We start from the raw sequence: 95,835 nt of genomic DNA, 5'->3' as shown, positions 1-95,835 counted from the left end.
CCGAGGCCCTCGCAAAAAAGTGGTGAGGCCGTCTCGCCGGCGCGAGATGGCCCAACGTGCAGTTCTGATGCGCAGCGTCCCCATAAGGCTGGCCTGCGCTGCGTTTATGGTCAGCGAGTCCTGCTACCGATACGAACCCAAACAGGACGCTGAGAACGCGGTCATCGCCGACTGGCTGATCCGCCTGACGGATAACCACCGCAACTGGGGCTTTGGCCTCTGCTACCTGTACCTGCGCAATGTGAAGAGCTTCGGTTGGAACCACAAACGCGTGTACCGCATCTACCGTGAGTTGGAATTGAACCTGCGCATCAAGCCCAGGAAGCGCCTGGTGCGTGAGAAGCCTGAGCCCTTGGCGGTGCCCCAGACCATCAATCAGGTCTGGTCGATGGACTTTATGCACGACAAGTTGGAAGATGGCAGGAACCTGCGGCTGTTCAATGTCATTGATGATTTCAACCGTGAAGCACTGGGCATTGAGGTGGACTTCTCACTGCCCTCGGAGAGGGTGATCCGGGCCTTGAAGCAGATCATTTCGTGGCGCGGCAAACCGCAGGTGATTCGATGCGATAACGGGCCAGAGAACATCAGTGGCACCATCCAAAACTGGGCCAAAGAATGGGGCATCCGGTTTGAATACATTCAGCCTGGCAAGCCGCAGCAGAACGCTTATGTCGAGCGGTTCAACAGGACGGTTCGCTACGAGTGGTTATCCCAGTATTACTGGTCCAGCATTGAAGAAGTTCAGGACTTCGCCACCCAATGGATGTGGTCCTACAATCACGACCGCCCAAATATGGCCCTGGGCGGTTTCACCCCAAAGCAGCATCTGGCCATGGCTGCATAACTGTTCTACTTTTAGGTTCAGTGGAAATCGGTGGGATTACCAACGCAAGGGCCTGAGCTTGGGTGCTTCGGACTACATCACCAAACCCATCAGTCCGCCCATACTCGAAGCACGGGTCAAAACCCACCTGGTGGCCAAAGCCCACGCAGATTTTCTGACCGACAAGACGGCCTATCTGGAAGATGAGGTAGCCCGGCGCACCCGCGAACTCACCGCCATCCAGGACGTCACCATACAAGCCATGGCCTCACTGGCGGAAACCCGCGATTCCGATACCGGCAACCACATCCGCAGGACCCAGTTCTATGTCAAGGCGCTTACCAGCAAACTGCAGAACCATCCCCGCTTTCGCGCCTATTTGACTGACGGCATGATTGAAATGATCTTCAAATCAGCACCTTTGCATGACATCGGCAAGGTCGGCATTCCCGACCGCATCCTGCTCAAACCTGGCCGTTTTGAGCCGGCCGAGTTCGAGATCATGAAGACCCACACCACCCTGGGACGCGACGCCATTCAGGCCGCAGAAAACTCATTGGGCTTACAGGTTGACTTCCTGTCGATAGCCAAGGAAATTGCCTATGGCCATCAGGAAAAGTGGGACGGCTCCGGCTACCCTCTGGGTCTGAAGGGCGAGGCCATTCCCGTGTCCGCCCGCGTCATGGCCGTGGCCGATGTCTATGACGCACTGATCAGCCGGCGCGTCTACAAAGACAGCATGCCGCACGGCAAAGCCATTGCCATCATCAAGGACGGACGGGGAAGCCACTTTGATCCCGATATGGTGGACGCGTTCTTGTCTATCCAGGATGAAATCCAGGCCATTGCGTTGCGCTATGCGGACAGCGATGCAGACATGGATGCCAAACGCAAACAGATTGAATTGGTAAGCGCGCCGGCCTGATTGCACCGGCTCATCGCTACATTGCCCAAGCGCTCTTAACGGGCGTCTGGCAACTCGATCTTGACTTCCAGGACTTCCAGGTTGTCCTGACGTTCCAGATGCACCTTGATGTCATCGGGATTGATCTTGATGTACTTGCTGATCACCGCCACCAGGTCTCTTTGCAGGTCCGGCAGGTAATTGGGTGTGGCGGCGCTGCGGCCACTGCGCTCATGGGCCAGAATGATCTGCAGCCGTTCCTTGGCGACACCAGCTGTTTTCTTTTTTTCGCCCAACAGAAAGGAGAGAAAAGACATGGTGTTATTTCCCTCCGAAAAGACGCTTGAGCAAGCCCTGTTTGGGAGCGTCAATGAAACGCATGGGTTTGTCCTCACCCAGAAAGCGTGCGATCACATCCTTGTAGGCCTCAGACACATCGCTGCCCTGCATATGCACCGCTGGCACACCCTGGTTGGATGCCTGCAGCACCGATTCACTCTCGGGAATCACACCAATCAGGGGGATGCGCAAGATGTCCTTGATGTCATCGAGTGACAGCATCTGGCCCTGGTCCACGCGCGCCGGGTTGTAGCGGGTGATGAGCAAATGCTCCTTGATGGGCGTTCCACCTTCCATGGCGCGCTTGGTCTTGCTGGCCAGCATGCCCAGGATGCGGTCCGAGTCGCGTACCGAGGACACTTCCGGGTTGGTCACCACCAGGGCTTCATCGGCAAAGTGCATGGCCATGAGAGCACCGGTTTCAATGCCCGCCGGAGAGTCACAGACGATGTACTCAAATCCCATGGCGGAGAGGTCCGTCAAAACCTTTTCCACACCGTCCTGTGTCAGGGCATCCTTGTCACGGGTTTGTGAGGCCGCCAGCACATACAGGTTGTCGCACTGCTTGTCCTTGATCAGGGCCTGGTTGAGGTTGGCTTCACCATTGATCACATTGATCAGGTCATAAACCACACGCCGCTCGCAGCCCATGATCAGATCCAGATTGCGCAGGCCCACATCAAAGTCAATCACTGCCGTCTTGGCACCCCGCAGGGCCAGGCCGGTTGCAAAGCTGGCACTGGTCGTGGTCTTGCCCACACCACCCTTGCCGGACGTCACCACAATGATTTTTGCCATGCTGGAATTCTTTCGTGTTATTTGTTCAATGCTCAATTCTTGAGCGGCTCAATCAGCAACTTGTCCTGTCCGCCTTCGCTGGACAAGCGCACCTGCGCGGGCTTGCCCGCCACATCACCAGGAAGCGGACTTTCACTGGTGCGATAGACACCGGCAATCGAAATCAGTTCGGGCTCCAGGCACAGCGAAAAAATGCGCGCCGAGGTATTGCCGCGGGCACCCGCCATGGCTTTGCCGCGCAAGGGTGCATAGACATGGATATTACCGTCAGCCACGACCTCGGCCCCTTGGTTGACCATGGCCAGTACCACCAAGTCCGCACCACGGGCATAAATTTTTTGGCCAGACCGGATGGGCTTGTCAATCACCATGGTCTGAGGCGCAGGGACTTCCCTGACCACTTCCTGCACCCGCTGCTCCGGCGCGGGCGGTGGCCTGTGGGCTTTGCCCATTTCCACTGGTGCCTGAACCAAACCTGCTTCCAGCAGTTGCGCAGTCCAACCATCGGGTTCCGCACGAAAGGCCAGTGGCAACAGATGGCATTGCCGCAGCGCTTGCAACAGGGCGGTGACGTCTCCCAGTTCTGCACCGCGTTCCACGCCTGAAAAATCAAGCACCACCGGATCTTCTTCGAAGAAATCAGGGCTCTCGCCCTCAGCACCAAATTGCTTTGTAAGGTCTGCCGCAACCTCTTCCCAGCGGCTGGATTTCAACAACAAGGCAACCAGTGGTAGCTGGGCACTCTTGATTTCAAAATTTACCGGGCTTGGCCTGGAAGATGGGCCTTTGGGCTTGACGGACATGGAAGTTGGGCGGGGCCTGAGGCCACAAGGAAACAGGCCGAATCTTACTTGATTGGTCCGGGCAAAGTGCCTGTCCGGAGCAACAAGATTTTTGTTTTTTCAAGGGACTTATCCTGTCTTCTTATCTTCTTTTTTATAAAAAAGAATAGTAGTAGTAGATAGAGGTTTGCCTCTTTTGGTGGACAAGTACTCTTTTCTCAATGAAATCATGTACTTGGAAGTCTTCAACCCATGTTGGTGAGCATGCTTTCACCATGTACCCGTAAACTGGATAACTTGACAAGAAGGCTGATGGCTGTGGATAAGTACTCTGTTGTGCCATATCTATCCACAGCTTTGTACCTTGACAGCATGGCTGAAGGTGGTGGCTTGAATTTTTGTCCCTTTGCCAGTGCATTTGGCTGGCTATTGATGTTCTTACAGCGGATACTCCTTTAGTGCCCACAGCGATGCGGTTCCATTGGAGTTCAATGCTTAGAACATCGTTGCGTTGTGTGATGTGCTATTGAATTTGTAGCAGACGAATGAGTTATGAGTGAAAAAAAATCCTTCGAAACCGCCCGTGAAACGCTCAAGCAATTGACAGCGCGCAAGCTCGCGCCCACCCCCGGAAACTACAAGTCGATTTACAACGAAATTGCCGGTATACCGGTGGTTGAACATTTCCCTGCGCAGGAATTGCGCAGCATTGCTTCTGCGCTGCAGGCCAAGACGCCAGGTCAGCAGCGACAAAAGGGCTTGTTTGAATCCAGCATTGACCGCATGAATTGGGATGGCGTGCGCGCGGCCTTGGTGGGCTATGTCAGCTTCAGTGGCAACAGCAGCATGGAAAGCACTGCTGCATCGGGTTCAGGACCGGCAAGCAAGGTCAGCACACCACCTGTCGCTGACGGCGGTATTCCTTTGAGTTCTGATTTTCTGGCGCAGATGGGGCGCCTGGTGGAGTATGTACAGCCGGCTTTGGGCACGGACGATGAACGGTTTTCCGAGCAAAGCCGACAACTCATCAAAGCCTTGAAGGAACCCGGTTTTGATGTGGTTGAGGTCAAGCAATTGCTGGTGAATTACAGCCATCGGCTGTCTTTTGCGGCCGAAGACCAGGCCGAAGTCAAAAACGCCTTGCTCAAGCTGCTGCAACTGGTGTTCGAGAACATAGGGGAGCTCAGCGTGGAGGACCAATGGCTCAAGGGCCAGATGGACAGCCTCAAAACCGCCTCTGCTCCCCCACTGACATTGCGTCGCCTGGACGAGGTGGAGCGCTTGCTCAAGGACGTCATTTCCAAGCAAAAGGATGCCAAGCAAAAAACCTTGCTGGCGCAAGACGAAATGCGCCAGATGCTGGCAGCGTTTATTGACCGTCTCTCACAGATGTCCGAATCCACCGGCAGCTTTCACGAAATGCTCGAAGGCAGTGCACGCCAGATTGAAAGTGCCAAGTCACTGGCTGATATTGCACCCGTTTTGAAGGAAGTGGTTGGTGCCACGCGCACGATTGCCAAGGACACCTTGTCTGCGCGTGACGAGTTGCAGACCATGCGCGTGCAAGCCAACAGCACGCAGGAACAGATTGCAAAATTGCACCAGGAACTCGATCGGGTCAGTACGCAGGCGCGGCATGATCCGCTCACGGGAGCGCTCAACCGCAAGGGCCTGGAGGAAGCACTGGAACGCGAAATATCAACCTTCAGGCGCAAGGAAACTCCTCTGAGTGTGGCTCTGCTGGATATTGACAATTTCAAGGCCCTGAATGACAGCTTGGGACATGCCATGGGAGATTCCGCACTGACCCATCTGGCGCAAGTAGCGCGCGAATGCATGAGACCCCAGGACACGCTGGCCCGCTATGGCGGCGAGGAGTTTGTCATTCTCTTGCCCGATACGGCCATGGACAAAGGCATTGAGGCCATGACCCGTTTGCAGCGTGAATTGACCAAGAAGTTCTTTTTGGCGGGCACCGAGAAGGTGTTGATCACCTTCAGTGCGGGCGTGGCCCAGTTGGCGCCAGCCGAGCCCGGCATGGATGCCATCCGGCGAGCCGACCAGGCCATGTATCTGGCCAAGCGTGCAGGAAAAAACCGGGTGCTGGCCAGCTAGTTCCCGGCATTCAGACAGCGGCAATAACCTGGAGCCGACATGGCCTATCTGATCTTTGGTTTGTTTGTTTTTTTGGGCGTGCACTCGGTTCGCATTTTTGCTGACGACTGGCGCACGCAGGCCAAGGCCCGCATGGGGGAACAGGCCTTCAAGGGCGCCTATTCCGTGCTGTCCTTGATGGGTTTTGGACTCGTTATTTGGGGCTTTGGTATGGCCCGTGAAACGCCAGTGCTGTTGTGGTTGCCGCCGGTGGGCATGCGCCATGCGGCCGCATTGTTCAATGTGCTGGCCTTTGTGCTTCTGGTAGCGGCTTATGTGCCTGGCAATGCCATCAAGGCCCGCGTGCACCATCCCATGGTGCTGGGCGTGAAAACCTGGGCCTTTGCCCATTTGCTGGCCAATGGCAATCTGGCCCACATGGTGCTGTTTGGTGCGTTCCTGGCCTGGGCTGTGCTGGACTTCATCAGCCTGCGCCGCCGGGACCGTGCCCAGGGCATTCAGTACCCCGCGGGCACGCTGTCAGCCACTATGCTGACGGTGCTGCTGGGAGTGGTGTTGGCTGCTGTGTTTGCCCTGTGGGTGCATGGGCTGCTGATGGGCGTCAAACCCTTTGGCTAGTTGTGCTCCATGAACCACTGGATGAAGTACTTGGCAACAAAGCCCACCATACCAAAGGCCAGACCCAGAAAAATCACAAAGGTACCGAACTTGCCGGCCTTGGACTCCCATGCCAGGTGTCCGATGATGAACAACATGTAGAGCATGAAGCCGCCCACCCCGAAGGTGAGGCCAAAGGTGGCAATTTGTTCTTCAGAAAAACCAAACATCAGGGGGTGCCAAACTGGCTGTCAGGAGCCGAAAATGGTTCGCGGGCGGGCAGCTCGGAAGCATCTACCAGGTCATGGTAGGCATGCCAACTGGCGTGGCCCAGCATGGGCAGTACCGGGATCAGACCGAGAAACAGTGAACCCAGACCCAGCAGCGTGAATATCATGATGATGCTGGCCCAAAAAGCCATGGGCATGGGATTGGCCAGCACGGTTTGCCAGCTGGTCAGCACCGCCTGCAACAGGGTGACGCGGCGGTCCAGCAGCAGCGGCATGGCCACTACGCTGGAGGCAAAGAGGGGTGCTGCCATGACACCGCCCAGTGCCAGCCAGATTTCAAACAGCCAGCTGTCCGGCGCCAGCATGACGTGGTGCACAAAGTCCAGCGGACTGTTGATGGGCACGGGCGCCATCAGGGTAATGAGAGCCGCCGAAGTCAGCACCCAACCCGTGGCAGCCGCTGCCAGCAGCAGGCCGAACTGCACCATGCACCAGTAGTCGTTGTCCCATTTGTTGAAGTGGCTGTTCTGCCAGTTCAACCAGGTTTTGAGTACCACCGAAAAATTGGGCTTCTCGCGGCGTTCAATGGCGCGGCTCAGTGCATAGAGGCTGGTGGCCAGCACCGGCGCTATCACCATGAAACCGGACAGTGCGCCGGCCAGCAACCAGAAGCGGTGGCGGGCGAAGGCAACGATGGCGATGCCTGCCGCCGTCAGCACCACACCATGCAGAATGCTGATCCAGCCGGATCGGACGATGTCGCTCCAGGCCTGAACCAGCCACACCAGCGGCTGCATCATGCCGATGGTCTTGACCTTGGGTGCAACGCTGGGAATAGAGTGAGTAGGCATGGCGGTAAGAGGGGGGAGTGTAGTGCCGTCCCCATCTTACAAGTTTGATGTCAGTCAACCGCAGGGTTTGCCCTGTCCAAGGGTAGTGGCAAATCCTGCAGCGATCCCGGCTACGCGCCTGCGCGCACCAAAGGCCTATGGTTTGGCAGGCTGCGCCGGCTTGGCTCCGTTGTGGTCCATCTTGTGGCCCATGGGGTGTTCCCGGTCGCCACGGCGGCCCATTTTGGCGAACTCTTCATCGAACACCTTCTTTTGCTCGGGGCTGAGCGTGGCATAAAACACCTTGGTGGCGTCACCGCGCTTGTCCATGGCCGCTTCCATTGCAGTCATGCGTTCCTTGTGCAGGGCCCGCATCTTGTCAATGCGCTCGGGCGTGCTGAGCTTGTCGAGCTCGGCCGGGTCGGGGCGCTTGCCCATCATGTCTGCCGGGGGTTTCATGCTGTCGGCAAAGGTGGTCCAGGCGCCTTCCTGGGAGGCAGTGATTTTGAGTTTGGCCTTGAGGTCTGCCAAATGTTTGGCGTGCATCTGGGCCATTTTGGCCGGGTCGCCATGGTGCATGCCGCCATGGTCCATCATGCCGCCAGCCTGCGCGAAGGCCATGCCGCCAGCACCTGCCATCAGACCGGCGACCACCAGGGATTGAATCAATTTTTTCATGGTTTCCTAGCTTTCAAAAAGGGGCAGAGCGGATATCGCTTGCAACCTGTCTGCAGTGTGCGCCGCCTCTGTTTCCCCGGCGTTATGCTGGAACAAGGCTTTGTAAAGTTGCATGAAAAAGCTGCACGGCGCTTGGGCCGACAATAGAGCTGCTGCCGCATGTTTTGCGGCCCCAACAACAAGGAAATTTGTGTTCAAGAATGTGATGATGTACCGCATGCTGTCGCCCTGGACGGTGACAGCTGCGCAGTTGGAAGCGGCGCTGGAGCCTGCGCGTTATGTGGAGTGTGCCGGTTCCCAGGAAAAGGCCGTGGGCTGGGTGGAGCCGCGTGGGCAGGCCAATGCAGCTCTGGTGGAAGTGGTGGGCGGCCAGTGGATTCTCAAACTGATGGTGGAGACCAAGGTGCTGCCCGCTTCGGTGGTGAAGCGCCGCGCCCAGGAACAACTGGCCCAGATTGAGGCCACTACTGGCCGCAAGCCCGGCAAGAAGGAAGCGCGCGAAGTGCTGGACGATGCGCGCATGAGCCTCTTGCCCATGGCCTTTACCAAGCAGGGTGCCACCGTGGTCTGGATTGACCCGCAAGCCATGCTGCTGGTGCTGGATGCGGGCAGCCAGGGCCGGGCCGATGAGGTGATGAGCTGTTTGGTCAATGCCATTGAAGGCTTTGCCGTGCAGTTGATCAACACCCAGATGTCACCAGCTGCCGCCATGGCGCAGTGGCTGGCGGCCAAGGAGGCGCCCCCCGGTTTTACGGTTGACCGAGAATGCGAACTCAAGGCCGCTGACGAATCCAAGGCGGTGGTGCGGTACACCCGCCATGCCCTGGACACCGACGAGGTGACCGAGCACATTGCCATGGGCAAGATGCCTACCCGTCTGGCCATGACCTGGAACGACCATGTGTCCTTTGTGCTGACCGAGGCGCTACAGCTCAAGAAGGTGGCGGTACTGGACGTGGTGTTTGAAGCGGCATCGGCCCTGGCCTCAGATGGCCGGGACGACAACTTCGATGCCGATGTGGCCATTGCCACTGGCGAGCTGCAAAAGCTCATTCCGGACTTGCTGGAGGCACTGGGCTCCGAAGTGTTGCCCATACCTCCAGCCTGATTTTCCGGCCTGCTTAGTCGCGGCGATCCCAGCCGCGGTGGTCGCCGCCACGATGATCGTCGTGGCGGTACTCATCACGGCGGCCCCAAGAACGGTCATCGTGACCGTGGTCATGGCCACCCCAGCCGCGGCGGCCGTAGTCGTGCACCGGATAGTAGTTCACGCGTTCCACCACGCGGTAGCCATAGGAAGGTGCCACAACCACAGGGGCTGCATAGACGGGTGCGGCATAGACCGGGGCCTGGCGGTAGGGCTGATCGTAGACCACGGTGCGCACCGATTCCTGGCGACGGTAGCCGTTGTTGCTGGCAATGCTGACGCCGGCCACGCCACCCACGGCGGCACCGATCATGGCACCGTCACGCCCGCCCATGGACTGGCCGATGAAGGCGCCTGCCATGGCGCCCAGGCCGCCACCCAGAATCGGGTTCAGGTTGTCGGCGTGGGCCGCTTGTCCTGCGAGCCCCGTCAGGGCCAAAGCCAGAACAGCGCTGGCGCGCAGGGTAGTGTTGGAGCGTGCAGATGTGAACATGGCTGCTGGTGGGCTCTAGCGCCCGGTACCGCCAGAAGTGACGGTTTGTGCGTGTTCAACGGCCTGCCGCGCCAGGCGATGACGCGGTTAACAAGGTCTTACAACTGAAGGGCAGAGAGCGACACGTAGTGCGCGAACGTTGGGGCCAAACAACCCGGCGCTGGGCCGCCCCGAGCCGGGTTAGCCCCCTTGGGGGGAAGAGAGCGACACGTAGTGCGCGAACGTTGGGGCCAAACAACCCGGCGCTGGGCCGCCCCGAGCCGGGTTAGCCCCCTTGGGGGGAAGAGAGCGACACGCAGTGCGCGAACGTGGGGGCCACATTCACCCCATGCGCCCAGCCTGGAAGTCTTCCACTGCCGTCATCAGTTCCTCGCGGGTGTTCATCACAAACGGGCCGTACTGCGCAATCGGCTCGTGCAGCGGCTGGCCCGCAATCAGCAGGGCACGGGCCGGCTCAGTGGAACTCTCCGACTGCAGCATGACCGCAGCACCGGCGTTTTTCAGGATCGCCATGCGCTGGCGCGGCACCGGTGTTGCCCGGCCTTCAGCATCCACCACATGCACGGTGCCGCGGTAGACATACAGGAAAGCGTTGTGTGCCTCGGGAATGGGTTGGGTGATGCTGGCGCCACTGCTTGGGAAATGCAGGTCCAGGTACAGCGGGTCAGTGGGGTAGTCGGCAGCGCTGCGGTGCATGGCGCCTTCTACACCGTGGCTGGCGCCGGAGATGACACGCACCAGCACGCCGCCGCGCGGGTCATCGCCTTCACCCTTGGGCGTGGTGATTTCGGGAATGCTGTCGCTCTGGATATCGCGGTACCAGGGCTTGCACAGCTTGTCCTTGCCCGGCAGGTTCAGCCAGAGCTGAAAGCCTTCCATCACACCGGCTTCCTGTTCCGGCATTTCGCTGTGGACCAGGCCAAAGCCGGCCGTCATCCACTGCACGCCACCGTTTTGCAGCAGGCCTTCGTGGCCGCCGCTGTCTGTGTGGCGCATGCGCCCGGCAATCATGTAGGTCACCGTCTCGAACCCCCGGTGCGGGTGGTTGGGAAAGCCCGCGCCATAGTCTTCGGGCTTGTCGCTGGCAAAGCTGTCGAGCATCAAGAAGGGGTCCAGGCGCTTTTGCAGGTCCTGCGTCAGCACCCGGGTGAGCTTCACGCCCGCACCATCGCTGGTGGGCTGGCCGGTGACCAGGCGCTCGACCTGGCGCAGTGTAGAGGCGGTGGGGGTGGCAGTCATGGCGGGTGCTCCTGTGTGCTGGTGCGGGGGCCTGGGCTCAGTCCGCGGCGACGGCGTAACCTTCTTCGGCAATGGCCTGGGCCAGGGCCGCGCGCTCCTGTGCGGAGGTGACTTCCACCCGGTTCTGGGCGCGGTCAATCTGCACCTGGGCCTGGGGGTCGACTTGCAACAGGGCGCGGGTTACGGCTTTCTCGCAGTGGCCGCAGGTCATTCCGGTAACAGTGAAAATTTGGGTCATGGGATCTCCGTGCAAACTGGGTTGGGATAAGAGCATAGTGTGAACCTGTTAATAGTAGGAAGTTTGGGGCTGGATGGCATGAACAACGAAGCGGCGCTTTCTCTAGATATCGGCATCGGTGGCATGACCTGCGCGTCCTGCGTAGCGCGGGTGGAGCGCGCGCTGAAAAAAGTGCCCGGCGTGGCGCAGGCCACCGTCAATCTGGCCACCGAGTCGGCCCGCGTGCAACTGACCGAGGCCGCACCTGCCGGGGTGGAGGCGGGTGTTTCGGGTGCCGTCAACATGGAAGCCCGCCTGCGCCGCGCCGTACGCGATGCCGGCTACGAGCCGCGCGCCGCAGACACCCTGATGGATGCCGCGGAGGTCTCGCGCTGGAGCGGCTTTGCACCCATCGCCTGGGGCCTGGCCCTGTCCATGCCTTTGGTATTGCCCATGCTGGGTGATGCGTTGGGTTTTCACTGGATGCTGCCTGCCCTGTGGCAGTTCTTGTTGGCCACACCGGTGCAGTTTGTGCTGGGTGCGCGTTTTTACAAGGCGGCCTGGAGCGCCGTCAAAAACTTCAGCGGCAATATGGACCTGCTGGTGGCCATTGGCACCACGGCAGGCTGGGCTCTGTCGGTCTGGCTCTGGCTGAGTGCGGAGCCGGGCGCCATGGTGCACCTGTATTTTGAGGGCTCTGCGCTGGTGGTGACGCTGGTGCTGCTGGGCAAATGGCTGGAGGCCGGTGCCAAGCGCCAGACCACCTCGGCCATACGCGCACTGCACGCCCTGCGCCCAGAGCTGGCCCATCTGGTGGGGCCGGATGGCGAGGTGGATGTGCCCGCCGACGAGGTGCTGGTGGGCGACGTGCTGGTGGTCAAGCCGGGCGAACGTTTTGCCGCCGACGGTGTGCTGCAGGAGGGCCATACCCAGGTCGATGAATCCATGCTCACCGGCGAAGCCCTGCCCGTGGCCAAGCAGGCGGGCAGCCTGCTCACGGCCGGTTCCATCAATGGCGACGGCCGGGTGCGCATGCAGGTGCGGGCGGTGGGGGCTGACACCACGCTCTCGCACATCATCCGGCTGGTGGAGGACGCGCAGGCCGCCAAGGCGCCCATACAGCGCCTGGTGGACCAGGTGAGCGCGGTGTTTGTGCCGGTGGTGCTGGGCATTGCCCTGCTGACTCTCCTGGGCTGGTGGCTGACGGGGCACCCGTTTGAGCTGGCGCTGATCAACGCCGTGGCGGTGCTGGTGATTGCCTGCCCCTGCGCCCTGGGCCTGGCCACGCCGGCAGCCATCATGGCTGGTACCGGGGTGGCGGCCCAATACGGCATTCTGATCAAGGACGCCGAAGCGCTGGAGCGCGCCCACCAGATTGACACCGTGGTGTTGGACAAGACCGGCACACTCACCGTGGGCCGCCCGAAGCTGGCAGACATGGCCTGCGTCCTCGGCCAGCCCCCTGACGAATTGCTGCAACGCGCTGCCAGCCTGCAAAGCGGCTCCGAGCACCCGCTGGCGCGCGCCGTGCTGGCGGCCGCCCGCGAAAAAGGCCTGACTCTGCTGGCCGTCAGCGAAGCCAGCGCCGTGCCAGGACGCGGCATGCAGGGACAGGTGGAGGGACGCCAGCTGCTGCTGGGCAGCCTGCGCTGGATGGAGGAGTTGCACGTCGATCAGACGGAGCTGGCCGCTCCAGCGGCCGCCTGGCAGGCCCGTGGGCTTACCGTGTCGGCCCTGGCCGAACGCGTGCAGGTGAATGGCGCAGACACCGTCCTGCTGCGCGCCCTGCTGGGCTTTGGCGACCAGCCCAAACCGGCGGCCAAGCAAGCCCTGGCCGCGCTGCGCGCGCGCGGCCTGCGCCTCTTGATGCTCTCCGGTGACAACCGGGGTGCGGCCGAGGCCATGGCGCGCCAGCTGGGTTTGCATCCGGAGCATGGCGAGGTGATGGCCGAGGTGCTGCCGGGTGACAAGGCAGCCCAGGTGCTGCGCCTGAAGGAGGGTGGACACACCGTGCTGATGGTGGGCGATGGTGTGAATGACGCGCCCGCCCTGGCTGCCGCCGATGTAGGCATGGCCATGGCCAACCCGGAGGGCGGCGGCACCGATGTGGCCATGCATGCCGCAGGCATGACCCTGATGCGCGGCGACCCGCTGCTGGTGGCCGCAGCCCTGGACATCTCGGCGCGCACCGTGCGCAAGATCCGCCAGAACCTGTTCTGGGCCTTTGCCTACAACGTGGCCGGCATTCCGCTGGCGGCGCTGGGCTTTTTGAACCCGGTATTTGCCGGTGCTGCCATGGCTTTGAGCTCGGTCAGCGTGATGGCCAATGCCCTGCTGCTCAAGCGCTGGAAGCCCTGACGCCTGACACCATTGGAAGCAGCAGGGAGCGGTTGACCTGTATCAATGCCCCTTGCAACCCCTTGTGAGAGCCTCTGCAGATAAAGAGGAGACATGCCATGGCTCACCAAAGCCTGCAGATTATTCGCGACGAACACAAGACGCTGGCGGCCATGCTGCGTGCGCTGGGCCGGATGATCGACCGCGGGCCAGGAGATGAGCCCGAGCGCTACTTTGATGTGATGCGCGCCACCCTGTTCTACATCGACGAGTTCCCTGAGAGGCAGCACCATCCCAAGGAGTCGCTGCTGCTGTTCCCGCAGTTGCTGCGGGTGGCACCGCAATGCCAGGAGGTGCTGCAACGGCTGGAAAAGGACCACGCGGGCAGCGAGCGGGCGGTGCGCGAGCTGCAGCATCTGCTGCTGGGCTGGGAGCTGGTGGGCGACTCGCGCCGACAGACCTTTGAGGACGCGGCCCGGCACTACCTGGACCTGTACCTGCGCCATATGCAGCTCGAAGATGCCGAGGTACTGCCGCTGGCGGAGCAGGTGTTGAGCGATGCCGACTGGCGCGCGCTGGACGCAGCCTTTGCCACCAACTGCGATCCCCTGAGTGGCAAGTACCCACGCGACCCGGTGTATGACCGCCTCTTCACCCGCATCGCCAGGGACGCTGCTTCGCATTGATTTTGCCCCCACGTTCGCCCACTGCGTGTGGCTCTCTGCCCCCCTAGGGGGCCAACCCGCCTAGGGGCGGCCCGTCGGCGGGTTTGTTGCCCCCACGCTCTGCCACTATGTGGGAGGCGTTGTGCCCCACAATGCCCCCACTGTGGTTAACGGGCACCTCACTTTGCACACCTCCTTGCGTCAGCTGACGGCACTGGCGCTGGCCATCTCCCTGGGGGCGGCGGTGTCCCTGGGCATCACGCGCTTTGCCTACGGCTTGCTCTTGCCTGCCATGCGCTCTGATCTGGGCTGGTCCTACGCACTGGCCGGGGCCATGAACACGGCCAATGCCACGGGCTATTTTCTGGGCGCACTGGCCTGTCCCTGGCTGATGCGCCGCTTTGGCCCTTCGCTGCTGCTGGTGGGCGGTGCCCTGCTGGCTAGTGTGTTCATGGTGGGTAGCGGCTTTGTCACGCAGACCGAAGGCCTGCTGCTGCAGCGCCTGCTGGCGGGTGTGGCCAGTGCCCTGGTGTTTGTGGCCGGGGGCTTGCTGGCCGCCCGCCTGGGTGCGCGTGACCCGCAGCGCAGCGGCCTGTTGCTCGGGCTGTACTACGGCGGCACCGGTGTCGGGATTGCCCTGTCGGCCCTGCTGGTGCCAGCGGTGCTGGACGCGGCCCAGGCCAGTGCCCATGGCTGGCGCTGGGCCTGGTGGGCGCTGGGGGCGCTGTGCCTGCTGTTCAGCCTGGTGTTGTGGTGGCCGGCCCGCTTGATGGCGGCCTGGCCCTCACCGCCGCCAGTGCCTGGCCAGCCCGAGCGGCACTTTCGCTGGCGACAGTTTGGCTATGGCCTGGCGGGCTACACCCTGTTTGGCGTTGGCTACATCGGTTACATGACCTTTGTAGTGGCGCTGCTGCGTGGGCAAGGCCGCTCGGCTACCGAGATCACGGTGTTCTATGCCTTGCTGGGTGTGGCGGTGATGGCCTCTTCGCGCCTGTGGGCCGGCCTGCTGGACCGCTACCAGGACGGCAAGCCCCTGGCCCTGCTCAATGCCTTGCTGGGGTTGGCGACGCTGCTGCCTGCGCTGACCCAGGCCTGGCCTCTGGTGCTGCTGTCGGGCCTGCTTTTTGGGGCGGTGTTCCTGTCGGTAGTGGCTTCCACCACAGCCTTGGTTCGGCACAACCTGCCACACAGCGCCTGGGCTTCGGGCATCAGTGCCTTTACCACGGTGTTTGCAGCGGGCCAGATTGTGGGGCCCACAGTGGTGGGCTGGATTGCCGATGGCAGCGGCGGCCTGGAGCGCGGCCTGGTGTTTTCCGCCCTGGCCCTGTGGGCGGGTGCCGCGCTGGCCTGGCGCCAGCGGGCTTTGGTGGCGCACTGACCACAGCAGCGTGTGCTGCTGTGATGGTGTCGTGGGTCCCTTACTTGATCAGGCCTTCGGCCTTCATCGCCGCCACGACGGCAGGGCGTGCCGCCACGCGGGCACGGTAGGCCAGCAGGTTGGGGAAACCGGAAATATCCAGCGCCACATAAGGTGCCCAGTTGGTCACGGTGAAGAGGTAGGCGTCGGCCACGCTGAAGGTGTCACCCATCAGGTACTGCTTGCCGGCCAGTTCACCTTCCACCCATTGCAGGCGGCTGCTCAGGCGCTCCAGGCAGCTGGGCTTGTAGTCGGCGGGCGTTGTCGGGTTGAACAGGGGCGAGAAGCCCTTGTGCAGTTCGGTGCCGATGAAGGTCAGCCACTCCTGCAGCTTGTAACGCTCGAAAGTGCCATTGGCGGGCGCCAGGTGTTTGCCCGGGGCCTGGTCGGCGATGTACTGGACGATGGCCGGGCCTTCGTGCAGGCGGCGGCCGTCATCGAGTTCCAGCAGGGGCACGTAGCCCAGGGGGTTGATGGTGTAGTAGTCGGTGCCGTCGTCGAGCTTGTGGGTCTTGGTCGGGGCCGACAGGGCCTGGAAGGGCAGGCCGGATTCGTGCAGCACGATGTGGGGCGACAGCGAGCAGGCGCCAGCAGAGTAGTACAGCTTCATGAGGTGTCCTTTTTGGAATGGTTGATGGTGAGAGGCGTCCTTGGCAACAGGCTTGCCGCAGGCCGTGCGCGATGCTAGCGGGAAATCGCGCAGATTGCAGCGCCCGGCCCACTTTCGATGTGTTGGCACTTGCAGGTCAGCGTGGGCCTACATGGCGTAGAGTCGAAAGCTTTGCAACCGCCAGCTTCCTATGCCAACTACACCCTCATCCGTTCAACGTTACAGCCAAGCCAGCATTGCCATGCACTGGCTGATGGTCCTGGCTTTTATTGGCATCTATGCCGCCATCAATCTCACGGAGATTTTTCCTGAAGGGGATGCGGGCAATGCCGGTCGCCAGTGGGCGATGGACACGCACTTTTCGCTGGGCCTGTTGGTGTTTGGCCTGGTCTGGCTGCGCCTGCTGTTTCGGCTGATGGGCACCACACCGGCCATCCTTCCGGCGCCACCGGTCTGGCAGGAAAAACTGGCCAAGCTCATGCATCTGGCACTCTACGCCATGATGGTGCTGATGCCGGTGGTGGGTCTGGTGGCCGTCAATACCCACGGCCATTCGGTGACTTTTTTCGGTCTGGCGGTTCCCAGGCTGCTCGAAGAGAGCGAAAGATGGAGCCACACCATCATGCGCGTCCACGAGCTGGGCGGCAATGTGGGCTACTTCCTGATTGGCGCCCATGCGGTGGCGGGCCTGTTCCACCATTACGTGGTGAAAGACAACACCCTGCGCCGCATGTGGCTGAAGTAGGCGAGTGGCTTCAGTTTGCCGGCCTCAAGTGAGTGCCGGCTTCTCTTTTATACAGCGTCAGCCTTGATCATGTCAGCGGCCTTCTCGGCGATCATGATGACGGGCGCATTGGTGTTGCCACTGACAATGCGCGGCATGATGGAGGCGTCCACTACACGCAGGCCCTGCACCCCGTGCACCTTCAAGCGGGCGTCCACCACATCCGAGGCGCCCGGGCCCATGCGGCAGCTGCCCACCGGGTGGTAGATGGTATCGCCATGGTTGCGGATGAATTGTTCGATCTCGGCGTCGCTGCGCGCGCAAGCCGACCTCGCTGATTCCTGCGTGCCCAGGCTGGCCAGGGCAGGCTGCTGCAACAGATGGCGCATCTGCCGAAAACCCAGTACCAGCCGCCGGAGGTCATCCGGGTGCCCCAGAAAGTTGGGGTCTATCCGGGGTGCATCCAACGGGTCTGGACTTGCCAGTTGCACGCTGCCCCGGCTCAGGGGGCGCAGCACGCACAGGTGGCTGGAAACGCCGTGACCCAGCACGAGGGTGCGGGCATGGTTGACCAGTTTGGCCACCACAAAGTGCAGCTGCAAATCGGCTGTGGCCTCGGTGGCGGCGCTCTTGATGAAGCCACCGGCCTCGGCCGCATTGCTGGTCAGCAGGCCGGTGCGATGGCGGCGCCACTCGAAGATGGCCTTGGCGGTTTTCAGGGCACCGCTGGCTGACAGGCCAATCGACTCCTTGAGCTGTGGCGCCTCCAGCACCTGCACCACGTCCAAGTGGTCATGCAGCTGCTGGCCGACGCCGGGCAGGTTGTGCACCGTCGCTATGCCCTGGGCTTGCAGTTGGGAGCCCGGACCGATGCCGGAGAGCATCAGCAATTGGGGCGACTGCAGGGCGCCGGCGCACAGCAGCACCTCGCGCCTGGCCATCAGTTGCCGGGTCTGGCCCTGCTGCACAAATTCCACGCCAATGGCGCGGCGCTGGTCCATGAGGATGCGGCAGGTGTGCGCGCCGGTCAGCACCTGCAGGTTGGGGCGTGCCAGGTGCGGCGTCAGGTAGGCCTTGGCAGCACTGCAGCGCTCGCCGTTCCTGTGCGTCACCTGGTACGGGCCCACGCCTTCCTGGCTGGCGCCGTTGAAGTCGGGGTTGACCGGGTATCCGGCCTGGCGCGCGGCTTCGACAAAGCGCGCGCCCAGGGGGTTGGGGCTGATCAGGTCCATCACATGCAGCGGGCCGCCGGTGCCGTGGAAAGCGTCGGCGCCGCGGGCATTGTCTTCGGCGCGCCGGAAGTAGGGCAGTACCTCATCAAACGACCAGCCGGGGTTGCCCTCGGCAGCCCAATGGTCATAGTCCTCGCGCTGACCGCGCACGTAAATCATGGCGTTGATCGAGCTCGACCCGCCCAGCACCTTGCCACGCGGCTGGTAACCGCGCCGCCCGTTCAGTCCGGCCTGCGGCACGGTCTCGAATTTCCAGTTCGCCTGGCCAGTCAGGGCCAAGGCCGCAATGCCCAGCGGGCAGTGGATCAGCACATTGCTATCGGACGGGCCAGCTTCCAGCAAGGCCACACGCACCTGCGGGTCCTCGGACAGGCGCGCTGCCAGCACGCAGCCGGCCGATCCGCCGCCGATGATGAGGTAATCGAAGGGGGCTGGGTTCACGGGTGTTTGCATGCAGGCGCTTGTACTTTGGTTATTCCGGACTATGCCACGCGCACTGGCCGCGGCGCCAGGCCCTGGCGTCTGCTCGGCTTGGGGGTGACCGTGCCCCCTGCCTGTTATTGCGGCAGCCGGTAGAATCGCAGGCTTCCCCCGCACCCTTCGCGCCCGCCGCCAGCGGCCCGGCGCCCCATTGGATTCACCATGCTTTACCCAGATTATTTCGACGTGATCGTCGTTGGCGGCGGCCATGCCGGAGCCGAGGCCGCGCTGGCCTCTGCCCGCATGGGCTGCAAGACCCTGCTGCTGACCCACAACATCGAGACCCTGGGGCAGATGAGCTGCAACCCCTCGATTGGCGGCATTGGCAAGGGCCATCTGGTCAAGGAGGTGGACGCCCTGGGCGGCGCCATGGCGCTGGCTACGGACGAGGCGGGCATCCAGTTCCGCATCCTCAATTCCAGCAAGGGCCCGGCCGTGCGCGCCACACGCGCTCAGGCCGACCGCGTGTTGTACAAGGCGGCCATTCGCCGCGTGCTGGAAAACCAGCCCAACCTGGTCCTGTTCCAGCAGGCGGTGGACGACCTTCTGGTGGAAGGGGAGCGCGTGGTGGGTGCCGTGACGCAGGTGGGGATCGAATTCCGTGCCCGTACCGTGGTGCTGACGGCGGGGACCTTTCTGGACGGCAAGATCCATGTAGGCCTGAACAACTACGCGGCGGGCCGTGCCGGTGACCCGCCCGCAGTCTCTTTGAGTGCGCGACTGAAGGAGCTGCAACTGCCGCAAGGGCGCCTGAAAACCGGTACGCCCCCGCGCATCGACGGGCGCAGCATCGACTTCTCCAAGTGCCAGGAACAACCCGGCGACGGCATGCCCGGTGGTATGGCCGCGCAGATGCCAGTGTTCAGCTTCATGGGCAGAACCCAGATGCACCCGCAGCAAATGCCGTGCTGGATCACCCACACCAACGCGCGCACGCACGAGATCATCCGCAGCGGCTTTGATCGCAGCCCCATGTTCATGGGCAAGATCGAAGGCGTGGGGCCGCGCTACTGCCCCAGCGTGGAAGACAAGGTGAACCGCTTTGCCGACAAGGACAGCCACCAGATCTTCCTGGAGCCCGAGGGCCTGACCACCCACGAGTACTACCCCAACGGCATCTCCACCAGCCTGCCGTTTGACATCCAACTGCAGCTGGTGCGCAGCATGCCGGGGCTGGAGAATGCGCACATCCTGCGCCCGGGCTACGCCATCGAGTACGACTACTTCGACCCGCGTTCGCTCAAGAGCAGTTTCGAGACGCGCCAGATCGCCGGCCTGTTTTTTGCCGGGCAGATCAATGGCACCACCGGCTACGAGGAGGCTGCGGCCCAGGGCCTTTTTGCGGGTGTCAATGCGGCTTTGCAGGCGAGGGCGCAGGGCGGTGGCAACGATGCGGCCAGCAACGCGGGCAGCATCCTTTACACCGGAGAGAGCTGGCTGCCGGGCCGCGACCAGGCCTACCTGGGCGTGCTGGTGGATGACCTGATCACCAAGGGCGTGACCGAGCCCTACCGCATGTTCACCAGTCGGGCCGAGTTCCGCCTGCAGCTGCGCGAAGACAATGCCGACGCCCGCCTGACCGAAGTGGGGCGGCAGCTGGGCCTGGTGGACGATGCCCGCTGGGCGGCATTCAACCGCAAGCGCGATGCTGTTTCACGTGAAACAGAGCGCCTGCGCAGCATCTGGGTGAACCCGCGCAACCTGGCGCAGGCCGAGGCCGAGCGGGTGCTGGGCAAAGCCATGGAGCATGAATACAACCTGGCCGACCTGTTGCGCAGACCGGACGTGAGCTATGCCGGGCTGATGTCGCTGGCGGGTGGTCGCTTTGCCAATGCCGAACTGCCGGTGGTGGCAGCGCCCACTGGCGATGTGGTTGCTGCTGGCAAAGCATCTGACGCCGTGCTGGCTCAGGACGTTTTTGTGGCATCCGTGGTGGAGCAGGTGGAGATTGCCGCCAAGTACTCCGGCTACATAGACCGGCAAAAGGGTGAAGTGGAACGTGCCGCCCACTACGAGAACCTGCGGCTTCCAGCGGAGCTGGACTATATGCAGGTCCCGGCGCTGAGCATCGAGGCGCGGCAGCGCCTGAACAAATACCGCCCCGAAACCCTGGGCCTGGCCTCGCGCCTGTCGGGCATCACCCCGGCCACCATTTCCTTGCTGCTGATCCATCTCAAGCGTGGCAACTTCCGCGGCTTTGCGGACAAGGCAAGTACCGGGGAGCAGGGGGCTGAGACTGCGCCAGTGGCTTTGGGCCAAGCTGCGGAGTTGGCGCCATGACGCGCGCGCTGGAAGCGGAATTGCGTGCTGGCGTTCAGGCCTTGGGCCTGAGCTTGACTGACGCCCAGTTGGTCCAGTTGTTGGACTACATGGACCTGATCCAGAAGTGGACCAAGGTCTACAACCTGACCGCTGTGCGCGACCCGGCAGAAATGCTGACGCATCACCTGCTGGACAGTCTGGCGGTCATCCGGCCTTTGCAGAGCCAAGTTGCAAACTTGCGGGCGACTGGTGCTGTAGATGCCGCCGCGCCGGTACGCCTGCTGGATGTAGGCTCGGGCGCCGGTCTGCCCGGCGCCGTCATCGCCATCTGCTGCCCAGAGGTCACCGTGCACTGCGTGGACACGGTGGCCAAGAAGGCTGCCTTTATCCAGCAGGTGGCGGTTTCCCTGAAGCTGCCCAATCTGCGTGGCATCCACGCCCGTGTGGAGAAGCTGACCGAACGCTACGACGTGGTGAGTTCACGCGCCTTTGCTTCGCTGGTGGACTTCGTCAACTGGTCAGGCAATGCGCTGGCGGGGCAGGGCATCTGGATGGGCATGAAGGGCAAGCATCCAGCCGATGAAATCGCCGTCCTGCCCGCAGACGTCCAGGTGTTTCACGTGGAACAACTGCAGGTGCCGGGCCTGGATGCGGAGCGTTGCATCCTGTGGATGCGCAAGGTTGGTCCTTGAGCTGGGTGGTCAAGCAGCCTTTGGTGCGCTGCGATTGATCGTGATTTCTTGTGCGTGCCGCGCAGTCTCCAGCGGCAGGGTTGGGGTGCGTATCAGAGCGAGGTAAAGGAGGAGGCCGAAGGCCGGGGGACACGAGCGGCGACACGTACCCCAACCCTGTTGCGGGCGAGAGAAAAAAGCGAGGACCAACCCCGCAAAAATCCAACGTAAACTCCTACCCTTCCCCAGAAAGAAACCCACCATGCTCGGCGTCACCGACTACGGCACTTTTGTCGTCACCGTTATTGTCTTTTTGCTGATCCCGGGCCCGGGCAATCTGGCGCTGGTTACCAGCACCAGCAAGGGCGGCATCGCCGGTGGACTGGCTGCTACCCTGGGAGTCATTTTGGGCGACCAGGTGCTGATGTGGTCGGCCGTGGCCGGTGTGGCGGCCCTGCTGGCGGCCTACCCGGAGGCCTTCTCGGCGGTGCAGTGGCTGGGTGCCTTGTACCTGGGCTGGCTGGGTTGCAAGATGCTGCTGGCCAAACCGGGTGCCGCGCCCGTGCTGAACATCAAGCCGCGCCACTACCTGCGCCAGGCATTGATGATCACCCTGCTCAACCCCAAGGCCATCCTGTTCTATATGGCGTTCTTCCCCCTGTTTGTTGACCCGGTGCGCCAGCAGGGGCTGGTCACTTACGGTTTCATGGCCGCCACCATCGCAGGCCTGACCTTTTTGTATGGGCTCGCGGCCACGCTGCTGACCCACTTTCTGGCCGAGCGCGTGCGCGCCAACCCCGCCATCAGCCGGGTGCTGGAAAAAGTGGCGGGGCTGTTCCTGGTGGGCTTTGGCCTCAAGCTGGCGCTCTCCAAATGAGCGACGCAGAAGCGGCTGTGGACGCCAACGATTCAACTGCAGGGGAGCCCCAACGCATGGCCAAGATTTTCTGTATTGCCAACCAAAAAGGCGGCGTGGGCAAGACCACCACCACCGTCAATCTGGCCGCCGGTCTGGCCAAGGTGGGGCAGCGCGTGCTGATGATTGACCTGGACCCCCAGGGCAATGCCACCATGGGCTCGGGCGTGGACAAGCGCAAGCTGGCACTCACGGTGTACGACGTGCTGCTGGAGTCGGCCTCCATCACCGAGGCCCGGGTGCAGAGCGAAAAGCTGCAGGCCGCCGGTTGCGGCTACGACGTGCTGGGTGCCAACCGCGAGCTGGCCGGGGCCGAGGTGGAACTGGTGGAAGTGGAGCGACGCGAGCGCCGCCTCAAAGCCGCCATTGCCGCGGTGCAGACCGAGTACGACTTCGTGCTGATCGACTGCCCTCCGTCCTTGTCCATGCTCACGCTCAACGGGCTGTGCTGCGCCCACGGCGTCATCGTGCCCATGCAGTGCGAGTACTTTGCCCTCGAGGGCCTGACCGATCTGGTCAACACCATCAAGCAGGTCAAGGCCAACCTGAATGACGATCTGCAGATCATCGGCCTCTTGCGCGTGATGTTTGACCCGCGCATCACCCTGCAGCAACAGGTCAGTGACCAGCTCAAGGCCCACTTTGCCGACAAGGTGTTTGACACCGTCATCCCGCGCAATGTGCGCCTGGCCGAGGCCCCCAGTTACGGCGTGCCCGGTGTGGTGTTTGACCTGAACTCCAAGGGGGCGCAGGCCTTTGTCACCTTTGCCCAGGAGATGGTGGGCCGCGTCCAGTCCATGTAGGGCAGGGCGCCCGTGCCTGCATACCCTTGCTATCTAATTCATAGCGAATGAATCCATCTCCACAAGCCATGTCAACGCCCAACATCCTGATTCTTCCCGGCTGGCAAAACTCCGGACCGGCCCACTGGCAAAGCCGTTGGGAAGCGCTGCATGGCGACGTGCGGGTGGAGCAGCACGACTGGATGCGCCCGCTACGCGGCGACTGGATTGCCCGCCTGGAAGACGTGCTGCTGGCCCGACATGACGCACACGGTGGCCCCAGCATTCTGGTGGCCCACAGCCTGGGTTGCCTGCTGACCGCCGCCTGGGCTTCGCACTCGCGCAACACCCATTTGGTTTCCGGGGCACTCCTGGTGGCACCGGGCGACCCGGAGCGGCCCGAGTTGCAGGCCGCGCTCAAAAGCTGGTCGCCCGTGCCGCTGAACAAGTTGCCCTTCCCCAGCCTGCTGCTGGGCAGCCAGGATGACCCCTATTGCAGTTTTGCCCGGGCCCGCGCATTCGCCGCTGCCTGGGGCGCGGAATTCATCGACTTCGGTGCATGCGGCCATATCAATGCCGACTCCGGCCTGGGCGATTGGCCCGAAGGCCGCGCGCTGCTGGCGCGCCTGCACCCTGGCCTGCCCACGGCAGCGCACAACCCCACCATCTAAAAAGGAAAACACCATGGTCACCAAAAAACCCAAGGGTCTGGGCATGGGCCTGGAGGCCCTGCTGGGCCCCAAGGTCAAGGAAGCCATCAACCTGGACGGCAGCGTCGCCGCGGCTGATCTGCCCAGCACGCTGACACTGTCCGACCTGGTCGCAGGTCAGTACCAGCCGCGCACCCACATGGACGAGGGCGCGCTGTATGAACTGGCCGAGAGCATCAAGGCCCAGGGCATCATGCAGCCCATCCTGGTGCGCCGCCTGAGCGACGAGCAGGCGCAAGCCAAGCGCCTCGCACAGAACCCGGGGGCAGAGCCCAGCGGCGGCACACCGCGCCCGCTGTACGAGATCATTGCCGGCGAGCGCCGTTTCCGGGCCGCCAAACTGGCTGGCCTGGACAGCGTGCCGGTGCTGGTGCGCGACGTGCCCGACCAAGCGGCTGCCGCCATGGCCCTCATCGAGAACATGCAGCGCGAGGACCTGAACCCGCTGGAAGAGGCCCAGGGCCTGCAGCGCCTGATCAAGGAGTTCGGCCTGACGCATGAAAGCGCCGCTCAGGCGGTGGGCCGCTCGCGCAGTGCGGCCAGCAACCTGCTGCGCCTCTTGAACCTGGCCGACCCGGTGCAGACCATGCTGATGGCCGGCGACATCGACATGGGCCACGCCCGCGCCCTGCTGGCCTTGGACCGGGCCACCCAGATCACGGCAGCCAGCCAGATTGCTACCAAAAAGCTCTCGGTGCGCGAGGCCGAAAGCCTGGTCAAAAAACTCAGCGCAGAGTTCGCGCTGACCAGCCCCAAGCCCAAGAAAGAAAAGTCACGCGACTTGAAGCGGGTGGAGGAAGAGCTCTCGGATTTGCTGATGGCGCAGGTGGATGTGCACCTCAAGAAGCGCGTCAAGCGCAACGGCCGCATGGAAGACATGGGCGAGGTGGTGATCCAGTTTGCCTCGCTCGACGAGCTCAATGGCCTGATCGAGCGCCTCTCGCCCGGCGTGTCGCGCTGATACACAGCGCCTGAAGGTTCGCCCATGTTCAGCCCCCACACGCTCTGGCCCGCCCGCTGGCGCTGGCCGTTGCCTGCCATCTTGGCCTGGCTGCTGGCCTGGCTGGTGTTCAAGCTGCTGGCGGACCAGGGTTTTTCTGCCGGTGTGGCGCTGGGTACCGCCTCGGCTCTGGGTGTGGCCTGCAGTCTGTGGGGCGACAGCTGGTGGCGCCGCCTGTTGATTGGTGCGGGTTTTCCGCTGTCCCTGGCGATCTCGCTGGTCTCGGCCGGGGCTACCTCCATACCGGCCTGGGCCTGGTTGCTGCCCTTGGGTTTTTTGCTGCTGGTCTACCCCATTAATGCCTGGCGTGATGCGCCCCTTTTTCCCACGCCAGCGGATGCCTTGAATGAATTGCCGCGCCACGCGCCCCTGCCCACAGGTGCCCTGGTGCTGGACGCTGGTTGCGGTGCCGGTGACGGCCTGCAGGCCCTGCATGCCGCCTACCCACAAGCCGCTCTGCATGGCCTGGAGTATTCCTGGCCGCTGCGGTTCCTGAGTGCCCTGCGCTGCCCCTGGGCGCGGGTGCGCCGCGGGGACATCTGGATAGCCGATTGGTCGGCCTACGACATGGTCTATGTGTTCCAGCGCCCGGAGAGCATGACGCGCGCCGTTCTCAAGGCCGGTGAACTGCGCGAAGGCGCCTGGTTGGTGAGTCTGGACTTTGAAGCAACACATCTGCGACCCAGCGCCCAATACCGCACGCCCGGTGGCAAAATGGTCTGGCTGTACAGGGCGCCGGTGGTGGCGCGCTAAGGAGAAAATAAATGGATTCCCAGTCCCCGTTGCCAGGCGAGAACGCCGTTGATGCCTTGCATGCACACCAGGTGGTGCTGTTCGCCGTGGCCTCGTTGGCCGAGCTGCGCGAGTCCGACACCGCCAGCCACCTGTTGCGTGTCAAGCATTACGTGCGCCTGCTGGCCGAGAAGTTGCAGCAGCAAGCGGCCTACGCCCACCGCCTCACCCGCGGCTACATCAACGACTTGTGCGCCAGTGTGGCCATGTATGACCTGGGTACCGTGGCCATACCCGACCGCATCCTGCTCAAGCCAGGCCGGCTGACACCGGACGAACTGGCCATCATGAGCACCCACACCACCCGTGGCTATGAAGCCATTGTGCAGGCGGAAAAGGCGCTGGGCTTGCAGTCCCCCATACTGAACTTTGCCAAGGAGCTGACGCAGTCGCACCACGAAAAGTGGAACGGCAAGGGCTACCCCAAGGGCCTGTCCGAAACCCAGATTCCGCTATCGGCCCGTCTGGTCGCCGTGGCCGATGTGTACGACGCACTGATCAGCAACAAGATCTATCGCCAGGGTGTGTCGCACGAGGAAGCCGTGGGCATTATCTTTGGCGAGCGTGGCCAGCACTTTGACCCCGACGTGGTCGATGCCTTCATGGAACTCACCGTGGAATTCGAAGACGTGGCGCGCCGCTTCGCCGATACCGAGCGCGACATGCAGAACAAGATCGATTACATGGCCAACGCCATTGCAGAGATCGCCGAGCTGTAAGCGCCCGCGCTTCAAGGGGATAGCCCGGCAGTTCAGCGTGGGTGGTCGTCTGCGTCAATAATCCGGCTTTGATTCCAGGAGACATAACAATGGGCAATCGCCTCACACAAATCGCCACCCGCACCGGAGATGCCGGCACCACAGGGCTGGGCGACAACACCCGCGTCTCCAAAAACAGCCTGCGCGTGCACGCCATGGGCGATGTGGACGAGCTCAACTCCAACATCGGCGTGCTGCTGTGCGAAGACATGCCCGAGGGCATCCGCACGCTGCTGGTGGAAATCCAGCACCAGCTCTTCAACCTGGGTGGCGAGCTTTCTATCCCCGGCTACGAACTGCTCAAGCCCGAGGCGGTGCTGGCACTGGACCAGGCGCTGGAGGAGTACAACGCCCAACTGCCGCGGCTGGCCGAATTCATCCTGCCTGCTGGCACGCGCGCCGCGTCTCTTGCCCACGTCTGCCGCACCGTGGCGCGCCGCGCCGAGCGCGCCTTGGTGGCCCTGGGTAATGAAGAGGCGCTGAAGGAAAACCCGCGTCAGTATCTCAACCGTCTCTCGGACCTGCTGTTTGTGCTGTCGCGCGCCCTGAACCGCCACCGCACCGACGGCACTGTGGGCGATGACGTGTACTGGAAGAGCGAGCGCATGGCCCAGGCTTAGCGCAGGCCGCAACCGCTGGCGCCGCTGTGATGCAAGCGAAGGGCATTGGACGGCTGGCGATCAGTTTTTGATCAAGACAGGGTGCGGGCAAAACCGCAGACTCGGGCCCCTTGCTCCTGTCTTGAACCAAAGCCCAGCCCTTGAACCACTTTGTCACGCTTGCTCTCCTGCTGCTTTGCGCGGCCCTCGTCATACATCTGTCCCAGAGGCGAAATGCCTGGCGCAAATCTGACACAACTTGGCCCTTCTATGGCAAACGGCCGCTTAGCACCCCGGAGCAGGTGCTGTACCAGCGCTTGGTTACGGCGCTGCCCGGGCACATCGTCTTGTCGCGCGTGCCGCTCAGTAGCGTGTTGGGGGTCCGGCCAGGCTTTGACCTCAGAACCTGGAGCCGGCGCCTGCGCCACTTGCAGTACGACTATGTGGTCTGTGCCCGCGATGTCAGCGTGCTGGCCGCCATAGAACTCGAAGACAGCGCACGCAGCGGCAAAGCCCCGACTGCCGCCGAGGAGACAAAGGAGCGCGCCACTGCCACTGCGGGCATTCCTCTGCTGCGATGGCAGGTCGGTGCCTTGCCCGATCAAGCACAGATACAAGCCGCCTTTGGGCGAACCATGGCGCAAGGCTTCGCGGACGCCGACTTCAACGCAGACCCGTTCGGATAGCACCCGGGCAGTACAAACCCCAGTGGTGGCCGTGGCATGAAACTCGCTAGTATCGGAGGATAAGTTGACCAATTGGTTAACTTATGATTCCCGAGACCCAAAGTAGTGCACCCTGGCCGTCCATGACAACAACCCAAACCCTCCGCCCCGCAGACTCCAGCCGCCTGGCTGTGCAGGTAAGCCATGCCAGCGTGGTCTACCAGACAGCTGACACACCGGTGCATGCCCTTAGCGACATTGACCTGGACATTGCCGAGGGCGAATTTGTCTCGCTCATCGGGCCGTCTGGCTGCGGCAAGACCACGCTGATGCGGGTGATCGCGGATTTGGAGCACATCAGCGCCGGGCAGGTGCTGGTCAATGGGGTGTCGCCACACGATGCGCGCCTCGCCCGGGCCTATGGCTATGTGTTCCAGGCACCCGCCTTGTTCCCGTGGCGCACGGTTTTGGGCAATGTGACCCTGCCGCTGCAAATTCAGGGCAAGGGGCGGGCCGAGGCCAGGCAGATTGCACAAGAGCATCTGGAACGCGTGGGCCTCAAGGGCTTTGAGGGCAAGTACCCCTGGCAACTCTCCGGCGGCATGCAGCAGCGTGTGTCGATTGCACGCGCCCTGTCCTTTGAGCCCAAAATTCTGATGATGGACGAGCCCTTTGGCGCGCTCGATGAAATCACCCGTGACCGGCTCAACGAACAGTTGCAGCAGCTCTGGCAGCGCGAGCGCCGCACCGTGGTGTTTGTGACCCACTCGATTGCCGAGGCGGTGTATCTGTCGACCAAGATCGTGGTGATGTCGCCGCGCCCGGGGCGTATCGTCAAGGTCATCCAGTCACCGCTCCCCGATGAACGCCATCTGGGCCTGCGCGACACTCCCGAATTCATGGCCCTCGCACATGAGGTGCGCGAGGCTTTGGCGGATGGCCACCATGGCTGAAATAGTGCCCCCACGTTCGCCCGCTGCGCGTGGCTCTCTGCCCCCCGAGGGGGCGCGTTTGGCCTTGGGGCGGCCCGGCGGCCAAACCTCCCTCTGGAAGCGCTTCCTGCACAACGGCCTGCCCATCGCCGTGGTGCTGCTGACCGTGCTGCTGGCCTGGTACGCGGCGGCCTGGGCGCTCAATGCGCCGGGTGCCATTGAACGCGTTCTGGACGAGGAGGCCGGTTACACCCAGCGCGAGCTGTTCGAGGCCACCATGACCATGGAGCGCCCGCTCATGCCTGCGCCGCACCAGGTGGTGATGGACCTGTTTGAGAGCCTGACCGAATGGCCCGTGGACAACCCGCGCAACCTGATTTACCACGTGGCCGTCACGGGACAGAGCACGCTGCTCGGCTTTGTCATGGGCACGGCCCTGGGGCTGTTGCTGTCGGTGCTGATCGTGCACAGCCGCACGCTGGACCGCGCGCTCATGCCCTGGATCGTGGCCTCGCAAACTGTGCCGGTGCTGGCCATTGCGCCCATCGTGCTGGTGATTTTGGGCAGCATGGGTTTTTCCGGCACGGCGCCCAAGGCGGTGATTGCCATGTACCTGTGCTTCTTCCCGGTCACCGTGGCCATGGTGGCGGGCCTGCGCTCGCCCCAGGTGATTGAGACCGAAATGATGCACACCTATGCTGCGAGCCGTTGGCAGTCGCTGTGGCTCTTGCGTCTGCCTGCTGCCCTGCCGTTCCTCTTCCCGGCCCTGCGCGTGGGCGTGGCCGCTGGTCTGGTGGGCGCCATGGTGGCCGAGCTGCCCACGGGTGCGGTCGCCGGTCTGGGTGCCCGGTTGCTCACTGGTTCCTATTACGGCCAGACGGTGCAGATCTGGTCGGCGCTGGTGATGTCGGCGCTCTTGGGGCTGACGCTGACGGCCGCTGTGGCCCTGGTGGAGCGCCTGGTCTTGCGCAACCGGGGAGGTGTGGCATGAGCGACACCACGAACGCCTGGCTGAGCGCCGGTGCCTCGCCCCTGTTCTGGCCTGCCATCGTGCTGATCGCTGTGCTGGCGGGCTACAGCATCTACCGCACTGCCGCTCTGGAAGGCAGCCGCTGGGTCGGCACCTTCACTGCCGCGGTCTTCGGCCTGTGGGTGGTCTTCTTTTGGGAAGTGCTGGTGCGTTGCCTGGACGTGTCGCGCGTGCTGCTGCCCGCGCCCAGTTTGGTGGTGGCGTCGATGGCTGACCACGCGCCCAAGCTCTGGGGCGACTTTGTGCAGACCGTCGGCAAGGCGGTTTTGATCGGTTGGGCTCTGGGCTGCGGTCTGGGTTTTGCCGTGGCCGTGGCGATTGACCGCATGCCGTTTTTGCAGCGCGGCCTGTTGCCCGTGGCCTCTCTCACCAGCGCCATCCCGCTGGTCGGCATAGCGCCCATTGCAGTGATGTGGTTTGGCTTTGAGTGGCCCTCCAAGGCCGCCGTGGTGGTGCTCATGACCTTCTTCCCGATGCTGGTGTCCACCCTGGCCGGCCTCAAGGCCGCGGGCAAGCTCGAGCGCGAGCTGATGTACAGCTACGCCGCCAGCTACACGCGCACGCTGCTGGCGCTGCGGCTGCCCTCTGCCTTGCCCTTCATTTTCAATGCGCTTAAGGTCAACGCCACGCTGGCCCTGATTGGCGCCATCGTCGCCGAGTTTTTTGGTTCGCCCACCAGCGGCCTGGGCTTTCGCATTTCCACCGAGGCCGCGCGCATGAACATGCCCCTGGTCTGGGGCGCGATTGTGGTGGCTGCCGTGACCGGCTCGCTGGCCTATGCCCTGCTGGTGGCGCTGGAGCGGCGGGCCGCGTTCTGGCACCCGTCGATTCGCGGTGCCAAGTAGCGAGCAGATGGCCTTATGTTTTCGTTGTCCTGTGTTGATTCTTTAACCCTGAAGGAGTGTTCCATGATTCGTTCCCCCAAGATCACCAGCGGCCTGATGGCTGCGGTGCTGGCCGTGTGCGGCGTTGCTGCCAGCACTGGCGCGCTGGCCAATGAGGCTGTCACCGTGCAATTGAAGTGGGTGCCGCAAGCCCAGTTTGCCGGTTACTACATGGCCGCTGCCAAGGGCTTCTACAAGGACGCGGGGCTGGACGTGACCATCAAACCCGGCGGCCCCGACATTGCCCCCACCCAGGTGCTGGCCGGCAAGCAGGCCGACATCGTGGTGGACTGGATGCCCTCGGCCATGGCCTCGCGCGAAGCCGGTGTGCCCCTGGTCAACGTGGCCCAGGTGTTTGACAAGTCCGGCCTGATGCTGACCTGCAAGAAGAAGAGCGGCGTCAAGACCTCCAAGGACTTCAAGGGCAAGACCCTGGGCGTCTGGTACGGCGGCAACGAGTACCCCTTCCTCAACTGGATGAACAAGCTGGGGCTCAAGACCGACTCCGACATAAAGATCCTCAAGCAGGGCTTTAACGTGGACCCGCTCCTGCAGGACCAGGCCGCCTGCATCTCCACCATGATTTACAACGAGTACTGGCAGGTGGTGGACGCGGGCGTGAAGGAAAAAGACCTGGTCACCTTCTTCTATGAAAAAGAAGGCGTCTCCACCCTGGAAGACGGCCTGTACGTGCTCGAGCCCAACCTGAAAGACCCCGCCTTCGTGGCGCGCATGGGCAAGTTCCTCAAGGCCACGCTCAAGGGCTGGGACGCTGCGGTCAAAGACCCTGAAGGTGCGGCCAAGGCCGTGGTGGCTGCAGATACCTCGGGCAGCTCCAGCCTGAAGGTGCAAAAGCGCCAGATGGAAAACGTGGCCAAGCTCATCAGCAACGCCGGTACCAAGAAGATTGGCTACCTGGAGCCCGCCGCCTTTGACCGCACCATCAAGGTCCTGCTGACCGGTGGCAGCGACCCGGTGATCAAGAAGGATCCGGGCAAGGCCGCCTACACCCATGCGGTGTGGGAAGCTGCGCAGAAGTAAGCGCACAGGTGAAGGCGCGCATGGCTGTACCCACAAAAACCGTGCGCGCCACTGTCAGGACGGAAGCCCCCGAGGCCCCGTCCAAGGGCCTCATTCGCCAGACGAATGAGGCCCTGATTCTTCTGGGCGCAGAAAAGGTGTTTGCCCGCACCGGCTTCAGTGGCGCCACCATGGCCGCCATCGCCGAGGCCAGCGGCCTGCCCAAGGCCAATCTGCACTACTACTTTGGCAGCAAGGACGTGCTCTACCGCGCCGTGCTGGCCCGCATTCTCAATGACTGGCTGCAGCCCACGCTGGTCATCACGGCTGAGGCCGAACCACGTACCGCGTTGGAGCAATACATACGCGCCAAGATGCGCCTCTCAGTCGAGCGCCCCGACGGCTCCAAGGTGTTTGCGAATGAACTGCTGCACGGCGCGCCGGTGGTCAAAGCACTGCTGAAAACGGAGCTGCGCCAACTCGTCATGGACAAGGCCGCCGTGGTGCAGGGCTGGATAGACGCCGGGCGCATGGCGCCTGTAGACGCTGTGCACCTCTTCTTCACCATCTGGGCTGCCACGCAAACCTATGCCGACTTCGATGTGCAGGTCTGCGCCGTGCTGGACACCGATGCGCTGGCGGAGAAAGACCATGCGCGGGCCACCGAGCATGTGGTGGCGTTGATCCTCAGGGGATGCGGTTTGTAGGCTGTTTCATTGCTTCAAGCGCTTGTGCGCCGCGTCAGCCAGTGCGGCCATTTTTTCAGACACGCGTGCCATGGCGGACTGGTACACCACGCTGTCCTCTCGCTTGTCCACGGCCATCACCATCACGATCAGCACATCGTCCTGCACACCATAGACCAGGCGGTAACCCTGCTTGTTGAGCTTGATCTTGTAGTGCCCTGCCAGCGCACCATGCAGCGCAGCGCCGGGCACATGCGGGTTGTCCAAGCGCTTCTTCAGCAAGCGCCGCATGGGTTCCTTTACAGAGCCGTCCAGTTTCTGCCACTCAGCCCAGGCGCTGGGCACAAACTGCAAGCGGTATTTGTATTTGCGAACGGGCGGCGCTGCCTCAGATGGCATCGATATCCACCTCAATGGCTTGGGCCCGTTCCCCCATACGGGCCAGCACGGTGCGGCCCAGTTCCTGATCGGAAAGCTCTTCCAACATCGCTTCAAACAGGGCGGGTTCGATCATGTAGAACGCCGCTTTGTTATGGTTCAGCACCGCCACCGGGCGGCGCTTGGCGTCCCGCAACACAGCAGCCGGGTTCTTCTTGAACTCGGACATGCTGATCGTCACGTCGGCATAGATGGATTCCATAATCAGCTCCTAAATAAGAGCCAATTATGGCGCTTAATCGCGCTGGTGTCGACCTACCGCAGGTGGTGCACCTCGGCCTGCTGGTACACCGGCGTCTCCAGCCCCTCGTAGCGTGCCTTGAGCTGCAGCGACAGGAACTGCGAGTAGTGGCGGCTCTGGTGCAGGTTGCCGCCGTGTATCCACAGCTGCGGCTGGTTGGTGGGCTTCCACATATTGCGCAGCTCGCCCTCCCAGGGGCCGGGGTCTTTGGTGGTGCTCGATCCCAGGCCCCAGACCTTGCCGACGCGGTTGGCCACCTCGGGCGAGACGATGTCCGACAGAAACTGGTTCATGGAGCCAAAGCCAGTGGCATAGACCAGCACGTCGGCGGGTAACTCGGTGCCGTCGGTGAGCGTGACCGACTTGAGGTTGATGCGCTCGATGTTGACCCGGCTCTTGAGCTTGATGCTGCCGTTGGCCACCAGCTCGCTGGCGCCCACGTCGATGTAGTAGCCGGAGCCGCGTCGCAGGTACTTCATGAACAGGCCCGAGCCGTCATCGCCGAAGTCCAGCATGAAGCCGGCCTTCTCCAGGCGGCCATACAGGTCGGCCTCGCGCTTCTTCATTTCCTCGTACACCGGGATGTGGAAGCTGTGCATGATCTTGTAGGGCACGCTGGCAAACACCAGGTCGGCCTTGTGGTGGTCTATGCCATTCTTCACTGCTTCTTCGCTGTACAGCCCGCCCAGGGCCAGCTCCATCAGCGCCTGTGAGGGCGCAATGTGGGTGCTGCTGCGCTGGACCATGGTGACGTCCACATCGTTTTCCCACAGTGCGGCGCAGATGTCGTGGGCCGAGTTGTTGGAGCCCAGTACCACCACTTTTTTGCCCTGGTATTTTTCCGGGCCGGGGTGCTTGCTGGAGTGGTGTTGCTCGCCTTCAAAACTCTCGGCCCCGGCAATCTTGGGCACGTTGGCATAGCCGGACACACCGAGTGCAAAGACGAGTTGTTTGGGCCTCAGCGTAACCTGCTCGCCGGCGCGGTTGACCTGCACCACCCACTCGCCTGCGGCCTCGTCAAAGTGGGCGCTTTGGGCCGTGCTGTTACCCCAGTAATTGAGCTCCATCACCTTGGCATACATCTCCAGCCAGTCCCCAATCTTGTCCTTGGGCGCAAACACCGGCCAGTCATCGGGGAAGGGGATGTAGGGCAGGTGGTCGTACCAGACCGGATCGTGCAGGCACAGGCTTTTGTAGCGGTTGCGCCAGCTGTCGCCGGGGCGCGCGTTCTTCTCGATGATGAGCGTGGGCACACCCAGGCGGCGCAGGCGCGCGGCCAGGATGATGCCGCCCTGACCGCCACCCACAATCACCACATAAGGCTGCTCGGTGTAGCCCAGGCTGGCCTCTTCGTCCTTGCGGCGTTCCAGCCAGTTCTTGCGGCCCTTTTGCACGCCGTGCTCAGCCCCCTTGATGCGGTGGGTGCCGGTCTTCTCCTCAAAGCCTTTGAGCTCCACCATGGTGGTCAGCAGCGTCCAGGCCCGGCCGTCTTGCAGGCGCAGGTGGCCGCGTCCGCGCGAGACGCGGGTATCGAACGTGAACCAGGCGTCGATCACGCCACCGGCTTCGCTGGCCTCGCCTTCCAAGGCAAAGTTCGAAGGTGCTGCATCCTCCAGGCGCTCGGCCAGCATGGCGCGCACGGCTGCGGGGCCTTCCTGTGTGCAGATGTTCCAGGTGAAGCTGACGAGGTCGCGCCAATAGCAGTCTGCGCCAAAGAGCGCTGTGGCTGCGTCCAGGTTGCGGCTGCCAAGGGCGGCTTCAAAGTCGGCCAGCCAGGTGCTGGCCTGTTGCGACGGGGTGGGGCTTGTCATGGGTTTGTCTCCGGTGTTGCGCCAGCCTCTACGCGGGCTGACTCACAGAGATACAAGTCAATATCCGTGCCATGCATGCGGGCCACGCAAGTCCTTGATTCATAACAAACGCCAGGCTTTCGCCGGGTGTCACAGGGTGACAGCTGTCACAGGCCAGACGCGACACCTGTCACGGCCCAAAGGCCTGTGCGTGGACTGCCTGATCAGCCGCTGATACGTCGCCTATGCGCGGTTGGGCGGCACGATGCCCGCACGCTGCATGCGGCGGTACAGCGTCATGCGCGAGAGCTGCATGTCACGCGCCACCGCGCTCACATTCCAGTGGGCCGCCTGCAGCCGTTGCCGCAGGTCCTGGCTGCTTTCAGTGTCCGTGCTGGCAGCAGGCTGGCCGTGCGCAGCGGCTGGCGTGGGTGCCTCGTGCAGCAGGGCTTGCGTGCGGTTGCTGGTGGCCAGCGCGGGCAGGTCGTCGGTGTCGATATCGCCGCTCTCCCGCATGCTGCAGGCGTACTCCAGCACGTTCTTGAGCTCGCGCAAATTCCCCGGCCAGGGGTGGGCCATGAGCTGGGCGCGGGCGGCTGGGCTCAGGCTGCGCCCGCCCAGCAGGCGGTCCATCATCAGGCCGCGGTCGGTGCGCGCGCGCAGGGGCGGCAGGCTGAAGTGCGCACCGTTCAGGCGGTAGTACAGGTCATCGCGAAAGCCGCCGCGCTGCACCAGTTGCTCCAGCGGCGCGTGGGTGGCGGCTATCACGCGGATGTTCACGGGGATCGGCTTCAGGGCGCCCACGGGCAGCACCTCGCGCTCGGACAGCACGCGCAGCAGCCGCGCCTGCAGGGGCAGGGGCATGTCGCCAATCTCATCCAGAAACAGCGTGCCACCGTCGGCCTCCTGGATCAGCCCGCGCTTGCCGCGCGAGCTGGCGCCCGAGAAGCTGCCGGGCAGGTGGCCAAACAGCTCGCTCTCGATCAGCGCCTCGGGGATGGCGGCGCAGTTCACCGCCACAAAGGGCCGCTGCTGGCGCACGCCGCTGGCGTGGATTGCCTTGGCAAAGTACTCCTTGCCCGAGCCGGTCTCGCCGGTCACCAGCAGGCTGATGGGCGAATTCACCAGCATGGCGGCGCGCTTGATCTGCAGGTCCAGGGCGGGGTCGCCCGCCGACAGGGCGGCCAGGGGCGCGGGCAGCACGGCCACTGTCGCCTTGGCATCGCGCACCAGCACGGGCGCAGGGGGTGGCGGTGTGGCCGACAAAAACAGCAGGCGCCGCAGGCCGGTGACCATGACGGCACGCTGGTCGCTGGGCTCGGTTTTGACAAAGCGGCCGATGTGGGCAAAGGGCAGGTCGAACAGGGCCTCAAAGCGCGCACCCAGCAGCGTGCCATGGTTGACCGATTGCAGGCCGAGCTGGGCGCGCCGGTTGTGGCCCACCACACGCCCATTGGCATCCAGCGCCAGCAGGTATTCGGGTTGCACCTCCAGAAACTGCGGCGCACCCGCGAGCCGCACTATCCAGTCGCGCCGGTGGCGCTGCAGGAAGGCGGCGTTTTCGATGTCATGCGCCACCATGCTCACGAGCTGCAGGGCCAGGTGCTGGCTCTCCTTGGGCTGCGACGAGCTCAAGCGCGAGATGTCCAGCACCGCGCTCAGGTGCCCGTGGCTGTCGTAGATGGGCGCGCTGGTGCAGGTCAGCGGGATGTGGGTGGCATCGAAGTGGTCATCCAGATGCACGGTGAGCGCCTGGCCGGTGCTGATGCAGGTGCCCACGCCGCAGGTGCCGGCGTGGTGCTCGCTCCAGTCGGCCCCCAGGTAGAGGCCGGCCTTGCGCAGGCTGGGCTCAAACACCAGGTCGCCCAGAAAGTCCACGGTGATACCGCGCGCATCGGTCAGCAACACCACATAGCCCAGGCCACTCACCTTGCTGTAGAGCGACTCCAGGCCGTGGCGCGCAATGTGCAGCAGGCTCTCCATCTGCTCCTTGTGCTCGCGCAGCCGCGCCTGCGGCACGATGATGGCCTCCTGCATACGCGTGGGGTCCAGCCGGTGCTCGTGCACGCAGCGCAGCCACGAGTCATGGATGACCTGCTCGCGCGCCAGCGCGCCGCCCACAAGGGCGCGGGCGTCGGAGGCCACCTGCATGACAGTGGCAATGTGCTGATGGGAAGAGACAGGCATGGGCGTTTCCGGCGAGGACAAAACAGCCTGCCACAATCTGCTTGCCGCGCCCGGGTGTCAAGGGCGCATATACCCGTAGAGGATGCCGTTGCCAGCCTGCACGGCCAGATGCCACCGACGGTTCAGCGTGTGGGCAGCAGGGCCCACAGCGGCACTGCTTCGACCTGTTCGCTGAGCTTGTAGCGGTGCAGGCCGGGGTAGACCACGTACAGCACATCGAGTTTCAGGTCATGCAGCGCAATGCGCATGCTGGTGCTGACAGTGGGTGCCAGTGAGCGCTTGAATTCCACGCCAATACGCTGCTGGCCGCGCAGCATCAGCAAGTCCAGCTCGGCGCCCTGGTGCGTGGCCCAGAAAAAAGCCTCGGTGGGTTTGGCGATGCGCAGAATCTGCTCCAGTGCAAAGCCTTCCCAGCTCGCCCCGTGGTGCGGGTGCGCCAGCAATTCGGTCAAGTTGTGCACACCCATCAGCGCATGCAAAAAACCGGTGTCCCGAAAATAGACCTTGGGTGCCTTGACCTGGCGCTTGCCCAGGTTTTCATGCCAGGGTTGGAGTTGCCGCACCATCAAGGTTTGCGTGAGGGTGTCCAGGTAGCGCCGTATGGTGGGCTCTGAAACGCCCATGGATTGGGCGAACGGTGCGGCCGACCAGATCTGTCCGTGGTAGTGGGCCAGCATGGTCCAGAAGCGCAACATCGCCGGGGCTGCGATGTTGATTCCAAACTGTGGCATGTCCACCCGCACATGGTCCGCAATCGCGTTCATGCGCCAGACAAAGCTGTCCTCGTCGTTGGCCGCCAGATACGCGCGTGGAAAGCCACCCCGCAGCCACAGCGCGTTGGCCACTGCGTCGCTGTAGTGGCCTTGTGCCTTGCACACCTCATCCAGATCAAAGCCACTGACTTCCACCGTTTCCACCCGACCCAGCAAGGACTCGCCGGCCTGCTGCATCAGTTGGGGCGAGGCGCTACCCAGCAGCAGGTACTGCCCTGGCGCGTTGGAGCGGTCCATCAGGCTGCGCAGCAAAGGGAAAAGGGATGGGCGCAGCTGCACTTCGTCAATGACCACCAGGCCTGAGAGCTGCTCCAGGGTTTGCGTGGCCTGCTCCAGGCGCTGTGCGTGGGGCGGATACTCCAGGTCGAAATAGTTGGCCGAATCGCGCGGGAGAAAGCGCTGCGCCAGCGTGCTTTTGCCCGACTGGCGAGGGCCTTGCAGCACCACACCGCGCGAGCGCGCCAGCGCAGCGGCTATGGTTTTTTCAAGTGCATCCCGGTTCAGCATGCCGGCATGCTAATCCATTTACCATGAAATTCCAACATGCCATGTTCGAATTTCATGGTGCGTTCTGGCAATCCTCAGGCCACAAACACCCTGGCTTTGCGCGGCGTCAGCACCAGTACTTCGCCTTCTTTGAAGGCCTGCTCGGCAAACTGCTGCGCGCCGATTTGCGCCTCGATGATGTCGCCGCTGCCGGCAGCCGATGCATCCAGCGGCAGTAACTCCAGGCGGGCGATGGGGCCGACCACAATGGCGCGCACCAGTTTGGCGGGGATGCCGCGCTGCTGCTGGTAGGCGCCAATGCCGCTGTTTTCACCGGCCTCGTAGCGGCGCACATCCAGGTCGTGCGGACGCACGTAGGCGAAGGCTTTGGCGTCCTGCGCTTCGCTGTGCTCCGGGCTTTGCAGGCGCACGCCGCGCTGGTCTTCACCGATCAGCATTTCGCCCTCGTGGGCGCGGCCATGGAACAGGTTCACATCGCCCAGGAAGCCATAGACAAAGGGGCTTGCGGGATGGTCCCAGACTTCCTGCGGCGAGCCGATCTGTTCTATCTTGCCGGTGTTCATCAGCACCACGCGGTCGGCCACTTCCAGTGCCTCTTCCTGGTCGTGCGTGACAAAGATGCTGGTCACATGCAGGTCGTCGTGCAGGCGGCGCAGCCAGCGGCGCAGCTCCTTGCGCACCTTGGCATCGAGCGCGCCAAAGGGCTCGTCGAGCAGCAGCACCTTGGGCTCCACGGCCAGGGCGCGGGCCAGTGCAATGCGCTGGCGCTGGCCACCGGAGAGCTGCGCCGGGTAGCGGTCCGAGAGCCAGTCCAGCTGCACCAGGCCCAAGAGGTCGTGCACCTTTTGCTTGATGACGGCCTCACTGGGCCTTGTGGCGCGCGGCTTCATGCGCAGGCCAAAGGCCACGTTGTCAAACACGCTCATGTGGCGAAACAGCGCGTAGTGCTGGAACACAAAGCCCACGTTGCGCTCGCGCACATGCACGTCGGTGGTGTCTTCGCCGCTGAACAGGATGTTGCCTTGGTCAGCCGTCTCCAGCCCGGCAATGATGCGCAGCAGTGTGGTCTTGCCGCAGCCCGAGGGGCCGAGCAGTGCGACCAGTTCGCCGGACTCAATGTCCAGGCTGACGTCGCGCAGGGCGTGGAAGGTACCGAAGTCTTTGCTGACGTTGCGGATGGCGATGCTCATGGTGTTCTTCTCGAAAGACGGTTTTCAGTTCAGGCTTGGGTGGCAGCGGAGGTGGGAATGACCATTGGTCGCTCGGGCGGCAATGCCGCTGCGGCCTTCTGTTCGCGCTCAAAGCGCCACTCCACCACCTGCTTGATGACCAGTGTGACCAGGGCCAGCAGCGCCAGCAGCGAGGCCACCGCAAAGGCGGCCACGCTCTGGTATTCGTTGTACAAAATTTCCACATGCAAAGGGATCGTGTTGGTCTGGCCGCGGATGTGGCCGGACACCACGGACACAGCGCCAAACTCACCCATGGCGCGCGCATTGCACAGGATCACGCCATACACCAGGCCCCACTTGATGTTGGGCAGCGTCACATGCCAGAAGGTCTGCCAGCCGGTGGCACCCAGCACAATCGCAGCCTGCTCTTCCTCGGTGCCCTGGGCCTGCATCAGCGGAATCAGCTCGCGGGCGATGAAGGGAAAGGTCACGAAGATGGTGGCCAGCACGATGCCGGGAATGGCGAAGACGATCTTGATGTCATGCGCCTGCAGCCACGGCCCAAACCAGCCCTGTGCGCCAAACATGAGCACGTACACCAGACCCGCCACCACAGGCGACACCGAGAAGGGCAGGTCCACCAGCGTGGTCAAAAAGGCCTTGCCCCGGAACTCGTACTTGGCAATGCACCAGGCCGCCGCAACGCCGAACACCAGGTTCAGCGGCACGGCAATGGCGGCGGTGATGAGGGTCAGGCGAATGGCGCTCCAGGCGTCGGGTTCCTTGAGCGCCTCGAGTGCTGCGCCGCCGCCCTTGCGCAGGGCCTCGGTAAACACGGCGGCCAGCGGCAGCACCAGGAACAGGAAGATAAAGACCAGGGCGATGGACAGCAGCGTCCACTTGACCCAGGTGGGCTCGGTGGTGCCGGCAGTGGCCGTGCGTTGGGTGCGGGTGTTGCTCATGACTGGGCTCCATTGCGGCGGCGCTGCCAGGCTTGCAGGGCGTTGATCACCAGCAGAAGGGCGAATGAAATCACCAGCAGCACCACGGCCACGGCGGTGGCGCCGGCGTAGTCGTACTGCTCGAGCTTGCCAATGATGATGAGGGGCGTGATCTCGGACACCATGGGCATGTTGCCGGCGATAAAAATCACCGAGCCGTACTCGCCAATGGCGCGGGCAAAGGCCATGGCAAAACCGGTCAGGAGGGCCGGGGCAATGGTGGGAAAGATCACGTGGATAAATGTCTGCAGGCGCGTGGCACCCAGGCAGGTGGCGGCCTCTTCCAATTCCTTTTCGGCATCTTCCAGCACCGGCTGCACCGTGCGCACCACAAAGGGCAGGCCGATGAAGATCAGTGCAATCACCACGCCATTGCGGTTAAAGGCCAGCTGCACGCCATAGGGCTCCAAGAGCGAGCCGACCCAGCCATTGCTGGCCAATAGCGCAGTGAGCGAAATGCCGGCCACCGCGGTGGGCAGGGCAAAGGGGAGATCGACCAGGGCATCGATGATCTTCTTGCCGGGAAATGAATAACGCACCAGCACCCAGGCAACCAGCAGGCCAAACACCGCGTTCACCGTGGCCGCAATCAGCGAGGCGCCAAAGGTCAGCCGGTACGACGCCATCACGCGCGGGCTGGTGACGGCCATTACAAACTGGTCCCAGGTCAGGGTGAAGGTCTTGAAGATCAGGGCCGAGAGCGGGATCAGCACGATCACGCTCAGGTAGAACAGCGTGTAGCCCAGCGTCAGGTTGAAGCCGGGCAGCACGCGTTTGGCAGGACGCCGGGGAAGGGTCAATGTGGACATGGCTATGGAAAAAACAGGGCCACCCCTTGGGGGTCAAAAGGCGGCCAGAGCGCGATTCTGCGGACTTCGGGCCCAGGCGCAAACGACTTTGTGGTTGTTTGCTTATGCCAAAACCGAGCAAGGGGGGTGGTTTAACTGCGATTCTCAGGTTGTTGAGAACCACGGCAAAGAGCGCGGCCAACCGGTGACGCGCTGTCACTGGTTGAAACATGCAGGGACAGGGACTGGCCCTTACTTCACCGTATACAGCTTGTCGAACTGCCCGCCGTCATTGAAGTGCACCTTCTGCGCTTCGGCCAGCGAGCCGAACAGTTCTTCCACGGTGAACAACTGAATGGGCTTGAAGGTGGCGGCGTATTTTTTGAGGATGGCGGCATTGGTGGGGCGCAGTGCGTGCTTGGCGGCGATCTCTTGCGCTTCGTCGGTGTACAGGTAGCTCAGATAGGCTTTGGCCAGGTCGGCCGTGCCCTTCTTGGCCACGGTGCGTTCCACCACGGCCACCGGGTTTTCGGCCACGATGCTGATGCTGGGGTGAATCGCATCCACCTTGCCAGTGCCAAACTCGCGGTCCACCGACACCACTTCGGACTCGAAGGTCACCAGCACATCGCCGATATTGCGTTGCAGAAAGATGGTGGTGGCATCGCGTCCGCCCTTGGCCAGCACCGGCACGTTCTTGTAGAGCTTGCCCACGAACTCGGCGGCCTGTGCATCGGTGCCGCCCTTTTTGCGCGCATAACCCCAGGCCGCCAGGTAGGCCATACGGCCGTTGCCGCCGGTCTTGGGGTTGACCACCACCACCGACACGCCGGGCTTGGTCAGGTCGTCCCAGTCCTTGATGCCCTTGGGGTTGCCGTTGCGCGTGAGGAACAGCATGGTGCTCGACGTGGGCGAGGCGTTGTGGGCAAAGCGCTTGTTCCAGTCTTTGGCGACGATGCCGGTGCTGGCCAAAAAGTCCACATCGGTGGTGGTGTTCATGGTCACCACATCGGCGTCCAGGCCGTCGTTGACAGCACGTGCCTGTGCGCTGGAGCCGCCGTGCGACTGGTCAATCTTGACGTCCTTGCCCGTGCTCTTCTTGTAGCTGGCCACAAACGCGGTGTTCACGTCCTTGTAGAACTCGCGCGATACGTCGTAGGACGCATTGAGCAGTGTTTGGGCGGAGGCCAGGTGGCTGGCGGTGAGGGCTACAGCGGCAAAAAGCAGGGAGAGCTTGTGTTGGAGTTTCATATAGGACCTGATAAAAGTTCTGGAGAAAAGGCCTGACCAGTCGCCCGGCGCACAGCGCGCGAGGCAACCGCCCAAAGGCGCGATTGTGCACACCGGCGCAGCATAGCCCAAGGATGTATTGCTTGTTTGCTTATGGCCCAAACCGTCTAAGCCGCGCCTAGCCAAACAGCTGCCCGCGTGCGGCCTTGGTGATGGCCACCACGCAGGGGTGGGTGATGCGCCGCTCCACCGACACCGCATAGAACTCTTCGCGCAGCTCGTCGCTGCGGCCAATCACCTTCACGCCGAATTGCTGAATGGTTTCGGCCTCGGTCACGCTGGGCGCCATGAAGATGCCGCGGCCCTCGCGGGCAAAGGCTGTCATCAGCGCGCCATCGTCAAACTCGCCGACGATGTGGGGCTGCACGCCGTGGCGCGTCAGCCAGCCTTCTAGCTGCTGGCGCACCGAGGCCTGGGCCCCCGGAATCAGCATGGGCTGGCCATTCAGGCATTGGGGGAAGCTGCCCTTGAGCTGCGCCTTGAGGGCCGGTGTGCAGAAGAAACTCATGGCTGTGCCGCCCAGCGGGTGGTTGAAGGCGCGCACGCTCAGGCGGCGCGACATGGGCTCATCGGCAATCACCAGGTCCAGCCGGTTCAGGGCCAGCTCGGCCAGCAGCTCCGGGAACTTGCCCTCGCTGCACACCAGGCGCACCGGCTCAGTAATCGACAGGGCGGGCTCCAGCAGCCGGTAGGCAATCGACTTGCTCACCGAGTCGGCCACGCCCACCTTGAAGTCCAACACCTTGTTACCTGCCCCGGTCGAGGCGCGCACAGCCGCCTCCAGCTCAGCGCCCAGGGTGAAAATCTGGTCGGCATAGCCCAGTGCCAGGCGCCCGTCCTCGGTCAGCTCCAGGTTGCGCCCGGCCTTCTTAAACAGCTTGTGGCCCAGCCAGTCTTCCAGCAGCTTGATCTGTGCCGACAGGGTGTGCGGCGTGGTGTGCAGCTGCTCGCCCGCGCGCATCACGCCCCCGGCCTTGGCCGTGACCCAGAAGTACAGCAGGTGTTTGTAATTCATCGCGTTTTACGAAGTGAGATTGTTGAAACTACGACTTTTCACGAAGCATTGTCCTGCATATATTCAAACCTTTCAGCGCCTTCGCGCTGTACAGGAGTGAAAAAGATGCGACTCAGTACCCGTGGACGATTTGCCATCACCGCCATGATTGACCTGGCCCTGCGCGAGAAGGGCTATCCCGTGCCCCTGTCTGACCTGGCCCTGCGCCATGGCATATCCCTCTCTTACCTGGAGCAGGTGTTTGCCAAGCTGCGCCAGCACAGCCTGGTGGAGAGCACGCGTGGGCCTGGCGGCGGCTATGCCCTGGGCTTTCGCGGCGACAGCATCACCGTGGCCGACATCATTGGCGCCATCGAGGAAGTGGGCGACCCGCACAGTGCCCGCAAGGAACGCGAGGGCGTGCTTGACACCCAGGCCCTGTGGGACTCGCTCAACAGCGCCGTGTTCGAGCACATGAAAACCATCAGCCTCAAAAGCCTGGCCGATGAGCAGCGTGCCAGCGGCTTCAAGGTGCAGGAGCGCCAGAAGACCACCAAGGGCGTGCTGGCCGCACCCGCTCGCCAGACCCCGCGCCCGCTGGTGCCCAACTCGGTGTTCGCGCTGGGGCAGACGCTGCGCGCCTGAATCTGCATATGGTGAGGGCCGCCTTCTGCGGTTTTCACATATGCAATGCTGAAAACGGTCGTTTGTGAACGGGGTGTCCGTCTCTACAGTTTGAACCAAGGCGCGCCTGGCAGCGCCTGCAAACTCTCAAAGGACACATCCCATGAAACTCGTGAAGAAACTGCTCACCGCAACCGTCGGTGCCCTCCTGCTGGCCACCGCGCTCGGCACACAGGCTGCAGACAAAAAAGTCGTCGTCGCCTACCAGACAGACGCCCTGCCATCCTCGCTGGGCATTGCCAACGGCGACTTTGAAAAGGCCACCGGCACCAAGATTGATTTCCGCAAGTTCAACTCCGGCGGCGAAATTTTTGCCGCCATTGCGTCGGGCGATGTGCAGGTGGGCTATGTGGGCTCCAGCCCCTACGCCGCTGCCACTTCGCGTGGTCTGGATGTGAAGGCTTTCTACCTGGCCTCCATCTCCGGTACCGATGAGGCACTGGTCGTGCGCAACGGCTCGGGCATCAACACCGTGGCCGACCTCAAGGGCAAGAAGCTCGCGGCCGCCCCCGTCTCCACCGACCACTACCAGTTGCTGGCGCTGATCAAGAGCCAGGGCCTCACAGAAAAAGACGTGCAGGTGTTTGCCATTCCCCAGCCTGAAATCGTGGCCGCCTTCAACCGGGGCGATATCGACGGCGGCTTCGTCTGGGATCCGGCGCTCACTGAACTCAAGAAGACCGGCAAGGTGCTGGTCACCTCCAAGGAAGTGGCTGAAAAAGGCGCACCCACCTTCTCGGCCTGGGTAGCCACTGGCGCCTTCGCCAAAGAGAACCCCGAGTTCCTCAAAGCCTTCAGCGGCGTGATTGAAAAGCACACCAACTCCTTTGTGTCCAACAAGGCCGCCTGGGACAAGGACAGCGACAACGCCAAGCAACTCGCCAAGCTGCTGGGCGGCACCCCTGCTGACCAGGCTGCTGGCCTCTTGAACCTGAACCTGGTGCCCGTGTCCGCACAAGCGTCGGACGCCTGGCTGGGTGGTGGCGAGAAGTCTGGCATTGCCAAGATCCTGAAGGAAACCTCGGCCTTCCTCAAAGAGCAAAAGAAGATTTTCGATGTGCTGCCCAGCTACGCCGCCTTTGTGACGCCCACCGCCGTGGCTTCGCTCAAAAAGTAGCCACCCGTGCTGAAGGTTGAAAACGCCAGCGTCTTCTTTGCCGGCAGCAATGGCCAGCCGGTGCAGGCGCTGGACAAGGTATCCCTGGACATTCCCGAGCGCGGCTTTGTCGTGGCCTTGGGTACCTCGGGCTGCGGCAAGTCCACCCTGCTCAACGCCATGGCGGGCTTTCTGCCGCTGTCAGGTGGCAGCATCACGCTGGATGGCGCACCCGTCACCCGGCCCGGTGCCGACCGCGGCGTGGTGTTCCAGAAGGACACCTTGCTGCCCTGGAAGTCGGTGCTGGACAACGTGGCCCTGGGCCTGAAATTTGCCGGCGTGTCCAAAGCTGAGCGCAATGCGCGGGCCCAGGAGCTGTTGCGCCTGGTGGGCCTGCAGGACTTTGCCAACGCTGCGCCCTATGAGCTCTCGGGTGGTATGCGCCAGCGCGTGGGCCTGGCGCGCGCCCTGGCACCGGACCCCAAGATCTTGCTGATGGACGAACCCTTTGGCGCGCTGGACAGCATGACGCGCGAACAGATGCAGGAGCTGTTGGTGGATGTGTGGGCGCGCACCGGCAAGCAGGTTTTCTTCATCACCCATTCCATTGAAGAGGCGCTGTTCCTGGGCACCCAGGTCATCGTCATGTCACCCCGGCCCGGGCGCATCGTGGCGCGCTTTGACGTGGACTTTGTGCACCGCTTTGCCGCTGAGCGTGACGCCCGCGCCGTCAATACCTTGCCAGCGTTTGCCGAGCTGCGCGAAGAAATCCGCGCCATCGTCCACCAGAACGAAACCCAAGAGATGCACAGCGTATGACCGACCTCGCCGCCCAACTCGCCTTGATCCAGAACATCGATGCCAGCCAGACCCTGATGCTGCCGGAATACAGCAAGCGCCCGCCCGCGCCCACCCTCGTCAAGATGCGCAGCTTTGGCATTGGCGAAGGCTCTACCGTGCCCATCAGTGTGGCCACCGGCCTCGCCATCCTGTTCCTGTGGTGGCTGCTGGCGCAAAGCGGCTGGGTGGCGCACCTGTTTCTGCCCACCCCGGCCGAGGTCATCACCATGGCGCAAAGCATCTGGGACGACGGCTATGCCAACGCCACGCTGTGGGAGCATGTGTCGGCCAGCCTGGCGCGCATTCTGTCGGCCGCTGCCATTGCCATCACATTGGGCATACCCGTGGGCCTGCTCATGGGCCTGAACCGCTGGGCCAAGGGCGTGCTGGACACGCCCATCGAGTTTTACTGGCCCTTGCCGCCCCTGGCCTACCTGCCGCTGATGATCATTTGGTTGGGCATTGGCGAGGCCTCCAAGATCACCCTGCTGACCTTGGCCATGTTTGCGCCCATCGTGCTCTCGGCCCAGGCCGGTGTGCGAGCGCTGCCCATGGAGCGGGTCAACGCGGCGCTGTCTCTGGGGGCGAGCCGCTGGCAGCTCTTCACCCAGGTGGTGCTGCCCTCGGCCCTGCCCGAAATCCTCACCGGCATCCGCATCGCGTTGGGTGTGGGCTGGGGCACGCTGGTGGCCGCCGAGCTGATTGCCGCCAACCGTGGCATTGGCTACCTGATCATGTCGGCCTCGCACTTTCTGGCGACCGACGCAGTGTTTGTGGGCATTGCCATCATCGCCGTCTGTGCCTTCGGCTTCACCGTGGCCATGCGCTTGCTGGAAGGCCGGCTGGTGCCCTGGAAGGGCAAGAACTGAGCGTGGCCTGTTGTTTGGCGCACTAATTGCTAGCTCGCGGAAGGGGCATTTCAGTCCGTTTGACAGACGTCAACCGGTTGAAACATTCCAGGCCCACAATGCAAGTCCAATCCAGAGGAGCCCACCATGGCAACCAGCAAAAAAGCGCCCGTCGCTGACACCAGCACCACCCCACCGGCAGTGCCGTCCAAGTCCGTGGCCAAGCCCAAAGCCGTCGCAAAGAAGGTAGCCCCGGCCGCTGTGGTGCCAGCTGCGCCCGTTGCCAAGAAGGCCGCCGTCAAGGCTGTGGCCAAGGCACCTGCCAAGGCCGCGCCCAAAGCCCCCGCGGCTGCCAAACCCGCAGCAGCTGTTGCCGCCCCGGTCGCCAAAGCCAAACCCAAGGCCGCTGCCAAGAAGGCCGGCAAGGTCGAAGGCCCCGCCATCGACCAGGCCCAGCGCGCCAACTACATCGAGGTGGCAGCCTACTACATCGCCCAGCGCCGCGGCTTCACGCCGGGCGACCCGGACCAGGACTACCTGAACGCCGCCGCCGAAGTTGACCAGCTGATTGCCGCCGGGCACTTCAGCAAGTAAAAAAAGGGCGACCCGCAGGTCGCCCTCTTCTTTCCTTTGCGGGGAGCGCTGGCTAGTGCTGCCTTGCCCCGCTCAGCCGCCGTACCACCGCAATCATCCTGTCCACCTCTTCACAGGTGTTGTAGAACGCCAGCGACGGCCGCACCGTGGTCTCCACACCCATGCGCCGCAGGATGGGCTGCGCGCAGTGGTGACCGGAGCGCACCGCTATGCCTTCGTCGTTCAGTGCCTTGCCCACTTCCTCGGTGGTGTAGCCCTTGAGCACGAAGGACAGCACGCTGGCCTTCTCGTGCGCCGTGCCAATCAGCCGCACACCGGGGATCGGTTTGAGCAGGTGCGTGGCGTAGGCCAGCAGGTCGTGCTCGTAGCGGGCAATGTTCTCCAGGCCGATGCGCTGCACATAGTCGATGGCCGCACCCAGACCCACCGCGTCAGCGATGTTGCCGGTGCCGGCCTCGAACTTGTTGGGCGGCGGCTGGAACACCGTGCGCTCGAAGGTCACGTCGGCAATCATGTTGCCGCCACCCTGCCACGGGGGCATGGCATCGAGCAGGGCACGCTTGCCGTAGACCACACCAATGCCGGTGGGGCCAAACACCTTGTGCCCGGAGAACACAAAGAAGTCCGCACCAATGTCCTGCACATTCACCCGCATATGGCTGACCGACTGCGCGCCGTCCACCAGTGCGATGGCGCCCGCGCGGTGGGCCAGTTCCACGATCTCCTTCACCGGCACCACGGTGCCCAGGGCGTTGGAGACCTGTGTCACGGACACGATTTTCGTGCGGTCATTGAGCAGCTTTTTGTACTCGTCCAGCAGCACCTGGCCGGAGTCGTCCACCGGAATCACGCGGATCTTCGCGCCCTTCTGGGCCGCGAGTTGCTGCCAGGGCACGATGTTGGCGTGGTGTTCCAGGTTCGAGACGATGATCTCGTCACCCTCGTTCACGTTCTGCACACCCCAGGTCTTGGCAACCAGGTTGATGGCTTCGGTGGCACCGCGCACGAAGATGATTTCATCCACGCTGCCCGCACCCAGGAAGTTGCGCACCTTCTCGCGCGCACCTTCGTAGGCATCGGTGGCGCGGGCGGCCAGCGCATGGGCCGCACGGTGGATGTTCGAATTCTCGTGTTCGTAAAAATACGAGATCCGGTCAATCACTGCCTTGGGCTTGTGCGTGGTGGCGGCATTGTCAAACCACACCAATTGCTTGCCGTTCACGCGTTCCTGCAGGATGGGGAAATCCCGACGCACCGCGTTGACGTCAAAGGCCGGATGGCGTGACGCATCAATCTCCGGATCCCTTCCGGCGAAACCTTTGGGGTCCCGTTTAGGTTCCAGAAAATAGAACGGACCCGCCGCCTGCGCACCGCTGCTGTTGGCAACCGGTGCTGCACCTGCTTGTGCAGGTACGCGTGGGTTGTTGCTCAGCAGCGCACGCAAATCGTCGGCACCGGGCAGGCCAAAGGAATGCGCGGTGACGCGGTCTTCGCGCGGTGCGCTGTAATCGGTCACGGTGGACGGATAGCCGCTGCCGCTGTTGACGAAGTAATAGGGCGAAGCCTCAGCCGCCGGAGCCGGTGCCGAAGCACTGTCGGCCGGAAGCGCTGCACTGCCTGCCGTCACAGCCGCTGATTCACCGACGCCCGGTGCGGCGGGCACGGATGCGCCTCCCGCAGTGGGCTTCGATGGCGCAGTGGCCGGTGTGGGCACGCTATGGGCAACAGGCTGTGGCACGCCCAGCACCTGTCCACCAACGCGGTTGTCTGCAGCGGGTGCTACCAGGGTGGCGTTGTCGGGCAGGCCGTTGGGCGCTGCGGAGTGCGGCACCAGTGCGGGTGTGGATGCGCCCAGGTTGAGCGCATTTTGTGGCGTGGTCGGCGCCATATTGGCACCGGGCGGCGGCTGTCCAAAGGGCAGACCCGCAGGGGATTGCGGCTCACGCGCCGTAGGTCCCAGCGAGCTGCCACCGGGCAGCACGTTGGTGGGTGCAGGCACCCCGCCAAGCGCTTGCGCGGGCGGCTGAATGCTCCCCAAAGCGGGCGCGCTCGGCTGCGCATTCCCAAACGCCGGTGGCGAGGGCTGCGGCAAACTGCCCAGCGACGGCGCAGAGGCCGGCAGCTGAGGCGCCTGTCCCGGCAGGGCCGAGAAGAAGGCACCGGCCAGCTGCGTCAGCATGGCGATGTCGGGCAGACCTGCAGGGGGATGTTCCCCCGGCAGATTACTTGTAGGTGTCTGGATAGTCATGGAACTTGCCCACTTCAACATCTTCCAGCACGGCCAGCGCGTCGTCGGATTGGACAACCAGTGAGCAGTACAGGCTGATCAGATAGGAGGCAATCGCGCTGCGGTTGATGCCCATGAAGCGCACCGACAGACCCGGGCTCTGTTCACCGGCCAGTCCGGGCTGGAACACGCCCACCACGCCCTGGCGCTTGTCACCCACGCGCACCAGGATGATCTTGGTCTTGCCATCGGCCACAGGCACCTTGTCGCTGGGAATCAGCGGCACGCCGCGCCAGGTCAGGAACTGCGAACCAAACAGGCTCACCGTGGGGGGTGGCACGCCGCGGCGTGTGCACTCGCGCCCAAACGCGGCAATGGCCAAGGGGTGGGTCAGAAAGAAGGCGGGCTCTTTCCAGACTTTGGTCAGCAGCTCGTCCAGGTCATCGGGGGTGGGGGCGCCGGTCAGCGGGTTGATGATCTGCTCCGGTGCGACGCTGGCGAGCAGGCCGTAATCCGGGTTGTTGATCAGCTCGGACTCCTGGCGTTCCTTGATGGTCTCAATGGTCAGGCGCAGCTGCTCCTTGATCTGGTCATGCGGGCTGCTGTACAGGTCCGACACGCGGGTGTGCACATCCAGCACGGTGGAGACGGCGTTGAGGAAATACTCGCGCGGGGTTTCTTCGTAGTCCACAAAGGTCTGCGGCAGTTCGGACTCATCGCGCTTGGCGCAGGCCACCAGCACGTCCTGCGGGTTCTTGACCTTGTTGAGGCGGTAGATACCGGCTTCCACGGGAACCCATTGCAGCAGATGCACCAGCCAGCGCGGGCTGATGGTGCTCAGAATGGGTACGGTCTTGGTGGCGTTGGCTAGTTGCCGCGCAGCGTTGTCGCTGAGCGCGGATTGACCTGGGGCTATGTCTGACATGGGAGTCTCCGGGGGTTGAAAAGAGGTGAGAAAAAAGGTTTCGGTTGCTTGTGTGGCGGCGGTACTTCAGGCAGCTTTCAGATCCTGGCGCGCGCTGGCCTGCGTGATGTGCGTGCCCGGTGCCACGTCATGCGTGAGCCAGACGTTGCCGCCAATCGAGGCGCCGCGCCCCACGGTGATACGGCCCAGCACGGTGGCTCCCGCGTAAATCACCACCTCGTCTTCCAGCGTCGGGTGGCGTGGCTGGCCCTTGAGCGGTTTGCCCTCGGCATCCACCGGAAAGCTCTTGGCACCCAGGGTGACGGCCTGGTACAGGCGCACGCGCTCGCCAATCACTGCGGTCTCGCCAATCACGACGCCCGTGCCGTGGTCGATGAAGAAGCCCGCTCCGATGCGGGCGCCGGGGTGGATGTCGATGCCGGTTTCCGCATGCGCCAGCTCCGCCACAATGCGCGCCAGCAGGGGCACGCCAAAGCGGTACAGGCGGTGCGCCACGCGGTGGTAAATCATGGCCAGAATGCCGGGGTAGCACAGCAGCACTTCGTCCACGCTGCGCGCGGCAGGGTCGCCCTCAAAGGCGGCCACCACATCGCTGTCGAGCAGGCGGCGGATGCCGGGCAGGGCCGCGGCAAAGTCACGCGTGAGCGTGGTGGCCTGGGCGTCCAGTGCCTCGCTGTCCAGTGCCTCTCGGTGGCGCGCCGTGTAGTGCAACTCGAGCCGCACCTGGGCGTGCAGCGCATGCAGCACCACGCCCAGCGTGTGGCCCACATAAAAGTCTTCGCTCTCCTGGCGCAAATCGGTGGGCCCCAGGCGCATGGGAAACAGCACGCCCTTGAGGCCTTTCAGAATGTCGGAGAGCGCATCGCGCGAGGGCAGTTCGCGCCCGCCGGGCTCGTTGGAGCGCTGCTGCGACAGACGCCACTCCTGGCGCACCGCAGCCAGTTCGCCCACGACGTGTTCCAGGTCCAGCAGCGGTCCATGCGATGCGCTGGCCGTCTTGTAGTTGCTTGCAGTTGCCATCAGATCGGTTTCCGTTCAGTCCTGCACCCAGGGCAGCTTGTGGAAGCGCCAGCCATCCTTGGCTCCGCGGTGCTTGCTGGCATCGATCTCGCCCTCAAAGCCTTCCAGGATGTTGAACACCCGGGTAAAGCCCGCCGAGGCCGCCGCCTGCGCTGCCAGCGCCGATCGCTTGCCGCTACGGCACAGCAGCAGGATGGTGGCCTGCTTGCCCACCTTTACTTCGAGCTCGCGCACAAAGCGTGGGTTGCGGGTGAGCGCTGTGCCGGTGGCCCAGGCCACATGCTGGCTGCCGGGCACATGGCCGACAAACTTGCGCTCTTCGGTGCTGCGCACATCCACCAGCACCACCTCGCCGGCCGAGAACAGTTCCCAGGCCAGCTGGGGTGGCACCGCGCCCGCATAGGGCAGGCCGGTGGACAAGGCGACGGTGCGTATGGATTCAAGCGCAGCGGGCAGGGCACCGCTCGCCTGTATGGGGGTTGGGGTTAGTTGGGTCATGGGTCAAGCGTAAGCAGCCGGGACCCAAAACCAAACGACTGAAATTGGCCTTGCTTACTCGAAAATCGCATAAGCCAAACTGCATAAGCCCAATCTCACAAGCCCCCTACACCGGGTGCACCGGCAGCATCAACAGGCTGACAAACACATAGGACAGCACCACCCACAAAACGGCAATGCCCAGGCCGGGCAATACCTCTTCCTTGTCAAAGGGGTTGGCTTCCAGTGGGGCGCTGGTCGGGCGGGTGTGTCGGCTGGCGGTGCTGAATGGCATGGTGCTCTCCTGCGCAGTTGCGCTGTGTGGTCATGCTTTGCATTCTGGGTAGGTACTGCCGCAATCGGAACGAAGGAAAACGGCCTTGCAAATAACGCGAGCGCGTAAGGCGGCGCGGGCCTTGACGCCTTCCGTTCCAAACTCTAAGGTGAGGCAAAAGGAGCTACCGATGGCAAGCGCACGAGTCACATCCAAAGGCCGGATCACCATTCCCGTTGCCGTTCGCAAAGCGATGCAGATCGAAGCCGGAGATCGCGTCGAATTCATTCAGGTCGCACCGGGGCGTTATGAATTTATGGCTGCCAACAGCGAGGTAACGGAACTCAAGGGCATGTTTGACAAGGCCAGGAAGGCGGTTTCCATTGAGGACATGCAAGCTGCCATTGCAAAGCGTGGAGCCGCGGCACGATGATAGGCTTGGATACCAACGTCTTGGTGCGCTACATCATGCAGGACGACGCCAAGCAGTCGCCCAAGGCAAACCGTCTCATAGAGTCGCTCGACAGCAGCAATCCCGGATACATCGCCACAGTCAGTGTGGTGGAGTTGTACTGGGTCCTGACTTCTTGCTACGACCTGACCCGCGAGCAGGTGGCGCAGGCCCTGGAGGCCGTTCTTCGAACCAAACAACTCAGGGTGGAACGCTCCGATCAGGTGCTGCGTGCGCTACGTACCTTCGGTGCAGGCAAGGCCGACTTTGCAGACTGTCTGATCGAACAATCGGCATCCGGTGCAGGCTGCAGCCAAACCGTGACCTTTGATGTGGGTGCATGCAGGCACACAGGCATGGCGCTCCTGGGCTGAAGCCCACAAGCGCAGAGTTCATTCCTTATTCCGCAGCAAGCAACGCTGCCCAAGCGACCCGCAACCCAGTTCGTGCGCCTGGTCCTTGAAGCGTTGCGTTCCATGCACGGCTTTCGCATAAGCAAGTGCGATTCGCTTCCTTGGCCGAGCGGCCCGGCTGCCAGCGCCTCACCCGCAGGCCAGACCACAGTGCAAGCCGAAGCCGCGCCCGCCTGAACCCATTCAGGCTACAACCACTGCCCCCCCGGGGGCATGTGGACCTCATGCGCGCTGCTGCCACCCAGTACAAAGATCTGCAGCAGGAAGCTGATGAGCGAGATGAACAGGCTGGCAAACAGCGCGGTCCAGAAGCCCGAGACCTGAAAGCCTTTGACCAGGGCTGAGACCAGCAGAATCATCAAGGCGTTGATGACCAGCAAAAACAGTCCAAAGCTCAGAAAGGTCAGCGGCAGGGTCAGGACGATCAGCAGCGGCTTCACCACGGCGTTGGCAAAGCCCAGCAGCAGTGCGGCAACCAGCAGGGAGCCCAGGTCCGCAAAGCGGATGCCCTTGAATACGTGGCTGGCCACCCACAGCGCCAGCGCGGTGATGGCCCAATGCACAAGAAAGGGTTGAAGATCATTCATCATGGCCGGAGTCTAAGGGCAAGGGCGGCCCTGCGGGCGGTATCCTCACCCCCCATATGAAAGCCGAATTGAAAGCAGATCTGTTGGCGCTGGCCGCCATTGCCTTGTGGGGCTCCTTGGCCCCTTTGGGGGTGCGGTTGGCCCACATCCCTCCCTTCCTCCTCACGGGTCTTGGCCTGCTGGTGGGCAGTGTGATTGCGCTGCCCTTGGCGCAGTGGCGTCTGTCGCGCTGGAAGGTGCCGCTGCCCACGCTGCTGGTGGGCATCTACGGGCTGTTTGGTTTTCACTTTCTGCTCTTCATGGCCCTGCGCCATGCGCCCGCGGTGGAGGCCAACCTCATCAACTACCTCTGGCCGCTGGGCATGGTGGTGATGGCGCCGCTGTTTCTGAAGGGCGTGTCCCTGCACGCGCGCCACATCGTGGCCGCGCTCATCGGCTTTGCCGGCGCGGCCATTGCCATCCTGGGGCGGGGTGGGCCCGCGTTTGCGGGTGATGGTTTCCATGCGGGCTATCTGATGGCGCTGGCCTCGGCGTTTGTGTGGGCCAGCTATTCGCTGCTCACGCGCCGGCTGCCGGCCTTTCCCACGGCCGCCGTGGGCGGCTTTGCCGCGGCCTCGGGCTTGCTGTCCCTGGCCGCCCATGCCCTGCTGGAGCCATCCATTACGTTGAGCACCGAAGACGTGGTGCTGATCGCCATCCTGGGCCTGGGCCCGTTGGGCGGCGCCTTCTTTTTGTGGGATGCCGCCATCAAGCGCGGCGACACCCGGCGCATCGGCCTGCTGGCCTTTGCCACGCCCATTCTGTCCACCGTGCTCTTGCTGGTCAGCACCGGTCAGCCCCTGCAGTGGAACGTGGCGCTGGCTGCCACGCTGGTGGTGGGCGCCGCGTTCTGGGGCAGCCGCTAGGTGGGCGCGCCCGGCGCGCCGCAGGCTTCAACCCAGCGCGCACGCTGGCTGGCCCTGGCCGCAGGCGCAGGCCTGGAAGTGGCCATGGTGCTGAGCTGGAGTGCCGGGTTCGTGGGCGTGCGCTTTGCCACGGACTACGCGCCCATCTTCCTGATCCTGCTGTGGCGCAGCCTGGTGTCCGGGCTGCTGTTGCTGCCATTGGCGCTGCTGGCGGGGCCGCGAATGCGCGGCAAGGATGTGCTGCAGCAGGTGGCGTTTGGCGCCCTGGCGATGGCGGGTTATCTGGCCGGTTATTCGCTGGCGATTGCCCACGGTGCGCCCACCGGCATCGTGGCGCTCATCACCGACATGCTGCCACTGGCCGTGGCCCTGCTGTCCTGGCCGGTGCTGGGCCAGGCCCTGAGTGCACGCCAGTGGCTGGGCACCGGGCTGGGTGTGGCCGGGGTGCTGATTGCATCCGCCTGGTCCACGGGTCACACGGACACTTCTGCCTGGGTCTATCTGTGGCCGGTGCTGGGCACCACCTTGCTGGCACTGGCCAGCCTGCTGCAAAAACGCAGTGCCTCGGGCGCCATGCCGGTGTACCAGAGCCTGTGCATCCAGTGCCTCTCAGCGGCCGTCATCTTTGCCGGCTTTGCCTGGCATGAGGGCAGCGTGTTGCCGGTGCTCAAGCGCGAGTTCATAGGCGGCATTCTCTGGCTGGTGTTCATTGCCACCTTTGGTGCCTGGGGGTTGTACTACCTGGCGCTGCAAAAGTTCTCCCCCGCGCGGGTCACCGCCATTCTGTACCTCAGCCCGCCGGTCACCATGGTCTGGGCCTGGACCCTGTTTCAGGAGCCCCTGTCCTGGGCCATGGCGCTGGGGCTGGCGGTGTCGCTGCTGGGCGTTCTGCTCGTGGCGCGGGCGCAAAAGCCGGGGCACTGAAGCCCAGCCAATTGCTCCGTTTAGCCAATACGCCAGGCCAGCGTGCGGTCCTGCGCATCCTGGCGGCGGAACTCGCGCGGGGCGATGCCCACGGTGCGCTTGAAGACCTTGGAAAAGCTGAACGCATCCTGGTAGCCCACCTCCTGCGCAATCTGCTCCAGTGAGCGCTCGGAGCCGCTGAGCACGCCCATGGCTTTTTGCATGCGCACGGTGCGCAGGTAGTTCAGCGGCGTGTTGCCCATGCGTTTGCGAAAGCGCTCGGCCAGGCTGGTGCGCGACAGGCCCGCATGGCTGGCCAGCGTGCCCAGGGTCCACTGCCGGGCGCAATCGGCGTGCAGGGCCTGCACCGCACGCTGCACCTGCGGGTCCTGCATCGACTGGCTCCAGCTAACCTGAGGTTGCTCCTGGCGTTGCACGATCTCGCGCATCAGCAACACAAACAGCACATCCAGCAGACCGTACACGATGGCGGTGCTGCCCAGCGCCTGCACCTGCAACTCCTGCTGCAGCAAGTGCAGGCTGTGCTGCAGCTGCGGGGCCTCTGTGGCGTCCTGGGCGCGCAGCACAAACCAGTCGGGCATTTCCTCAAAGAAGGGGTGCACCGGTGTGTGCCAGAACTGGTAGGCGCCGCTGATCACGGTGTTGGCCGTTGCTGACTTGGTATCAGCGTCTGCGCTGTGCCAGTTGTCTGCCAGGCCCACAGGCTTCACGTTTTTGAAGCGCGCGCTGGCACTCAGGGTGTGCAGGCAGCCGCGCGCCATCACCGCCATGTCACCGGCCTGCAACTGCAGCGGTTCGGGCAGGGAGGGCGCATGCAGGTACACCGTGCCCTGCACCACCACGTGCAAACCCACACTGCGCTCGCAGGGAAATTGCAGTGCGCAAGCCGGGCTGATGTGGCGCAGGTCCAGCAGCTTGCGCCGCAGCCCGGCCTGTTGGAAAAGGTCGCTCAAGAGGTCCATGAAGGCATCACGCAGAAAAGAAGTTCGTACGATTGGACATGAAAAATGGATTTATGTCCATTTCAAGTACGGAATAGCCGGCGCATCATCCAGCCATCACCAACTATCGAAAGACAACCCCATGGCTAAAACACTTGTGATCGGTGCCAACGGCACCGTAGGTTCCGAACTGGTCCGCCTGCTCACCGAGCGCGGGCACGCAGTCCTCAAGGCAACCAGCAAACCCGTGACGGATGCAGCGCGCGAAGTGCACCTCAACCTGGCCACCGGCGAAGGTCTGGCCCAGGCCTTTGCAGGCGTGGAGCAGGCCTTCCTGCTGTGCCCCCCCGGCTTTGCCCAGCAGGACCTGCTGCTGGTGCCCGCCATCGACGCGGCCAAGGCCAGCGGCGTGAAGAAAGTGGTGCTGATGACGGCCATGGGCGCCAACGCCGATGAAGCCGCCCCCATGCGCAAGGCCGAAGTGCATCTGCTGAATGCGGGTCTGACGTACAACATCATCCGCCCCAACTGGTTCATGCAGAACTTCAACACCTTCTGGATCCAGGGCATTCTGGAGCACGGAAAAATCTTTTTACCTGTGGGCACAGCAAAGGGTAGTTTTATAGACGCGCGGGACATCGCCGCTGTGGCCGCGCAACTGCTCAGCAGCAATACCCTGGACAACCAGGAATTCGACCTGACCGGCAGCGTCGCCTATGACCACGACGCCGTGGCCCAGGTGCTCTCGCAAGAGACCGGCCGCAGCATTGGCTACCAGGACATCCCCGCTGAAGCCATGCTCTCAGGCCTGGTGCAAGCCGGTGTACCTGCGGCCTATGCCGACTTCCTGGTGCTGATCCTGGGGTACTTCAAGGCGGGTTACTCCGAGCGCACAACGGACGCGGTGCAAACCATCCTGGGCCGCGCACCCAAGACGCTTGCCCAATACGCCCACGACTACCGCGCGGCCTGGGCCAGCGCGAAGTAAACACCGGGCACATTGCAGGTGAAGTGCAGCAGGCGGGTAGGCAGAGAGCCTTCCCGCCTGCTCTGCATTTGCGTCTGCTGCGCGTATTTTCCAAATTAGAAAATGCCAATTGCTTTGTTGGACGTGCAGGCCCGGGTCTCTACAGTCAGAGCCCAGGATACACCGCACCAGTTGATGCGCTTGGTAGTCGGCTCCGACGGTTTTGTAGCGCCCATGCAGAGATAGTTCAGATACAGGGCCTTGCTAACTCGGAAAACGCATAAGCAAGCAAGAAAGCGTTCCTTGTGGCGCAGCCGCGCCCGTTTCATGATCCCTGTTCTCGCCGCATGGGCGACTACACACAGGAACAGGAACGCATGGCCCAGAACTTTGACATCCGACCGCTGCCAGGCCCCTTGGGCGCAGAGGTCACAGGCCTGGATTTGACGCAGGCGCTGGAGGCCGAGGACTTCATCGCCATCCACCAGGCCCATCTGCAGCACCACGTGCTGGTGTTTCGCGATCAGCGCATACAACCCGGGCACCAGATTGACTTCAGCAAGCGCTTCGGGCCGCTGCAAATCCATGTGCTCAAGGACTTCCAGCTGCCGGGCTACCCCGAGATACTGATCGTCTCCAACATCAAGGAAAACGACAAACCCATTGGCCTGGGAGACGCCGGGCTGTTCTGGCATTCCGACCTGTCCTATGTGCCCACGCCCAGCCTGGGCTCCATGCTGCATGCGCAGGAGCTGCCCTCCGAGGGCGGCGACACCCTGTTTGCCAACCAGCACACCGCCTGGGACACCTTGCCCGAAGACCTGAAGACCTGAAGACTGCGGTGGCCCACCTGCAGGCCGAGCACAGCTACCTGTGCCAATACGAAGCCCTGCGGGCCAAAAACCCCTGGCGGCCCAAGCTCACGCAGGCGCAGCTCGATGCCGTGCCGCCGGTGGTGCATCCGGTGGTGCGCACGCACCCCGAAACCGGGCGCAAGAGCCTGTTTGTCAGCGAGCACTTCACCACCCGCATCGTGGGCCTGCCGGACAGCGAAAGCGCGGCCCTGTTGCAGCGCCTGTTTGCCCACACCACCGCAGCCGGGCTGGTTTACCGCCACCAGTGGCAGCCGCATGACATGGTGTTCTGGGACAACCGCTCGGTCACCCATCTGGCCGCAGGCACACCCGACCACCTGCGCCGCAAGCTCTACCGCACCACGATTGAAGGCGACACGCCGTTCTGACACGCCGTTCTGATCTGGCAACGCAATAACTTCACCACCAACACCACATCCAAATGACCACTCTCCAAAAATTCACCCCCTGGCTCGTGAGCCTGGCCCTGGCCGCCACTGCCGGTGCAGCCCAGGCCGAAGGCCACATCAGCATCGCGCAACAGTTCGGCATCGGATACCTGATCCTGGACGTGGTGCAGGACCAGAAGCTGATTGAAAAATACGGCAAGGCGCAAGGCCTGGATATCCAGGTGGAGTGGAACCAGATCTCGGGTGCCACCGCCATGAACGAGGCCCTGCTGGCCAACGCGCTGGACGTGGTGTCGGCCGGTGTGCCCCCCATGCTCACCCTGTGGGACCGCACCCGTGAGCGCCAAAACGTGCGCGCCGTGGCCGCCCTGGGCTCGCTGCCCAACTACCTGATCACCAACAACCCCAAGGTCAAGACCCTCAAGGACCTGAGCGACAAGGACCGCATTGCCGTGCCCGCTGCGGGCACGGGCTTCCAGTCACGCACCCTGCAGATTGAAACCGCCAAGCTGTTTGGCAAGGATGACTTCAAACGCTTTGACAGCATCTCGGTCAGCCTGCCGCATCCGGACGCCACCGCCGCCCTCATGGCCGGTGGCTCGGAGATCAACACCCACTTCTCCAGTGCGCCCTTCTACTACCAGGCGCTGGAGAAAAAAGAGGTGCACAAGATCATCAGCTCCTACGAAATCCTGGGCGGCCCGGCCACCTTCAACGTGCTCTACACCACGCAGAAGTTCCATGACGAAAACCCCAAGACCTACAAGGCGTTTTACGCCGCGCTGCTGGAGGCCTCGCAGTTCATCAAGAAGAACAAAACCAAAGCCGCCGAGACCTTTATCCGGGTGCAGAAATCCAAGCTGTCGCTGGACTTTGTGAAGAAAATCCTGGATGACCCGGAAAACGATTTCACCGTGTCGCCCTATCGCACCTACGTGTATGCCGACGAGCTCTACAAGCTGGGCGTCCTGAAAAACAAGGCGGCTTCGTGGAAGGACTACTTCTTTGAAGAAGCCTACGCACAGCCAGGCAACTGATGAGCGTCCAACTGGTGAGTGACACAGCCCAGGCCCTGCTGCAGATACAGAACGTCAGTCTGGAATACCAGACGCGCGACCGCATCGTGCGCGCCACGCAGGGCGTAAGCATCGATGTGTATGAGGCCGAGCGCTACGTGTTGCTGGGCCCCTCGGGCTGTGGCAAATCCACCCTGCTCAAGGCCGTGGCCGGCTTTGTGGCGCCAGCGCAGGGGCGCATTGTGTTGCAGGGCCAGAGCGTGAGCGGGCCCGGCCCGGACCGCGTGGTGGTGTTCCAGGAGTTTGACCAGCTCGCACCCTGGAAGACGGTGCTGGACAACGTGCTGTTTGCCCTGCACGCCTCGGGCACCTTGCGCGGTGCGGCCGCACGCGAGCGCGCGCTCTACTACCTGGACAAGGTGGGCCTGTCGGCCTTTACCGCCGCCTACCCCAACACCCTGTCGGGCGGCATGAAGCAGCGCGTGGCCATTGCCCGCGCGCTGGCCATGCAGCCGCGCATCCTGCTCATGGACGAGCCCTTTGCCTCGCTGGACGCACTCACCCGGCGCAAGATGCAGGAAGAGCTGCTGCGCCTGTGGGAGGAGGTGCGCTTCACCCTGCTGTTCGTTACCCACTCGATTGAGGAAGCTTTGGTGGTGGGCAGCCGCATTGCTCTGCTGTCGCCGCACCCGGGGCGTCTGCGCGCCGAGATCAACGCCGATGCCTTCAACCTGCAAAGCCAGGGCAGCCCGGCCTTTCAGCAGGCGGCCCAGCGCATCCACGGACTGCTGTTTGAGCAGCCCGCCCACAGCACCCCACCCCAGGCAGAACAGGCTCTCGCATGACGCACGCTCTCACACCCCCCTTGCGGCCCGAGCGCGAATACGTGCTGCCCGCCGTCACCGCGCGCGATGTGCAGCGCAGCCTGCCCTGGGCCACGCAGCTGATGCAAAGCGATTTCTTCCGGCGCCTGCTGGTGGTGCTGGCCTGCTTGCTGCTGTGGGAAGTCGGCGCACGCCTGCACAACAACGACCTGCTGCTGCCCAGCGTGCGGCAGACCGCGCTGGCCCTGTGGGACGGCATGGCCAGCGGCGAGCTGCTGGTCAAGACGCGCATCTCGCTGGCCATCCTGCTGCAGGCCTATGTGGGCGGCGTGTTCGTGGCCTTTGTGCTTACCGCTTTGGCGGTGTCCACCCGCACCGGGCGCGATGTGCTGGCCACGCTCACGGCCATGTTCAACCCGTTGCCTGCCATTGCCCTGTTGCCGCTGGCGCTGTTGTGGTTTGGCTTGGGGCAGGGCAGCCTGATCTTTGTGCTGGTGCACTCGGTGGTCTGGCCCATGGCGCTCAACACCTTTGCCGGCTTTCAGGCGGTGCCCGAAACCCTGCGCATGACCGGGCGCAACTACGGCCTCAAGGGCCTGCCCTTTGTGCTGCAGATCCTGGTGCCCGCCGCACTGCCGGCCATCCTCACCGGCCTGAAGATCGGCTGGGCCTTTGCCTGGCGCACGCTGATTGCGGCCGAGCTGGTGTTTGGCGCCTCCTCGGGCAAAGGTGGCCTGGGCTGGTACATCTTCCAGAACCGCAACGAGCTCCAGACCGACCGCGTGTTTGCCGGCCTGGTCATGGTGATTGCCATTGGCCTGCTCGTCGAAGGTCTGATCTTTCGCACCGTGGAGCGCCTGACGGTGCGGCGCTGGGGCATGCAGCGCTAGGGATACAGTGCCTTAATCACCGGTTAACAAAGCGTCGGCATACTGATCCCATATTTAAAAAAAACAGGCCTTTGTATGAACCTCTCTTCTCCTTCCCGTTACGACGCCCTCAGCCGTGCTTTTCACTGGCTCACCGCCATTGCAGTCACCGTTGCCTTCATCCTCGGCCCTGGCGGTTTTGGCCGACAGATGCACGAAGGCCTGGACCCGGCAACCCGCAACGACATCGTCTGGCACGAGTCACTGGGTGTGCTGGTGTTTGTGCTGACCCTGCTGCGCCTGGTGTGGCTGGCCTTTCGTCCGGCAGCACCGCAGTTCGGAGGCGATAGCGCCGTGGACAAGCTGGCCAAGCTGATGCACCTGGCCCTGTGGGCCCTGCTGCTGATACTTCCCATGAGTGCACTGCTGGCGCTGGGTAGCGAAGGCCATCCGCTCACCCTGCTGGGTGGCCTGCGTGTGGACCAGATGCCCTGGATTGCCAACTCGCCCATTGCCAAGCTGGCCGACTGGGGTGAAGTGCACGGCCTCCTGGGCGACACCCTGATCTGGCTGGCTGGCCTGCACGCTGTGGCGGCCATCTACCACCACGTGATCCTTAAAGACGGCGTGCTTGCATCCATGCTGCCCAAGCGCTGGGCGCGCTGAACACCGCAAGCCCTGACGGCAAGCGCCATCCCGCTGCATAGCAGGGATGGTGTTGCGCACCGCGTACCATGCATAGCCATGCGCATCGCTACCCGTCTCCACACACCTTCTTCCGAAAGCGCCACGCCGCACACTGCCTATTACCGCACTGGCGAAGCCCTGCGCAGCCGCAGCGTGGGGGATGTGGTGCTCACCGCCACGCTTGCAGTGCCCGCACCTCCGGCCCGGCTGCTGGCCGACTGGCAGCGCGAGATCGCGCAGCAACTGTCCCTGGAGCCCGGCGATGTGGAGTCCCTGCCCCTGGCCCGCGCACGCATGCGCTGGCCCGACTACCGCCAGTGCGTAGACGCCGTGGCCGACTGGACGCGCGCCCTGGGCCTGGCCGAGGTGCTGACCGCCAGCGAGGTGGCCCTGATGGCCTGCCGCGGCGCGCGCTACCACCACGACGGCGCGCAGTATGGCGCGGCGGCCTTTTGCAACCTGTTCCTAAGCGAGGACTGCGGCCTGGATGTGCACTTCCCGCACACCGGCCAGCGCATTCCGTTGGTGCGCGGCACCGCATTGATTTTTGACACCGGCCAGCCGCATGCCGTGATTGCCCGGCACGCCAGCGGCTTCGATGCAGCGGACTTTGCCGGCGCGCAGAACTGCGACCAGGTCTTCCTGACCTGGGAGCTCCCCGTTGAAGATGCGCGCCTCATGCAGGCTCTGCACATCACTTTGGATACCGACCCTGCCACCGCCTTGCGGCTGGACCAGGCGCAAGAGCCCGAGCAAGTCTGGTACCACGGCGCACCAGCCACCGTGTGCCCCCGTACCGGACAATGCATACCCACCCCCACCCCCAACCCATGAGCAAACTCGGCCTGACCCGCGACAAGATTTACAAGACCGTGGCCCGCCAGCTGCACGGCGTGGTGCCCTGCTGGATGTGCGGCGAGCATGTGCTGCCCGCAGACGCCACGCTGGAACACATACAGCCCTTAAGCGAAGGCGGCAGCAGCCACCAGGAGAACCTGGCCATCAGCCACGGGCGCTGCAACAACCAGCGCCACGCCAAGGTGGCGCAGCCCGGAGGCGATCAGAACTTCCAGCCGTAGGAAACACCCAGCAGGGTTTCATCCAGATGCAGGTTGACATTGCCGCCAGCAAAGCTGGCAGGGATGGATTGGTTGCCGGTCACGCTTTCGCCAAAGGCGCGCGCATAGTAGCCGGTCCATTCTCCGCCCGCGGGGCTGGTCCAGGTGGCACCCAGTGTCAGGTGCTTTTGCACCACGCCAGGGGCCAGGATGTTGAAGAAGGTCTCTTGTGCTGCCACCGGCTGGTCGGCCACGCTGATGCCGCCGCGCAGTACCCAGTCCCGGTTGTACTGGTGGCTGGCACCGAGCTTGAGCACGGTGATGTCACGCCAGCCAAAGCCCGGGCCATTGGCCGTGCCCAGCTGTTTTTGGCCGGCAAAGAAACTGGCGGCCGAGTCGCCCACCGCGTTGACCTGGCTGTAGCGGATGGTCTGCACATCGGCGGCCAGCGTCCATTCCGGTGAGGCCGCAAAGGCCAGGCCCAGACCATAGTTTTCCGGGATGTCAAAGCTGCCGCCGTCGGCAAACAGGCCCTTGTATTTGTCAAACTTGCCGGTGATCTTGGAGGCCCAGGTGGCGCCCAGGGTCAGGCTGGGGCTGAGCTTGCCGGTCCAGCCTATGCGCAGGCCGCTGCCGGTGCTGCTGTCCACGCCCTGGTCACTCACGTTGGCAGGCGCGCTGGAAGTCTGGCTGGTGCCAAAGATGCCAATGCCCTTGGCCGAGAACTGCTGGTAGGCCACATTCAGCGCCACGCCCACGGTGTGCGCTTCATTGATTTTGTAGGCCAGCGAGGGCGTGATGATGAGCTGCTCCAGGCTGATGCCGGCCGAACCGGTGGCACCAAAGCGGCCGTAGGGGTTGGTGGGGTAGTCGGTGTTGAAGCCGCCGTTGCCGTAGGCCGCAAGCCCCCACGCGGTGTTGGCGTCAATGCGGCGGGTAAAGGCAAATTCGGGAATGAGAAAACGCTTTGTGCCATTGCCGTCATAGCTGGCGTCTGCACCTGCGCCGTTGCCCACGATGTCGGCGCTGCGGTTGGGTGTGAACAGTGTCACGCCCAGGTCGGCACGCTCGCCCACCAAGGCGGTGCCTGCGGGGTTGGTGGCTGCAGCCAGGGCGTCCTGTGGAAGGGCAATGCCGACGCCGGCCAGGCCCTGCGCCTTGGCGCCGTAGCCGCTGGAAAAATAGCCGTTGGTGGCCTGGGCTGCATAAGGCAGCAGCAACAGGGCCAGCAGGCAGCTGTGGCGTGTGAGGGTGTGTTTGGTTCGTTGCATGGTGTGTGTCTGTGCAGGCGGGTTTACAGAATCTGTGCGACTTCTTCAAAGCCCAGGCGCGGGCCGCGTGGGCGAATGCCGGCGGGGTCGGCCACGCCCAGATTCACCAGGAAGTTCACCTGGTAGCGGCCATCGGGGAAGAAGGCCTTGTTGATCTGCTCGGGGTCAAAGCCGGATTGCGGACCCGCATCCAGACCCAGCGCGCGCGCCGCCAGAATCAGGTAGGCGCCCTGCAGGCTGCTGTTGCGCGCAGCGGTGGCCAGGGACAGGGCCGCATTGGCTTCAAACAGGGGTTTGGCGTTGTAGGCCGGGAATTGCACCGGCAGGTGCTCGAAGAAGCGCGTGTCCTGCGCCACGATCACCGTCACCGAGGCGGCCAGCGTCTGTGCCACATTGCCCGACGACAGCGCGGGCCTGAGCTTCTCCTTGGCCTCGGCGCTGCGCACAAACACATAGCGCGCAGGCTGCGCATTGAAGGCCGTGGGGCCCCACTTGAGCAGGTCATACAGCGCGTGCAGGGTCTCGTCGCTGACGGGCACCGACTGAAAGCCGTTGACGGTGCGGGCCACGCGAAACAGTTGGTTCAGCGAGGCTTCGGGAAGGGAGTGGAGTTGCGTCATGGCGGCAGCGGCCCTTGCAGGCAAGAAGTTCTTGGATATGGATGCGCCCATTCTGGAAGTGCGCGGCCCAAACAGGAACGACCGAATGCGCAGTTGCAAATTACCGCAGCGACTAAGCGGCTAGTGGGCGGCTTTGCCTGTCAAAGACACGAGCGAAGAAAGCCGTTGTGTGTGCCACAGCGCAGACTGTGCGCGCCGTGCTGTCCATGATGGGGGCTAACCAAAGGAACTTCCCCATGACACACACCATGCAAGCCGCCCAGGTCGAGCAGTTCGGCCAGCCCCTGGTCCTCAAGACCATAGACATTCCCACACCGGACGCCGGGCAGATCCTGGTGAAGATAGAAGCCTGCGGTGTCTGCCACACCGACCTGCACGCCCGCAATGGCGACTGGCCACTCAAGCCCGCGCTGCCCTTCACACCGGGCCACGAGGGCATTGGCCTGGTGGTGGCGCTGGGCGAGGGCGTGACCGCTGTGAAGCTGGGTGAGCGCGTGGGCGTGCCCTGGCTGTACTCGGCCTGCGGCCACTGCGAGTTTTGCCTGGCCGCGCGCGAGACCGTGTGTGCTGAGGCGCAGTTTGGTGGCTACACGCAAAACGGCGGCTTTGCCGAATACATCATTGCCGACCCGCAGTACGTGGCCCACATCCCGGCGGGTCTCTCGGCCATCGAGGCCGCACCGCTGATCTGCGCGGGCGTGACCTCTTACAAGGGCATCAAGGAAACGCAGGCCAAGCCGGGCGAGTGGATCGTCATCTCCGGCATTGGCGGGCTGGGCCATCTGGCGGTGCAGTACGCCCTGGCCATGGGCCTGCGCGTATGCGCGGTAGATATTGATGACGACAAACTGGCCCACGCCACGCGCCTGGGTGCTGAGGCCGTGGTCAACGCCGCCAAGGGCGACCCGGTTGCGGCCGTGGTGGCTATTACCGGTGGTGGTGCGCACGGCGTTCTGATCACCGCACCGTCGCTGCCAGCCTTCAAGCAGGGCGTGGGCTTCACGCGCAAGTGGGGCACCTGCGTACTAGTGGGCATTCCCCCGGGCGAGTTCCCCATGCCGCTGTTTGACGTGGTGGCCAACTGCATCACCGTGCGCGGCTCGTTTGTGGGCACGCGCAAGGACATGGCCGAGGCCCTGGCCTTTGCCGCCCAGGGCCGGGTCAAGGCCGACATCGAGTTGCAGCCCCTGTCGGCCATCAACAGCGTGTTCGAGCGCTTGGGCAAGGGCGAAGTGCCCTCGCGCGTGGTGCTGGATTTCTCAAGCCACCGCGCCAGTGCCGTGCAGCACACCTAGGCCAGCGCACGGTGCTGCTGTATTCCGGACAGCACCCAACCACCATTGTCCTGGCGTGAGCGGGCCCAATGCCATATCTCGTCGAACGACTCGGCCGCTTCTGCGTTGCCGCCATGCAGCACGCCCGTGCAACGCACGCTCACCAGATAGTGGTCTGCGTCTTCTTCGACATCGGTGACCTCGGCCTCGATGCGGGTCACCTCGGTCTTCTGCAGCAGCTTGCCGCGCTCATGCATGTCCAGCTGAAGTTCGGCAAACATTTCGGGCGTGGTGAACTGGCGGATATCGTCCAGGTCGCAGGCATCGTTGGCGGCCTGCAGGCGCAGGAAGTAGACCCGGGCGTTGCGTTCAAAGCCGGCGGTGTCAAAGTCCGCGGGTATGCGGCGGTTGTCCCGCTCCGCTGTGCCCGGGCCCATGCTGCTGCGCCCGCCTGCGGGCATGGACACTTTGTAGGCCGGAACATCCTGCGCAGCCCTGCGCACGGCGTCGGGTGCCAAGCCGCCGTTCACCCGGGCGAACTGCATGCCCTGCGGTGCCTGTGGCGTGCCTTGCTGCGCGGCGGCACGCTTGCGCAGGAAGAAGCCGATGGCCAGCATCACAGCTGCGGCCAACAAGCCCATCATCACCAGCGATGCCAACTCGTCGCCAAAGCCCAGGTGCGAGGCCAGTGCCGCCAGGCCTAGGCCCGCTGCCAGGCCGGCAACCGGGCCCATCCACGAACGTGCCGGACTTGCAGCAGCGGCGCCGGCGGCACCTGCTGCCGGTGCGCCCGCCGAGGGCGTGGCAGCGGCGGGTGCTTTGTCGGGCGCAGCCTGGCGTTGCGTGCCCATGGATTTGCCGGAGCCCAGGCGTTTGGCGGCTTCGGCGTCCAGGGCCAGCGTGGAGAGGCCGAAGGCAAAGACCACGGCCAACAGTGAGAGCAAGCGTTTCATGGGAATCTCCTTTGAATATGAAAGAACAGGGCCAAGCGTAGGTTGCCGGGCGCTTGTGAAAAAGCAGCAAGAGGCTGAGGCACACTCCGAAAAAAGGGATGCCGTGGCCGCTGCCGCGCGTTCACGCGGCGGCCCGGCGTGTGCGCCGCTTCAGCCAGACGCGCAGGCGCCACACCAGCTTGACGGCCACATAGCCCAAGGCCGCCCCGCCCGTGGCAAACAGGCCCATGCCCAGCACCGTGGGCCAGCCATACTCCGCAAACCACGACGGCGCCTGGGCGCCTGCGGCCATGGCCTGGCCCAGGGGTTCGCCCAGGATCTGCGCGCCCAGCTGGTAGGCCAGCCAGAGCCAGAAACCAATCGTCAGCGGATTGGTCACCATGGTCATTGCGGCGGCGACCGGAATGTTGGCGCGCCACCAGGTGCAGTGCACCGCTGCCACCACCAGCTGGGCGAATGGAATGGCAAAAGCCCAAAACGTGCCAACCGCCACACCGCGGGCCACCGCTTCGTGTTGCAGCCGCCAAAGCTGCGGGTCCAGCAGCCGCGTGCCGACCGGCTGCAGCCAGGGGTGGGCAGACAAGGTGTGCCGGGTGGGCAGCGAGGCGCTCAAGCGTTCGCTCCAGTGCTTGGGTTGGCCTGTCATGGCATCCGCCTTTCGTTTTTGGGAATGGAAGGCATGTTGCCCGTGCGGGAGCGCTCCGCACAGCAGGGGAATGCGTAGCAACGCTCCTGTTTTTTCGAAGCTTAAAGATATTCAATTCTGCATAAACATGAGGCTTCGGGGATAGACTTGCGTCCCATGTGCACAGGCTATCTTTTCGCATGCCGCACAGGCGCGGTGCCCCTCAGGGGTGGCCGGTTTTCCATTCGTACGGTGTGAGGTTATTCATGCAGACAATTGCTCCCCTCTGGTTGTGGGCCACTTTCGGCGGCATCGTGCTGGTGTCGCTGTTCATTGACTTTGTGGTGCTCAGAAAACAGGGCTCGCACGACATCGGCGTGAAGGAAGCGCTGAACTGGTCCCTGGTCTGGATCGGCCTGAGCTTCCTGTTCAACGGCCTCTTCTGGTGGGCCGTCAAAGACGCCACCGGCTCCACGGAAATTGCCAACACCCGCTCGCTGGAGTTTCTGACCGGTTACCTGATCGAGAAGTCGCTGGCAGTGGACAACATCTTTGTGTTCCTGCTGATCTTCACCTACTTCGCCGTGCCCACGCACTTCCAGAAGCGGGTGCTGATGATCGGCATCATCGGCGCCATCGTGCTGCGCACCATCATGATCCTGGTGGGTGGCTGGCTGTTGGCCGAGTTCCACTGGATCCTCTACGTGTTCGGTGCCTTCCTGATCCTCACCGGCGTGAAGATGTGGTGGGCCGCCGGCAAGGAGCCCGACCTCAACGACAACCCGGCCCTCAAGCTGCTGCGCAAGCTGCTGCCGGTGAGCAAGAACTATGACGGCGAGAACTTCTGGACCATGGAAAACGGCAAGAAGATCGCCACGCCGCTCATGATGGTGATCTGCCTGATTGCGCTCACCGACGTGATTTTTGCGGTGGACTCCATCCCCGCCATCTTCGCCATCACCAGTGACCCCTTCATTGTGCTGACCAGCAATGTGTTTGCCATTCTGGGCCTGCGCGCCATGTACTTCCTGCTGGCTGCGGTGGCCAACAAGTTCCATCTGCTCAACTACGGCCTGGCTGTGATTCTGGTGTTCATCGGTGCCAAGATGTGCCTGATCGATGTCTACAAAATCCCGGTCCTGTTCTCGCTGGGCGTTGTGGTGGGCATCCTGGCGTTGACCATGCTGCTGAGCGTGCGCACCGCTCCGGCCGAAAGCAAGGGCTAAGCCGCCTGCAGCGCGGGTTGCAGCAGGCGCTGCACCAGCGGGTGCTGCACCTTTTTCTCGGTGCCGATGGCAAAGAAGTGCTCGGTGACCCCCTCGCAGGGTCCCAGGCGCTGCACGGCGTAGTGCGCCAGCAAGTCGTCATGCGCCCATTGCGCCGCCGGAAAAATTCCCATGCCGCTGGCGCCAAAGGTTTTGAGCAAGGCGCTGTCGGCGAATTCACCCACCACGCGCGGGCGCAGGGCGCGCTGCTCAAACCACAGGTCCAGGCGCTCGCGCAAAGGCGTGTGGGCCATGGGCAGCAGCAGTGGCATGGTGGCCAAGCAGTCCGGAAAATTGGAACCCGCCTCGGCCACCAGGGCCGCCGTGCCATACCAGGCAATGGTGGTGGAACCCAGGGCGTGGCTGTAGAGCTTGAGGTTGGGGTTGGCCGGAGCCGGCCGGTCGGCCAGCACGATGTCCAGACGGTGCAAGGCCAGGTCGCCTAGCAGGTCGTCCAGCCCGCCTTCGTGGCACAACAGGCGCAAGTTGGGTTCGGCAATGACCGGCAACAGCAGGCGGTGCACCACCAGCTTGGGCAGCCCGTCACAAATACCCACGGCCAGCCGCACGGCGGGGGTGCTGACCGCATCGCGCACCTTGGTCGGCAAGTCCTCGCCGAGCTGAAAAATCTGGTCGGCCTGCTGCAGCGCGGCCTGTCCCGCAGCCGTCAGCACCAAGCCGCGCCCGGCGGGCTTGAGCAGGGCATAGCCCAGCGAGCGTTCCAGCTCGCGCACCTGGGCGCTCACGGTCTGCACTGCCATGTCCAGCTTTTCTGCAGCCCGCGAGATGCCGCCCTCCTTGGCCACTACCCAGAAGTAGTACAGATGCTTGTAGTTGAAGGAGGTGCTCATGGTCCGCTTTTTTGGGAATGTCGATAAGAAATTATCTGCTTTCTCGCGTGGCCATTGCCTTCTATCTTCAAGGCTTGCTTCAACCCACTGTTCACCTTTCCCATAACCCCTTCCTTAACCCACTGGAGAAAATGCAATGCAAATCGTTTTTGAATCCCGGGATGCCGATGGCGCCCAGATGCGTGAGTTGTCCGTGCAGCGCATGCGCTTCGCCTTGCGGCGCCTGGCGACCTTCGTGCCCCATGCCAAGGTGCGGTTTACCGACGTCAACGGTCCGCGCGGCGGGGTGGACAAACGCTGCCAGGTGGAGCTCACCACCGACCGGGTGGGTACCGTGGTGATTGCCTCCCTGGCACGCGACTGGCGCACCGCGCTGGACCGCTCCATCGGCCGCGCCACCCGGGTCTTGTCACGCAGCCTGCAGCGCGCCCAGAAGCCCGTGCGCGACCGCAGCGCCAAGCTGGCAATCGACAGTTAAGCCGTCTATCAACTCCAGGAGAAACACCATGAACAACACACACGCATCCCTGTCATCCGGCAGCCCGGCGCAGTACCCGGTTCTGCAGACACCTTCCGCAGCGTCTTCCGTGCAGACCACACGGGTCCTGCGCAACACCTATGCCCTGCTGGCCATGACCCTGCTGTTCAGCGCCGCCGTGGCCGGGGCTGCGGTGATGCTGCAGTTGCCAGCGCCCGGTCTGGTCCTCACGTTGGCCGGCACCTTTGGCCTGCTGTTTGCCGTGCACAAGCTGCAAAACAGCGCCTGGGCCTTGCCTGCCGTATTCGCCCTGACAGGCTTCATGGGTTACACGCTGGGGCCGATGCTGACGCGTGCCCTGGCCTTGCCGGGTGGCGCACAAACCGTTGCCATGGCCCTGGCGGCCACTGGCGTCACCTTCCTGGCGCTCTCCAGTTACGTGCTGCTCACACGGCGCGATTTCAGCTTCATGGGTGGCTTCCTGTTCGCAGGCATGGTCATCGCGCTGCTGGCCGGTGTTGCTGCGATGGTGTTCCAGATCCCCGCCCTGGGCCTGGCCGTGTCCGCCATGGTGGCCCTGCTGTCTGCAGGTCTGATCCTGTTTGAAACCAGCCGCATCATCAACGGGGGCGAGACCAACTACGCCATGGCCACCGTGAGCCTGTATGTGTCGGTGTTCAACCTGTTCACCAGCCTGTTGAGCCTGTTTGGACTGGGTGGCTCCAATGATTGACCTGACCGCTCCGGATCTGGCAGTCGGCGCACTCGTCCTGGCGCTCACCATCTTCTATGCCGCCTGGCATGAGTACAGGTTGCGCAACCCGCGCGATGCCAAATTGCTGCTGGCAGTGGGCGCCCTGGGCCTGATGGGCAGCGCCGCAGCCTGGGTGCCCTGACATCCTGCCGCAAGGCAACACCTGGAAAGAACACCATGAAATGCCCGCACTGCACCGATGCCACCCTGGCCATGTCCGACCGCAAGAAGTCCTGGCCCCATGACATCTTTGACTGAAACCTGTACCCAACGAAGCGCCCATGCAAAGCTTTCTTGATCCTGCGATATTGTTTTTCGTCTTTGGAATGTTGGCGGGATTGCTGAAGTCCAATCTGGAAATCCCGCCGCAGATATCGCGGTTTTTGTCGCTGTATCTGCTCATGGCCCTGGGCCTCAAGGGCGGCTTTGCCCTCGCAAAGTCCGGCCTGACGCAGGACGTGCTTGTCAGCCTGGGAGCCGCACTGACCATGGCTGTCCTGGTGCCGGTGCTGGGGTATGTGATGTTGCGGCGCTTCCTCAACGGCTTTGATGCCGCCGCCATTGCGGCGACCTACGGGTCGGTCAGCGCGGTCACCTTTATCACCGCAGTGCAATACCTCGACAACCAGGGCATCGCCTTCGGTGCCCACATGGCAGCTGCCATGGCGTTGATGGAGTCGCCCGCCATCGTGCTGGCGGTGCTGTTGGCCAACCATGCGCGCCAAAGCGCCCATGCGGCGGCCGGGCCGCTCACCACCGCCACCACAGGCAACGCGCCACTGGGGCGCATCCTTCACGAGGCCCTCACCGATGGCGCGCAACTGCTGCTCGTGGGCGCCATGCTGATCGGCGTGCTGACCGGCGAATCCGGCCAGGCGGCCATGAAACCGTTCTCTGTGGATTTGTTCAAGGGCATGCTGGCCTTCTTCCTGTTGGACATGGGCCTGCTGGCAGCGCGCAACATGGGCCAACTCAGGGGGCAGTCGGTATGGCTGCTGGCGTATGCGCTGGGTGGGCCGCCGCTGCACGCGGGCCTTGCATTGCTGCTTGGCTGGGCGCTGGGCATGTCGGTGGGCAACACGGCGCTGCTGATGGTGCTGGCGGCCAGTGCGTCCTATATCGCCGTGCCTGCCGTCATCCGCCATGCCATCCCCGAAGCCAAACCCTCCCTGTACTTCGGCATGTCGCTGGGTCTGACATTCCCCTTCAACATCCTGCTGGGCATTCCGCTGTACCTGCAGGCCGCCCAACGCTGGCTCTGATGACACCAGGCCTCAATCCCTAGAGCAAGGACAATCCCATGCGCAAGTACCCTCCAAACAGTCCCGAAGCCGCAGCCCGCATCGTCGCGCTGACCCTCATCGCAGACGGCGATGTGAACAAGGCCGAACTGGCCTTGCTCGATGCCGTGGCGGCGCACGAACAGCTCGGTCTGGAGCGCGAGGCCTTGCACGGCGTCATTGATGCGTTTTGCGAGGATTTGTTGTCCAGCCAGCAGCTCGCCTGGTCAGACAGCTGCCCGGTGGACGCCTACACGCTGGCTGCACTGATGGGCGAGATCGATGCACCCGCCCTGCGGCGCAAGGTGCTGGACCTGTGTGTCCGGCTTGCCCAGGTGGACGGCCATGTTGCGGCCGGTGAATCCGTCGTTCTGGCGGCAGCGGCCGAACATTGGAGGCTTCACCCTGGTCCCAGGGCCCCCGCAGCCGATGGCATGCACGGGCTCGCGCAACCCTGAGGGGCAGGCCATGGCCACCGCAACGGCGGCGGCTGGCTAGCCGGGAATGTCGGGCTCCACCAGCGTGGCCATTTGCGCCAGCGACTCCTGCCAGCCCAGGTAGCACATCTCCACCGGAATGACCTCGGGGATACCTTCCTGCACCACCTCGATGTCGGTGCCGCACCGCACCTTGCGCAGGGACACTGTCACCTGCATCACGCCGGGCAGGTTGGGGTCATCAAAGCGGTCGCAGTAGCGTATGCGCTCATGGGGCACCAGCTCCAGGTACTCGCCACCAAAGGAGTGGCCGCCGCCATGGCTGAAGTTGGAAAACGTCATGCGAAAGCTGCCGCCCACCCTGGCGTCCAAGTGGTGCACCTGGCAGGTAAAGCCGTAGGGTGGCAGCCATTTGGCCAGTGCCTCGGCCTCCAGAAAGGCGCGGTACACCCGCTCGGGTGGTGCGCGCAATACGCGGTGCAACGTGACAGTTCCAGTGCCCATGGTCTTTCTCCTGCAAAGTAATGGTGCAAAGGCTTGCAGCATAGTACGTCTGCGCCCCACACCAACCCCCGGTGCACGAAACCCTGCTGCTGCCGGGACTAGGGTGACAGGGTCGAATTGCTCACCACCGGCTGCCCGGGGGCGGCCAGGATGAAGAAGCCCGGAAAGCCCACTGTGAAGAAGCCGGCATTGGGGTTGCGTTCAGCCACCGAGTTGGTGATGGACAGCGTGCCGCTGCGGTCGTTGCTGACATAGAACACGGCACCACCGCCTTCCACCGCGCTGTTGTCGCGCAGGGTGCTGCCAAACAGCTGCAGGGCAAAGCTGTTGCCATCGTTATAGATGGCCCCGCCACTGCCGCCACCGGGCGTGCCTGTGCGCGCCGGATTGGCGCCGTTGCCAATGGCGCGGTTGTGGGTGAACAGGCTGTTGTAGACGCTGTACGACACGCCAATGCCGCTCAGGGCGCCACCGTTGGAGCAGAAGTTGCCCAGGCCCGTGGCGCCGCCAAAGGTACTGCCCACCACATACACCGGCTCGTTGTTGTAGATGCTGAGCACGCGCACGGCACCGCCACCAACGTCAGGGCCGGTGGCCTCGCACTGGTTGTTGATGAAGACCGCGTTCACGATCTTGAAGCGCCCACCGCGCACGAAGATGGCGCCGCCGCCGCCGCCGTCCGTCAGCTGGCCGGTGGCGTTGCCATTGCTGAAGGCCAGGTTCTGCACCGTCAGGGTGGGCGCGTCCTGGTTCTGGCAATGGGCGGTGGTGTAGCCCTGGGCCGCGTCGCAGGTGTTCTGGTACAGGATGCGGGTGGTACCGCCGCCACTGAGCGTGACCCGCCCGCCGCCATCCAGCGTCACATTGGGCTGGCTGTTGAAGACCTTGGCGGTGCTGGTCAGCGTGATGGTGATCGGGTCCGGCCCGCAACTGAAGGTGATGATGCCGCCCTGTGCCACCGCCGCCACCACGGCCGCGCCGGTGCAACTGGCGGCTGTGCCATTGCCAACCACATGGTTGGGTGTGCGGGTGTCCACTGCCTGAGCGGCCACAGGTACGGGATAGCTGCTGCCCGGGTTGCCGACCACCAGGCCTGCAGGCGTGGCCACCACGAATCCGGGCACCGCACTGGCGGCCGTGGCTACGTTGTTACTGCCACTGCCACCACCACAGGCGCACAGCGCGCTGACCAGTGCTGCCGCAAGGCAGGTGGTCTTGATCAAAACATGCAAAGTCGACACCCTGAAACAATTGGGAAGGCCCGAATGTATAGGGGTGCAGCCGCAAACGGGGCGCTTGCGGCGTAAGAGTCTGTAACGCCGGGCTAGCCCTTGCCGTTCGCGGTGGCGTCCTTTTCCGCATTGCCCGTTGCAAGCGGCTTCTTGCCGGTGAATTTGGCAGCGGCCTCGGCCAACTTGCGTTTGCGTTCCAGGTTGAGCCGTTCCAGCTCCGCATGGTTGCTCTTCTTCATGTGGGGGTCTTTGCCGAATACGCCTGCCATAGTGTGGGTTCCTTTGGTTCAGTCTAACTGAACCACGCAAACACAAAAGGGGTATGCCCGGGCGCTGGGCGCGGGCTGCTGCAAAGGTCCTACACTTTTACGCAGCATGGCAGTCGTGCCATGTCCGTTGTACCAAGAAAGACACCGCCATGACACGTCTTACCGCCCACGATTTCCAGCCCGAGGTATTGCAACTGTTTGACCGCTACGTGCACGGCGACCTGAGCCGCCGCGGCTTTCTGGAATCGGCCACGCGCTTTGCTGGCTCGGCCGCCGGTGCGGCCGGTCTGCTGGCCGCACTCAGCCCGCAGTTTGCCCAGGCGCAGCAGGTGGCCCCCGGCGATGCGCGCCTGCAGACGCGCTACCTGGATATCGATTCCCCGGAGGGCAACGGCAAGTTGCATGGCTACCTGGCCAAGCCTGCGGGCACCGGCGCCCGGTTGCCCGCCGTGCTGGTGGTGCATGAAAACCGGGGACTCAATCCGCACATCGAAGACATTGCCCGGCGCCTGGCGCTGGAAGGCTTCCTGGCCTTCGCGCCCGACGCCCTCACGCCCCTGGGCGGCTACCCCGGTGACGAAGACAAGGCGCGCGAACTTTTCCCCAAGCTCGACGGCGCAAAAACCCGTGCCGACTTTGTGGCTGCCCAGCGCTGGCTGCAAGCCAGCACCGAGGGCAACGGCCATGTGGGCGTGGTCGGCTTTTGCTGGGGTGGCGGCATTGCCAACTACCTGGCCACGCAGTTGCCCGACCTGCGCGCGGCCGTGCCGTTTTATGGCGCGCAGCCACCGGCGCAAGAGGTGCCCAAGATCCGTGCGCCCTTGCTCATCCATTACGCCGGGGTCGACGAGCGCCTGAACGCGGGCTGGCCCGCCTATGAGGCCGCCCTCAAGGGCGCGGGCACGCGCTACGAGGCCTACACCTATGCCGGTGTGCAGCACGGTTTCAACAACGACACCACCCCGCGCTTTGATGCCCAGGCGGCCGCGCTGGCGTGGACGCGCACCGTGGAATTCCTGAAGACCCATCTGGCCTGAACCCGGGTTCAACGGGGCCGTTTTGCCCGGCCCCGCCCTGTGGGCATGCCATACTAAGCGGCATGCAGCTGAACTCTCTTACGCTTCGAGCAGGCTTGGCTGTTGTCTCATTGGCACAGGTCGCCATCGTGGTCGCCACCCTGGTCGCACTTTCGGTGTACGGGCAGGACTTTGCGCCATTGGCCGTGGCGATTGCCACCGGCCTGTTGCTGACCGCTGCTGCAGCCTTTCTGGTGCACCGCCGCTTCCAGGCCCTCAAGGAAGCATCGCGGCGCCTGAGCCTGCTGGCCGAGATGAATGTGCAGGTCAACCGAGAGATCCTGCTCAATGAGGACATCGAACTCATTTACCGCACCATCCTCAACTACCTCTTCAGCGTCTTTGACACGGCCACCACTGGCTCCATCCTGATCCTGGGCGAAGACGGCCGCCTGACCTTTGCCGCCTCCCGGGGTTTTACCGAAGAGTTTGTGGGCAAGTTCCAGCTCAGGCTGGAAGACAGTTTCCTGTACCAGATCACCAAGGGGGAGATTCAGGAGGCGCGGCTCATCACCCGGGACGACTTTGCGCGGATTGAGACCGTCTTCAAGCCGGGGCAATGGGATTACCAGACGGTCATCTCCGCGCCGCTGTTTGTGGGTGACCGGCTCTTTGGGCTGCTCAACCTGGACTCCCCGGTGTCGGGCACCTACGATGCGCAGGACGTGGAGATAGTGGAGCGCTTTCGCACGCAGATCGAGATCGGGCTGCTGGCCCGCGAACGCTACACCACCAACATCAAGCGCTACCAGGTGGACGCGCTCACCGGGCTGCTGACGCGCCGCTATTTTGAGGACCTGTTCAAGCTCTCGCTGGACCGGGCCACACGGCACCAGGATTGTTTTGTCATCGCGCTGTTTGACGTGGACGAACTCAAGTACGTCAACGACACCTTCGGCCATCTGGCAGGCGACCAGATGCTGCTCTCAGTGGCCAATGTGCTGCGCGCGTCCTGCCGCAACTCGGACATCATTGGGCGGCTGGGTGGTGACGAGTTCATTGCCAGCTACCACCTCACCGACATCAAGGCGATGGAAAAAAACATTGCCAACATCCGCAACCGGCTGCGCGCCCGCACCACGCGCCTGGGTGACACGGAGCACCGCCTGTCGTTCAGCTACGGACTGGCCAGCTTCCCGGAAGACGGCGCTGACCAGGACACCCTGATTGCCGCGGCCGACAAACGCCTGTACGCAATGAAGTCGGCCAGCAGGTAGAGCGGTTTGCTCTCAAAAGCACAGGCTGTCGTGCTACGCCAAACGCGCTTGCAGCCTTAGCGGTCTTTGACGGCCAGCGGTTTGTCGTGTCTGCGGGGCTTGCCGGCGCGGCCGGACTTGGACCATTCATAGTCCTGCCCGTCGGGCGTCTTGCCATCCACCACCGCGTCCACACCGGGCTTTCCCACATGGTCCGGGTCTTCGGCGACCATGGTCACAAACGAGTGCCCGGCATCGCGCCTGGCCTTGACCAGGTCCAGGGCCCGGGTGAGGAGGGTCTCGTCCTGGGAGCAGGCTGCGCTGGTCGCATCGGTCCAGTAGATTTTGTACATGCCTTCATCTTAAGGCAGCAGGTGGGGCAGCACTTGGCGCCTCTGCATGGCAACGTGCGCCAGTCTTGGCAAGCGTGCGCCAGCGCACCGACGCCGCCGCCGCCGCGCGCGACACTGAAACCTCTGAATTTCAACAACACAAGGAAGACACCATGCTCGGAACCCTCGCTATCATTTTGCTCATACTCTGGGCGCTAGGCATGGTCACCGCCTACACCATGGGCGGCTTCATCCACATCCTGCTGGTCGTCGCTATCGTGGTCGTGCTGGTGCGCGTGATCCAAGGCCGCAGCCCTTTGTAGACGGAGCCCGCCATGAACGCTATCAAAACCCTGGGCATTCTGCTGATCGTGTTGGGCGCACTGGGCGCCAGCTACGGTGGCTTCAGCTACACCAAACAAACCGAAGCTGCCAGCATCGGCCCCATCAAGCTGCAAGTGACAGAGCAGCAACGCGTCAACATCCCGCTGTGGGCCGGACTGGGCGCCGTGGGCGTAGGCCTGCTGCTGTTGCTGACGGGTTCACGCAAGCCCTGAGGGCCTGGCTTAGGGGCAGAGGTCCGGTCAGTGGCCTTCGGGCCGCTCCAGCGCCTGGCGCACCTCGTGCGCCTGCACATCCACCACATCGCCCTGGCTGGCCGGGGCTGCCTTCTGAAAGCCCTGCCTGAAGGGCTGTGAGGCCTGACGGAAGGTCTGGAACACGGTGAACATGGCGGGCTTTTTTCCACGCAGCAAAGACCACAGCACCGACAGCAGCGCTGCGCAAAGGCCAAACGCAAGAATGCCCAGCACCAGAGCGCCCAGCATGGCCACCATCAACAGCCGCAAAACACTGCGCAGGGTCTGGGCCACAAAATCCAGCAAGAAGTTCATGGGCCTATTGTGCGCGCCTGCAATTGCACCCACACGTCAGAAGGCCTGCGCAATGCCCCTATAGTTGTGCGCTCGCCCTCACGCGGCGCGCACAACTACAAGGAAAGTCCATGAACCCATTTGCAGGGGCTGTCCTGTTGGCCCTGACACTTTGCACAGCGGCGCAGGCTGATGGCGCACTCAAGGATGTGATTGCCGGCACGCACCGCACACCGGTCTTTGCGGCGCGCGACGTGTGGCGCCACCCCTATGAAACCCTGAACTTCTTTGGCCTGCGCCCCGACAGCACGGTGGTGGAAATCAGCCCGGGCGGCGGCTGGTACACCGAGATCCTGGCGCCCTATCTGCGCGACAAGGGGCTGCTGGTGCTGGCCGCCGATGACCCGGCCTCCGACAAGCCCGAGGCTTTGAAAAGCCTGGAGCGCCTCAAATCCAAGCTGGCCCAACAACCTGCGCTCTATGACCGCGTGGTGCTGGGCGTGTTTGCGCCACCGGCCAAGCTGAACTACGCCGCACCCGGCTCGGCCGATCTGGTGCTGACCTTTCGCAACGTGCACAACTGGAACCTGAATGGCGACGAAGGCGTGCGCGCGGTGTTTGCCAGCGCCTACCAAAGCCTCAAGCACGGTGGCGTGCTGGGCGTGGTGGAGCACCGCCTGCCCGCCGGGAGAATCCAGGATGCCACCAGCAGCACCGGCTATGTGCACCAAGCCTACGTGGTGCGCATGGCGCAAAGCGTGGGCTTCACGCTGGAGGCGGCCTCCGAGATCAATGCCAACCCCAAGGACACGGCCGACCACGTGGGCGGTGTGTGGGCCTTGCCGCCGTCCTTTGTGAACAAGGACGTGGACCGCGAGAAGTACCAGGCCTTAGGCGAGAGCGACCGCATGACGCTCAAGTTCACCAAGCCTTAAGCCGGGTTCTGAAATGCTGCTGCACCTGCGGGAAGAAGTGCAGCAACACCACGCAACTCATCAGGCCGGCAAAAAAGCACCACACGGAAATAAACCAGGCCGCAAAGATCAGATAAGTGAGCGCTGCCGTGGCTACTGCCACCACGCCGAACAGCCGCACGCTGGGGTGACTGGACAGCAGAGGCGCCAGGCAGGCGCCCACCAGGTACAGCGTGCTGGCCGTCAGCACATGGGTGTGGCTGAAGCCATAGGCAATGTGCTGCCCCTGCAGCGATGCCGTGATGGGAATTTGCAGCATGGCGCTCAACAGGAACATGCTGGCCACCAGCCCCGCCAGCAGGCAGGCCAGGATGGCGCGGCGGCGCCACAGCACCGGCTCCATCAGGCCCACGGCCAGCGGCACAAACACCGGCCAGAACACCTGCGAGAACAGCGAGAAGGCCTGCGCCAGATCGGTCGTGGACACAGCGTTGAGCAGGGCAGTGTGGCCATCGAGCTTGAGCCAGATCAGCCCCTCCAGAAACTGCTGGACGCCAAACAGAACCGGCATCAGCGCATAGGGCCACGCGTGGCGGTCGGGCTTCTGGCGCAGCGCCACGGCACCCGCCGTAATCAGGAGCGCGGAAGAGGTGAAGCTGGCGGTGGCGGAAAAACACATGCTGCCAAGGTAGCACGGCTTGGGCTCGCACAACGTGCGATATCGCACCTACAGTGTGTGCAGACCCGCGGCAAAGGCCAGCGCCTGCATGTCCAGGCAGCGCTGGTAATCCGCTGGCGTGGTGGCTTTGAAACCGGTGATGCGCAGGGGCGCACGCACAGCGGCAAACGCCGGGTCGCTGGCAATGCGCTGCAGTGCCTGGCGCAGCGCCGCCAGTACCTCCGACGCGGTTTGCAGCGAGGTGATGAGTGGCAGGCCCGGATAGGTATCCGTCTGGCCAAAGACCCGGAGTTCAGCTGCACGACCTGTTTGGTCCCGCTGTTGGTCCTGTTGCCAGAGCGCCCAGCTCACCGCGTCCACTGCCGCCATGTCAGCCTGCCCACTGCGCACCGCTTCAATGGAGCGGTAGTGCGCGCCCGTCATCACGGTGTGGGCAAAGAAAGGCCTTGGCGTTGCGCTGCGGCTGACCAAGGCACGCAGGGCGTTGTAGCCGGACTGCGAGATGGTGTCGTTAAAGGCCAGCGTGCTGCCTGCGAAGGCTTCCAGGCTGCTACGCGGGTCGCTGGCGCGGCAGATGAGCTGGCTGCGGCAGTCCGTGCCCTCTGCTCCGGGCGCGTCATAGGCAAAGGTGCCCACCAGTTGCACGCGGCCTGCCAACTGTGTCACCAGCGGATAACCGCAGGCCTGGCTGAGCAGCAAGTCAGGCTCCAGCCATTGCACATGGCAGTCGGCTGCTTGCGTGAGGACTTCGGGGATGTCGGCGGCCACCATGCGCGGGTCCGCGCGCAGCAGCGTTGCCAGCGCGGCCCAGAAAGCCTGCAGCGCCGCTTGTGGCGGGAAGTACATGGGCATCGCCGCCTGCATGGCGCTCACGGCTTGGCGGCGGCGCGTGCGGGCTTGGCCGCGCGTTGCGGTGCTGTGGCGGGAGCGGCCAGCACCGGGCTGTCTACAGGGGTCCAGGCAAAGTGGCGAATCAGGTACAGGTAGCCAGGCAACACAAAGCCGCCGTTGCCTGCCTGCCAGGCCGCAGGGTCTGCGTGGTAGAGGGCGGGAATCTGGTACCAGGGTGCCTGCGGGTAGGCATGGTGCACCACGTGGTAATTGTTGTTCAGGTAGAGCAGGCGCCAGGGGGCAGCGGCTTCGTTGATCACGGTGCGGTGTGTGGGCAGGGCGCCGGGGCGGTGCTCGTAGAGCGAGCGCAGCATGGCCAGGCCCAGGGCCGGGTAGGCGATGCCAAAACAGTAGTGCCAGGCCGAGACACTGGTGTAGCGCTCCAGCGCCCACAGCAGCAGGGCCACCAGGGGCAGGTGCACGGCCCAGACCCGCAGCTGGGTCCAATCGCCAGCGCGCAGGCCGCGTGCGATGCGCGTGGCCAGGCTGACGATGACGATGGCCGGGCCTATCAGCAAGCGGCCCAGCACGGTGCGCTGGCTCTTGTACAGCCACAGCGCTACCGTGCCCATGGTGGCGGCTTGCTCGGGGGTGATGTAGTTGCTCTCGGTGTCCACGCCGGGCTCGGTCAGGTGGGCATCGTCGTGGTGTTTGAGGTGGTCGGCCTTGTAGGTGTCAAAGGGGTACCAGATGGCCAGCGGAGGCAGGCCGATCAGGCGGTTGAGGGTCTCGTTGCGGGTGGGGTGGCCGTGGGTGAGCTCATGCTGGAAGCTCATGTACCAGGCCACCAGCACGATGAGCAGCGGTGTGGCTATCCAGGCTGGAATGTTGTCGTAGTTTTCCACCAGCACCAGCCAGGCACCCCAGACAGTCAGCCAGACCATCCAGGTGGGCCATTCGATTGCGGACCGGGGTACGTTGTCGTCTTGCATAGGGCTGAAGAGAATGGGGTGTGTGGTGCGTGCGAGTGTAGGGCGCTGGGCTGCGGGCAGGCAAGAATGTCTTTGCGCCTAATCAATGTCTGCGGTTTGCCGGTAGTGGGTCCAGCGCTGCAGGGCCGCACCGGCCACGATGCTGGGCACCACCCACAGGGCTTCCGGGTTGCCAAAGCCCAGGGACGCAATGGCAGGCCCCGGGCAGTAGCCCGCCAAGCCCCAGCCCAGTCCGAACAGGGCCGAGCCGATGACCAGCGGGCGGTCTATGGCCTGGCGCAGGGGCAGGTGAAACTGCGTGTCCCACAGCGGCGCACCACGCTTGAGAACGCCGTGAAAACCCAGGGCGCTGAGCACCACCGCGCCGCCCAGTACCAGCAGCAGGCTGGGGTCCCAGGGGCCGCTGATGTCCAGAAAGTTGAGCACCTTGTTCGGGTTGGTCATCTGTGCGAGCGACAGGCCCAGGCCAAACACCAGGCCGCTGAGCAGCGCTCCCAGATTGCGCAAAACTGCGCGGCTCATGGGGCAAGCCCTGCCACATGGCGCACCAGGAAAGTGGTGAGGATGGCCACGCCCAGAAAGGTGCCGGTGGCCACCAGCGAGCGCAGCGAGAAGCGCGCCAGACCGCACACACCGTGGCCGCTGGTGCAGCCGTTGGCCTGCGCGGTGCCGTAGCCCGTCAGCAGGCCGGCCAGGATCAGCAGCGGCACCGGAAAGCCCTGGCGCAGCGGTGTGGCTGCACCCCAATGCTGGTAAGCCGTAGTGCCCGCCACCAACCCCAGCAGGAACAGCAAACGCCAGGCCTGCTCTCCCGTGGGCTTGACCAGCAGACCGGTGACCATGCCGGTGACACCGGCAATGCGGCCGTCCAGCCAGAGCAGCAGGATGGCGGCTGCGCCGATCAGCAGGCCGCCCAGAAGGGCGTGCAAGGGGGTGAAGGCTGTCATGCGGGGCGTAGTGGGGTTGGTAGAACGGTTACGGGACATAGGATACAGCTGGCGTTTGGGCCGGCTTGCAGCATGGCGACCCTTCTGAACGGGAACCGACGGGCCGCAGCGATTAGCATGGGCACCCTATGAGCACCATCCAAACCAACACCATCACCACCGTCAGCCAGAACCTGTGCTTCGAGGGCACGCAGGGCGTGTACAGCCACGTCTCGGAGCAAACCGGCTGCACCATGCGCTTTGGCGTGTTTCTGCCGCCCCAGGCCAAAGTCGGCCCGGTGCCGGTGCTGTACTGGCTCTCGGGCCTGACCTGCACGGAAGAGAACTTCATCACCAAGGCCGGCGCCCAGCGCGTGGCAGCCGAGTTGGGTGTGGCCATCGTCACGCCCGACACCAGTCCGCGCGGACTGGACATTCCCGGCATGGCCGACAGCTATGACTTTGGACTGGGTGCCGGGTTTTATGTAAACGCCACGCAAGCACCCTGGGCGCAGAACTTCCGCATGGACGCGTATGTGTCGCAGGAGCTGCCCGCGGTGATGGCGGCCCACTTTCCCATAGACGCCCAGCGCACCGGCATCTTTGGCCACTCCATGGGTGGCCACGGCGCGCTGGTGCTGGCGCTGCGCAACCCGCAGCGCTACCGCTCGGTGTCGGCCTTTGCGCCGATTGTCTCGCCCCTGCACTGCCCCTGGGGCGAGAAGGCACTGGCGGGTTATCTGGGGCCGGACCGCGACACCTGGAAGGACTACGACGCCTGCGCCCTGATCGAATCGCGCGGCTGGACGGGCCCGGCCCTGCTGGTGGACCAGGGAGCCAATGACACGTTCCTGCAGACCCAGCTCAAGCCCGAGCTCTTGCAACAGGCCTGCAGCCGCGCCGGCGTGGGCTTGGACTTGCGCATGCGTGCGGGCTACGACCACAGCTACTTCTTCATCGCCAGCTTTGTCGAGAGCCATCTGCGTTTTCATGCGCAGCAGCTCGCCCTCTAAGCTCCGGCCAAGGGTCAGGCAAGGGTTGTCGCCTGGCACTGGGTGGCATGCCGCTCAGGCATGCTCCGCAAAGGCCGCAGTCACCACCTCGCGGGTCAGCGTGGGCGCAAACAGCTCCACAAAATTGTAGGCATAGCCGCGCAGCCAGGCGCCCTTGCGCAGGCCCAGCCGGGTGACGTTCACCGCGAAAAGATGGCCCGCATCCAGGATGCGCAGGCCCAGGTCGCGCTCCTCGTCCAGCGCAATCGAGGCGACGATGCCCACGCCCATGCCCAGCTCCACATAGGTCTTGACCACGTCGGCGTCCATGGCGGTGAGCACCACGTCCGGGTGCAGGCCCTCGGCATGGAAGGCGTCATCGATATGCGAGCGCCCGGTGTAGCCCACCTCGTAGGTGATGATGGGGTAACGGGTGAGCTGCTGCAGCGTCACCGGTCCGGCCTCTTCCAGCAGCGGATGGCCGGGCGGCACGATGACGCTGTGGGTCCAGCGGTAGCAGGGCAGGGTGACCAGCTGCGCATAGTCGCCCAGCGCCTCGGTGGCCACGCCGATGTCGGCCTCGCCGGAGAGCAGCATGGCCGCCACCTGCTTGGGCGAGCCCTGGTGCAGGTGCAGCGTGACCTTGGGGAACTTGTCGCGAAACTCTTTCACCACCTGCGGCAGCGCATAGCGCGCCTGCGAGTGGGTGGCCGCCACGGTGAGTTGGCCCTCCATTTGCGCCGTGAAGTCCTGCCCGGCGCGCTTGAGGTTCTCGGCGTCCAGCAGCAGGCGCTCCACGATAGGCAGCAGCGCCACACCGGGTGGCGTGAGGCCGGTCAGGCGCTTGCCCGCGCGCACAAAAATCTCCACGCCCAGCTCGTCTTCGAGTTCGCGGATTTGCCGGCTCACCCCTGGCTGCGAGGTGAACAGCATGGCCGCCACCTCGGTCAGGTTGAAGCCGCAGCGCACCGCTTCGCGCACCGAGCGCAGTTGTTGGAAGTTCAAGCGCTGCCTCTCTAGAGCTTGGCAATCGACACTTCGGTGGACTTCACCAAAGCCACCACTTCAGAGCCGACCACCAGTTGCAGGTCATTGACCGAGCGTGTGGTGATGACAGAGGTGACGATGCCCCAGGGCGTTTCCACATCGACCTCGGAGACCACGTCTCCACGGATGATTTCACGGACCTTGCCGCGGAATTGGTTGCGTACGTTGATGGCTTGGATGGACATGAGGTTCTCCTAAAAGGTTAATGAAAATAAAAAAAGGTTTTTCCGCCGGGCCGCCCCAAGGAAAAACGCGCCCCCTCGGGGGGCAGAGAGCGACACGCAGTGCGCGAACGTGGGGGCATCATCAAATTGCCCAACGCAGGCCGTGGGCGGGGGTGCCGGGCCATACGGGGGCGTCGTGTGGGGTTTCTTCTTTGGGCGGGCGCTGCAACACGCGGCTCAAGAGGCGCTCTTCCAGTGCAGCAAAGGCGGCATCGCCCCGGTGGCGTGGACGCGGCAGGTCAATCGCCAGGTCCAGCGCAATCACACCGTCTTCAATCAGCACCACGCGGTCGGCCAAGGCAACGGCCTCCTGCACGTCGTGCGTGACCAGCAGGGCGGTGAAGCTGAAGCGCCGCCAAAGCGACTCGATCAGCGCGTGCATCTCGATGCGGGTGAGTGCATCCAGCGCGCCCAGGGGCTCGTCCAGCAGCAGCAAGTCGGGTTGGTGCACCAGGGCACGCGCCAGGGCCACGCGCTGGCGCTGGCCGCCGGACAGGCGTGCGGGCCACGCGTTGGCGCGCTCGGCCAGGCCGACCTGCTCCAGTACCTGTTGTGCCTTGGGATATTGGGAGGCGTCCAGCCCCAGGGCCACGTTGTCGATGACGCGCTTCCAGGGCAGCAGGCGCGCGTCCTGGAACATGATGCGGGTGGTGTCGCGCAGGCCGGTCACCGTCTGCTGGTCAATCTGCAGGGTGCCACTGCTTGCGGCTTCCAGACCGGCCACCAGGCGCAGCAGCGTGCTTTTGCCGCAGCCGCTGCGGCCCACGATGGCAACAAATTCGCCGGGCGCAATATGGAGCTGCGTCTGGTCCAGCACGGTGCGTGCGCCATAGCGTTTGCCAAGGCGCTGGGCTGACAGCGAGACGCCGCGGCGCGTGGTCGACGCAGTGGATGGGGTGGGGGTGCTCATCTGGATGTTCTCTTAGTGCGCGTTCTGGTAGCCGGGGTGCCAGCGCAGCCAGTAGTGTTCGAGGGCGCGGGCAAACAGGTCAGCCAGCTTGCCCAGGATGGCGTAGAGCAGGATGCCCACCAGCACGATGTCGGTCTGCAGGAACTCGCGCGCATTCATGGTCAGGTAGCCAATGCCGGCCTGGGCCGAGATGGTTTCGGCCACGATCAGGATCACCCACATCAGGCCCAGCGAGAAGCGCAGGCCCACCAGAATGCTGGACAGGGCACCGGGCAGAATCACCTGGGTGTAGAGCTGCCAGCGGTTGAGGCCATAGGTTCGCGCCATCTCGATCAGGCCGGGGTCCACATTGCGGATGCCGTGGAAGGTGTTGAGGTAAATCGGAAAGAACACCGACACCGCAATCAGGAACAGCTTGGCCGACTCGTCAATGCCGAACCACAAAATCACCAGCGGAATCATGGCCAGGGCCGGTATGTTGCGCACCATCTGGATGGTGGAATCCAGCAGGGTCTCTGCCACCCGCACCGAGCCGGTCAGCAGGCCCAGCAGCAGCCCCAGGCCGCCGCCAATGGCCAGGCCGGTGAGGGCGCGCGCCGTGCTCACCTTCACATGCACCCACAGCTCACCGGATTCGGACAATTTCCAGGCGGCGGCGGCCACATCCAGCGGGGCGGGCAGCACGCGGCTGGAGAGCCAACCAAGCGAGGCGCTCACCTGCCATACGGCAATCAAGAGCACCGGCACGATCCAGGGGATGAGGCGCTTCGCAACGCCGCGCAGGAAACCGGCGATGGCCTGCCAGGGCAGGTCCAGCGGGCCCAAGGCCGGGAACAGGCCACCACCCATGGTCTCCAGGGAGTCCGGCAAGTGGGCGTTGCGCACGTCGGTGGCGCTGCGGGAAGGATGCACCCTCATGCCGTGGCGCCCTCGGGCTGTGCGGTCTGGGCGGTGGTTACCGCATTGACATTGGGCGCACCCACATTCGCCACCACTTCACCCAGCGGACCAAACAGCGAGCCGCCCGAGAGCTTGCCCTGCAACTCCAGTGGCAGCAAGGGGAACACCAGCTCGGCAAAACGGTAGGCCTCTTCCAGATGCGGGTAGCCCGAGAGCACAAAGGTGTCCAGCCCCAGGGCTGCGTATTCCTGGATGCGTGCGGCCACTTGCTGCGGGTTGCCCACCAGGGCCGTGCCTGCGCCGCTGCGGGCCAGGCCCACACCGGCCCAGAGGTTGGGGCTGATTTCCAGATCGGCGCGGGTGCGCTTGATGCCACCGGAATGGAGGGCTGCCATGCGGCGCTGGCCCTCGGAGTCCATCTTGGCAAAGGCGCTTTGCGCGGTGGCCACGGTCTTGTCGTCCAGGCGGCTGATGAGGGCGTCGGCGGCGGCCCAGGCCTCAGCCTCGGTCTCGCGCACGATGACGTGCAGGCGGATGCCGAACTGCACGGTGCGATTGAGCTTTGCTGCCCGGGCGCGCACATCGGCTACCTTTTTGGCCACTTCGGCAGGGGGCTCGCCCCAGGTGAGGTAGGTCTCCACCTGTTCAGCGGCCAGGTCGTGCGCCGCGGGCGAGGAGCCGCCGAAGTACACCGGGGGATGCGGGTTTTGCAGCGGTGGGTAGAGCAGCTTGGCGCCCTTGACGCTGAGGTGCTTGCCCTGGAAGTCAAAACTCTTGCCTTCATGGCTGCGTGTGAGGATCTCGCGCCAGATGCGGATGAACTCGGCCGACTGCTCATAACGCGCAGCGTGGTCCAGGTAGACGCCATCGCCCTCCAACTCGGCCTGGTCGCCGCCGGTGACCAGGTTGATCAGCAGGCGCCCGCCCGAGAGGCGGTCAAAGGTGGCGGCCATGCGCGCTGCCAGCGCGGGCTGGTGCAGACCCGGGCGCACCGCCACCAGAAACTTCAGGCGCGTGGTGACGGGCAGCAGGCTGGAAGCCACCACCCAGGGGTCTTCGCAGGAACGTCCGGTGGGGATGAGCACGCCTTCGTAGCCCAGGCTGTCGGCGGCCTGCGCGACCTGCTTGAGGTAGTTGTGATCGATCACGCGCGCACCCTCGGCGCTGCCGAGGTAGCGGCTGTCGCCGTGGGTGGGGATGAACCAGAAAATTTTCATGAAGCGTGCTGCCAGGAGAGGTTGTGACGGTGGCGGTAAGGCGGATGTGCGTGAGGGATCAGGGTTTGGTTTTCGCGGTGACGGCCGACGCAACATGCACCGCGGGTGCGCTCCAGACGATGTCGGCCACCTGCACCGCCTTGGGTATCAGGCCCAGCTTGAAAAACGCATCGGCCACCTTTTGCTGGTCCGCCCGGGTACTGGCATTCAGGGGTGCCACCGGCGAGGCCGGGCGGCGCTGCAGGAACAGGCTGACCACACCGGCGTCCAGGCCGCTGAAATCGGCAATCAGCTTGATGGCCTGGGGGCGGCTTTCCTGTGCGAACTTGTCGGCGCGGGTCAGCTCCGCCAACAGGGCGACCACGGTGTCGCCATGCTGGGTGGCAAAGGGCAGCGAGGCCAGGTAAAACGAGTTGTTGCTGGACAGGCCGCGGCCCGTGGCCAGGGCGCGCGCCTGGATGGCCAACTGGGTGGCCGAGTAGAACGGGTCCCAGATGGCCCAGGCGTCCACGCTCTGACGCTCAAAAGCCGCGCGGGCATCGGCCGGTGTGAGGTAGATGGGGGTGATGTCGCTCCACTGCAGGCCGGCCTTCTCCACCGCACGCACCAGCAGGTAGTGGGCGCTGGAGCCTTTTTGCAGGGCGACTTTCTTGCCCTTGAGGTCGGCCAGCGTTTTGAGCGGCGATTCGCGCAGCACCAGAATGGCCGAGCTGTCGGGCTTGGGCGGCTCGGCGCCCACATAGACCAGCTCCTTGCCGGCGGCTTGGGCAAACACCGGGGGCGCGTCGCCCGTCAGTCCAAACTCCAGGCTGCCCACGGCCAGGGCTTCGAGCAACTGCGGCCCGGCGGGGAATTCCACCCAGCTCACACGCGTGTTGGGAAAGCGCTTTTCCAGCGCACCTTGCTGCCTGAGGATGACCAGATTGACAGCCGACTTCTGGTAGCCAATGCGCAGCACCTCAGGCGCCTTGCTGGCCGGTGCGGCTTGGGCAAAGGCGGGGCTGAAGACGGGCGCGCTGATGCCCCAAGTGCTGGCGCTCAGGGCCAGCAGGCGCAGCAGCTTGCGGCGTCGGGGTTGATTGGCGGTGTGCTGTGGCATGGGTGGGTCTCCGGCGTCAGGGCCTAGCTCAGGTTGACCGGTGCGGCGTGCAGCAGGTTGAGCTTTTTGGGAATCAGCTTCAACTCGAAGAAGGTGTCGGCAATGGCCTGCTGCTCGGCCAGGATGTCGCTGGTGACTGTCTTGGTGCCATAGGCAGCGCGGCCTACATAGAGCTCGGTGATGCTCTTGTCCAGGCCCAGCACGGTGGCGAGCTCGGTGGCGGCGGCGTTCTTGTTGGCGCCAATCCAGGTGTCGATGGCGTTGATCTCTTCAATGGCGATCTTCAGCACGTCGGTGTTCTTGGTGGCGAAATCGCGCGAGCTGAAGTAGTACTGCCGGTTGTTGACCACACCCGTGCCGTCGGCCAGCAGGCGCGCATCCAGCGTTTTTTGGGCGGAGGCGAGGAAGGGGTCCCAGATGATCCAGGCGTCGACAGCGCCCTTCTGGAAAGCCGCGCGTGCATCGGGCGGCGGCAAAAAGATGGGGGTGACGTCGCTGTATTTCAGGCCGTGTTTTTCCAGCAGCTTGACCAAGAGGTACTGCACGTTGGAGCCCTTGTTGAAGGCAATGCGCTTGCCCTTCAGATCGGCCACGGTCTTGATGGGCGAGTCCTTGGGCACGATGACAGCTTCCAGATGCGGACGCGGCACGGTGGCGCCCACATAGACCAGCGGTGCACCTGCGGCTTGGGCAAAGATGGGCGGGGCTTCGCCCACATCACCAAAGTCGATCGAGCCGACATTGAGGGCTTCGAGCTGCACCGGGCCGGCATTGAACTCGGTCCAGGTGATGGCCACGCCCAGCGGGGTGAGGCGCTTTTCCAGCGTACCACGTCCCTTGAGGATGGACAGCCAGCCTTTTTGGTAACCGATGCGCAGGGTGCGCGTGGCGCTTTGGGCCAGCGCGCCGCTGCCTGCAACAAGGGCTGCGGACGCGGCAGCGGTGGCCAGAAGCTGGCGGCGGTTGAGATGGGTGAGATGGTTGAGGGCCATGGTGCGGTACTTTCAAAAAGTTGGGGGCAAGCCTTCCCCGGGCTGCGTTCAGGGCAGCCTGTGGGAGGCAGAAAAAAGGGGAGCGCCGGGCCGCGCGCTGGGTGCAGCTAAACGCTACATCGCACCTGCGAGAACGGCACGGATGCAAAGCGCCCGGCATGGGCCAGCGAGGGCTTGAGTGTTTCGGTCAACAGAATGTGAACGGCAGCATCGAGCCGTGCACCAATGTCCGGGGCCACGGTGTAGGAGCCTTCGGGCGACAGCACAACTTGCGAGTCGGTGGCGAAGATGCCCGAGAGGATGTGGCGCGCACCCAGCGACTGCAGCACCGGGCGCAGCGCGTAGTCCAGTGCCAGCATGTGGTTGGGGCTGCCGCCAGTGGCCAGGGGCAGAATCGTCTTGCCGGCAAACGCGTCCTGCGGCAGCAGGTCCAGAAACACCTTGAGCACGCCGCTGTAGGCGGCCTTGTAGACGGGCGTGGCCACGATGATGACCTCGGCCTGCGCCACCTGGCCTGTGGCCTGGCTGATGGAGCGGTGGCCAAAGTCGGCCAGGATCAGGGCCTGGGGCGAGAGGTCACGCACCCGCAGACGGTCCACCAGCACGCCGCGGCTCTCCAGGCGCTGGCCCGCTGCCTCCAACAGGGCAGCGGTGCGTGAGCGCTCCGAGGGGCTTCCAGCAATCAATAGTACGGACATGGTGGGTCTTGGTGGGTGTGACAGCGTTGCTTACTTCTTGGTGTAGATCTGGTCAAAGCTGCCGCCATCGGCAAAGTGGTCTTTGTCCGCCTTTTCCCAGCCGCCAAAGGCCTGGTCGATGGTGAACAGGTCGATCTTGGCGAACTGCTTGGCGTACTTGGTCTTGGCCTTATCAGACACGGCGGGGCGGTAGAAGTTTTTGCCGGCAATGTCCTGGCCTTCTTCGGTGTAGAGGAATTTGAGGTATTCCTCGGCCACGGCGCGGGTGCCCTTCTTGTCCACGTTCTTGTCGACAACGGTCACAGGCGGCTCGGCCAGAATGCTCAAGGGCGGGGCGATCACATCAAACTTGGCGCCGAACTCTTTTTCCAGCAAGTAGGCTTCGTTCTCCCAGGCAATCAGCACATCGCCCTGGTTGCGCTGGGCAAAGGTGATGGTGGAGCCGCGCGCTCCGGTGTCGAGCACCGGCACGTTGGCGTACAGCTTGGCCACAAAGTCTTTGGCCTTGGCGTCACCGCCGTATTTGCGCTTGGCAAATTCCCAGGCTGCCAGGTAGTTCCAGCGTGCGCCGCCCGAGGTTTTCGGGTTGGGGGTGATAACTTTCACGTCGGCGCGGATCAGGTCATCCCAATCCTTGATGCCCTTGGGGTTGCCCTGGCGCACGGCAAAGATGATGGTGGAGGTATAGGGCGCGGAGTTGTGCGGCAGGCGCTTTTGCCAGTCTTTGGGCAGCCAGCCGCCATTCCTGGAGATGGCATCAATGTCACCGGCCAGGGCCAGGGTGACCACATCGGCGTCCAGCCCGTCAATCACCGAGCGCGCCTGCTTGCCCGAGCCGCCGTGGCTTTGCTTGATGGTGACGTCCTGCCCGGTCTTGGCCTTCCAGTACTTGGTGAAGGCGGCGTTGTACTCCACGTACAACTCGCGCGTCGGGTCGTAGGACACATTGAGCAGGGTGACGGGTGCTGGTGCTTGCGCGAAGGCCGTGTGGGCACTGCCCAAAGCGGTCGCCGCCAGGGCGAGGCCGGCTGCCAGCTTCAGAAACGGGCGGCGCGATGAGGCGGAAACGATGCGGTCTGTCATGTCAACTCCGGAATAAATGGCAACGCAAGAGTGCGATGGGTTGGATTCTGGAAGTCGATCAATAAACCGCAAACTACTTAATCGTCACTTCTTAATTACATAAACGTATATGCAGGGCTTGCTGACATGCGCTGACCTTCTTTCGGTTCGCGGTGCGAGAATGAAATCGTGAGCACCTCCACTACCCCAACACCAGCCGACAAGCCCGCTTACAGCGCGCTCGCGGCCACCTTCACCCGCCTGTACCGCTACAGCCACCTGGGCTCCATCGCAGGATGGGACCAGGCCGCCATGATGCCGAGCAAGGGCAATAGCGCGCGCGGCGCGGCGCTGGCCGAATTGCAGGTGCTGATGCACCAGACGCTGACCGATGCCAAGCTCTCCGGCTTGTTGCAGGCGGCAGCAAATGAGCCCCTGGAGCCGCAGGAACGCGCCAACCTGCGTGAAATGCGGCGCGACTGGGAGTCCGCCAACCTGCTGCCCGAGCGCCTGGTGGAAGCGCAGTCGTTGGCGGCCTCCCACTGCGAGCATGCCTGGCGCGCCCAGCGCAAGGCCAATGACTGGCAGGGCTTTCTGGAGAATTTCAGACCGGTGGTGACGCTGGCGCGCGAAGAGGCGCAACTGCTGTCACAGGCCAAGGGTGTGAGCCCCTACGAGGCACTGATGGACAAGTATGAGCCGGGCGCGTGCGCTGCCCATATTGAATCTGTTTTTGGCGCAGTGAAAACCTGGCTGCCGGATCTGGTGCACCGGGTGCGCGCGCAGCAGGAGAGTGACAGCGTGCTACAAGCCACAGGGCCTTTCCCCGTGGAGAGCCAGCGGGCGTTGGGCCTGGAGGTCATGGCGCTGCTGGGTTTTGATTTTGAGGGCGGACGGCTGGACATCTCCACGCACCCGTTTTGCGGTGGTGTGGCCGAAGATGTGCGCATCACCACGCGCTACTCGGAGGACGACTTTGTACGCAGCCTGATGGGCATCGTCCATGAGACGGGCCACGCCCGCTACGAACAGAACCTGCCGCGCGAGTTGCTGCATCTTCCGGTGGGGCGGGCGCGCTCCATGGGCATTCACGAGAGCCAGAGCCTGTCCTTCGAGATGCAGCTCGGCCGCAGCCCGGCCTTTGTGCAGGCCATCGCGCCCCTGGTGCACAAGCACCTGGGTGCGCAGGAGGCGCTGTCGGCCAGTAACCTGGCGCGCCTGCTGACCCGGGTGCAGCCTGGCATGATCCGCGTGGATGCCGACGAGCTGACCTACCCGGCACACATCATTCTGCGTTTCGAGATTGAGCGCGCCCTGATCGACGGCGCCATCGCGCCCGAGGACATCCCCGCGCTGTGGGACGAAAAAATGCAGGCCTACCTGGGACTGGACACGCGCGGTGATTTCCAGAATGGCTGTCTGCAGGACATCCACTGGCCCAGCGGCAGCTTTGGCTATTTCCCCAGTTACACCTTGGGCGCGATGTACGCAGCCCAGTATTTCGCCAGCATCCGCACACTACATCCGGATCTGGACGCGCGCGTGGCCGCGGGCGAGCTGTCGCCTGTGATGGACTGGCTGCGTACCCACATCTGGAGCCAGGCCAGCCTGTGGGACACCGACACCCTGGTGCAGCGCGCCACGGGCGAGACACTCAACCCGGCGCACTTCCGGGCGCATCTGGAGCGGCGCTACCTGATGGGTTGAAAAGTGTCGAAGTTGACGTGAGCTTCTGTGGCCCTGCGGCTCAGACCATGAAGCTGGTGTGCGCTGGCCTGCCGGGCAGGTTCAAGCGGCTGGTGGCCGCCGGCGCCTCCGCAATCAGCTTGCCCGCCTTGAACACCTTGAGCCGGGTGGCGCGCAGACGTATGGCCTCTACCGGGTCGCGCGCTTGCAGCAGCACCAGGTCGGCCTTGCAACCAGCCTGCAGGCCATAGCCCTGCAGGCCCATCACGCGGGCGGCGTGGGTTGTGACGGCCTCAAAGCATTGGCGCATGGCGACCTGGCTGGTCATCTGCCCCACGTGCAGTCCCATGTGCGCCACCTCCAGCATGTCGCCGCTGCCCAGCGAATACCAAGGGTCCATCACACAGTCATTGCCAAAGGCTACGTTGATGCCTGCGGCCAGTAGCTCCGGCACGCGCGTCATGCCGCGGCGCTTGGGGTAGCTGTCGTGCCGGCCCTGCAGGGTGATGTTGATCAGCGGGTTGGCCACCACGTGGAGCTGCGCCTCGGCCATCAGGGGAATCAGCTTGCTCACGTAGTAGTTGTCCATGCTGTGCATGGAGGTCAGGTGCGAGCCGGTCACCCGGCCCTGCAGACCCAGGCGCTGGGTTTCAAAGGCCAGCGTCTCCACATGGCGCGAGTGCGGGTCATCGGACTCGTCGCAGTGCATGTCCACCATCAGGCCGCGCGCAGCCGCCAATTCGCACAACAGCTTCACACTCAAAGCACCGTCCGCCATGGTGCGCTCGAAGTGGGGAATGCCACCCACCACGTCCACGCCCTTGTCCAGCGCGCGCTTGAGGTTGTCCATATGCTGCTGGGCTCCCAGCGGGCCGCGCAGCACGCCATCCTGTGGAAAGGCCACCAACTGCAGCTCTATATAAGGAGCCACGAGCTTCTTGACTTCCAGCAAAGCGTCTACCGCCAGCAGGCGCGGGTCGCACACATCCACATGGGTGCGTATGGCCAGCAATCCCTTGGCTGCGGCCCAGTCGCAATACACCAGGGCGCGCTCCACCAGAGATTCCTGCGTGAGCAGTGGCTTCAGCTCTCCCCATACCGCAATGCCTTCGAGCAGCGTTCCACTCTGGTTGACGCGGGGCAAACCGTAGGAGAGCGTCGCATCCATATGGAAGTGCGGGTCCACAAAGGGGGGCGACAGGAGCAAGCCCCCTGCATCCACCGTCTCCCGGGCGGCAGCTTGCAGCCCCTGGGTCACTTCGATGATCTTGCCGTCCTGCACGGCCACAGCCATGTTGTGGCGCCCGTCGGGCAGAGTGGCGTTGCGAATCAGCAGGTCCAGCATGGGCGCATCCTTTTGGAAAGCACCATGGTAGTGGACGTCACCAGGTGTGGCAGACAGAGACGCCTGCGCCCGCGCACTTCTTTCGATTCTTTTTATGACCTTCTTTGAAACCTGTTGAAACCGTGCCATAATCGAAGGCTGCGCTGATGACGGTGCAGGCGGGAATCGGGATAGAGAAAGTAAAAAGACTTTATCAAGAAACTTGCAAACAGCCTTAAAACTGTGTCATAATTCAAGGCTTCGCTGATCACAGTGAAGTTAGCAAGAAGGTGGTAAAAAGCTTCCTTGTGTTCCTTAAAAATTTACAGCCGATAAGCGTGGGCGTTTGAGGTGAATAGCCAAGTTCTTCGGAACTAGGTCTTAACGGACCTACAAACGCTCATGAAGTAAAAAAGATGTGAAAGTCGAGACATTAACTTGTTTAGGACAATCACGTCGATTCCAATTTATGAGTTGCACAGAGATGTGCGAAAAAATTCAAGATCGAACTATAGAGTTTGATCCTGGCTCAGATTGAACGCTGGCGGCATGCCTTACACATGCAAGTCGAACGGCAGCACGGGAGCAATCCTGGTGGCGAGTGGCGAACGGGT

The 95,835-nt window shown here is 63.6% G+C and carries 106 protein-coding genes, 1 rRNA gene and 2 pseudogenes; 56 read left to right on the top strand and 53 right to left on the bottom strand.

Features of this window, described 5'->3' with window-relative positions:
- Both DIC66_RS17795 and DIC66_RS17790 read left to right on the top strand, forming a co-directional pair.
- Positions 1-847 (top strand): IS3 family transposase (locus tag DIC66_RS17795; protein WP_117179448.1); only part of this gene is annotated, 847 nt, incomplete at its 5' end.
- Positions 848-887: 40 nt separating this feature from the next.
- A pseudogene (locus DIC66_RS17790) lies at positions 888-1,751 on the top strand (HD-GYP domain-containing protein); the annotation flags it as partial.
- 35 nt (positions 1,752-1,786) lie between these two features.
- On the opposite strand, the gene minE reads toward DIC66_RS17790, so the two are convergent.
- Genes minE through minC form a run of 3 tightly spaced genes read right to left on the bottom strand, consistent with a single transcriptional unit; the run spans position 1,787 to position 3,670 of the window.
- Complete coding sequence (gene minE / locus DIC66_RS17785; RefSeq protein ID WP_117179437.1) at positions 1,787-2,047, bottom strand: cell division topological specificity factor MinE; 261 nt, start codon at positions 2,045-2,047, stop codon at positions 1,787-1,789.
- 4 nt (positions 2,048-2,051) lie between these two features.
- Complete coding sequence (gene minD, locus DIC66_RS17780) at positions 2,052-2,867, bottom strand: septum site-determining protein MinD (protein WP_117179436.1); 816 nt, start codon at positions 2,865-2,867, stop codon at positions 2,052-2,054.
- Between the two features lie 32 nt (positions 2,868-2,899).
- Positions 2,900-3,670 carry a septum site-determining protein MinC gene (minC, locus tag DIC66_RS17775; protein ID WP_117179435.1) on the bottom strand — a complete coding sequence of 257 codons (771 nt, stop codon included), beginning with the start codon at positions 3,668-3,670 and terminating at the stop codon, positions 2,900-2,902.
- Between the two features lie 531 nt (positions 3,671-4,201).
- On the opposite strand from minC, the gene DIC66_RS17770 reads away from it, so the two are divergent.
- A complete protein-coding gene (locus DIC66_RS17770; RefSeq protein ID WP_117179434.1) occupies positions 4,202-5,764 on the top strand; it encodes a GGDEF domain-containing protein in 1,563 nt (520 codons plus the stop codon).
- A gap of 39 nt (positions 5,765-5,803) precedes the next feature.
- Positions 5,804-6,382 carry an NnrU family protein gene (locus DIC66_RS17765; protein ID WP_117179433.1) on the top strand — a complete coding sequence of 193 codons (579 nt, stop codon included), beginning with the start codon at positions 5,804-5,806 and terminating at the stop codon, positions 6,380-6,382.
- On the opposite strand, the gene DIC66_RS17760 is transcribed toward DIC66_RS17765, so the two are convergent.
- The 3 genes from DIC66_RS17760 to DIC66_RS17750 form a co-directional block, all read right to left on the bottom strand.
- The gene (locus tag DIC66_RS17760) at positions 6,379-6,591 is read right to left on the bottom strand and encodes a DUF2788 domain-containing protein (protein ID WP_199534789.1); all 213 of its coding nucleotides are present in this window, start codon (positions 6,589-6,591) and stop codon (positions 6,379-6,381) included. The two genes, DIC66_RS17765 and DIC66_RS17760, sit on opposite strands and share 4 nt — an antisense overlap.
- Entirely contained in the window at positions 6,591-7,442 is an 852-nt protein-coding gene (locus tag DIC66_RS17755; protein WP_117179431.1) for a DUF2189 domain-containing protein, read from the bottom strand. The genes DIC66_RS17760 and DIC66_RS17755 overlap by 1 nt, the downstream gene beginning before the upstream one ends.
- A gap of 135 nt (positions 7,443-7,577) precedes the next feature.
- Positions 7,578-8,099, bottom strand: coding sequence for a Spy/CpxP family protein refolding chaperone (locus tag DIC66_RS17750; protein WP_117179430.1), 522 nt, complete (start codon positions 8,097-8,099; stop codon positions 7,578-7,580).
- Between the two features lie 190 nt (positions 8,100-8,289).
- Here DIC66_RS17750 and DIC66_RS17745 point away from each other — a divergent pair, with 190 nt between their 5' ends.
- Complete coding sequence (locus DIC66_RS17745; RefSeq protein ID WP_117179429.1) at positions 8,290-9,207, top strand: recombination-associated protein RdgC; 918 nt, start codon at positions 8,290-8,292, stop codon at positions 9,205-9,207.
- Positions 9,208-9,220: 13 nt separating this feature from the next.
- On the opposite strand, the gene DIC66_RS17740 is transcribed toward DIC66_RS17745, so the two are convergent.
- The 3 genes from DIC66_RS17740 to DIC66_RS17730 form a co-directional block, all read right to left on the bottom strand.
- A complete protein-coding gene (locus DIC66_RS17740; RefSeq protein WP_117179428.1) occupies positions 9,221-9,739 on the bottom strand; it encodes a YMGG-like glycine zipper-containing protein in 519 nt (172 codons plus the stop codon).
- Between the two features lie 321 nt (positions 9,740-10,060).
- The gene (locus tag DIC66_RS17735) at positions 10,061-10,978 is read right to left on the bottom strand and encodes a pirin family protein (RefSeq protein ID WP_117179427.1); all 918 of its coding nucleotides are present in this window, start codon (positions 10,976-10,978) and stop codon (positions 10,061-10,063) included.
- Between the two features lie 37 nt (positions 10,979-11,015).
- Positions 11,016-11,216 carry a heavy-metal-associated domain-containing protein gene (locus DIC66_RS17730; protein WP_117179426.1) on the bottom strand — a complete coding sequence of 67 codons (201 nt, stop codon included), beginning with the start codon at positions 11,214-11,216 and terminating at the stop codon, positions 11,016-11,018.
- 78 nt (positions 11,217-11,294) lie between these two features.
- Here DIC66_RS17730 and DIC66_RS17725 point away from each other — a divergent pair, with 78 nt between their 5' ends.
- The 3 genes from DIC66_RS17725 to DIC66_RS17715 all read left to right on the top strand — a co-directional run bounded on the left by DIC66_RS17725 (position 11,295) and on the right by DIC66_RS17715 (position 15,575).
- Positions 11,295-13,553, top strand: coding sequence for a heavy metal translocating P-type ATPase (locus DIC66_RS17725; RefSeq protein WP_233505976.1), 2,259 nt, complete (start codon positions 11,295-11,297; stop codon positions 13,551-13,553).
- A 98-nt stretch (positions 13,554-13,651) separates the two neighbouring features.
- Positions 13,652-14,218 carry a hemerythrin domain-containing protein gene (locus DIC66_RS17720; RefSeq protein ID WP_117179424.1) on the top strand — a complete coding sequence of 189 codons (567 nt, stop codon included), beginning with the start codon at positions 13,652-13,654 and terminating at the stop codon, positions 14,216-14,218.
- Between the two features lie 175 nt (positions 14,219-14,393).
- Positions 14,394-15,575 carry a YbfB/YjiJ family MFS transporter gene (locus DIC66_RS17715; protein ID WP_117179423.1) on the top strand — a complete coding sequence of 394 codons (1,182 nt, stop codon included), beginning with the start codon at positions 14,394-14,396 and terminating at the stop codon, positions 15,573-15,575.
- 40 nt (positions 15,576-15,615) lie between these two features.
- On the opposite strand, the gene gstA is transcribed toward DIC66_RS17715, so the two are convergent.
- A complete protein-coding gene (gene gstA, locus DIC66_RS17710; protein WP_117179422.1) occupies positions 15,616-16,224 on the bottom strand; it encodes a glutathione transferase GstA in 609 nt (202 codons plus the stop codon).
- Between the two features lie 190 nt (positions 16,225-16,414).
- Here gstA and DIC66_RS17705 point away from each other — a divergent pair, with 190 nt between their 5' ends.
- Positions 16,415-16,969, top strand: coding sequence for a cytochrome b (locus DIC66_RS17705; RefSeq protein ID WP_117179421.1), 555 nt, complete (start codon positions 16,415-16,417; stop codon positions 16,967-16,969).
- 47 nt (positions 16,970-17,016) lie between these two features.
- Here the strand turns inward: DIC66_RS17705 and DIC66_RS17700 are convergent, their stop codons facing one another.
- Positions 17,017-18,621: a GMC family oxidoreductase gene (locus DIC66_RS17700; protein WP_233505974.1), complete on the bottom strand. Its 1,605-nt coding sequence runs from the start codon at positions 18,619-18,621 to the stop codon at positions 17,017-17,019.
- Between the two features lie 201 nt (positions 18,622-18,822).
- On the opposite strand from DIC66_RS17700, the gene mnmG reads away from it, so the two are divergent.
- The 15 genes from mnmG (at position 18,823) to DIC66_RS17625 (ending at position 32,388) form a co-directional block, all read left to right on the top strand.
- The gene (mnmG, locus tag DIC66_RS17695; protein ID WP_117179419.1) at positions 18,823-20,940 is read left to right on the top strand and encodes a tRNA uridine-5-carboxymethylaminomethyl(34) synthesis enzyme MnmG; all 2,118 of its coding nucleotides are present in this window, start codon (positions 18,823-18,825) and stop codon (positions 20,938-20,940) included.
- Positions 20,937-21,614 carry a 16S rRNA (guanine(527)-N(7))-methyltransferase RsmG gene (rsmG, locus tag DIC66_RS17690; protein WP_117179418.1) on the top strand — a complete coding sequence of 226 codons (678 nt, stop codon included), beginning with the start codon at positions 20,937-20,939 and terminating at the stop codon, positions 21,612-21,614. Before mnmG ends, rsmG begins: the two co-directional genes overlap by 4 nt.
- A gap of 241 nt (positions 21,615-21,855) precedes the next feature.
- Entirely contained in the window at positions 21,856-22,470 is a 615-nt protein-coding gene (locus DIC66_RS17685) for a LysE family transporter (RefSeq protein ID WP_117179417.1), read from the top strand.
- Between the two features lie 56 nt (positions 22,471-22,526).
- On the top strand, positions 22,527-23,312 hold the full coding sequence (locus tag DIC66_RS17680) for a ParA family protein (RefSeq protein ID WP_117179447.1): 786 nt from the start codon (positions 22,527-22,529) through the stop codon (positions 23,310-23,312).
- 68 nt (positions 23,313-23,380) lie between these two features.
- A complete protein-coding gene (locus DIC66_RS17675; protein ID WP_117179416.1) occupies positions 23,381-23,962 on the top strand; it encodes an RBBP9/YdeN family alpha/beta hydrolase in 582 nt (193 codons plus the stop codon).
- Between the two features lie 13 nt (positions 23,963-23,975).
- Positions 23,976-24,962 carry a ParB/RepB/Spo0J family partition protein gene (locus DIC66_RS17670; RefSeq protein WP_117179415.1) on the top strand — a complete coding sequence of 329 codons (987 nt, stop codon included), beginning with the start codon at positions 23,976-23,978 and terminating at the stop codon, positions 24,960-24,962.
- A 24-nt stretch (positions 24,963-24,986) separates the two neighbouring features.
- The gene (locus tag DIC66_RS17665) at positions 24,987-25,754 is read left to right on the top strand and encodes a class I SAM-dependent methyltransferase (RefSeq protein WP_117179414.1); all 768 of its coding nucleotides are present in this window, start codon (positions 24,987-24,989) and stop codon (positions 25,752-25,754) included.
- 11 nt (positions 25,755-25,765) lie between these two features.
- The gene (locus DIC66_RS17660) at positions 25,766-26,512 is read left to right on the top strand and encodes an HD-GYP domain-containing protein (RefSeq protein ID WP_117179413.1); all 747 of its coding nucleotides are present in this window, start codon (positions 25,766-25,768) and stop codon (positions 26,510-26,512) included.
- A gap of 89 nt (positions 26,513-26,601) precedes the next feature.
- Positions 26,602-27,171 carry a cob(I)yrinic acid a,c-diamide adenosyltransferase gene (locus DIC66_RS17655; protein ID WP_117179412.1) on the top strand — a complete coding sequence of 190 codons (570 nt, stop codon included), beginning with the start codon at positions 26,602-26,604 and terminating at the stop codon, positions 27,169-27,171.
- Positions 27,172-27,311: 140 nt separating this feature from the next.
- On the top strand, positions 27,312-27,836 hold the full coding sequence (locus tag DIC66_RS17650; protein ID WP_117179411.1) for a DUF2726 domain-containing protein: 525 nt from the start codon (positions 27,312-27,314) through the stop codon (positions 27,834-27,836).
- A 122-nt stretch (positions 27,837-27,958) separates the two neighbouring features.
- Entirely contained in the window at positions 27,959-28,768 is an 810-nt protein-coding gene (locus DIC66_RS17645; protein ID WP_117179410.1) for an ABC transporter ATP-binding protein, read from the top strand.
- The gene (locus tag DIC66_RS17640) at positions 28,761-29,738 is read left to right on the top strand and encodes an ABC transporter permease (protein ID WP_117179446.1); all 978 of its coding nucleotides are present in this window, start codon (positions 28,761-28,763) and stop codon (positions 29,736-29,738) included. Before DIC66_RS17645 ends, DIC66_RS17640 begins: the two co-directional genes overlap by 8 nt.
- Positions 29,735-30,622 carry an ABC transporter permease gene (locus DIC66_RS17635; protein WP_117179409.1) on the top strand — a complete coding sequence of 296 codons (888 nt, stop codon included), beginning with the start codon at positions 29,735-29,737 and terminating at the stop codon, positions 30,620-30,622. Before DIC66_RS17640 ends, DIC66_RS17635 begins: the two co-directional genes overlap by 4 nt.
- A gap of 63 nt (positions 30,623-30,685) precedes the next feature.
- Positions 30,686-31,702, top strand: coding sequence for an ABC transporter substrate-binding protein (locus DIC66_RS17630; RefSeq protein WP_117179408.1), 1,017 nt, complete (start codon positions 30,686-30,688; stop codon positions 31,700-31,702).
- Between the two features lie 20 nt (positions 31,703-31,722).
- Complete coding sequence (locus tag DIC66_RS17625; RefSeq protein WP_117179445.1) at positions 31,723-32,388, top strand: TetR/AcrR family transcriptional regulator; 666 nt, start codon at positions 31,723-31,725, stop codon at positions 32,386-32,388.
- A 6-nt stretch (positions 32,389-32,394) separates the two neighbouring features.
- On the opposite strand, the gene DIC66_RS17620 is transcribed toward DIC66_RS17625, so the two are convergent.
- From DIC66_RS17620 to nhaR, 10 genes are all read right to left on the bottom strand, one after another.
- Complete coding sequence (locus tag DIC66_RS17620; RefSeq protein ID WP_117179407.1) at positions 32,395-32,766, bottom strand: type II toxin-antitoxin system RelE family toxin; 372 nt, start codon at positions 32,764-32,766, stop codon at positions 32,395-32,397.
- The gene (locus DIC66_RS17615) at positions 32,756-33,007 is read right to left on the bottom strand and encodes a type II toxin-antitoxin system Phd/YefM family antitoxin (RefSeq protein ID WP_117179406.1); all 252 of its coding nucleotides are present in this window, start codon (positions 33,005-33,007) and stop codon (positions 32,756-32,758) included. The genes DIC66_RS17620 and DIC66_RS17615 overlap by 11 nt, the downstream gene beginning before the upstream one ends.
- A 53-nt stretch (positions 33,008-33,060) precedes the next feature.
- Positions 33,061-34,857 (bottom strand): NAD(P)/FAD-dependent oxidoreductase, encoded by a 1,797-nt coding sequence (locus tag DIC66_RS17610; RefSeq protein WP_117179405.1) that lies wholly within the window; start codon positions 34,855-34,857, stop codon positions 33,061-33,063.
- A gap of 222 nt (positions 34,858-35,079) precedes the next feature.
- Complete coding sequence (locus tag DIC66_RS17605; protein ID WP_117179404.1) at positions 35,080-37,023, bottom strand: sigma-54-dependent Fis family transcriptional regulator; 1,944 nt, start codon at positions 37,021-37,023, stop codon at positions 35,080-35,082.
- 122 nt (positions 37,024-37,145) lie between these two features.
- Positions 37,146-38,303 carry an ATP-binding protein gene (locus DIC66_RS17600; protein WP_117179403.1) on the bottom strand — a complete coding sequence of 386 codons (1,158 nt, stop codon included), beginning with the start codon at positions 38,301-38,303 and terminating at the stop codon, positions 37,146-37,148.
- Positions 38,304-38,377: 74 nt separating this feature from the next.
- Positions 38,378-39,493, bottom strand: coding sequence for a sulfate/molybdate ABC transporter ATP-binding protein (locus tag DIC66_RS17595; RefSeq protein WP_117179402.1), 1,116 nt, complete (start codon positions 39,491-39,493; stop codon positions 38,378-38,380).
- Between the two features lie 29 nt (positions 39,494-39,522).
- Complete coding sequence (gene cysW, locus DIC66_RS17590) at positions 39,523-40,437, bottom strand: sulfate ABC transporter permease subunit CysW (protein ID WP_117179401.1); 915 nt, start codon at positions 40,435-40,437, stop codon at positions 39,523-39,525.
- Positions 40,434-41,285: a sulfate ABC transporter permease subunit CysT gene (cysT, locus tag DIC66_RS17585; protein ID WP_117179400.1), complete on the bottom strand. Its 852-nt coding sequence runs from the start codon at positions 41,283-41,285 to the stop codon at positions 40,434-40,436. Before cysT ends, cysW begins: the two co-directional genes overlap by 4 nt.
- A 231-nt stretch (positions 41,286-41,516) precedes the next feature.
- Positions 41,517-42,515, bottom strand: coding sequence for a sulfate ABC transporter substrate-binding protein (locus tag DIC66_RS17580; protein WP_117179399.1), 999 nt, complete (start codon positions 42,513-42,515; stop codon positions 41,517-41,519).
- A 157-nt stretch (positions 42,516-42,672) separates the two neighbouring features.
- Entirely contained in the window at positions 42,673-43,569 is an 897-nt protein-coding gene (nhaR, locus tag DIC66_RS17575) for a transcriptional activator NhaR (RefSeq protein ID WP_117179398.1), read from the bottom strand.
- A 105-nt stretch (positions 43,570-43,674) separates the two neighbouring features.
- Between nhaR and DIC66_RS17570 the strand changes: the two genes are divergently transcribed.
- The 5 genes from DIC66_RS17570 to DIC66_RS17550 all read left to right on the top strand — a co-directional run bounded on the left by DIC66_RS17570 (position 43,675) and on the right by DIC66_RS17550 (position 47,610).
- Positions 43,675-44,193 (top strand): Rrf2 family transcriptional regulator, encoded by a 519-nt coding sequence (locus tag DIC66_RS17570; RefSeq protein WP_117179397.1) that lies wholly within the window; start codon positions 43,675-43,677, stop codon positions 44,191-44,193.
- A 142-nt stretch (positions 44,194-44,335) separates the two neighbouring features.
- Positions 44,336-45,349 (top strand): taurine ABC transporter substrate-binding protein, encoded by a 1,014-nt coding sequence (tauA, locus tag DIC66_RS17565; RefSeq protein WP_117179396.1) that lies wholly within the window; start codon positions 44,336-44,338, stop codon positions 45,347-45,349.
- A gap of 6 nt (positions 45,350-45,355) precedes the next feature.
- On the top strand, positions 45,356-46,147 hold the full coding sequence (locus DIC66_RS17560; protein WP_117179395.1) for a taurine ABC transporter ATP-binding protein: 792 nt from the start codon (positions 45,356-45,358) through the stop codon (positions 46,145-46,147).
- A gap of 56 nt (positions 46,148-46,203) precedes the next feature.
- On the top strand, positions 46,204-47,037 hold the full coding sequence (locus DIC66_RS17555; protein ID WP_117179444.1) for an ABC transporter permease subunit: 834 nt from the start codon (positions 46,204-46,206) through the stop codon (positions 47,035-47,037).
- Between the two features lie 126 nt (positions 47,038-47,163).
- The gene (locus tag DIC66_RS17550; protein WP_117179394.1) at positions 47,164-47,610 is read left to right on the top strand and encodes a DUF2934 domain-containing protein; all 447 of its coding nucleotides are present in this window, start codon (positions 47,164-47,166) and stop codon (positions 47,608-47,610) included.
- 52 nt (positions 47,611-47,662) lie between these two features.
- Here DIC66_RS17550 and DIC66_RS17545 read toward each other — a convergent pair whose 3' ends face one another.
- From DIC66_RS17545 to DIC66_RS23155, 5 genes are all read right to left on the bottom strand, one after another.
- On the bottom strand, positions 47,663-49,858 hold the full coding sequence (locus DIC66_RS17545) for a family 2A encapsulin nanocompartment cargo protein cysteine desulfurase (RefSeq protein WP_233505973.1): 2,196 nt from the start codon (positions 49,856-49,858) through the stop codon (positions 47,663-47,665).
- Positions 49,833-50,762, bottom strand: a complete 930-nt coding sequence (locus tag DIC66_RS17540) for a family 2A encapsulin nanocompartment shell protein (protein ID WP_117179392.1) — start codon at positions 50,760-50,762, stop codon at positions 49,833-49,835. Before DIC66_RS17540 ends, DIC66_RS17545 begins: the two co-directional genes overlap by 26 nt.
- A 66-nt stretch (positions 50,763-50,828) precedes the next feature.
- The gene (gene epsC / locus DIC66_RS17535) at positions 50,829-51,782 is read right to left on the bottom strand and encodes a serine O-acetyltransferase EpsC (protein ID WP_117179391.1); all 954 of its coding nucleotides are present in this window, start codon (positions 51,780-51,782) and stop codon (positions 50,829-50,831) included.
- Positions 51,783-51,797: 15 nt separating this feature from the next.
- Entirely contained in the window at positions 51,798-52,280 is a 483-nt protein-coding gene (locus DIC66_RS17530) for a rhodanese-like domain-containing protein (protein ID WP_117179390.1), read from the bottom strand.
- A 106-nt stretch (positions 52,281-52,386) separates the two neighbouring features.
- Positions 52,387-52,554, bottom strand: coding sequence for a hypothetical protein (locus DIC66_RS23155; protein ID WP_158558942.1), 168 nt, complete (start codon positions 52,552-52,554; stop codon positions 52,387-52,389).
- A gap of 169 nt (positions 52,555-52,723) precedes the next feature.
- Here DIC66_RS23155 and DIC66_RS17525 point away from each other — a divergent pair, with 169 nt between their 5' ends.
- Both DIC66_RS17525 and DIC66_RS17520 read left to right on the top strand, forming a co-directional pair.
- Complete coding sequence (locus tag DIC66_RS17525; protein WP_117179443.1) at positions 52,724-52,966, top strand: AbrB/MazE/SpoVT family DNA-binding domain-containing protein; 243 nt, start codon at positions 52,724-52,726, stop codon at positions 52,964-52,966.
- Positions 52,963-53,358 carry a PIN domain-containing protein gene (locus DIC66_RS17520; RefSeq protein ID WP_117179389.1) on the top strand — a complete coding sequence of 132 codons (396 nt, stop codon included), beginning with the start codon at positions 52,963-52,965 and terminating at the stop codon, positions 53,356-53,358. Before DIC66_RS17525 ends, DIC66_RS17520 begins: the two co-directional genes overlap by 4 nt.
- A gap of 227 nt (positions 53,359-53,585) precedes the next feature.
- Here DIC66_RS17520 and DIC66_RS17515 read toward each other — a convergent pair whose 3' ends face one another.
- Positions 53,586-53,987 (bottom strand): phage holin family protein, encoded by a 402-nt coding sequence (locus tag DIC66_RS17515; protein WP_117179388.1) that lies wholly within the window; start codon positions 53,985-53,987, stop codon positions 53,586-53,588.
- Between the two features lie 65 nt (positions 53,988-54,052).
- On the opposite strand from DIC66_RS17515, the gene DIC66_RS17510 reads away from it, so the two are divergent.
- The gene (locus DIC66_RS17510; protein WP_233505972.1) at positions 54,053-54,889 is read left to right on the top strand and encodes a DMT family transporter; all 837 of its coding nucleotides are present in this window, start codon (positions 54,053-54,055) and stop codon (positions 54,887-54,889) included.
- Positions 54,890-55,813, top strand: a complete 924-nt coding sequence (locus tag DIC66_RS17505; protein WP_199534787.1) for a DMT family transporter — start codon at positions 54,890-54,892, stop codon at positions 55,811-55,813.
- A 20-nt stretch (positions 55,814-55,833) separates the two neighbouring features.
- On the opposite strand, the gene DIC66_RS17500 is transcribed toward DIC66_RS17505, so the two are convergent.
- Positions 55,834-56,766 carry an AraC family transcriptional regulator gene (locus tag DIC66_RS17500; protein ID WP_158558941.1) on the bottom strand — a complete coding sequence of 311 codons (933 nt, stop codon included), beginning with the start codon at positions 56,764-56,766 and terminating at the stop codon, positions 55,834-55,836.
- A gap of 130 nt (positions 56,767-56,896) precedes the next feature.
- On the opposite strand from DIC66_RS17500, the gene DIC66_RS17495 reads away from it, so the two are divergent.
- From DIC66_RS17495 to DIC66_RS17460, 8 genes and pseudogenes are all read left to right on the top strand, one after another.
- Positions 56,897-57,742, top strand: coding sequence for an NAD(P)H-binding protein (locus DIC66_RS17495; RefSeq protein ID WP_158558940.1), 846 nt, complete (start codon positions 56,897-56,899; stop codon positions 57,740-57,742).
- A gap of 326 nt (positions 57,743-58,068) precedes the next feature.
- A pseudogene (locus DIC66_RS17490) lies at positions 58,069-58,964 on the top strand (TauD/TfdA dioxygenase family protein).
- 53 nt (positions 58,965-59,017) lie between these two features.
- Positions 59,018-60,022, top strand: coding sequence for an ABC transporter substrate-binding protein (locus DIC66_RS17485; protein WP_117179385.1), 1,005 nt, complete (start codon positions 59,018-59,020; stop codon positions 60,020-60,022).
- A complete protein-coding gene (locus tag DIC66_RS17480) occupies positions 60,022-60,846 on the top strand; it encodes an ABC transporter ATP-binding protein (protein ID WP_117179384.1) in 825 nt (274 codons plus the stop codon). Before DIC66_RS17485 ends, DIC66_RS17480 begins: the two co-directional genes overlap by 1 nt.
- The gene (locus tag DIC66_RS17475; protein ID WP_117179383.1) at positions 60,843-61,715 is read left to right on the top strand and encodes an ABC transporter permease; all 873 of its coding nucleotides are present in this window, start codon (positions 60,843-60,845) and stop codon (positions 61,713-61,715) included. The genes DIC66_RS17480 and DIC66_RS17475 overlap by 4 nt, the downstream gene beginning before the upstream one ends.
- Before the next feature lie 75 nt (positions 61,716-61,790).
- Positions 61,791-62,360 (top strand): cytochrome b, encoded by a 570-nt coding sequence (locus DIC66_RS17470; protein WP_117179382.1) that lies wholly within the window; start codon positions 61,791-61,793, stop codon positions 62,358-62,360.
- Between the two features lie 78 nt (positions 62,361-62,438).
- Entirely contained in the window at positions 62,439-63,215 is a 777-nt protein-coding gene (locus DIC66_RS17465) for a hypothetical protein (RefSeq protein ID WP_117179381.1), read from the top strand.
- Positions 63,212-63,460 carry an HNH endonuclease gene (locus DIC66_RS17460; RefSeq protein ID WP_117179380.1) on the top strand — a complete coding sequence of 83 codons (249 nt, stop codon included), beginning with the start codon at positions 63,212-63,214 and terminating at the stop codon, positions 63,458-63,460. The genes DIC66_RS17465 and DIC66_RS17460 overlap by 4 nt, the downstream gene beginning before the upstream one ends.
- Here DIC66_RS17460 and DIC66_RS17455 read toward each other — a convergent pair.
- Both DIC66_RS17455 and DIC66_RS17450 read right to left on the bottom strand, forming a co-directional pair.
- Positions 63,442-64,710 (bottom strand): OmpP1/FadL family transporter, encoded by a 1,269-nt coding sequence (locus tag DIC66_RS17455; protein WP_117179379.1) that lies wholly within the window; start codon positions 64,708-64,710, stop codon positions 63,442-63,444. The genes DIC66_RS17460 and DIC66_RS17455 overlap by 19 nt on opposite strands.
- A gap of 23 nt (positions 64,711-64,733) precedes the next feature.
- On the bottom strand, positions 64,734-65,330 hold the full coding sequence (locus DIC66_RS17450; protein ID WP_117179440.1) for a malonic semialdehyde reductase: 597 nt from the start codon (positions 65,328-65,330) through the stop codon (positions 64,734-64,736).
- A 236-nt stretch (positions 65,331-65,566) separates the two neighbouring features.
- On the opposite strand from DIC66_RS17450, the gene DIC66_RS17445 reads away from it, so the two are divergent.
- Positions 65,567-66,625, top strand: coding sequence for a zinc-dependent alcohol dehydrogenase (locus DIC66_RS17445; RefSeq protein WP_117179378.1), 1,059 nt, complete (start codon positions 65,567-65,569; stop codon positions 66,623-66,625).
- Here the strand turns inward: DIC66_RS17445 and DIC66_RS17440 are convergent.
- Positions 66,622-67,557, bottom strand: coding sequence for a Tim44 domain-containing protein (locus DIC66_RS17440; protein ID WP_117179377.1), 936 nt, complete (start codon positions 67,555-67,557; stop codon positions 66,622-66,624). The two genes, DIC66_RS17445 and DIC66_RS17440, sit on opposite strands and share 4 nt — an antisense overlap.
- Before the next feature lie 121 nt (positions 67,558-67,678).
- On the bottom strand, positions 67,679-68,203 hold the full coding sequence (locus DIC66_RS17435; protein WP_117179376.1) for a DUF2062 domain-containing protein: 525 nt from the start codon (positions 68,201-68,203) through the stop codon (positions 67,679-67,681).
- A 245-nt stretch (positions 68,204-68,448) separates the two neighbouring features.
- Between DIC66_RS17435 and DIC66_RS17430 the strand changes: the two genes are divergently transcribed.
- A complete protein-coding gene (locus DIC66_RS17430) occupies positions 68,449-69,408 on the top strand; it encodes a TerC family protein (RefSeq protein ID WP_117179375.1) in 960 nt (319 codons plus the stop codon).
- Here the strand turns inward: DIC66_RS17430 and DIC66_RS17425 are convergent.
- Complete coding sequence (locus DIC66_RS17425) at positions 69,405-70,298, bottom strand: LysR family transcriptional regulator (protein ID WP_117179374.1); 894 nt, start codon at positions 70,296-70,298, stop codon at positions 69,405-69,407. The genes DIC66_RS17430 and DIC66_RS17425 overlap by 4 nt on opposite strands.
- Before the next feature lie 136 nt (positions 70,299-70,434).
- On the opposite strand from DIC66_RS17425, the gene DIC66_RS17420 reads away from it, so the two are divergent.
- The 5 genes from DIC66_RS17420 (at position 70,435) to DIC66_RS17405 (ending at position 73,268) form a co-directional block, all read left to right on the top strand.
- A complete protein-coding gene (locus DIC66_RS17420; protein ID WP_117179373.1) occupies positions 70,435-70,776 on the top strand; it encodes an HPF/RaiA family ribosome-associated protein in 342 nt (113 codons plus the stop codon).
- A gap of 28 nt (positions 70,777-70,804) precedes the next feature.
- Positions 70,805-71,509 carry a Bax inhibitor-1/YccA family protein gene (locus DIC66_RS17415; RefSeq protein WP_117179372.1) on the top strand — a complete coding sequence of 235 codons (705 nt, stop codon included), beginning with the start codon at positions 70,805-70,807 and terminating at the stop codon, positions 71,507-71,509.
- Positions 71,502-71,672 (top strand): hypothetical protein, encoded by a 171-nt coding sequence (locus DIC66_RS23150; protein ID WP_158558939.1) that lies wholly within the window; start codon positions 71,502-71,504, stop codon positions 71,670-71,672. Before DIC66_RS17415 ends, DIC66_RS23150 begins: the two co-directional genes overlap by 8 nt.
- A gap of 139 nt (positions 71,673-71,811) precedes the next feature.
- On the top strand, positions 71,812-72,792 hold the full coding sequence (locus DIC66_RS17410) for a sodium-dependent bicarbonate transport family permease (RefSeq protein ID WP_117179371.1): 981 nt from the start codon (positions 71,812-71,814) through the stop codon (positions 72,790-72,792).
- A 38-nt stretch (positions 72,793-72,830) separates the two neighbouring features.
- Positions 72,831-73,268, top strand: coding sequence for a tellurite resistance TerB family protein (locus DIC66_RS17405; RefSeq protein ID WP_117179370.1), 438 nt, complete (start codon positions 72,831-72,833; stop codon positions 73,266-73,268).
- 36 nt (positions 73,269-73,304) lie between these two features.
- Here the strand turns inward: DIC66_RS17405 and DIC66_RS17400 are convergent, their stop codons facing one another.
- From DIC66_RS17400 to DIC66_RS23145, 3 genes are all read right to left on the bottom strand, one after another.
- A complete protein-coding gene (locus DIC66_RS17400; protein WP_117179369.1) occupies positions 73,305-73,751 on the bottom strand; it encodes an SRPBCC family protein in 447 nt (148 codons plus the stop codon).
- Between the two features lie 98 nt (positions 73,752-73,849).
- Positions 73,850-74,983 carry a hypothetical protein gene (locus DIC66_RS17395; protein WP_199534786.1) on the bottom strand — a complete coding sequence of 378 codons (1,134 nt, stop codon included), beginning with the start codon at positions 74,981-74,983 and terminating at the stop codon, positions 73,850-73,852.
- Between the two features lie 92 nt (positions 74,984-75,075).
- Complete coding sequence (locus DIC66_RS23145; RefSeq protein WP_158558938.1) at positions 75,076-75,252, bottom strand: hypothetical protein; 177 nt, start codon at positions 75,250-75,252, stop codon at positions 75,076-75,078.
- Positions 75,253-75,401: 149 nt separating this feature from the next.
- On the opposite strand from DIC66_RS23145, the gene DIC66_RS17390 reads away from it, so the two are divergent.
- Entirely contained in the window at positions 75,402-76,289 is an 888-nt protein-coding gene (locus DIC66_RS17390; RefSeq protein WP_117179367.1) for a dienelactone hydrolase family protein, read from the top strand.
- Between the two features lie 95 nt (positions 76,290-76,384).
- A complete protein-coding gene (locus tag DIC66_RS17385; protein WP_158558937.1) occupies positions 76,385-77,545 on the top strand; it encodes a GGDEF domain-containing protein in 1,161 nt (386 codons plus the stop codon).
- Positions 77,546-77,601: 56 nt separating this feature from the next.
- Here DIC66_RS17385 and DIC66_RS17380 read toward each other — a convergent pair whose 3' ends face one another.
- Complete coding sequence (locus DIC66_RS17380; protein WP_117179365.1) at positions 77,602-77,877, bottom strand: hypothetical protein; 276 nt, start codon at positions 77,875-77,877, stop codon at positions 77,602-77,604.
- Between the two features lie 152 nt (positions 77,878-78,029).
- Here DIC66_RS17380 and DIC66_RS17375 point away from each other — a divergent pair, with 152 nt between their 5' ends.
- Together DIC66_RS17375 and DIC66_RS17370 are read left to right on the top strand one after the other, a co-directional pair.
- Positions 78,030-78,179, top strand: coding sequence for a lmo0937 family membrane protein (locus tag DIC66_RS17375; protein ID WP_117179439.1), 150 nt, complete (start codon positions 78,030-78,032; stop codon positions 78,177-78,179).
- A gap of 12 nt (positions 78,180-78,191) precedes the next feature.
- Entirely contained in the window at positions 78,192-78,413 is a 222-nt protein-coding gene (locus DIC66_RS17370) for a hypothetical protein (protein WP_117179364.1), read from the top strand.
- Between the two features lie 27 nt (positions 78,414-78,440).
- Here DIC66_RS17370 and DIC66_RS17365 read toward each other — a convergent pair whose 3' ends face one another.
- On the bottom strand, positions 78,441-78,749 hold the full coding sequence (locus tag DIC66_RS17365; RefSeq protein WP_117179363.1) for a hypothetical protein: 309 nt from the start codon (positions 78,747-78,749) through the stop codon (positions 78,441-78,443).
- A 110-nt stretch (positions 78,750-78,859) separates the two neighbouring features.
- On the opposite strand from DIC66_RS17365, the gene DIC66_RS17360 reads away from it, so the two are divergent.
- A complete protein-coding gene (locus DIC66_RS17360) occupies positions 78,860-79,663 on the top strand; it encodes a class I SAM-dependent methyltransferase (protein WP_117179362.1) in 804 nt (267 codons plus the stop codon).
- Here DIC66_RS17360 and DIC66_RS17355 read toward each other — a convergent pair.
- The 5 genes from DIC66_RS17355 to DIC66_RS17335 all read right to left on the bottom strand — a co-directional run bounded on the left by DIC66_RS17355 (position 79,650) and on the right by DIC66_RS17335 (position 83,130).
- Positions 79,650-80,321, bottom strand: a complete 672-nt coding sequence (locus tag DIC66_RS17355; RefSeq protein WP_117179361.1) for a DUF6629 family protein — start codon at positions 80,319-80,321, stop codon at positions 79,650-79,652. The genes DIC66_RS17360 and DIC66_RS17355 overlap by 14 nt on opposite strands.
- A gap of 48 nt (positions 80,322-80,369) precedes the next feature.
- Positions 80,370-81,185, bottom strand: a complete 816-nt coding sequence (locus DIC66_RS17350) for a phosphate/phosphite/phosphonate ABC transporter substrate-binding protein (protein ID WP_147321346.1) — start codon at positions 81,183-81,185, stop codon at positions 80,370-80,372.
- A 5-nt stretch (positions 81,186-81,190) separates the two neighbouring features.
- Complete coding sequence (locus tag DIC66_RS17345; protein WP_117179359.1) at positions 81,191-82,144, bottom strand: fatty acid desaturase; 954 nt, start codon at positions 82,142-82,144, stop codon at positions 81,191-81,193.
- 78 nt (positions 82,145-82,222) lie between these two features.
- The gene (locus tag DIC66_RS17340; protein WP_117179358.1) at positions 82,223-82,666 is read right to left on the bottom strand and encodes a YeeE/YedE family protein; all 444 of its coding nucleotides are present in this window, start codon (positions 82,664-82,666) and stop codon (positions 82,223-82,225) included.
- Positions 82,663-83,130 carry a YeeE/YedE family protein gene (locus tag DIC66_RS17335; protein ID WP_420820503.1) on the bottom strand — a complete coding sequence of 156 codons (468 nt, stop codon included), beginning with the start codon at positions 83,128-83,130 and terminating at the stop codon, positions 82,663-82,665. The genes DIC66_RS17340 and DIC66_RS17335 overlap by 4 nt, the downstream gene beginning before the upstream one ends.
- Positions 83,131-83,228: 98 nt before the next feature.
- Between DIC66_RS17335 and fghA the strand changes: the two genes are divergently transcribed.
- Positions 83,229-84,083 carry an S-formylglutathione hydrolase gene (gene fghA / locus DIC66_RS17330; protein WP_275405253.1) on the top strand — a complete coding sequence of 285 codons (855 nt, stop codon included), beginning with the start codon at positions 83,229-83,231 and terminating at the stop codon, positions 84,081-84,083.
- A 54-nt stretch (positions 84,084-84,137) separates the two neighbouring features.
- Here fghA and DIC66_RS17325 read toward each other — a convergent pair whose 3' ends face one another.
- The 9 genes from DIC66_RS17325 to DIC66_RS17285 form a co-directional block, all read right to left on the bottom strand.
- Positions 84,138-85,067, bottom strand: coding sequence for a CysB family HTH-type transcriptional regulator (locus DIC66_RS17325; RefSeq protein ID WP_117179355.1), 930 nt, complete (start codon positions 85,065-85,067; stop codon positions 84,138-84,140).
- A gap of 11 nt (positions 85,068-85,078) precedes the next feature.
- Complete coding sequence (locus DIC66_RS17320; RefSeq protein ID WP_117179354.1) at positions 85,079-85,294, bottom strand: TOBE domain-containing protein; 216 nt, start codon at positions 85,292-85,294, stop codon at positions 85,079-85,081.
- A gap of 121 nt (positions 85,295-85,415) precedes the next feature.
- Positions 85,416-86,243, bottom strand: coding sequence for an ATP-binding cassette domain-containing protein (locus DIC66_RS17315; RefSeq protein WP_117179353.1), 828 nt, complete (start codon positions 86,241-86,243; stop codon positions 85,416-85,418).
- 12 nt (positions 86,244-86,255) lie between these two features.
- The gene (ssuC, locus tag DIC66_RS17310) at positions 86,256-87,092 is read right to left on the bottom strand and encodes an aliphatic sulfonate ABC transporter permease SsuC (protein WP_233505975.1); all 837 of its coding nucleotides are present in this window, start codon (positions 87,090-87,092) and stop codon (positions 86,256-86,258) included.
- A gap of 65 nt (positions 87,093-87,157) precedes the next feature.
- Positions 87,158-88,360, bottom strand: coding sequence for an FMNH2-dependent alkanesulfonate monooxygenase (ssuD, locus tag DIC66_RS17305; protein ID WP_117179351.1), 1,203 nt, complete (start codon positions 88,358-88,360; stop codon positions 87,158-87,160).
- Positions 88,361-88,418: 58 nt separating this feature from the next.
- The gene (locus DIC66_RS17300) at positions 88,419-89,459 is read right to left on the bottom strand and encodes a sulfonate ABC transporter substrate-binding protein (RefSeq protein ID WP_117179350.1); all 1,041 of its coding nucleotides are present in this window, start codon (positions 89,457-89,459) and stop codon (positions 88,419-88,421) included.
- A 23-nt stretch (positions 89,460-89,482) separates the two neighbouring features.
- Positions 89,483-90,451, bottom strand: coding sequence for a sulfonate ABC transporter substrate-binding protein (locus DIC66_RS17295; protein ID WP_117179349.1), 969 nt, complete (start codon positions 90,449-90,451; stop codon positions 89,483-89,485).
- A 107-nt stretch (positions 90,452-90,558) separates the two neighbouring features.
- A complete protein-coding gene (gene ssuE, locus DIC66_RS17290; RefSeq protein WP_117179348.1) occupies positions 90,559-91,149 on the bottom strand; it encodes an NADPH-dependent FMN reductase in 591 nt (196 codons plus the stop codon).
- A 30-nt stretch (positions 91,150-91,179) separates the two neighbouring features.
- Positions 91,180-92,232, bottom strand: coding sequence for a sulfate ABC transporter substrate-binding protein (locus DIC66_RS17285; protein ID WP_117179347.1), 1,053 nt, complete (start codon positions 92,230-92,232; stop codon positions 91,180-91,182).
- A gap of 168 nt (positions 92,233-92,400) precedes the next feature.
- On the opposite strand from DIC66_RS17285, the gene DIC66_RS17280 reads away from it, so the two are divergent.
- Positions 92,401-93,918, top strand: coding sequence for a carboxypeptidase M32 (locus tag DIC66_RS17280; protein WP_117179346.1), 1,518 nt, complete (start codon positions 92,401-92,403; stop codon positions 93,916-93,918).
- A 40-nt stretch (positions 93,919-93,958) separates the two neighbouring features.
- On the opposite strand, the gene DIC66_RS17275 is transcribed toward DIC66_RS17280, so the two are convergent.
- Complete coding sequence (locus DIC66_RS17275; RefSeq protein ID WP_117179345.1) at positions 93,959-95,242, bottom strand: amidohydrolase family protein; 1,284 nt, start codon at positions 95,240-95,242, stop codon at positions 93,959-93,961.
- Positions 95,243-95,727: 485 nt separating this feature from the next.
- On the opposite strand from DIC66_RS17275, the gene DIC66_RS17270 reads away from it, so the two are divergent.
- Positions 95,728-95,835: ribosomal RNA gene (locus DIC66_RS17270) — 16S ribosomal RNA — on the top strand; the annotation flags it as partial.

Origin of the sequence: Rhodoferax lacus, assembly GCF_003415675.1 — a bacterium.
Lineage (GTDB): Bacteria > Pseudomonadota > Gammaproteobacteria > Burkholderiales > Burkholderiaceae_C > Allorhodoferax > Allorhodoferax lacus.
The sequence above is the reverse complement of the archived record's forward strand: the minus strand, read 5'-3'. Positions and strand labels throughout refer to the sequence as shown.

What these genes read in the sequence shown, in the direction of transcription:
- minE (WP_117179437.1), bottom strand. Translation starts at nt 2,047, where the DNA reads ATGTCTTTTCTCTCCTTTCTGTTGGGCGAAAAAAAGAAAACAGCTGGT.
- minD (WP_117179436.1), bottom strand. Translation starts at nt 2,867, where the DNA reads ATGGCAAAAATCATTGTGGTGACGTCCGGCAAGGGTGGTGTGGGCAAG.
- minC (WP_117179435.1), bottom strand. Translation starts at nt 3,670, where the DNA reads ATGTCCGTCAAGCCCAAAGGCCCATCTTCCAGGCCAAGCCCGGTAAAT.
- DIC66_RS17770 (WP_117179434.1), top strand. Translation starts at nt 4,202, where the DNA reads ATGAGTGAAAAAAAATCCTTCGAAACCGCCCGTGAAACGCTCAAGCAA.
- DIC66_RS17765 (WP_117179433.1), top strand. Translation starts at nt 5,804, where the DNA reads ATGGCCTATCTGATCTTTGGTTTGTTTGTTTTTTTGGGCGTGCACTCG.
- DIC66_RS17760 (WP_199534789.1), bottom strand. Translation starts at nt 6,591, where the DNA reads ATGTTTGGTTTTTCTGAAGAACAAATTGCCACCTTTGGCCTCACCTTC.
- DIC66_RS17755 (WP_117179431.1), bottom strand. Translation starts at nt 7,442, where the DNA reads ATGCCTACTCACTCTATTCCCAGCGTTGCACCCAAGGTCAAGACCATC.
- DIC66_RS17750 (WP_117179430.1), bottom strand. Translation starts at nt 8,099, where the DNA reads ATGAAAAAATTGATTCAATCCCTGGTGGTCGCCGGTCTGATGGCAGGT.
- DIC66_RS17740 (WP_117179428.1), bottom strand. Translation starts at nt 9,739, where the DNA reads ATGTTCACATCTGCACGCTCCAACACTACCCTGCGCGCCAGCGCTGTT.
- DIC66_RS17735 (WP_117179427.1), bottom strand. Translation starts at nt 10,978, where the DNA reads ATGACTGCCACCCCCACCGCCTCTACACTGCGCCAGGTCGAGCGCCTG.
- DIC66_RS17730 (WP_117179426.1), bottom strand. Translation starts at nt 11,216, where the DNA reads ATGACCCAAATTTTCACTGTTACCGGAATGACCTGCGGCCACTGCGAG.
- DIC66_RS17725 (WP_233505976.1), top strand. Translation starts at nt 11,295, where the DNA reads ATGAACAACGAAGCGGCGCTTTCTCTAGATATCGGCATCGGTGGCATG.
- DIC66_RS17720 (WP_117179424.1), top strand. Translation starts at nt 13,652, where the DNA reads ATGGCTCACCAAAGCCTGCAGATTATTCGCGACGAACACAAGACGCTG.
- gstA (WP_117179422.1), bottom strand. Translation starts at nt 16,224, where the DNA reads ATGAAGCTGTACTACTCTGCTGGCGCCTGCTCGCTGTCGCCCCACATC.
- DIC66_RS17705 (WP_117179421.1), top strand. Translation starts at nt 16,415, where the DNA reads ATGCCAACTACACCCTCATCCGTTCAACGTTACAGCCAAGCCAGCATT.
- mnmG (WP_117179419.1), top strand. Translation starts at nt 18,823, where the DNA reads ATGCTTTACCCAGATTATTTCGACGTGATCGTCGTTGGCGGCGGCCAT.
- rsmG (WP_117179418.1), top strand. Translation starts at nt 20,937, where the DNA reads ATGACGCGCGCGCTGGAAGCGGAATTGCGTGCTGGCGTTCAGGCCTTG.
- DIC66_RS17685 (WP_117179417.1), top strand. Translation starts at nt 21,856, where the DNA reads ATGCTCGGCGTCACCGACTACGGCACTTTTGTCGTCACCGTTATTGTC.
- DIC66_RS17680 (WP_117179447.1), top strand. Translation starts at nt 22,527, where the DNA reads ATGGCCAAGATTTTCTGTATTGCCAACCAAAAAGGCGGCGTGGGCAAG.
- DIC66_RS17675 (WP_117179416.1), top strand. Translation starts at nt 23,381, where the DNA reads ATGTCAACGCCCAACATCCTGATTCTTCCCGGCTGGCAAAACTCCGGA.
- DIC66_RS17670 (WP_117179415.1), top strand. Translation starts at nt 23,976, where the DNA reads ATGGTCACCAAAAAACCCAAGGGTCTGGGCATGGGCCTGGAGGCCCTG.
- DIC66_RS17665 (WP_117179414.1), top strand. Translation starts at nt 24,987, where the DNA reads ATGTTCAGCCCCCACACGCTCTGGCCCGCCCGCTGGCGCTGGCCGTTG.
- DIC66_RS17660 (WP_117179413.1), top strand. Translation starts at nt 25,766, where the DNA reads ATGGATTCCCAGTCCCCGTTGCCAGGCGAGAACGCCGTTGATGCCTTG.
- DIC66_RS17655 (WP_117179412.1), top strand. Translation starts at nt 26,602, where the DNA reads ATGGGCAATCGCCTCACACAAATCGCCACCCGCACCGGAGATGCCGGC.
- DIC66_RS17645 (WP_117179410.1), top strand. Translation starts at nt 27,959, where the DNA reads ATGACAACAACCCAAACCCTCCGCCCCGCAGACTCCAGCCGCCTGGCT.
- DIC66_RS17640 (WP_117179446.1), top strand. Translation starts at nt 28,761, where the DNA reads ATGGCTGAAATAGTGCCCCCACGTTCGCCCGCTGCGCGTGGCTCTCTG.
- DIC66_RS17635 (WP_117179409.1), top strand. Translation starts at nt 29,735, where the DNA reads ATGAGCGACACCACGAACGCCTGGCTGAGCGCCGGTGCCTCGCCCCTG.
- DIC66_RS17630 (WP_117179408.1), top strand. Translation starts at nt 30,686, where the DNA reads ATGATTCGTTCCCCCAAGATCACCAGCGGCCTGATGGCTGCGGTGCTG.
- DIC66_RS17625 (WP_117179445.1), top strand. Translation starts at nt 31,723, where the DNA reads ATGGCTGTACCCACAAAAACCGTGCGCGCCACTGTCAGGACGGAAGCC.
- DIC66_RS17620 (WP_117179407.1), bottom strand. Translation starts at nt 32,766, where the DNA reads ATGCCATCTGAGGCAGCGCCGCCCGTTCGCAAATACAAATACCGCTTG.
- DIC66_RS17615 (WP_117179406.1), bottom strand. Translation starts at nt 33,007, where the DNA reads ATGGAATCCATCTATGCCGACGTGACGATCAGCATGTCCGAGTTCAAG.
- DIC66_RS17610 (WP_117179405.1), bottom strand. Translation starts at nt 34,857, where the DNA reads ATGACAAGCCCCACCCCGTCGCAACAGGCCAGCACCTGGCTGGCCGAC.
- DIC66_RS17605 (WP_117179404.1), bottom strand. Translation starts at nt 37,023, where the DNA reads ATGCCTGTCTCTTCCCATCAGCACATTGCCACTGTCATGCAGGTGGCC.
- DIC66_RS17600 (WP_117179403.1), bottom strand. Translation starts at nt 38,303, where the DNA reads ATGCTGAACCGGGATGCACTTGAAAAAACCATAGCCGCTGCGCTGGCG.
- DIC66_RS17595 (WP_117179402.1), bottom strand. Translation starts at nt 39,493, where the DNA reads ATGAGCATCGCCATCCGCAACGTCAGCAAAGACTTCGGTACCTTCCAC.
- cysW (WP_117179401.1), bottom strand. Translation starts at nt 40,437, where the DNA reads ATGAGCAACACCCGCACCCAACGCACGGCCACTGCCGGCACCACCGAG.
- cysT (WP_117179400.1), bottom strand. Translation starts at nt 41,285, where the DNA reads ATGTCCACATTGACCCTTCCCCGGCGTCCTGCCAAACGCGTGCTGCCC.
- DIC66_RS17580 (WP_117179399.1), bottom strand. Translation starts at nt 42,515, where the DNA reads ATGAAACTCCAACACAAGCTCTCCCTGCTTTTTGCCGCTGTAGCCCTC.
- nhaR (WP_117179398.1), bottom strand. Translation starts at nt 43,569, where the DNA reads ATGAATTACAAACACCTGCTGTACTTCTGGGTCACGGCCAAGGCCGGG.
- DIC66_RS17570 (WP_117179397.1), top strand. Translation starts at nt 43,675, where the DNA reads ATGCGACTCAGTACCCGTGGACGATTTGCCATCACCGCCATGATTGAC.
- tauA (WP_117179396.1), top strand. Translation starts at nt 44,336, where the DNA reads ATGAAACTCGTGAAGAAACTGCTCACCGCAACCGTCGGTGCCCTCCTG.
- DIC66_RS17555 (WP_117179444.1), top strand. Translation starts at nt 46,204, where the DNA reads ATGCTGCCGGAATACAGCAAGCGCCCGCCCGCGCCCACCCTCGTCAAG.
- DIC66_RS17550 (WP_117179394.1), top strand. Translation starts at nt 47,164, where the DNA reads ATGGCAACCAGCAAAAAAGCGCCCGTCGCTGACACCAGCACCACCCCA.
- DIC66_RS17545 (WP_233505973.1), bottom strand. Translation starts at nt 49,858, where the DNA reads ATGACTATCCAGACACCTACAAGTAATCTGCCGGGGGAACATCCCCCT.
- DIC66_RS17540 (WP_117179392.1), bottom strand. Translation starts at nt 50,762, where the DNA reads ATGTCAGACATAGCCCCAGGTCAATCCGCGCTCAGCGACAACGCTGCG.
- epsC (WP_117179391.1), bottom strand. Translation starts at nt 51,782, where the DNA reads ATGGCAACTGCAAGCAACTACAAGACGGCCAGCGCATCGCATGGACCG.
- DIC66_RS17530 (WP_117179390.1), bottom strand. Translation starts at nt 52,280, where the DNA reads ATGACCCAACTAACCCCAACCCCCATACAGGCGAGCGGTGCCCTGCCC.
- DIC66_RS23155 (WP_158558942.1), bottom strand. Translation starts at nt 52,554, where the DNA reads ATGCCATTCAGCACCGCCAGCCGACACACCCGCCCGACCAGCGCCCCA.
- DIC66_RS17525 (WP_117179443.1), top strand. Translation starts at nt 52,724, where the DNA reads ATGGCAAGCGCACGAGTCACATCCAAAGGCCGGATCACCATTCCCGTT.
- DIC66_RS17520 (WP_117179389.1), top strand. Translation starts at nt 52,963, where the DNA reads ATGATAGGCTTGGATACCAACGTCTTGGTGCGCTACATCATGCAGGAC.
- DIC66_RS17515 (WP_117179388.1), bottom strand. Translation starts at nt 53,987, where the DNA reads ATGATGAATGATCTTCAACCCTTTCTTGTGCATTGGGCCATCACCGCG.
- DIC66_RS17495 (WP_158558940.1), top strand. Translation starts at nt 56,897, where the DNA reads ATGGCTAAAACACTTGTGATCGGTGCCAACGGCACCGTAGGTTCCGAA.
- DIC66_RS17485 (WP_117179385.1), top strand. Translation starts at nt 59,018, where the DNA reads ATGACCACTCTCCAAAAATTCACCCCCTGGCTCGTGAGCCTGGCCCTG.
- DIC66_RS17480 (WP_117179384.1), top strand. Translation starts at nt 60,022, where the DNA reads ATGAGCGTCCAACTGGTGAGTGACACAGCCCAGGCCCTGCTGCAGATA.
- DIC66_RS17475 (WP_117179383.1), top strand. Translation starts at nt 60,843, where the DNA reads ATGACGCACGCTCTCACACCCCCCTTGCGGCCCGAGCGCGAATACGTG.
- DIC66_RS17470 (WP_117179382.1), top strand. Translation starts at nt 61,791, where the DNA reads ATGAACCTCTCTTCTCCTTCCCGTTACGACGCCCTCAGCCGTGCTTTT.
- DIC66_RS17465 (WP_117179381.1), top strand. Translation starts at nt 62,439, where the DNA reads ATGCGCATCGCTACCCGTCTCCACACACCTTCTTCCGAAAGCGCCACG.
- DIC66_RS17460 (WP_117179380.1), top strand. Translation starts at nt 63,212, where the DNA reads ATGAGCAAACTCGGCCTGACCCGCGACAAGATTTACAAGACCGTGGCC.
- DIC66_RS17455 (WP_117179379.1), bottom strand. Translation starts at nt 64,710, where the DNA reads ATGCAACGAACCAAACACACCCTCACACGCCACAGCTGCCTGCTGGCC.
- DIC66_RS17450 (WP_117179440.1), bottom strand. Translation starts at nt 65,330, where the DNA reads ATGACGCAACTCCACTCCCTTCCCGAAGCCTCGCTGAACCAACTGTTT.
- DIC66_RS17445 (WP_117179378.1), top strand. Translation starts at nt 65,567, where the DNA reads ATGACACACACCATGCAAGCCGCCCAGGTCGAGCAGTTCGGCCAGCCC.
- DIC66_RS17440 (WP_117179377.1), bottom strand. Translation starts at nt 67,557, where the DNA reads ATGAAACGCTTGCTCTCACTGTTGGCCGTGGTCTTTGCCTTCGGCCTC.
- DIC66_RS17435 (WP_117179376.1), bottom strand. Translation starts at nt 68,203, where the DNA reads ATGACAGGCCAACCCAAGCACTGGAGCGAACGCTTGAGCGCCTCGCTG.
- DIC66_RS17430 (WP_117179375.1), top strand. Translation starts at nt 68,449, where the DNA reads ATGCAGACAATTGCTCCCCTCTGGTTGTGGGCCACTTTCGGCGGCATC.
- DIC66_RS17425 (WP_117179374.1), bottom strand. Translation starts at nt 70,298, where the DNA reads ATGAGCACCTCCTTCAACTACAAGCATCTGTACTACTTCTGGGTAGTG.
- DIC66_RS17420 (WP_117179373.1), top strand. Translation starts at nt 70,435, where the DNA reads ATGCAAATCGTTTTTGAATCCCGGGATGCCGATGGCGCCCAGATGCGT.
- DIC66_RS17415 (WP_117179372.1), top strand. Translation starts at nt 70,805, where the DNA reads ATGAACAACACACACGCATCCCTGTCATCCGGCAGCCCGGCGCAGTAC.
- DIC66_RS23150 (WP_158558939.1), top strand. Translation starts at nt 71,502, where the DNA reads ATGATTGACCTGACCGCTCCGGATCTGGCAGTCGGCGCACTCGTCCTG.
- DIC66_RS17410 (WP_117179371.1), top strand. Translation starts at nt 71,812, where the DNA reads ATGCAAAGCTTTCTTGATCCTGCGATATTGTTTTTCGTCTTTGGAATG.
- DIC66_RS17405 (WP_117179370.1), top strand. Translation starts at nt 72,831, where the DNA reads ATGCGCAAGTACCCTCCAAACAGTCCCGAAGCCGCAGCCCGCATCGTC.
- DIC66_RS17400 (WP_117179369.1), bottom strand. Translation starts at nt 73,751, where the DNA reads ATGGGCACTGGAACTGTCACGTTGCACCGCGTATTGCGCGCACCACCC.
- DIC66_RS23145 (WP_158558938.1), bottom strand. Translation starts at nt 75,252, where the DNA reads ATGGCAGGCGTATTCGGCAAAGACCCCCACATGAAGAAGAGCAACCAT.
- DIC66_RS17390 (WP_117179367.1), top strand. Translation starts at nt 75,402, where the DNA reads ATGACACGTCTTACCGCCCACGATTTCCAGCCCGAGGTATTGCAACTG.
- DIC66_RS17380 (WP_117179365.1), bottom strand. Translation starts at nt 77,877, where the DNA reads ATGTACAAAATCTACTGGACCGATGCGACCAGCGCAGCCTGCTCCCAG.
- DIC66_RS17375 (WP_117179439.1), top strand. Translation starts at nt 78,030, where the DNA reads ATGCTCGGAACCCTCGCTATCATTTTGCTCATACTCTGGGCGCTAGGC.
- DIC66_RS17370 (WP_117179364.1), top strand. Translation starts at nt 78,192, where the DNA reads ATGAACGCTATCAAAACCCTGGGCATTCTGCTGATCGTGTTGGGCGCA.
- DIC66_RS17365 (WP_117179363.1), bottom strand. Translation starts at nt 78,749, where the DNA reads ATGAACTTCTTGCTGGATTTTGTGGCCCAGACCCTGCGCAGTGTTTTG.
- DIC66_RS17360 (WP_117179362.1), top strand. Translation starts at nt 78,860, where the DNA reads ATGAACCCATTTGCAGGGGCTGTCCTGTTGGCCCTGACACTTTGCACA.
- DIC66_RS17355 (WP_117179361.1), bottom strand. Translation starts at nt 80,321, where the DNA reads ATGTGTTTTTCCGCCACCGCCAGCTTCACCTCTTCCGCGCTCCTGATT.
- DIC66_RS17350 (WP_147321346.1), bottom strand. Translation starts at nt 81,185, where the DNA reads ATGCAGGCGGCGATGCCCATGTACTTCCCGCCACAAGCGGCGCTGCAG.
- DIC66_RS17345 (WP_117179359.1), bottom strand. Translation starts at nt 82,144, where the DNA reads ATGCAAGACGACAACGTACCCCGGTCCGCAATCGAATGGCCCACCTGG.
- DIC66_RS17340 (WP_117179358.1), bottom strand. Translation starts at nt 82,666, where the DNA reads ATGAGCCGCGCAGTTTTGCGCAATCTGGGAGCGCTGCTCAGCGGCCTG.
- DIC66_RS17335 (WP_420820503.1), bottom strand. Translation starts at nt 83,130, where the DNA reads ATGTCCCGTAACCGTTCTACCAACCCCACTACGCCCCGCATGACAGCC.
- DIC66_RS17320 (WP_117179354.1), bottom strand. Translation starts at nt 85,294, where the DNA reads ATGTCCATCCAAGCCATCAACGTACGCAACCAATTCCGCGGCAAGGTC.
- DIC66_RS17315 (WP_117179353.1), bottom strand. Translation starts at nt 86,243, where the DNA reads ATGAGCACCCCCACCCCATCCACTGCGTCGACCACGCGCCGCGGCGTC.
- ssuC (WP_233505975.1), bottom strand. Translation starts at nt 87,092, where the DNA reads ATGGGTGGTGGCCTGTTCCCGGCCTTGGGCCCGCTGGACCTGCCCTGG.
- ssuD (WP_117179351.1), bottom strand. Translation starts at nt 88,360, where the DNA reads ATGAAAATTTTCTGGTTCATCCCCACCCACGGCGACAGCCGCTACCTC.
- DIC66_RS17300 (WP_117179350.1), bottom strand. Translation starts at nt 89,459, where the DNA reads ATGCCACAGCACACCGCCAATCAACCCCGACGCCGCAAGCTGCTGCGC.
- DIC66_RS17295 (WP_117179349.1), bottom strand. Translation starts at nt 90,451, where the DNA reads ATGGCCCTCAACCATCTCACCCATCTCAACCGCCGCCAGCTTCTGGCC.
- ssuE (WP_117179348.1), bottom strand. Translation starts at nt 91,149, where the DNA reads ATGTCCGTACTATTGATTGCTGGAAGCCCCTCGGAGCGCTCACGCACC.
- DIC66_RS17285 (WP_117179347.1), bottom strand. Translation starts at nt 92,232, where the DNA reads ATGACAGACCGCATCGTTTCCGCCTCATCGCGCCGCCCGTTTCTGAAG.
- DIC66_RS17275 (WP_117179345.1), bottom strand. Translation starts at nt 95,242, where the DNA reads ATGCTGGACCTGCTGATTCGCAACGCCACTCTGCCCGACGGGCGCCAC.